This is a genomic window from Natrinema gari JCM 14663 (genome assembly GCF_000337175.1).
Lineage (GTDB): Archaea > Halobacteriota > Halobacteria > Halobacteriales > Natrialbaceae > Natrinema > Natrinema gari.
Genome location: NZ_AOIJ01000087.1, coordinates 1 through 104,615 on the forward strand (window position 1 = coordinate 1; position 104,615 = coordinate 104,615).

Sequence of the window (104,615 nt, forward strand, 5' to 3'; positions counted from 1 at the left end):
AGAGATGTGTATAAGAGACAGGGCTCGAACAACGGGAACGAACGCTCAACCGGTACGAGCGACTCGTCGAGACGGCCGGTGACGGAATGTACGTGCTCGACGACGCGGGCCACCTCATGACCGTCAACGACGCGCTCGTCGAGATGACCGGCTTCAGTCGTGAGGGGCTGCTCGGCGAACACGTCTCGATTCTGTTCGCTCCCGAGGATGTCGAGGCCGGCAAGACGATCATCCGTTCGCTCCTCGCAAACGGCGAGAACACCGACACGCTCGAGTTGAGCGTGGAGACGAAAACCGGCGCAACGATCCCCTGTGAGGCCCAGATTGCCGTGCTGGTTCCCGACGGAGAGTTCCGCGGCTCGGTCGGCGTGCTTCGCGATGTCACCGAGCGGAAACGGCAGGAACGGAAGCTCCGCGAACGCAACGAGCGACTCGATGCCTTTGCACGGATCGTCAGCCACGACCTCCGGAACCCGCTCGGCGTCGCGCAGGGCTATCTGGACCTGTTCGAGGAGACCGGCGACTCCAGATACGCCGCGAAGACTCGCAACGGACTCGACCGGATGGAGTCGATCATCGATGACGTCCTGGCCATCGCCCGCGAAGGGGAGTGGGCCGCCGACACCGAACCCGTCGACCTCGAGTCGGTCGCTCGCGAGGCGTGGGCTCACGTCTCGACCGCGGAGGCGACGCTGGCGGTCACGGAGACGGTGACGCTTTCGGCCGACCGGTCGCGACTCCTGCGACTCCTCGAGAATTGTTTCCGGAACAGTATCGAACACGGCGGGACGACCGAAACCGTTCGCATCGGTCCCCTCGGGACCGACGGGCGGCCGGCCGCGACGCGCGGATTCTTTATCGAGGACGACGGCGAGGGGCTGCCCGCGAAACTCCGGGACGAACTCTTCGATCCGTCGGCGTCCACGTCGACGGAAGGGTTAGGAATCGGCCTCTGGATCGTCAGAGAAGTCGCTACCGGGCACGGATGGGCAGTCGCCGCGACGGAGAGCGAGAGCGGAGGGGCACGGTTCGAGTTCGAACTCGACGCTCAGTTCCCGGACTGAAGGTCCTGAAACGCGCCGACGAAGTCGTCGTGGGTGGTCATATCCGAGACGGTCTCGTCGACGCGCTGCTCGAGCGCTTCGACCTGGTCACAGAGCTCTTGATACTCCGTGTTGTCCGCGAGTTCGCGGTCGGCTTTCTCGGACTCCAGTAACGCCTTCTTCGAGACGAGGGCGTAGTACTCCTGAATATCGGCTTCGTAGTCCGATCGATCGGCGACGTCCGCGACCATCTCGACGAGTTCGTCCTTCGAGACCGGTTTGACGAGGTAATCGTCGAAACCCATCTCGATGATATCGAAGTCGGGGTCGACCGCCGTCACCATGACGACCCGTGAATCGTATCCCTGCCCGCGGATTCGCTCGAGGACTTCGTCACCGGAGAGCCCCGGCATCCGCCGGTCTAGCAGGACGACCTCGACGGAATCGCCCATCTTCTCGAGTGCCTCCTCGCCGTCGTATGCCGTCTCGATGGCCCACTCGCCCTGCAGCCACGCGGCAAACAGGTCCGCAAGTCGGGCTTCGTCGTCGACGACGAGCACCTCGGGCCCGTCATTCATGGGGTTGCCCCTCCGTTCTCTGCATCGATTACAGCCACGCGTCACCAATGGTTCCTCTGGGTGATAAATCTCGCGACCACCTCTCGGCCATGTTTAACAAATTATACATATACGCAACACGGAGTCGATATCGTTCGGCGAGCGGTATCGCGTTCACTGCGACGGCAGACATCTCGTCGGAGCGGCGGCCGGTTGCCGACAGCCGACGGGACCACCAACGCGATGACCGCGGTCGTAACGGCCTGGACCGACACCGCCGTTCAATCGCGATCAGTCGGCGTCGCTTATTTGCCTTCGAACTCCGGCTCCTCGTCCCCCATGAAGGCCGTAATCCCCTCCATCAGGTCGTCGGTTGCCATCAGGTGCCCGAAGGCGGACGCCTCGTACTCGAGGCCGGCCTCCGTGTCGTCGCGGCCGGCGAGCATCGCGCGCTTGGCGAACCGCTGGGCGATCGGCGGGCCGCCGGCGAGTTCGGTCGCCAACTCGAGCGCGCGGTCCTCGAGTTCGTCGTTGCCAACGCGTTCGTTGACGAAGCCGTAGTCGGCCATCGTTTCGGCGTCGTAGCGCTCCGCGGTGAGGATGATCTCCTTGGCTCGCCCCTCGCCGACGATGTGCGTGAGCCGCTGGGTGCCGCCCCAGCCGGGAATGAGCCCGAGATCGAGTTCGGGCTGGCCGAACTCGGACCGGTCACTCGCCACGCGCAGGTCGGCACACGTTGCGAGTTCCATCCCGCCGCCGAGGCAGAAGCCGTCGATGCCGGCGACGACGGGCATGTCACAGGCCTCGAGTTCGCCGAACGTCGACTGCCCCAGCCGCGAGAGTTCCTGTCCCTCGAGCGGATCGGCACCGTCGCCGGCCATGCTCTGGACATCCGCTCCCGCGGAAAAGGCTTTCTCGCCCTCGCCGGTGACGAGGAGCGCTCGAACGTCGTCGTCGGCCTCGAGGTGCTCGATCGCCGTCGACAGCTCCTCGAGGAGGTCGTCGCTGATGGTGTTCATTCGGTGGGGTCGATCGAGGACGACGTGGCCGACCATGTCACCGGGGTACTCGACGCGGATCGTCTCGAAGTCCATCGCGTCCGCGTCCGCCTCGTCCTCGTAGAACCCGCCCGCCTCGGCCCGTTTTGCGAGGTACGCCGCGGGCGCGTACCGCTCGTGGCCGGTCTCCTCGTAGGCCTCGGTGAGCGTTTCGTGGAGCGCCTCGAGGCCGTAGTCGTCGACCATTTTGACGGGCCCGTCGGGGAAGCCCGCCCCGAGCTTGACGGCCTCGTCGATCGACTCCGGCGGGGCGACATCGCCGCCGATCAGCTTCGCGGCCTCGTTCGCCATCGTCGCGAGGAGTCGCTCCGTGACGAAGTCGGACTGTTGGTCGGTCGGGATATCGACGCCGTCGCCGTCCTCGTAATCGTAGAAGCCCTTGCCCGTCTTCTTACCGAACTCCTCGTTTTCGACCTTCTCCGCGAGCAGTGGGGCCGGCTCGTAGGCCTCGCCCAGCACCTCGTTCATGTACTCGAGGACGTGATAGCTGACGTCGTTGCCGACCTGATCGCCGAGTTCGAAGCTCCCCATCGGCAGGCCCATGTCGTACTTCGTCGTCGAGTCGACCTCGGCGATGGTCGCCTCGTCCTCGCTGACGAGCCACGCAGCCTCGTTCATCAGGGGTACGAGAATGCGGTTGACGATGAACCCGGGCGAGTCCTTGTGGACCCGCACCGGCGTCTTGCCGAGGTCCTCGGCGAGGGCCGCCGTCAGATCGAGCGTTTCTGCGGCGCTCTCGGCACCCGAAATCACTTCCACGAGCGGCATCCGGACCGGCGGATTGAAGAAGTGCATCCCGCAGAACTGCTCGGGACGGTCGGTAAATTCCGCGAGATCGGTGATCGAGAGGCTCGAGGTGTTCGTCGCGAAGACCGCGTGCTCCGGCGCGACCTCCTCGAGTTCGGTGTATACGTCCCGTTTGATCTCCATCTGCTCGGGGACCGCTTCGATGACGAAATCGGTGTCGGCGACGGCCTCCTCCATGTCGACCAGCGGCGTCACCCGCTCTTTGGCGGCGTCGGCCTCCTCGTCGGTGAGCTGGTCGTTCTCGGCGAGTTTGTTCAGCGACCACTCGATCTGCTCGTAGCCGTTCTGAACGAACTCGTCTTTGATATCCCGCATGTTTACGTCGTACCCCGCCATCGCGGCGACCTCGGCGATACCGTGACCCATGTTGCCCGCACCCAGAACTGTGATGGTGTTGATGTCGTCGATGTCCATGGTCAGAAATCCTATTCGAACCCGTTTCAACGTTTCCCTCTCACAGAGTAGAAACGATAATTCTGTTTACTACCGGTTACAAAGCTCTTTATCGTTCGCTTCGTAACGATTGTCCATGGAATTCGGACTCAGTGAAGAACAGGAACAGATCCGCGACGAGGTCCGCCGGTTCGCCGAAAACGAGATCGTTCCGAACGCCGAGGAGTACGACACCGAAGAGAAGTTCCCCCACGAGATCGTCGACAAGGCCGCCGAGATGGGACTGGTCGGCTCATCGATCCCGATCGAGTACGGCGGTGCCGGCTACTCCACCCTCGAGTCGGCTATCATCGCCGAGGAACTGTTCTCTCACGACCCCGGGATCGCGCTCTCGATCATGGCCTGTTCGTTCGGGACCGAGGCCATCCGCGAGTTCGGCACCGAAGACCAGAAAGAGCGATTCCTCGAGCCGGTCGCGACGGGCGAGAAGATCTCCGGCGCTGCGATCTCGGAGCCCGATACCGGTTCGGACGTCTCGTCGGTCTCGACCCGCGCCGAGAAGGACGGCGACGAGTGGGTGATCAACGGCAATAAGATGTGGATCACCAACGGCACCGTCGGCGACTTCTTCGTCGTCTTCTGTAAGACCGACCCCGATGCGGACGGCCGCTACGACGGCTTCAGCCAGATCATCGTCGAGTCCGACCGCGACGGCGTCAGTTCGGACAAGATCACGGGGAAACTCGGCATCCGCGCCTCCGACACCGCCGAACTCATCTTCGACAACGTCCGCGTGCCCGAAGAGAACCTCGTCGGCGACCGGGACGCCGCGTTCCTCCAGCAGATGCATTTCTTCGACGCCACCCGAACCGGCGTCGCCGCACAGGGCCTCGGGATCGCCAAGGGGGCCCTCGAGGCGGCCCTCGACTACGCCGAGGACCGCGAGCAGTTCGGGCAGTCCATCTCCGAGTTCCAGGCCATCCAGCACAAGCTCTCGGAGATGGCCACCGAGACGGAGGCCGCGCGGAACCTGACCTACAAGGCTGCCTGGAACGTCGACCAGGGCAACGACATCACCAAGCTGGCATCGATGGCCAAGGAGTACGCCTCGCGGGTCGCCGTCGAGGTGTCCAACGAGGCTGTCCAGATCCACGGCGGCTCCGGCTACGTCAACGACTTCCCCGTCGAGCGCTTCTACCGCGACTCGAAAATCACCCAGATCTACGAGGGCACCACCGAGATTCAGAAGAACGTCATCGCGCGGGAACTCCTCAACGACTAACGAAATTTCACCCTGCTGGTCTATCGCGATTGCGGGATCGCAACCGCGATGTCCCTCGGTAAAATCCGATTAAAAAGCCGCTCGCTCGGCCGTCGGCCTCGAGGCACCGACGACGGACGCGGGCGGGAACCCCTTTATCGCGTCGCCCCCTTTCCGTTGGCATGCGAGAGTTGGTCTTCGCCCTCGAGTACGAACCCGGCTGTAACAGGGTGGCGGACGCGCTCGCCGACCACCCCGACGCCAGAATCCGGTCGCTATCGCTGCACGCCACCGACGAGCGCCTCTGGCGAGTCGACCACGTGACCGGCGCGTCGGCGGCCCTCGTGGACATCGAGGAGGCCTTCCGCAACAGCGATTACTACGCGGACTGCCTCGCAACCGAGGACTGCGGCGCGACCCAGACCACGCAGGTCCTCGACCGCACCGACGACACGCTCGTCCTCTACTCCGACTGGGAGCGCACCCCGACCTGTGCGTCCGTTCCGCACATCGCACGCGACCACCTCGGCGACGGCGTCCTCTTCGAGACACGCCACGAGGGCCGACACTACACGTGGCGGATCGTCCACTCCGGCGAAGGCGACGCGGCGGGGTTCTTCGACGCCCTCGAGGCGGCGATCGGCGACAGCGCCCGGATGGAGATGCTCCGAACGGCCGACGCCGCCGCGTCGCCGGACGAACCGAACGATGGGGCAACCGGCCTCGCTCCCGAACAGGAGGCCGCGCTTCGGGCTGCAGTCGAACACGGGTACTACGAGTCGCCTCGAGAAGTCACCGTCGGCGACCTCGCTGACCACCTCGACGTGCCCCGGTCGACGCTCACCTACCGACTCCGCCGGGCGGAGGAACGGTTGGCCAAAGGGTACGTCGCGGACGACGGATTTGCCGACGGGGCGACGACACCGCTGTAGGGGTCCGCAGTGTCTTGGAATATTCCAACCAAGGCTTATCGAACTGACGCCCTTACCTCGACGTAATGAGTGATAAACCGGACGCGACGAAGAGACCGGACGGCGGCGGCGGCCACCGACGGGAGCTGACTGTCCGGCTCGCCGTCCCCGAGATGGACTGTCCGTCCTGTGCGGGGAAGGTTGACAAGAGCCTCGGGCGCGTCGACGGAGTCGTCGACGCCGACCTCAATCCAACCACCGGGACGGCCACGGTCACGTACAACCCCGATCGAACCGCCGAGGCCGACGTGGTCGACGCGATCGAGGGTGCCGGCTACGAGGTCACCGGGGGAACGGACGGCGGTGACGGAACGACCGAGTCGGCGTCGAGCACCGGCGGCGTCGACGTCGCGCCGCCCTCGGAAGTCTGGACGAGTCCGCGCGCGAAGAAGACGTGGCTCGGCGCGGTCTTCGTCGCCCTCGGACTGAGCTTCGAGTTCGTCCTGACAGGCGAGAACGTCGCGGTGGCGAGCGTTCTCGAGTCCCCGCTTCACGTTGCGGATCTACTCTTTCTCGGGGCGGTCGCCGTCAGCGGCGTTCCCGTCGTTCGGAGCGGCTACTACTCCGCGACGAACCGAAGCCTCGACATCGACCTCCTGATGGGAACGGCGATCATCGCCGCGACCGGCATCGGCTACTTCGTCGAGGCCGCAACGCTGGCCGTCCTCTTCAGCGTCGCCGAACTGCTCGAGGACTACGCGATGGACCGGGCGCGGGACTCCCTGCGCGAATTGATGGAGCTCTCGCCGGACGAGGCCACGGTCGTCCGCGACGGCGAGGAGGTGACCGTCGATGCGGACGACGTGGCGGTCGGTGAGACCGTCGTCGTCCGGCCCGGCGACAAGATCCCGCTCGACGGCACGGTCCGCGAGGGCGGGAGCGCGGTCGACGAGTCGCCGATCACCGGCGAGAGCGTCCCCGTGGACAAGGCCGAGGGCGACGAGGTGTACGCCGGTTCAATCAGCGCGGACGGCTATCTCGAGGTCGAGGTCACCTCGACGGCGGGCGACTCGACGCTCTCACGGATCATCGAGATGGTCCAGGGCGCACAGGCGAAGCAGACCGAGACCGAGCAGTTCGTCGACCGGTTCGCGGGCTACTACACGCCCGTCGTGGTCGTGCTGGCGATCCTGACCGCCGCCGTGCCGCCGCTTCTCATCGGCGACACCATCACCGCGGGTGTCGCCGGCTACGAGCTCGCGTTCGCGGGCGACTGGGGAACGTGGTTCGTTCGCGGGCTCACGTTGCTGGTGATCGCCTGTCCCTGTGCGTTCGTCATCTCGACGCCCGTGTCGGTGGTCTCGGGAGTCACGAGCGCCGCGAAGAACGGCGTCCTGATCAAAGGCGGCAACTACCTCGAGGCGATGGGCGAGGTCGATGTCGTCGCCGTCGACAAGACCGGGACGCTCACGAAAGGCGAATTGGCTGTCACCGACGTCGTTCCGGTCGGCGATACCGACGAGGCGACGCTGCTGCGCCACGCAGCCGGGCTGGAGCGACGCAGCGAGCACCCCATCGCCGACGCGATCATCGCCCGCGCCGACGCGGCGGGCGTCAGCGATCTCCCCGAGCCGACGGGATTCGAGAGTCTGACCGGCAGGGGCATCCGCGGGGAGATCGACGTCTCCGGCGAAGCCGGAGGGTCGTCGGACGCATCCGACGGTCGCGAGACCTACTACGCGGGCAAACCCGCGCTGTTCGAAGCGCTCGGCTTCGATCTCTCGCGGGCTCGCGGGGCCGCCGACGACTCGTCGGACCCGCGGACTGACGGTGGCGTCGCTCCCGAGGGTGCGGTCGAGGCCGGCGCGGCGACGTTCGACGAGGGGACCCTCGCCGCGCTCGAGCGGGAGGGCAAGACGGTCGTCCTCGTCGGGACGGAGACGGAGCTGCTGGGCGCGATCGCGATCGCTGACGAGGTCCGACCCACCTCACGATGGGCGGTCGAGCGACTTCACGACCTCGGCGTCGAGCGCGTCGTGATGCTGACCGGGGACAACGAGGGGACGGCGCGGGCGATCGCCGAACAGGTCGGCGTCGACGAGTACCGCGCCGAACTCCTCCCGGACGAGAAGGTCGCGGCCGTCGAGGAACTCCAGGCAGCGTCCGGCGAGGTGGCGATGGTCGGCGACGGCATCAACGACGCACCCGCGCTCGCGACCGCCGAGGTCGGCATCGCGATGGGCGCGGCCGGCACCGACACCGCCCTCGAGACGGCGGACATCGCGCTGATGGGTGACGATATCGGGAAGCTACCGTATCTGTACGAACTGTCTCACACGGCCAACGGCGTCATCCGGCAGAACGTCTGGGCGAGTCTGGCCGTGAAGGCCCTGCTCGCCGTCGGCGTGCCGCTGGGACTGGTGAGCGTCGCGCTGGCTGTCGTGGTCGGCGACATGGGGATGAGCCTCGGCGTCACCGGCAACGCGATGCGCCTCGCAAGCGTCGCCCCCGATCAGCCCGCGGACGCCACGAAGGACGCTCGGTAACGCCGCAGCGTCCGTCCGGACCGGAGTGAGCGGCGGCGGGACCTCGAGACGCCCGGCGACACGACTGCCGTAGCTCGCGTCTCCGTGGACTGGTGAGCCGATCGGGCGCGTCGAGTGCCGCTGCCGATTCGTCGCACTCGAGAGACCGGTACGCGAGTCGGTTTTATCCGGGGCTTTTGCTGCAGACCGGAACCCGAATATCGGCCCGTGATACAGTGAGACGTGTGTTCTGCATCGTTCGGGACGTGGCCTAAATCCGGCCGGCGGTTACAACGACTCGATGACAAACGCACCATCGAACGGTGACGACACGACGGGCGACGAGCGCCGAACGACGGCCCACGGGCCGTCGACTGCAGGTATCGAGAACCGCATCGAGACCGAGGGCGATCCCGGGTCCGGCCCCGACCTCGAGTACGAGGTCGTGACGACACCGGTACTCGTCGTCGGGGCCGGAGCGGCGGGTGCCCGCGTCGCGATCGAACTCGCCGAGTCGGGGATCGACCCGCTCGTGATCGGCAAACGCGATTACGGCGACGCACACACGACGTGGGCGGCCGGCGGCATCAACGCCGCGCTGGGCTCGCTCGATCCCGAGGACGACTGGACGATCCACGCGGCGGACACGTTCACCGAAGGCCATCACCTGAACGACCCCGACGCGGTCGAGTTGACGACCCGAGAGATGCCCGACCGCATCCGCGAACTCGAGGCGTGGGGGATGCCGTTCGACCGGACCGAGGACGGCGACGTCAACCAGCGGTACTTCGGCGCGCAGTCCTACCGACGGACCTGCTTCGTCGGCGACCGGACCGGCGAGGCTATGCTCGAGACGCTCATCGACCGCGCGCAGGCCCTCGACGTATCCTACCGCGAGAACGTGATGATCACGCGCTTGCTCTCGGACGGGGAGCGCGTCGACGGTGCCGTCGGCTTCGATATGGAGACCGGCGAGGGACTGCTCTTCCGAACGAATCACGTCGTCCTCGCGGCGGGTGGGTTCTCGGCGCTCTATCACCGCCACTCCTCGCGGGACGACGAGAACAACGGCGACGGGCAGGCGCTGGCGCTCGAGGCGGGGGCGCGGCTGGTCGACCTCGAGTTCGTCCAGTTCCACCCGACCGGGATGGTCGGCGACCGCTACGGCGCGGAGTGGGACGGCCGGCTGGTCACGGAGGCGGTCCGCGGCGAGGGCGGACGACTGTACAACGCGGAGGGCGAGCGGTTCATGGAGCGCTACTCGCCAGATCAGATGGAACTCGACGCCCGCGATGTCGTCGCACGCGCCATCGCACAGGAAGTCCGCGAGGGACGTGGTACCGAGGACGGCGGCGTCTCCCTCGATATCTCCCACCGGGACGCCGCGTACATCCGCGAGCGGCTGCCGTCGATGGTCGAGCGCTTCGAGTCGCTTGGCGTCGACATCACCGCGGAACCGATGACGGTCGCCCCGACGGCCCACTACACGATGGGCGGCGTCGACATCGACTTCCGGACCGGTGAAACCGGCGTCGAAGGGCTCTACGCCGTCGGCGAGACGGTCGCGGGCGTCCACGGCGCGAACCGCCTCGGCGGCAACTCGCTGGCCGAAACCGTCGCGATCGGGGCACTCGTCGGCGACCACGTCGCGAGCGCGATCACCGACGGCGACGCCGATCCAACCGTGACCGACGGCCAGCGAGCGCTCGCCGAACGTGAATTCGGCGCGCTCGAAGCGCTCGCCGATTCGGACGGGAGCGTCGCGCCGACGGCCCTCCTTGCGGAACTCGGCGACCTGCTGTGGGACCACGCCGGCATCCTCCGCGACGAGGCAGGGCTCCGCGACGGACTCGCGACGCTCGAGGACCTGCGGACGCGAACGGCCGACCTCCGCGTCGACGGCGACCGCACCTCGAAGGCCTTCGAGTACGCCGTCGACCTCTCGGCGAGTCTCACCGTCGCCGAAGCGATGCTCCGGGCGGCGCTCGAGCGATCCGAATCTCGCGGCGCACATTATCGGACGGACGCCCCCGAGACGGACGCCGACTGGCGGGTCAACCTCGTCATCGCCGCCGGCACGGACGCCCTCTCGATCAGTCGACGCGGCGTCGGCGAGCCCAGTCCGGCCGTCCGCGAGGCGCTCGCGCAGGGGGACGCACTCGACTATCATCACCTCGAGTGAGGGCCTCGAGAGAGCCACCGAGACGCCTATTGGGCTCCGGTCCTCTACGCCCGTATCGACCTACGCATGAACGACGAGGCACACGCCGTCCTCCGGGAGGACCCCGTGATGGCCGGGCTGCTCGACCGACACGACCCCTACGTCGAACCGGACTGGACCGAGTACGAACGACTCTGTATCTCGATCATCAACCAGCAGCTCTCGACCGCGAGCGCCGCGGCCGTCCGAGAGCGGGTCTTCGAGGTTCTGGAGGGGGCGGTGACGCCGGAATCGGTGCTGGCCGCCGACGAGGCGGCGCTTCGCGACGCCGGCCTCTCCCGGCGCAAGGTCGAGTACATGCGAAACGCCGCCCGCGCCTTCCAAGAGAACGATTACAGCCAGGCTGGCCTCGCCTCCCGTTCCAACGCGGAGGTCGTCGACCTGCTGACCGAGATCAAGGGGATCGGCACGTGGACCGCGCGGATGTACCTCCTGTTCGTCCTCGAGCGACCCGACGTGCTTCCCCTCGGCGATCTCGCGGTTCGGCGCGGGATTGAGGCGTTGTACGCCGACGGCGACGAGTTGACCCGGGCGGAGATGCGCGAGATCGCCGAGCCGTGGCGACCGTATCGGAGCGCCGCGACGCGGTACATCTGGGCCGAATACGAGTCCGATTGAAGCGGGCGGGAACGCGCCTCGGTCACTGCGCGAGATACAGCCCGACCCTCGCGAGCGGTAAGCACGTGCTACGCGCGAGTCGAGTGATGGAACAGTTACCGGCGGAGACGGCAATAGCGCATTACGACCCGGCTCGTGCCGGCCGCCAGAGGGGGGTCGAGAAACGAGACACTGACGCGACGGGACGGCCCTGGTGACTCAAGTGCAGGTTGGTCACATGGCCTAGCGAGATGGCAGACGATACACCCCCGTCCGAGACACCGACGCAGCGGCGACTGACGACCGATCCCGAGCGCATCAGGAAGTGGGCCGAGGCTCGCGACGCCGTCCCGGTCAGGATTCGGGACAGCGAAGGGCACGGCTACTCCTTCGCTCGCCGCGACGAGCTGGGCGAGCGCCACGAGGAGGTCACCTGGGACGAGTTCACGGAGCGGTTCGAAGACGACGACCTCGTATTCGTCTACCACGAGGCGGAGCCGACCGGGGAGGAGATGGGCTTCTTCGAAATCGTCGAGCGCGATCGGGCGTTCGAACGCGCCGACCTCGGCCGGGACGAACTCGAGGATTCGCTGCGACGCGGCGAGACGGTGACGGCGGAGATCGTCGAGACGCAGGTCGTCGAGACCGAGGTCGTCGAGCGGGACACGATCGAGAGCGAGGTGATCGATACGGAGCTGGTCGAACGCGAGGTCGTCGACTCCGAACGGCTGTCCCGCGATATCGTCGACACCGAGTTCGTCGGCGACGACACGATCGAGGTGGTCGTCGACGAGACGCGCCTCGACACGATCGAGGAGATCGAACGCTACATCGTCGAGAGCCGCGTCGTCGATATCGATATCGAACAGGATCAGGAGATGGAACGCGACGTCGTCGAAACGGACATCGAACTCGAGAGCGTCCAGCGGTCGATCCTCGAGAGCGACGTCCTCCGGTCGAGCGTGACAGCCGACGACGTCCTCGAGCGGGAGGTCATCCAGAGCCAGCGGACGGAGGGCGACACCGTCCGAAGCGAACTCATCGAGCGGCGGACCGTCGAGGAGGAACTCGACGAGCGGCGGCGGCTGAGCTACGTGTTCGAGGAGTTGGAACTGCTCGAGGCCGAGATCGTCGGCAGCGAGGTGATCGACGGGGAGATTATCGATATCGAGGAGTACGACAGGATGGAGACCGGCGAGATGGAAGCCGGAGCCGTGGGCGACGAGTCGACGGCGAGTCTCGAGTCCGAGACCGGCGTGGGGTCGACGAAGGAACCGGCGGACGCGTCGCCGATCGAACTGTCACACCACGATCAGGGGAAAGACGTCGTCGACGAGTCGGGCCAGCAGATCGGCATGGTCGCCGAGGTCGAGGGCCAGACCGCGTACATCGATCCGGAGCCCGGACTGACGGATCGGCTCAAAGCACGTCTGGATTGGGGCGGCCACGGCGACGAGGACTATCCGGTCGACTCCGCACAGATACTGGAGATCACGGACGACGAAGTCGTCATCCAGAGCGAGTAAGGCGAGACGCCGGTCGAGCCCCTCGACCGGCCGAGACGTCGTCCCAGCGAAAGCGGTCGCAGCAGGCCGTCGAGCGATCGTGTCGCGTCGACTCGATTACCCGAGGTCGAAGCGGTCGTTGGTCATCACTTTGTGCCACGCGTCCACGAAGTCCTGGACGAATTTCTCCTCCTCGCTCGCGTAGACATCCGCGATGGTACGGAGTCGGGAGTTCGAACCGAAGATGAGGTCGGCACGGGTGCCCGTCCACTCGACCTCGCCCGTTTCACGGTCGCGCAACTCGTAGATGTCCTCGGACTCCGACGCCTGCTCCCACTCGTAGCCCATGTCGAGCAGGGTCACGAAGAAGTCATTGGTCAGCGTCTCCGGCTCGTCCGTGAAGACGCCGTGATCGGAGGCCTGATAGGTCGCGTTCAGTACGCGCATGCCGCCGACCAGCACCGTCATTTCCGCGGGCGTCAGGTCCAGCAGGTCGGCGTGGTCGACCAGCAGGTCCTCGGCCGGCTGGTCGGACTCGCCGCCGAAGTAGTTACGGAAGCCGTCGATGTCCCGTTTGAGCGCCTCGAACGACTCCTCGTCGGTCTGTTCCTGCGAGGCGTCCGTCCGTCCGGGTTCGAACGGAACCGTCACGTCGTAGCCGGCGTCCGCCGCAGCCTGTTCGACGGCCGCGTTGCCGCCCAGCACGATGAGATCGGCCATCGAGACCCGGACGTCGTCGGATCGCGATCCGTTGAACTCCTCCTGGATCGCTTCGTAGGTCGCCAACACCGTCTCCAGTTGTTCCGGCTCGTTGACTTCCCAGCTCCGCTGTGGCTCGAGGCGGATGCGAGCGCCGTTCGCACCGCCGCGCTTGTCGCTGTCGCGGTAGGTCGACGCCGACGCCCAGGCGGTCTTGACCAACTGGGAGACGGACAGGTCCGAGTCGAGGATCTCCGCCTTGAGGTCGGCGGCTTCCTCGTCCCCGATCAGTTCGTAGTCGGCATCGGGGACGGGATCTTGCCAGACGAACGTCTCTTCGGGCACGTCCGGGCCGAGGAATCGCTCCGGCGGTCCCATGTCGCGGTGGATCAGCTTGTACCACGCCCGCGCGAAGGCGTCGAGGAACTCCGGCGGATTGTCGCGGAAGTTTTCGATGATTTCCCGGAACTCCGGATCGCGCTTGAGGGCGACGTCCGTCGTCATCATCATTGGGGCGTGCTTTTCCGACGGGTCGTGGGCGTCCGGTACGGTGTCTTTCGCCTCCTCGTCTTTCGGTTCCCACTGCTTTGCGCCGACGGGGCTCTCGGTCAGCTCCCACTCGTAGTCGAGCAGGTTGTCGAGGTAGGAGGTGTCCCACATCGTCGGCCAGGCGTTCCACGCACCCTCGATGCCGCTGGTGGTCGTTTCGGACCCCGTACCGGAGTCGGGCCAGCCGAGCCCCTGCTCCTCGAGCGGGGCTGCCTCGGGTGCGGGACCCATGTCGTCGTTGGCGGCACCGTGGGCCTTGCCGAACGTGTGTCCGCCCGCGATCAGCGCGGCCGTCTCCTCGTCGTCCATCGCCATGCGGCCGAACGCCTGGCGGATCCGCGTCGCCGACTCGAGGGGCTCGGGATTGCCGTTCGGTCCCTCGGGGTCCACGTAGATGAGCCCCATCACGGTGGCGGCGAGTGGCTCATCGAGTTCGTCGTCCTCGTCGAAGCGCTGGTCCTGCGGGGCTTCCCACTCGCTCTCGGGCCCCCAGTAGACGGCCTCGTCGGGCTCGAACTCGTCCTCGCGTCCGCCGGCCCAGCCGAGGGTCTCCATGCCCATCGACTCGAGGGCGGTGTTCCCGGCGAGGACGATCAGGTCGCCCCACGAGAGCTTGCGGCCGTACTTCTGCTTGATCGGCTCGAGTAGGCGTCGTGCCTTGTCGAGGTTCCCGTTGTCGGGCCAGCTATTGAGCGGCGCGAAACGCTGGGTCCCGCCGGAGGCACCGCCGCGGCCGTCGGTGGTGCGGTACGTGCCGGCGCTGTGCCAGGCCATCCGGATGAACAGCGGGCCGTAGTGGCCGTAGTCGGCGGGCCACCAGTCCTGGGATGTCGTCATCAGATCCTTGAGGTCCGCCTTCACCTCCTCGAGGTCGAGTTGCTGGAACTCCTCGGCGTAGTCGAAATCCTCGTCGTACGGACTGACATCGCTCGCGTTCTGATCGAGAACGTCCAGGTTCAGCCGATTCGGCCACCACTCGTGGTTTCGCTTCCGCCTATTGTCACTCATAGATAGTTCGTACAGGTAGGAAAACGGATTGAGTAATAATATATGTACCGATCACAACTTCAACTTCAGGTTTCGGACACTATATTTTTGATAGCGGAAAGGGAACTGGCGTGTCGCGAGAGGGACGGCGACGGCAGGGGGTCGATAGCACGTGAGAGCGAACAGCTGCGAACGCGAGCGATATGCTCCGATCAGTACAGCCGCCTCGGTCGAGGCGGTTCTCGGCCCCAGGCCGGGACGTACCGGTCGGTGGCGTCCCGAGACGTCGAGGGACAGACCGTAACAGCCGATTACGTGCCGGTGTTTCGGCCCGTCAAATCGACGATCAGGTAGTCGTCGATGTCGTTCATACGGCTGGCCGGGACGACGAGTTTGCCGTCGTCGTTCGTGTCGAACCCGCGAACGTCGTCGGTCGCCGGTGTAACGAGCAGCCGTTGCAGTTCGCCGGTTTCGACGTTCATCGTGATGTTGTGAACCGTCCCGATTTTCGTCCCGTCGGAGCCCATCACCGGCGTATCGGAGAGCGTGGAAGCAAGGACCGTTGTCATGCGAGTCGCCATTCACAGAACAGATCAATAAAATAACCGGAAGTGGCGGCGCTGGACGACGGCTCGCGGGGAGCCAGTCCGTCCCCGCGGCTCCCTGGCGGCTTACTCTTCTTCCTCTTCCGGCGTCTCGGGGGCGTCGCTATCGATCCGACGGCTGACATCGACCTGATAGTTCTCGAGGATGTCACGACCGAGCAAGACGGGGTAATCCATGTGGCTGCGGTCCTCGACGCTGGCCGTGACGGTGTGTTGGTTGCCGCCGACGCCGACGACGACGTCGACGACGGGTCGGCTCTTGGACTGTTTGCTGCTGCCGGAGCGAATCCGGGTGATGGACTTGATCGGCCCGGCACCGATGTCGGCGGCGAGGCTGGTATCGATGCTCGTCCGCGTCGCGCCCGTGTCGGACTTCGCAAGCACCGACTTCGACCCGCTCGTTCCGGAGAGCACGACCTCTTCGGTATACCCGATGACGGCGGGTTCCGTATTCTGGGTCACCGATTCCGGAGGCTGGGCGGTCGGTCGTGAATCGTCGAGGACGTTCGCGATGTCGCGCACGCGGTCGTCGTCTACTTCCCCGCCGGCGCGTTCGATCGCCAGCTTTGCGATGTAGGGTGCCGGGCTCACCTGCGTCGCCTCGTACAGCCCTTTGAACCCCGCAGTCGGGTTGACCTCGAGGACGAACCATCCCTCGTCGCCCTCGACGAGGTCGACGCCGGCGTAGTCGAGGTCGACGACGGCCGCCGCTCGCTTGGCCATCTCGCTTGCTTCCGCGGGGAGGTCCTCGGTCGCGTCCTCGACGGAGCCGCCGAGAGCGACGTTGGTTCGCCAATCGTTGTCCGGCGCGTAGCGGTACATCGCGGCGACGATCTCGCCGCCAACGACGTAGACCCGCAGGTCGCGGTGGCGAACGTCCTCCTGATCGACGAGTTCCTGCAGGAAGGCATAGCGGTTGCCGACCTTCGCGTTGACCGGATCGTCGGGCCCCACCTTCCAGGTCCCGCCGCCGTGAGTGCCGATCGCCGTCTTGTACACCGCTTCCTCGCCGTATCGTTCGCGCGCGGCGTTGAGGTTCTCGCCGCTGAGCGCGAGGGTCACGTCCGGCGTTCGAACGTCGTTCGATGCCAGCGCGGTCGCCGTCGAGAGCTTGTGCATCGCCGTCATCACCGCGCTCGGTTCGTTGAGCGTCGGCACCAACTGCGAGAAGGCGTTGACCAGCCCGAGTTCCTCGGCGGGCTGTTCGGTGTTCGACAGCAGCATTCGGTTTGCGATCACGTCGACTTCGGGCTCGAGGAGCGGACTCCCGTCCGCGACGCTGATCGACGTGTTTTCGTTCCGGAGCCACTCGCTGTCGTGCCCGAGTTCCTCGACGGCGTTGAGAATCGCCTTCGTTTCCTTGCTCGTATGCAGACTCAGTACCCCGACGGTCACGGGATCGGCAACAGCCATACGAACTAGACGCCGACTCCTCGGATAAGTATTGGCAGTTCGGTCAGTTTCGGTTGCGTAACTGATAGGCCGACGGCTGGACCGCTCAGCCGATGACGGACCGCACCTGCCCCGGATCGACGAGTCCGCTCAGTACCGCCAGCGCACCCCACGTGATCGCGCCCACGGCGATCGCGCCGCCCAGCATGAGCAGACTCGAGACCAGCGGCGTCACGAGCAACACCGTGACCGCCATCACGCCCGTAATCGCACAGATCAGCGCCGTCGTCCGGGCGATCCGAACCACGTTCAGGCCGAGTTCGGTGTGGACGATATAGAGGTTCACCGCGACGTACACCGAATGCGTCGCGACCGTCGCGATCGCAGCGCCGACGACGCCGATCGTCGGAATCAGCAGGACGTTCAGCCCGAGGTTGGCCAGCGCCGTCCCGCCCTTCGCGACGGCGCGGGCTCGAGCGCGTCCGAGGTAATCGAGGCTGTCGCTGGTCAAGTTCGTGATCGCCTGGAGGACGACGAAGCCGGCGAGGACCTGCAACACGGGGACGGCCCCGGCGTAGTCCGCCCCGATGACCAGCGTCAGGAACGGCTCCGCGACGATCGCGAGGCCGACCGCCGCCGGAACATAGAGCGCTAGGACGTTGGTCAGCGCCGTCTGATAGATCCGTCTGGCCTTCTCGAGGTCGCCAGTCGCTTTCTGTTCGCCGAAGTTCGGCGAAATGGTAAATCCGAGCGACTCCGCGGGCGCGAGCACGAAGTCGGTAATCTGCTTTGCGAGGGTGTAGAAGGCGACCGCGGCGGGATTGAGGAATACCCCAACCAACACGATGTCGATCTGCTTGTCGATGACGTTCGCGCTTCGCGTCGCCGTCAGCGGAATGCTGTACTCGAGCAGCCGACGCGAGAGTCCGTCTTCGTACTCCGCGGCGGTCTCGTATCGCCTGTAGAACCCGTAATAGAGGATTCCCATGCCGACGGCGGCGGCGATCGCGTAGCCGACGATATAGCCGAAAAACGCGCCGAGGGCACCGAGACCCGCCAGGACGAAGGCGACGGCAAAGAGGAGCCGACCGGCCCCGCTGATCGCCTGGACGATCGCGCTGTAGCCGAGGTGGTTGAACCCCTGGAACGCCACCTGTGCGAAGGTGCTGCCGGAGAAGACGACCAGATAGAGGACACCCGCGGCGAGAAACGGGGCCGCGGCGGGATCACCGAGCACGGCCGCGAGCTGCTCGTGAAAGAGCAACAGGGTGTAGCCGACGACCGTCAACAGGACGATCTTGGCCGTGATCACCGATCGGAGGAGATGTGGAACCTGCCCCGGATCGGATTCCCGGTACTCCGAGATATACCGTGCGACGGACCTACTGAGCCCGAGATCCGCGAACAACTGGACGATAGCCAGGATACCGATCGCCCAGTACAGCGCACCGTACCCGTCCGGATCGAGCAAGTACCGCGCCAGCACGAACATTAACAGCGCGCTCGAGAGCATGTAGATGGCGCGCGCAACGAGCGTTGCTTTGAAACCGTGGATGATGTGGTCTTCCCTGTTCATGGTAGACGCGGACGGTACGACACTCGTGACTGACCGACATCGAGAGCGACCAACGTGGGCGGAACCTCGCGGCAGCGGTCAATTGTAATGGGGAGACAACAGCCCGAAAGCGGCCACAACAGACTCGGCGGCGGAGTGCCGGAGTTCGTTCCAGGACGGAACTCCGTCGACGCCGATGGTCCGACTGCATCCGGAGATGGACGCCCTGTAATGCCACTCAACTGGCCGAAACACGTCCGTACAGGTAACTGAGACAATGACTCCGCCGTAGCGGACAGAGACGCGGGTTGAAGGGAACGGCGAGGAGAGTGAGGTCGCGATCGCGTCCGTGTCCCGTCCGTGACGGACGACGGGAACGCTGACCTACAGGTACGAGGCGTCCCACCGCGTCGCTTTCCGCCGATTGCCACACTCGTTGCACTCGATCCGTCCCATCGCGTCCATCGCGTTGTCGATCGAATCACAGTTCCCGCAGAACCACGCGTACAGTTCGTGTCGGTCCGGGCTCTCGTAGGCCGCGTAAAACGGGGCGCGCGTCCCGCGGGTAGCCTCGCCGTAGCTCACGTAGAGCGTCCGGCCGTCGACCGTGACTTCGTCGATCGCACCCCACTCGCCGTCGTCCTCGAGATCGGACTCGATGTACACGTTTTCGGTGAACGTTTCGTCGCCGATCTCGACCTCGCGCTGGCCGGCCTGTTCGAAGCCGTGGCTCCGGTAGAACTCGTTGCCGCCCTCGTTGTCCTCGAGGACGAAACAGCGAATCTGATCCGCGCCCGTCTCGAGGAGTGCCTCGCGAGTGCGGACGAGCAGTCGCACGCCCGTAGCGTCGCCGCGGTGGTCGGGATGGATGTGCAACCAGAGGAGACGTCCCGTCTTCGACTGCTGGCCGACCAGTTCGCTCTGGGAGAACCCGACGACGTCGCCGTCGCGTTCGACGACCAGGAACAGCGAGCGGTCGTCTGCGAGTTCACCGGGAAACGAGTCGCCGTACCATTGCTCGATCGCGTCGTCGATGGTTGCTTCCTCGAGGAAGGCCGTGTACGTGGAACTGAGCGAATCACGGGCGATCGAGCGAATCGCATCGGCGTCCGAACGGGTCGCTTCACGGATATCCATGCGTGTCCATATCACACCGAGATACAAAACGTATGCCCACGGCCGCAAATTTTGATCGCCGGTGTTCGGGAGAACGCCGCGCTTCCCGCGAAAAGTCCCACCGACGACTCGAGGGAGAGCCGGACGCTCATCGGCGACGGTGAAGGGAGAAGATTCACGGTGGTGCCCCCGGAGAACGTCATATGAGCGACGACGCGGCGACCGAACCGCCCGACGGGGCAGCGGACTCCGAACCGATGGCCGAAGCGTTTACCTACAACGGCGGCCGGGTCGACCCCGGCGAGTCGGCGAACATCCGCTACGGCATCAGCGAAACGTATCTCGGGGACCCGGTTAGGATTCCAGTCACGGTCATCAACGGCGAGCATCCGGGTCCGACGGTCTTTCTCTCCGCGGCGGCACACGGTGACGAACTCAACGGGATCGAAGTCGTCCGTGAGGTGGCCCACGACTGGGACCACTCCGTACTCCACGGGACGTTAGTCTGTCTCCCGGTAATGAACGTGCCGGGCTTTCTCGCACAGGAGCGGTATCTGCCGATCTACGACCGCGATCTGAACCGGTCGTTTCCCGGTCGGGAGGGGTCGACCAGCGCCAGACGAATGGCCCACCGGATCTACACGAACTTCATCGAACCCTGTGACCTCGGGATCGACTTCCACACGTCGACGCGCGGCCGAACGAACATGCTCCACGTCCGCGCGAACATGGAGCAGTCGGGCGTCGACAGGCTCGCGAAGGCGTTCAGTTCCAACGTCATCATCGCGGGCGAAGGGCCGTCCGGGACGCTCCGCCGAGAGGCGACCGAAGACGGCATCCCGACGATCACCGTCGAAATGGGCGAGGCCCACCGGTTTCAGCGCCGCTTGATCGACCGCGCGCTCACCGGCGTCGCGAGCGTCCTTGCCGAATTCGGACTCCACCGCGAATCGTCGGTCCACTGGCCCGGCTGGCGGACCGTCATCGACGACGACAACGAGAAAACCTGGCTCCGCGCGGACGCCGGCGGCATCGTCGACATGAAACGCGGCCGCGGCGAGCTCGTCGAGGCTGGCGAAGCGATCTGTACTATCACCAACCCGTTCAAGGAAGAGGAAGACATCGTCACCGTCGAGGCACCGTTTACCGGCCTCATCGTCGGCGTCCTCGAGAACCCCGTCGTCTATCCGGGGAATCCCCTCTGTCACCTCGTCGGGCTCTCGCCGGACACGCTCACCGCCCTCGAGCGCGAGCGGACAACGGAGAGTTCGCGATCCGAACTCCGGCGGAACGACTGACGATCCCCGGCGGTGGATCGGGCGGTAACTGCCGCCCGAACGGATTCGGGACCCCGCCACGACGGAGGTCTCGATTCGTCTCCAGTGGACCGGCCCGAGGCTGCGAACGGAGCGATAAAAGTAACTTCTATACCCCCACGGTCAAAGGGTCCACATGAGCGCATGAGTCAGTCTTACAATCGCGGTCTCGTCGAGGACTTCGGTCGCTGGAAGGAGTTCTCGGCCGGCATGTGGGCGTGGATCTTCCACAAGTTCACCGGGTGGGTGTTAATCGGCTACTTGTTCACCCACATCGCCGTGCTGAGCACTTCTATCGATGGCGCACAGGGCAAAACGACGATGGTCGGCGGCGAGGAACTCAACGTGTACACTGCGACGCTGCAGGGACTCGAGGGGCTGTTCCTCATCCGACTGCTCGAGGTCGGCCTGCTCGCGGTCGCCGTTTTCCACATCCTGAACGGCCTGCGCCTGCTGATGGTCGATCTCGGCGTCGGGCTCGAGGCCCAGGACAAGAGTTTCTACGCCTCGCTGATCCTGACGGGCGCGATCACCGTCGCGAGCGTCCCGACCTTCCTGACGGGGGTGACCATCTAATGGCGGAACGATACTCCTCGTTTACCCCCGGCGGCACCGGCTGGTTCCTCCAGCGGATCACGGCGGCGTTTCTCGTCGTCGTTCTTGCCTTCCATTTCTTCCTCCTGCACTTCGTCAACCACGCGTACGAGGTAACCTTCATGGGGACCCAGACCCGAATGCAGAACGTCGGATACTTCCTGACGATGGTCCTGTTCCTGATCACCGCCGCGTTCCACGGCGTCAACGGCGTCTACAACGCCCTCGTCAATCAGGGACTCGAGGGGGGACGGAAGAAGGCCGTGCTGGCAGTACTGACCCTCGCCAGCGTCGCACTCGTCGCACAGGGTATCTACGTCGCGCTCGCGATGCGAGGAATGATCTAATATGAGTACACAACAAGCCGAACCCGAAAGCCAGGAGGCACCGGACGACCCGGCGATGAACGGGGCAGAGTCGCCGGCGGCCGACGAACAGACCGGCGGCGGTATGGTCGACGACCACGCCGAAAAACGAGCGGAACTCGAGGGGGAGACGGTCCACATCAAGGTGTTCCGGTATGATCCCGAGGTCGAAGGCAAGCAGGAACCCCGCTTCGACGACTTCCACGTCCCCTTTGAGAAGGGGATGACCGTTCTCGACGCGGTCATGTACGCCCGCGACGAGTACGATTCGTCGCTTACCTTCCGACACTCCTGTCGGCAGGCCGTCTGTGGCTCCGACGCCTTCTTCGTCAACGGCAAGCAGCGACTCGGGTGTAAGACCCAGATCTCCGACCTGGAGCAGCCGGTTCGCATCGAGCCGCTACCCCACCAGGAGGTCGTCAAGGACCTGGTCGTCGACATGGATCACTTCTACGACCAGATGCACACCGTCGAGCCGTACTTCCAGGACGAGGACACGCCCGCGACCGAGGACCTCGAGGAGCAGCGCCAGACCCCCGAGAACCGCGAGAAGATCAAGATGTCCTCGCGGTGTATCTGGTGTGGCGCGTGTATGTCTAGTTGTAACATCGCGGCCGGCGACAACGAGTATCTGGGCCCTGCGGCGATCAACAAGGCCTACAAGTTCGCGATGGACGACCGCGAGGACGAGCAGATCAAGGAGCATCGACTCCGCATTCTCGAGCAGGAACACGGCGTCTGGCGGTGTCAGACGCAGTTCTCCTGTACCGAGGTGTGTCCGAAGGACATTCCGCTCACCGAGCACATTCAGGAGCTCAAGCGGGAAGCAGTCAAGAAGAACCTGAAATTCTGGTAATCATGTACGAACACGACGTTATCGTGGTCGGCGCCGGCGGCGCCGGCCTCCGGGCCGCGATCGCAGCGCACGAAGCAGGAGCGGACGTGGCGATGGTCTCGAAGCTCCATCCCGTCCGCAGCCACACCGGCGCGGCGGAGGGTGGCATCAACGCCGCCCTCCAGGAGGGGGACGACTGGGAACTCCACGCCTACGACACGATGAAGGGGTCGGACTACCTCGGCGACGCGCCGGCGGTCGAGACCCTCGCCAAGAACTCCCCCAAGGAGACGATCAACCTGGAGCACTGGGGCATGCCGTTCTCCCGCGAGGAAGACGGTACCGTCTCCCAGCGACCGTTCGGCGGGCTCTCCTATCCCCGGACCACGTACGCCGGAGCCGAGACGGGGCATCATCTGCTCCATACGATGTACGAGCAGGTCGTCAAACGGGGCATCCAGGTCTACGACGAGTGGTACGTGATGAACCTCGCGACGACCGACGAGGCCGACCCCAACGACCGCGAGTGCCACGGCGTCGTCGCCTACGACGTTCAGTCCGGCAACATCGAGGGCTTCAAAGCGAACCAGGGCGTCGTCCTTGCGACCGGCGGCCCCGGCCAGGCCTTCGATCACACCACCAACGCCGTCTCCTGTACGGGCGACGGACACGCGATGGCCTATCGCGCCGGCGCACCGCTCGAGGACATGGAGTTCATTCAGTTCCACCCCACGTCGCTGCCGTCGACGGGCGTCCTCATCAGTGAGGGTGTCCGCGGCGAGGGCGGTATCCTCTACAACAGCGAGGGCGAGCGGTTCATGTTCGAACACGGCTACGCGAACAACTCCGGCGAACTCGCGAGCCGCGACGTCGTCGCCCGCGCCGAACTCACCGAAGTCGGCGAGGGCCGCGGCGTCGAAGACGAGTACGTCCATCTGGACATGCGCCACCTCGGCGAGGAACGCATCATGGACCGCCTCGAGAACATCCTCCACCTCGCGGAGGACTTCGAGGGCGTCGACGGGCTCGTCGAGCCCATGCCGGTCAAGCCCGGCCAGCACTACGCGATGGGCGGCATCGAGGTCGACGAGAACGGCCAGACCTGCGTCAACGGCCTCTACGCGGCCGGCGAGTGTGCCTGCGTCTCCGTCCACGGCGGCAACCGGCTCGGCGGGAACGCCCTGCCGGAGCTGATCGTCTTCGGCAAGCGCGCCGGTCGCCACGCCGCCGGCGAGGATCTGGGCGACCCCGAGATCCGGACCGGCTACGGCGACGACGTCGAGGACGAGACCGAGACCGACCTGCCCGTCACACCGGGCGACGCGGGAGTCGATACGTCCGGCGGGGTCGCCGCGGATGGCGGCGTCACGGCCGATGCCGAAGGGGTCCTCGAGCGTACCGTCGAGACCGCTCGCCAGCGCGTCGACCGCCTCATGGACAAGGAAGACGGCGTCCAGCACGCCGAAATCCGCGCGAAGCTCCAGAAGGCGATGACCGACTACGTCAACGTCTTCCGGACCGAGGAGGGCGTCAAGAAGGCGCTGCGGCTCATCCGCGAGTGCCGCCAGGAGTATCAGGACGTCTACGTCGACGACCCGTCGCGGACGTTCAACACTGACCTCCAGCAGACCATCGAGACGCGCAACCTGATCGACGTCGCCGAAACGATCGCGCTCGGCGCGCTCGTCCGCGACGAGTTCCGCGGCGCACACTGGCGCAAGGAACACCAAGAGCGCAAGGACGAGGAATGGCTCAAACACACGCTCATCTCGTGGGACGACGGCGAGCCCTCGATCTTCTACCGACCGGTCATTCTCGAGGGCGAGAACAAGACCTACGAGCCGAAAGAGCGCAGCTACTGACGCCGCAGGCCGGCCGTTCGGCCGGTTCCGCCCTGCTACACCAGCAAAGCTAAACGTCACGCCACGCTATCGTGGCCCGAGATGTTATTGTCGGGAACGGTCGTTGCTGACGCCGAAACCGTGATTCACGACGGTGCCGTCGTCGTCGAAGACGACCTGATCGTCGCCGTCGGAGACCGGTCGACGTGTCTCGAAGAGTACCCCGATCACGACCGTGACTCGTACGACGTGCTCGCACCGGGCACCGTCGGCGCACACGTCCACTCCGTCCAGAGCCTCGGGCGCGGCATCGCTGACGACACCGAGTTGCTCGAGTGGCTTTACGACTACGTACTGCCGATGGAGGCGTCGCTGTCACCGGCTGCGATGCGAACTGCCGCCGAACTCGGCTACCTCGAGATGATCAAGAGCGGGACCACGACCTGTATCGATCATCTCTCCGTCGATCACGCAGCACAGGCGTTCGAGGCGGCTCAGGAACTCGGCATTCGCGGCCGCCTCGGAAAGGTCATGATGGACAAGGAAGCGCCGCCGGGGCTGCTCGAGGACACCGACGAGGCGCTCGCGGAGAGCGAGCGGCTCATTCGCCGGTACCACGGCCTCGATGACGGCCGCATCCGGTACGCCGTGACGCCGCGGTTCGCCGTGAGTTGCACCGAGGCCTGTCTGCGCGGGGCTCGGCACCTCGCCGACGACTACGACGACGTGATGATCCACACGCACGCGAGCGAGAACCGTGGGGAAATCGAGACCGTCGAGGACGAAACCGGCCGCCGGAACATTCAGTGGCTCGACGAGGTCGGGTTGACCGGCGAGGACGTCGTGCTCGCACACTGTGTCTGGACCGACGAGTCCGAACGCGAACTGCTCGCGGACACCGGAACGAACGTTACCTATTGTCCCTCTTCGAATATGAAACTCGCCAGTGGCGTCGCACCGGTACTCGACTATCTAGATCGGGGGATCAACGTCGCGCTGGGCAACGACGGGCCGCCGTGTAACAACACGCTCGATCCGTTCACGGAGATGCGACAGGCGAGCCTCCTCCAGAAGGTCGATCGACTCGAGCCCCAAGCGCTGCCGGCGCGAACAGTGTTCGAGATGGCGACGATCAACGGCGCACGGGCAGCGGGATTCGACCGCGTCGGGAAACTGCGCGAGGGCTGGAGCGCCGACATCATCGGCCTCGAGACGGCGGTCACCCGTGCGACGCCGATACACGACGTCCTCTCACATCTGACGTTTGCCGCACACGGCGACGACGTACAGTTCACGATGGTCGACGGAACCGCGTTGATGCGCGATGGCGAGGTATTCGTCGCGGACGCCGCGGCAATCAGATCACGAGCCCGCGAATTCGCTGCCGAACTGGATGCCACCTGCTGACGAGACCCGATTCGACGATCGACGTGTGGTGACGGATAGTTCTCGTCGCCGGTGCGCACGCCGGTCGCCGCCCGTCCGATTTCGGCTCCCGGATCGATACCGACGATCCTCAAACCCCCGATAGCGCCGACAATACCGGAATTCGACTGTTGGAGAGGGTGGAACGACGACGCTGGTTGTTCCGATCAGTTCTCGAGTGGCACCCAGTTGGTGCAGGCCTCCCACGCGGCGCAGCCCCTGTCGTCGCGGTCCACTCGAGTCGCGTTTCCGCCGGACGGAACCGGTGTCGGGCACCCGATTTCGACAGATGACGATGCACAATTTTAATATCGTCGAACCATCGAACCAGTAATATGACTCAGAGCGGAAAGTCACGATCGACGGTATCGATTCCCGACGACATCGAGTCCGCACAGGCGAAACTCGTCTACCTCTACGTCTCCGTGTGGCCGACTGCGACGCCAGGGGATATCTGTACGGCGCTCGCACTCAACAAGGGAACCGTCCTCTCGATCGCCGGAACGCTTCGGGATCGCGGCTACCTCGAGCGGCGGGACGGCGGGTACGAACTCGCCTGAGGGTGCATCCGGGTCGTCGTCCGCCGAGGGATGTCCCACTGCGTACCTGCGTTCCAGCGTCCTGACGGCGGGCAAAGGCGAGGGCACCTAGAGTTCGATTCGCTCGACTAACTGCTCGCGGTTTTCGTTCGTGTTGAGCGCGACGATCCGAATCTGGTCTTCGAGTCCGGAGTCCTTGAGTTTGGCCTTGAGCAGGTTGTCGACCTGGTAGACGCCCGCGGCGTTGGTCATCTCGATCTCGACCATGACAGGGGTGGTGCTGCCCCCCTGGAGCGAGACGCGACTGATGGCCTGGCTCGAGAGGGTGTTGATCCCCCGGCCACCGGACTCGTAGGGGATTCGGGAGCGGCCCCGTTCCATGTCGAGCGCGTCGGCGACGCGGATAACGCCGGCTTCAGTCGTCAAGGGCGTCTCGGCGGTGTGATGACAGAGGATCGCATGGAGGGTCTCGCCTTTCATCCGGACGGTGTCAGCGGCGTCGTAGAACTCGGGGAGTATCCGCTCGAGAATGTCCGCCGCCAGCGGAATCGAGTAGTAGGCGTGGCTGTCGCGGTGGACGACGTGGCCGACGTCGTGGAGTGTCGCCGCGAGCGCGATGATGACCGATTCGTCCGCCTCGTCGAGCCCCTGCTGGCGTGCCCCGTTGAAGTCGACATCACCGGCCTTGAGGAGGTCGTACAGACACAGCGCACGGTTGCGAACGATCTCGATGTGTTTCGTTCCGTGATCGTTGTACCGCATCCGGTCGACCGCGTTGACGTTCTGTGCCTCGAGATAGGCCGTGATCTCCGCGTCGTCTTCGATGTACTCGAGGACGGCGTTTAGTTTCTCGTCGGGGAAGTTGTGGTCGTCGTCGGGAACGTAGACGCGGCTGGAGTCCTCGTCGGCGGCAGAATCGCTCATACCGGAACCGTGGGTTGCGGACTAAAAAAGCCCTGCGACGGTCGTCTCGGCGGTTTCGAGGCGAGTTAGGAGAGGTCCTCGACTGCGGCCTCGACCTCGTCGTAGTCGGGTTCGACGCCGGGATCGTCGCTGACCCAGGAATAGGCGACATCGCCGTCGCCGTCGATGACGAACACCGAACGCTTGGCGACGCCGTGGACGCCCAGGTCGGTGAAGTCCATCGAGAGCCCGTAGTCGTCGACGATGTCCTTGTTGTAGTCGCTGATGAGGCCGAACTCGAGGTCGTTCTGTTCGCGGAACTCGTTTAGCGTAAACGGCGAGTCGCGGCTGACCCCGTAGACGGCGGCGTCGAGGTCGTTGAACGCGGCGAGTCGGTCCTGGAACGTACACATTTCGGTCGTACAGACACCGGTAAAGGCGCCGGGGAAGAACGCGAGGACGACCGGTGCCTCGTCCGCGAGGCGCTCGGACAGCGTAAACTCCTCGATGTCGCCGTTTGCGAGCGGTGCGGTGAAGTCTGGTGCGGCATCTCCGGTTGCTACCATCGTCTCGGTATTGCGTGTAACGCCGAAAGACAGTTTCGTTATTGGAAGCGACGGAGCCGAACGCGCATCGGTGATGGCTCCCTCGAGACGGCCGTCGGCGACGACCGCGCGGGCGCGAGATACGCCAGTCGGCGGGGTAAAATCAGGGGTTGCCGCCGGATAGCAAACAGTTCGCCGTCCATCTTGACGAATTTCCTCCGCAAACGGACTGTCGCGGCCGCTTGCTTACCTTAGTGGTCCAAAAAGGTTATAATTGCCAGCGGATAAGCCACGTATAGAGATGGTAGCCGAAACCGCACCGCTGTTCATCCCCGGCGGAATGGGGCCTCCCGAGCTCGCGATCATTCTCATCATCGCGATTTTGCTCTTCGGGGCCAACAAGATCCCAAAACTGGCACGCTCGACCGGCGAGGCCATGGGTGAGTTCCAGAAGGGGCGCGAGAAAGTCGAATCGGAACTCGAGGAAATGCGCGACGGAAGCGGCAACGTCAGCGAGAGTAACCGCGAGAACGACGAGGAGTTCGTCGACACGGAACCCGTCACCACCGAAGAGGAGACGAGCACCGAGACCGGAACCGAAACCGGAACTGAAACGGAAACCAACTAAGTTCTTTTTGCGGCGGGGCGTGTGGCCTAGCGGACAGGGCAGGAGGTTCCTAACCTTCTGATCGTGGGTTCGAATCCCGCCACGCCCGTTCTGCGAGGAGCGGACGCGACGAGCGAACGGGTCCGAAGTTCGAACCCTGCAAGTCGCAGCGCCAAGCGAAGCGAGGCGACCGTCTTGCTCCAGTTCGAATCCCGCCACGCCCGTTCTGGTTCGAACGAACGTGAGGAGCGAGCGGGCCCGGAGCTCGAATGAGAGAACGGCGAGCGACGCGAGGCGTTCGCGTGGTTCGAATCCCGCCACGCCCGTGCAACGAGCCACGCCAACCGTCAACGTCCGCGAGGTGAGCCCCGTTCGGGACCGGCCGTCCGTCGTAACTCCACGGCTGTTTCGGGAACCGGTGAGGCGGACCCAGACCGGAACGATTCGGACCGTGACCGACATCGCTGCCCCGAGCCGATCGTGCCACTCGAGAGTAATCGGCAAGCGACGAAAAGCGGCGCAGCGAACGGCCCGTCAGTGGTCCGCGCTTCGTTCCCGGTTCGGATCGCCAAAGCGGGTCAGCGGCTCGAGTTCCTCCTCGGGGACGTCCTCGAAGGCGGCGCGGGCGATGACGCGGCGGTGGACCTCGTCGGCACCGTCGACGATGCGGAACTGGCGGACGGATTCGTAGAAGTCCGACAGGGGGAGGTCCTTCCCGATGCCGTTAGCACCGCAACACTGTATCGCGAGGTCGATGGCGTCCTGGGTGATGTTGGCGGTGAAGACCTTACACATCGAGACGGGGACGCGCGCCTCGTCGCCGGCGGCGATCCGGTCGGCGGCGTCGCGGATGCCGGTTCGGGCCATGTGGAGTTGCGTCTCGGCGTCGGCGATCCGGTGGCGTAGCGACTGCTTGTCCGACAGCGTCGAGTCGAAGCCGCGTCGGTCGCTGATGTAGGCCTTCGCGATGTCCAGCGACCGTTGGGCCATTCCGGAGTAGCGCATACAGTGGGTGAGCCGGGCGGGGCCGAGCCGTTCCTGTGCGTGGGTGAAGCCATCGTTCAGTTCGCCCAGCAGGTGTTCCTCGGGAACGCGGACGTTCTTATAGCGGATCTCGGCGTGGGACACGCCGAGATTACCACCGCCCATGTGTGGGATGTCGCGGATGACTTCGACGCCGTCGGCGTCGGCGGGCACGAGAAAGAGCGAACAGGCCTCGTAGGGGTGGGCCTCGGGATCGGTTCGGGCGAGGACGATCAGGACATCGGCCTCGACGCCCTGTGTCGTCCACCACTTGTGGCCGTCAATGACCCATTCATCGCCATCTTTCTCGGCGGTCGTCCGGATCATTTTCGGGTCCGAGCCCGCGCCCTGCATCGGCTCGGTCATCGAGAAGCCGGACTTGATCTCACCGGCAACCAGCGGCTCGAGATAGGTCTCTTTCTGCAACTCGTCACCCGCTAACTCGAGCAGGTGCATGTTCCCCTCGTCGGGGGCGTCGACGCGCATGGCGACCTGTCCGAGGAGACTGCGGCCGGCTTCCTCGAACGCGGGGAGCGAATCGCGGAAGCTCAATCCCATGCCCCCGTACTCGTCCGGGATCTGTGGGGCGTAGACGCCGTATTCGCGGGCCGCCTCGCGAAGGTCCGTGATGGTCCCGCTCGAGACGGCCATCCCCCCGGCTCGCTCGCGCTCGATCGGCAGGACGACCTCTTCCATCAAGTCGGCGGCACGGTCGGCGACCTCGCGGGCCTGGTCACTGTCATTGTAGCGCATAGTGGGGCTACTCCCGAGCGACGGCTAAGCGTTCGGAGAACGCCCATGCAGTCGCAACTATCCCCGTAATTTTTGATGGTGAACAAACACGACCGAACCTGATCGGTGCAGGACGGCGTCTCGATCGGTGGAGAGCGGAGGGTCAATAGCGGTCGGAATTGGACCTATCGTGCCGTCCATCCTCCGTCGGCCGCGAGGACGGAGCCGGTCACGTAGCTCGCGGCGTCGCTCGCGAGGAAAACGACGGGGCCGGCGATCTCCTCGGGGTCGGCGAACCGCTCGAGCGGGGTCCGGTCGATGATGGACCGACACAGCCGCTCGTCGTCCTCGAGGTCCGCGGTGAGTGCCGTCGAGACGTAGCCCGGCGCGACGGCGTTGACTCTGACCGCAGGTGCCCAGTCCAGCGACATGCTCTTCGTGAGGCCGACGAGTCCGTGCTTCGAGGCGACGTAGGGGTGTTGCCGCGGCAGGCCAACCAACCCGCCCACGCTCGCGACGTTGATGACCGACCCGCCGTCGCTCTCGAGGAGGTGGTCGGCGGCAGCGTGGGTGACTTCGTACGCGCCGTTTAAATTGACGTCGAGCACCTGGTCGAGACTTTCGGTTTCGACCGTCTCCGGTCGGCCGAGCGCGTCGTCAGGGTTGAAACCAGCGTTGTTGACGACGATATCGATGCCGCCGAACTCGTCGGTGGCGCTGTCGATGACGTCACTGACCGCGTCGCCGTCGGTCACGTCCGCGGGGACGGCGATCGCATCACCGCCGTCGTCTTCGATATCGGCGGCGACGGATTCGATTTCGGCCCTCGAGCGGGCGCTCGGAACGACTGCAGCCCCCGCGTTTGCCAGTTCCATCGCGATCGCGCGACCGATCCCGCGACCCCCGCCCGTTACCACTGCGACCCGCCCGTCGAGATCGAAGAGTTCACTCATCGCTCCCCCGTTTCGTCGGTACGGATGTCAAGCTTTGCGCGCACTTCTCCTGCAATTTCGTGTCAACTTTAAATTAATAACTCCCTTACGGGTAGACAAATCGATCGAAAACGAGCGGGCGCTGAGTTATCAGAAATGGTAATCGGCGGATGAATTTTTTGAGGGGTGAACGTCAGGGTGGATGCAATGGCTATTGACGAGGCCGACCAATCGGATGCTGGGGACTTTTCTGAGGGGGAGGCATCCGACCCTGCGTCGGAAGGCGAGCGGTCTCACGAAGCTGACCTGACGTCGAATTCGGCGGTCAGAGTTGGTACGTACACCTGGGAAGAGTTCATGAACGAGTACGGGTACGGCGACGAAGTGGCCGACCTGTACCCCGACGACGGGACCGAGACGGACCAGCTCGGACTCGATACTGGCGACGATGTCGGCTCGAGCCCGAGCGGGGACGACTGGGACCGAGTGACGTTCGATCCGGAATCGTACCTCGGGTATCATCCCGACGACCTCGAAGAGCAGGTCCTGCCGACCGCCGGCGACAGCGCTGCCACGCTCCGGTCGATCGTCGACGAGTACCTCGATCCGGAGACGACGCCGGTCGTCAAGGACATCTGGACCTGGGAACACTACAAGCGGGAGTACGGTCACGACGACGCATCGCCGCTGGACAAATCCGACGCGCTCGGCTTCGATCCCGAGACGTTAGAGGGGCGTCTCGCTGCCGCTAACGACGTTTCCCTGGAACTCGACGACGTCGTGGAAGAACGCACCGTCAACGTTCAGGAAGACCTCGACGAGGACGAGTTCTTCTCGACGGCTGGGGGGAACACGACCGTTTCCAACCGCTACGATCTCGAGAAGGCGGTCCCCTTCGAAAAGAAGTCCCACTTCCGGGAGGTCGAGCGCTACTGGGTGAACAAGCCCTACGCCTACGTCGTCATCTTCCACTCGGAGAAGGAAAACGAGAAGAAGTACTACATGATCGAGCCCTACCAGAACGAGATCGAGGCGGAACTCAAGGAGTTCCTCTCTGGGAAGCTCAGGAAGGCGATCAAGTACTCCGAGGACGGCATCAAGGAGAAGGCGACGGAGGGCGGTCGCCGAACGGTAATCGAAGACGAAACCAGACGGTTGCTGAAACGGTACGACCTCTTCGAAGCGACGTCCGGCAGCACGTCGGAAGGCGTCGTCGAGACGATTCGGGGCCTGCTCGACGATGACGAAGCGACCGTAGTCGAGGCCGAGGACACCGGGCCGAGCCAACTCGGCGGGATCGAGGCCCGACCCGAACCGGCCATCCTCGCGGACGATCCGGACACGCTGAGCGAGTATCAGGTCGAAAAGCTCCTGTACCTGCTGACGCGGGACTTCATCGGCTACGAGCGCATCGACGGGATCAAACACGACATCAACGTCGAAGACATCTCCGTCGACGGTTACAACTCGCCGGTCTTCGTCTATCACTCCGAGTACGAACAGATCATCTCGAACATCTACCACGGCGAGGACGAACTGGACGACTTCGTCGTCAAACTCGCCCAGCGGTCGGGCAAAGGGATCAGCAAACGGCTCCCGCAGGTCGACGCGACGTTGCCCGACGGCTCGCGTGCCCAGCTCACCCTCGGTAAAGAGGTCTCCGATCACGGGACTAACTACACCATCCGTCAGTTCAAGGACGTCCCGTTCACCCCGATCGACCTCATCAACTGGAACACGTTCTCGCTCGACGAGATGGCGTTCCTCTGGCTCGCCATCGAGAACCACAAGAGCCTGATCTTCGCTGGCGGTACCGCATCCGGGAAGACGACATCACTGAACGCCGTCTCGCTGTTTATCCCCTCGAGCGCGAAGATCGTCTCCATCGAGGACACCCGCGAGGTCGAACTGCCACAGCGAAACTGGATCGCCAGCGTCACCCGTCCCTCGTTCTCCGACGACGAACAGGGTGACGTCGACGAGTTCGACCTGCTCGAGGCCGCACTGCGCCAGCGCCCCGACTACATCGTGATGGGTGAGATCCGTGGTGAGGAGGGGCGAACGCTCTTCCAGGTCATGTCGACGGGTCACACCACGTACACGACCTTCCACGCCGACTCCGTCGACGAGGTGCTCAAGCGGTTCACGACGGACCCGATCAACGTCTCGAAGACGATGTTCACCGCGCTGGACCTGGTGTCGATCCAGACCCAGACCCGCGTCCAGGGGCGGAAGGTCCGCCGGAACAAGTCCCTGACCGAGATCAACCACTACGAGGCCGAACACGACGAGATCAACGTTCAGGACGTTTACCAGTGGCAGGCCGAGACCGACGAGTTCCTCAAAATGGGGGACTCGAACACCTTAGAGACGATTCAGTTCGACCGCGGGTGGAGTCGGGAGAAACTCGAGGACGAACTGTTCAAGCGGGAGGTCATCCTCGCGTACCTCATCAAAAACGGACTGAACACGTACGCGCAAGTCGCCGCGACCGTACAGGCGTTTATCAACGATCCGGAAACGATCCTCACACTCATCGCGAACGGCCAACTCGAGGACAGTCTCGAGGACCTCCGGGAGATGGAGAGCGTCCTGATCGACGTCGATCCGGAGAAAGAGGAACTCGTTCCGCGACCCGACGCGACCAGCGAGACGTACAACCTTTCGACGGACATCTTGGAACGGGCCGAGGAGTCGCTGTTCGAGGAGTTCCGCGGTGAAGTTCCCAGCGGGCTCGCGAGTTCGCTCGGGGATGTCGAAGCCGAGAGCACGATCGAGGTCGACCGCGCCGACAGCGACGAGTTCGAGTTCGGCGGCGAGATCGACGAGACAGTCGACGAGGACGAGTGGGAACTCGGCGACAGTTCGACCGCGTTCGCCATCGACGGCGACGACGGCGTCGGTGACGAGCCGGCGTGGCTGAGCGACGAGGCCGGGGCCGGCGTCGCTGCCGACGCCGATGCCGAAACGGCACTGGGGGAAGCCGACGAAAGCGCATCTGCCGGTGAACCGCCCGCAGCAAGTAGTACACCGGCGGAGACGACGGCCCAAGCCTCCTCGTCGAACGCGGCGGACGAGGCACCCGGCTCGAGCGACGGGACGGGATCGGCGGCGAGTGACTCGACGGTACTGCCGTCCGACGATGCCGATGACAGCGATCTGGGTGGCCTGTTCGACGATATGGGAGAGACGATCGACGGACTCGACGATTCGCAATCGGGACAGACGGCTGGCGGCCCCGAATCGACGGCGAGCGATCCCACGGAGGCCGCAGGCATCGATTCGATGTTCCCGGACGGCGATCTCGATTCCATCTTCGATCCCGACTCCGAGGACCGCACGTCGACAGCTGCTTCCGGAGATCAATCCGAAGCCGAGACGGATACGGCCTCGGATGACGACCCGGAGCCACCCACGATCGACCTCGGAACCGGGTCGACCGACTCGGATGCGGCGAGTTCCGATTCGCCTGCGGCGGATACGGCCTCGGATAACGAGCCGGAACCACCGACGATCGATCTCGGTACTGAGGCGACGGATTCGGAGACGGCGGGTTCCGACACGCCTGCGGCGGATCCGGCCGCTGACGACGAGCCGGAACCACCGACGATCGCCCTCGATGACGGGGCGACGGATTCGGATGGCACTGAATCGAATTCGCCTGCGGCGGATGCAACGGAGCCGGATGGTTCACCTGCCGGTCGTCGGGACGACGGAACCGGCGATACGGACACAGGAAGCGACGCCCAGTCGGCGACATCCGAAGCCGAGAGCACTGACCCACCGACGATCGATATCGACGACGGAGGGGGCGACCCGTCGGCCGAGGACGCCGCCGATGACGAGCCGGTCGCCGGACGCGAACCGACGGCAGGCGAGCCGAAACCGGACTCGGGCGACGAAGCCGGCGATGATTCGATATTCGACGACGATTCGGAGTCGGTCTTCACCGACGATGAGACCGAGACGGTCGACGATGACGGGTCACTGTTCGACGCCGACGGAAGCGACGACGAGTCGATTTTCAAAGGCGACGATGACGGGGACGCGGCGGACGGAAACGACGGCATCTTCGACGCCGACGGAAGCGACGAGGAGACCGACTCATGAGCCTCCAAACGAAGGACAGCGGCGGGTCGGGCATGTCGGGAAGCTCCGACGTACTCGGTGATCGGTTCTACCCGCTCTACGATCGGCTGTTCGGGGACGACAGCGAGTTCGTCGCCGACGTCGAGACGAAACTCGCGCAGGCCCGAATGACGGATACGGTTGAGCTCTACCTCTCGCGAGCGCTCGGGATCGGATTCATCAGCGGTCTCACCCTCTGGCTGATCGGGTTGATGCTCGGCTACGGCATCTTCGCCATCGGGCTCCTCTCGAACGAGACGCTCATTGGCATTCCGGTCGGTAACGGGCTCCTCCTCGAGATCATCGAGATGCTTCGCGTGCCGGCCGTCATCTTCTTTACCGGGCTGATACTCGGCACGATCGGCTTCGGGATCGGCTTCGGCTCGATGGTCGCGATCCCCTACTCGCGTGCGTCCTCACGCAAGCGCGAGATCAACATGCTCCTGACCGACTCGGTTTCGTTTATGTATGCCCTGTCGGTCGGTGGGCTGAACCAACTCGAGATCATCGAGGCGATGGCCCAAGCCGACGACACCTACGGCGAGGTCGCAAAGGAGTTCCAGAGCATCGTCAAAGAGACCGAATACTTCGACATCGACTACCGAACGGCCATCCGGAAACAGGCACTGGAGACACCGAGTGACGATCTCGCGCAGTTCCTGACCGACATGCTCTCGATCGTCAACAGCGGCGGTGACATGCAGAGCTTCCTCGAGGACAAGAAAGAAAAGCACATGCGCACCGCAAAGCAGGAACAGGAACTCACCCTCGAGACGCTCGAGTTGTTCGGGGAGATGTACATGACGCTGTCGCTGTTTCCGCTGCTCCTGATCATCATCATGGTCATCATGCAGATGATTCCGGGCGCGGGCGTCTCGAATCAGATGCTCTACATGACCGTGTACGGTTTGATTCCGATGATCGGCGTCGCCTTCATCGTTCTCGTTTCGACGGTCAAACACGACGAGCCCGGCGACGGCTTCCTCACGATGGAGAACACGGACCAACGGACCGAAACCGGCCAGGACGACGGACTGTTGGGCCTCGGACTCGTCGAACAGTTCACCGGCGATCACAGCGTTTTCGATCGAATCAAGAACCGCGAGGGAACCTACGAGACGATAGAGGTCCTGCGGAAACCACATCACTTCTTCAGAGACAATCCGCTGATCACCCTTGCGTTGACCGTCCCGATGGCACTCGTCGTCGTCGTGACGGCCGTGGTAAACGGAGCGACACCGATGTCGTGGGAGGAACTCCTCGAGAAACCGATCTGGGGGACGGTCATCTACCTCTACATCCCGCTGTACATCATCGCCCTGCCGCTGGCGATTTTCCGCGAGTGGAACTTCCGCCACCGGACCGCCGTCGTCAACAAACTCTCCGAGGACCTCCGGAAACTCTCGAGTTCGAACGATACCGGGCTCACGCTGCTCGAGTCGTTCAAGGCCGTCTCCGACACGACGAGTGGCAAGTTGGCCCGCGAGTTCGAGATCGTTCACACGAAGGTCAACTACGGGACGAGCATGAAGGAAGCGCTCATCGAGTTCAACAACAAGTACCACATTCCGCGTCTCGCCCGAACGATGCGCCTGATCACCGAAGCGCAGGAGGCGTCAAACGAGATTTCGGACGTTCTCCGTACAGCCGCAACGGCAAGCGAAAATCACGACGATATCCAGCGCGAACGCAAATCCCGGACCCGGATGCAGATCGTGATCATCATCATGACGTTTATGACGGTGCTCGCGGTGATCGCCATTCTCAAGACCCAGTTCATCGACACGATGGCGGGTCTCGAAAGCAGCGGTGGTGGCAGTAGCGGAGCCCCCGGCGGTGCCGGCGGTGCAATGCAGGGTGCGAACCTCAGCGAGAACATCAACGTCGACATGCTGTCGGTGTTGTTCTTCCACGCAGTGACCCTGCAGGCAATCATCTCCGGATTTATCTGTGGCTATATGCGGGATGCCAGTATCTTGAGCGGACTGAAATACGCGGTCGGACTGTCCGCGATCGCACTCATCGGCTGGACATTGGTGGCCTGATATGAGCGAACAACGTCCATGTGAACGAACACGGGACCGACAACGACGACCCCGTACGATCTCGATCTCCCTCGCGGATCGGGGCCAGACCACGCAGGATTTCGCCGTCGGGATCGGCGTGTTCCTGCTTGCGATCGCCTTCGTCTTCTCGTTTCTCCCGTCGCTTATCACCCCGTACGAGTCGTCGAACGGTGCGAAGACGGCACAGGCAGACCGGATCGCGGACCGGATCGTCGACGATCTCGGAACGGGATCGGGTAACGAGATCGACTTTACGGAGTATGCCGGAGAGGAGAATCTGACCCAGCAGCTCGGACTCCGTGCGAGCAACGATCAGGATCACGTTTACGACAGTCTGAACGTCACGTTACAATATGTGAACAATAGCACGACGCTCAAACACCCCGAGACAACCGCTGGGGAACCGTATAGCAACCAGTCGGCAGCCAGTTCGGCACGGATCGTAACGCTCGAGGGCGACGTCGACGAGTGTGATCCCGCCTGTCGACTCGTCGTGAGGGTCTGGTGATAGCATGGCCGGCCCCGATATTCCATCCGGCGGCGATCGCGGACAAGCCTACACGCTCGAGGGGTTCATCGGCGCGATGGTCGTGCTGATGGCGACCCTGTTCGCACTGCAGTCGGTCGTGATCATGCCGTCGACCGGCGGCATCGACCGCGCCGACCAGGCACAGAGACAACAGGAAGCACTGGACGCACTGGTCGTCGCGGCAGAAGACGGAAACCTCTCGGAGACGATCCGTCGCTGGGACGGTGAGGGAGGATTCGAAGGTGCCGACGGACAGTTGGCACAGAGCGGGGACTACCGACGGTACCATCCCGATACCTTCGCCAACAAATCGACGCTCGGGAGCATATTGGACGATCGATTCAACGAGCGTGGCGGTGGATACAACGTCGAAATCCATCCGAAAGGGAGCGAGAACAAAACGCTGGTCTACCAGTCCGGGCCCCCGCCGTCGAGCATCACGGCCAGTTATACCGTAACGCTGTACGACGATCAGTACGTGACTCCGGACCGGGACCGAACGCTGAGCGATCTCAACGAGAGCGAGTCGGCGATCTCGGAGTTGGACAACAGACCGGATAACCCGGTCTACAACGTCGTCGAAGTCCGGGTGGTCGCATGGTAACCGTCTCCGACCGACATCGCGATCGCGGGCAGTTGCTCCTCGTCGGCGCGATTACCCTCGCGTTCATCATTCTGGGAGCCGTCGTCGTCTACAACGGTGTGCTCGCCACCGAAACCGTCTCCTCCGGCCCGACCGGACGGACCGGCCCCGATGCCAAAGTGACGAACGAGGAACTCGAGAACGGACTCAGGGGTGTCGCCCATCGAGGGAACATTCGTTGGGGCAGTGACTATGATGATACTCTCGAGAGGGTCATTACTACGGAGTACGCGGAGTCGTATCTGAACACGACGGCGAGTAGCCGCCCGACAGCCACGCGGATCGAGTCTGTCGATGTCGTCATGGTGGCAAAGGTTGCAACGAACTCCATCGAAAGCAGATCTATCGACTTGATGAACAACGAGTCCGCGACCAACACGACGCGACGCGTCGGTCACTTCGCCCTCGAGTTCGATCCGGACAAGAGTGAGGGTGACATAACTGTCCGGTCCGTTAACAGCAACGGCAACCTGAATGAGGTTACGATCGAAGAGACCGGCAGTGGCTATATGATGCAATCCGGGAAGTGTTACAAAAATAAACCCATGCCACAACCCTCTCGGATAGACTTCGTTCGCGGAACGATCAGGGGACAGGAGTGCGGACTCGAATTGATCGACCCGGACGAGTCATACGACGAAGTCGAACTGTCCCTGGGAGATGAAGATGGAGCCAACGGCTCGTACGAACTCGTCGTCAAAGGAGACCAGGAAATAGACGGGAACGGGATCGATACTATTGACGGCGCGTGGGACATCGCGGCGGACGTCACGTATACCTCGACCGAGGTTTCGTACACGCGGTTACAGCGAATTCCTCTCTACGGTGAAGGGAGTCAAAATCCCTTCGGGCGAGTTCCGGACGGGTTCTGTGATAATCTCAATCTTACTGGCGGTTCGACGACAATTGATGATGGTAAGATAACTGAGTGTGATATCAAAAAGGCCGATGGAAGCGGCTTTACCGTCGATATTGCTGATGAAAGTATTCTCGTTGGGGAAGTGAAAATCGATGGAGATCTAGATATAACCGATGAAAGCGCACTCTATGGTCGTGTAACTCAGGCACAAAATATCGATATTGACGAGGGACAACTCATCGGAGATATCAACAATACAGAAGAGCTAACTATGGACAATGGTGCGAAAATAAGTGGAGATATATCTACTGATAAGAGTATTTCTATGGGAACAAACAGTGTCGTTCGCGGAGACATATACGCGAAAGATGATGTATATATTGATGGTGGCAGCGTCGTCTACGGTGACGTGACTGCTGACGGAACTGTCACTGTCAGCGATGGAACCGTCCACGGAGAGATCAACGATTGAGCATCAGAAACACCAATCACATGAAACGACCACTTGAAATAACCTGTCCATATGTTCGAGACACTATAGTCGAATCCGAACTGATCCATCCCTCTGAAAAGAACCCGATCGAAGTCACACATCAAATTACATCAGGATATAATCAATTCGAGTGTATCACTCTCCGCCGATCGGAGGTGTCGGTCGATGCGTGACCGGTTCCATCAGGCCGATCGCGGCGTTTCGATCACGGTCACGCACGCGCTGACCATCGCTATCACGACGGTACTCATCACGATGCTCCTGATGGCCGGCGGCACGCTCCTCGAGAACCAAAAGGAAACCAGCGCGCGGCTGTCACTCGAGACGGTCGGCGAGCGCCTGAGCGACGAACTGTCGAACGTCGACCGGGCGGCGATCGGGACGAACGACACGGTGACCGCCACTGCCGATCATCCGCGAACAGTTGCAGGCTCGTCGTACACGGTCGAATTGCTCCCCGCGAGCGAGTGTGGGGACGGACGGTTTCTCGACGGGTCGACCGAGTGTCTGAAGTTGACGGCGACAGACGCCGACACCGTCGTCTACGTTCCGGTCAAGATCGACGCGGAAATCGACGACGACTCGAAGACAGTGGCAGGCGGCACGATCGAAATCCGCCATCGCTCGGATACTGGCGATCCGACTACCAGTGAGATATCGATCCACGGAGGGACACGATGAGACGCAACCGAATCGGCGAGACGAGCGCTGGACATCCTGGCCCCGATCGTGCAGTCTCCGATGTCCTCGCGTTCGCCCTCGTATTCGCGATCATCATCGGCTCCGTCATGTTGCTGTCGATGACCGGCTTCCAAGCGATGACCGATTACAGCGACGGCGAGCAGCTACGGAACTCCGAACGAGCGATGGAAGCGCTCACGGAGAACTTCAACGACGTGCTGCGATACGACGGGATCGACAAGCGACGCGGCGAATTATCCCTTCGAGAAGGGACGTTCTCGAGCGACTCCGACGGGACAGAACTCGACATCAGTGTTGGTACCGATTCCGCCGATGCCAGTCCCGTGACGCTCGGCGAGTTCGCGTATACGACCGGGTCCGATAGGATCGTGTACGAGGGTGGCGGCGTCGTTCGGTCCGCCGAAAACGGCGGTAGCGTCGTTCTCAAGCGGCCACAGCTGGCGTGTGACGAGGGGAACGAATCGGTTCTTATTACGCTTCCCTCGGTCCAGGCCAACAACGGGTCGATACAGAGTAGCGGCACGCTCGAGGTCACGATGAACGAAACGGACCGCAAGACACAGATCGAAAGCGGTGTCGATGAAGTAACGGTAACGGCGGATACGGACTACGACACCGCCTGGAACGCGACGTTCGAACGGTCCGGCTGGGAACGCGATACAGCCAGTCCGACCCCCAAAGCGACCTGTGGTGAAAGCACGGGCAGTGACCTCCGCGTCGTCATAACGGTCGTCGACGCCAACGTCAAGTACTGACCTCGCCGTTATTTCTCCGAGATGTCGTCGGCGCTCTCGTCGCCACTGACCGTCACTACACACCCGACCCGGACGGCTGGCCGATCGGTGTCGGAATCGTTTCAGGCGGTCCGATCGTCCCAGTCCCCCGTGAGCATCGCCCGCAATCCCGCTCGAGCGGCGAGCGCCTCGACGCGTGCGGCGCGTTCGTCCGGCTCACCCCCGGTCGCGAGATAGAGACCGTTCGAGAGCTGTGTCGGGGCGGTCATCGGCGAGCCGTCGGCGTGAATGGGAGCGGCGTTCAGAACCGTGCCGTCGGCGTCGTCGGGGCTCCACGGGACGTCGATACCGGAGAGGCCGCGCTCGAACAGGTACTCGGCGGCCTCCACGAGTGCTCCCTCCGCCGTCGAGTGGCCGATCGCGCCGATCGAACCGCGATCGTTGAAGAATCGGACGACGTATTCGCCGCCGTCGGTACCGGTGTCGCCGGCAGCGGTCGAGCCGTCCGATCCGCCGTTGGAAGTCGACTTCGACCGGTCGTCCGATTCGGTCTCCACTGCGTCGTTCACACCGGTTTCGCGGGCAGTGTCGGCGTTCGAGCCCGTAGTGCTCCCGCGTTCGGTTCGAGTCGCGTCCGTTCCCGGGTCGGTGGCGTCGCTGCCAGAGTCGGCGGTCGATCCGGATCGAGAGTCGGCTCCGCAGGTGTCCTTCGTCTCCTCGTCTCCAGCAACCGCCGATTCGCTGAATCGAATCGAGACGTCGGTCCGGGTCTCTCTCGATCCTGTCCTGTCGTCGGCGAACGCGACGACGAGCTGGTCGAGGAATCGGTCGACCGCGGCATCGAATTCGTCGGCGTAGGCATCGCCCTGCACGGCGGCCGTCGTCAGTTGCTCGACGATCGAGTCGACGACACGGGGCCGCTCGAGTGCGAGTCGCCGGGCGACGTGGTTCCGCGAGTGGTGCGTGAGTCTGCGAGCGAGGGCTGCCCTCGAGTAGTCATCCACTGTCGACTCCGCGTCGGCGAGTTCGGAGAGAGTAAGAGCATGGTACTCGATATCAGACGCGCCCGCAAGCAGGAGGTACTCGCGGCCGTTCGTATAAATCGCGCGGTCAATACCCGTCCAGCTCATCGCCCCCCGCAGCGCGGTGGCACGTGACTCCTCGAGGGACGTATCGTAGGCCTCGACGGCAACGAGCAGCGCGGGCACCGAATCGACCATCGGCACGTATTCGACTCGCGTCCCGTCGACAGTCCGGTCGGTCACACACGAGTCGCCACGACAGTCCCAGCCAAGGGCCTCGAGGAAAGGCTCGACGAGCCACGTGCGGGTTTCACCGCGAGATGCCGGCGGAGAAGAGTCGATCAGCGCCGCAGTGCGGACGACGAACGGTCGAAGGTCGAGCGAAGGCATTCGTCGGGAGTATTCGGCGAACCGTCATGTAACGAGTGGTTGTTCTCCGACCTGTGAACCACAGCACGGGTTCTCGCAGGTAGCCCGACATCGCCAATGCGTTCCACGTCCCGTCTCCGCTACGACGTGGAGTTCGAGTTCGGACGGCGGTCGGCCGCCCCGCCGCCCGTGCCGCGTCCTTCCCGCTGGTAGATTCGCAGGCGAGCCTCGCGGACGGCGAACGCCGACTGGAGCGATGGCGGGATCGTCTCGGCCTTGCCGATGACGAGGTAGCCGTCCGTTCGAAGTGACCGGGCGATCGTTTCGAGCATCGGTCGCTTGTACGCGTTGTCGATGTATATGAAGAGATTCCGGCACGTGACGAGATCGAACCCCGACTTCGGGTCGTCGTTGATCAAGTCGTGGCGCTGAAAGCGAACGTTTCGCTTGATCTCGTCACTGATACGGTAGGTCCGACCGTCGACATCGACGTACCGCCGGTAGTCGTCGAGAAAGGAGAGTTGCTCGTCGAAATCAACCGTCCGTGATTCCTCGTAGACGCCGTTCCGAGCCGTTTCGAGCGCCGGTGTACTGATGTCGGTCCCGAGAACGTAGACGCTGGACTCGTCGATCTTGGGATCGTCACGCGCGAGCATCGCAAGCGAGTACGGTTCTCGGCCGTCGGCACACGCGGCACTCCAGACTCGGACGGTCGTCTCTTTCGCGGACAGCTTCCGGAGGACGGTCCGAATCCCCGACCAGACATCCGGATTCCGAAAAAAGCCGGTGACGTTGATACTCATCGCCTCGAGCAACGCCTCCTGTTCGTCGGCATCGGCTCGCAGGTGCTCGAAGTACTCCTGATACGTCTCGTTTCTGGTCCGTCGCATCCGCGAGGAGATACGCCGGTCGAGGTAGCTGTCGTTGTAGTGACTGGTCGCGAACGACAGCTCGTCTTCGACGAACGCGAGGAGATCGGCGAACACCTCGTCGTCACGGTCACCGTCGTCGGGGTCTGTGCCGGCGTCGCCAGCGCCGTCACCGATCACAGCTCCGTCACTCCGTTATCGCCGTCGGACGTTTTCACCACGAGCGTGCCCGTTCCGGGCGTGAATTCGACGGTTCGACCGTATTCGCCGCCGACGTCTTCCGCCTCGAGCGGGACGCCGAGTTTCTCGAGTTCCGTCTTCGCGGCGGCGATGTTTCGCTGTCCGACGCCGTCGCCGAAACTCTCGAATTCGAACATGTCGCTGCCGCCGGCGATTTTCGCTTCGACGGCGGTGTAGTTTGCACCTTGCTCGACCATGCGCCGGAGGAGCGCACGGATCGCCGTATCGGCGTACTTGCCGGGTTTGCGGTCGCTGTTGTCCGCAGTGTCGCCGTCGGGCAACATGACGTGTGCCAAGCCGCCGATATTGGTGTTCGGATCGTACAAGGCGATGGCCAGACATGACCCGAGGCCGTAGGACTTGAGCGTGTCGTCGCCGTCGCTGACGACGAGTTCGGAGATGCCGACCTGGACCGGCGTCGGTGCGCCTGGTTCGGTGCCGTATGTTTTCATGTGTTATCGACTTCCTGGAACTCCGCCGTCGTCGGCGTCTCCTCGATCCGATCGACGTCTAAATTGTTCAGCGCCCGCTCGAGATCGGACTCGTCGGGGATGGCGTACACTTCACAGTCGAACTCCCGACCGTCGGCCATGACGACCGTGTCGAAGACGAACGCGAAGTCCTGATTCTCGCCGAGTTGAATGATGACCGGATCGACGGCCGCGGCACCGATGTCGTGGATGAACTCCGGCGTGGAGTGGTCGATCGTCGTATCCAAGACGTTCGCCCACCCGTCGAGGAACCCGCTTGCCATGATGTTCCCGAGTTCCTTGATCGCGCTGGTGCCCATCTCGCCGAACCCGTCCTCATCGACCTCCATGGGAACCATCGCGTCGACGATCTCGTGGGCCGACTCCTCGTCGAACAGGAAGAGGAGATAGCCGCTTGGCATGCCGTCGAATTCGAAGGCGACCCCGACGAGCTTCTCGTTTGCCACCTGCTCGGGGATCGCCTCGAGCGAGACGAAGTTCAGCCGGCGGATGTCGACGCTGGTATCGATACCGGTCAGCGTGGTCGCCGTCTTGGCGACCTCCTCGGCACCGCGTTCGGCCATCCGATCGAAGCCGTCGAGCTTGTCGTACTCGATGCCCTCGCTGGTGCGCAGTTGCTCTAGGAGCTTCGACATCGACTCGCGTTTCGGGAAGAGGTAGTGACTGAAGCCGACCTCGGTCCCGACGGTCTCGATCTGGCTCTGGAAGAGCAAGGCGAGGTCGTCGTCGGCCGGTGCCTCGTCGATGTCGCCGAAGAAGGGCTCGGCGGTCTGTCCCTCGACGAACTCCGGTGTCGAGACATCGATGACAGTCTCCAAGACGTCGGCCCAGCCGTCGATGAAGCCGCTGTTCATGATGTGACCGACTTCGGTGGCCGCGCTCTCGGTCATCTCGTCGAAGCCGTCGAGCTCGTCGACATTGGCGTCGACATCCGCGTCGGGACCGGCTTCCGCGAGCAGGGTTTCGACGATTCGGAGCGCGTTCTCGCGCTCGAAGACGACGACCGAGTAGCCCTCGATCCCGCCGGTCAGCTTGACGCGGACGCCGACCTTCTCCGTCGCGTCCTCGAAGTCGCGCCGGATCTCCTGGCCGCGCATGAAGTTGAGCTTCGTTACGCCGACTTTTGTCTCGACGCCCAGCATATGGGTGAGTCGGCCCGCCGCCAGTCCAGCCCCCTCTCGAGCCATCCGGTAGAACGTACCGAGTGCGTTGACGTCGAGTTTCATGCGGATTGGACTTCGATGCCGTTGACCATTTCCACGAACTCTCCCAAGTCGGGGAAGGCGTAGATCTCGGCTTCGATCTGGTAACTGGGAACCGACAGATCGGAGTCGAAGAACAGTGCCAGATCGTCGCCTCCGAGACTGGCCGTCCGGGTGACGATGTCACCCGTCTGTGCGTAGACGAGCTGTGGCGCGGCGATATCGATCGCACGGCCGAGCACGTCCGCCCAGCCGTCGATGAAGCCACTTGCCATCATGTTGCCCATCTCTTCGACGGCACTGCGGGCCATTTTCCCGGAGACATCGCCCATGTCGTCGACGACGTCGCGAAGCATGATCGCCGTGATCTTCTTCGCGCTCGCCTCGGGAAAGAGGATGAGGATGTGCCCGTGTGGGGGGTCGAGCAGCCGGACGCGGACGCCGACTCGTTTCCCGGCATCGAGCTGTGACTCGATGTCGTCGACGTCGATGAAGTTGGTCTTGGTCACCTCCATCTGGGCGTCCTCGCCGGTCAGTTTGCTCATGTTGTCGGCAACGCCGTTCGTCCCGACTTTCGCCATCTCGTTTATGAAGCTCAGCTTTCGTATATCAACCATCATCGTCATGAATTCCTCCGTAGGTGTGGGTGTTCGCGTTCGTTCATAGTGTCGTCACGTCTAGGATGTTGACTACTTCCCCTCTCCCCCGCACCGTTGCACCGCTGAGCCCCGGAATGCCACTCATAACGCCTTCGTAGGGCTTGACGACGACCTCCTGTTGGCCCTGTACGTGATCGCAGTGCAGCGCCACCTCGCGGACCTCGTCGCGAATGCGGACGACCATCCCGTCGCCGTTCGCACCGGGAGCCGGCGTCTCGAGGACATCGGCCAGTTCGATGACGGGAGACTCGCTGTCGTCGCCGTGGAGCGTGGGTTCGCCGGCGGCCGTTTCGATCGCGGTCGCGGACTCGATGTCCTGTACGGCCTTCGTCGGGATCCCGAACTCCTCGCCACCGCTCTCGATGAACAGGATTTCGTCGATCGCAACCGTCACCGGAAGCGTCATGGTGACGGTTGTCCCCTCTCCCTCGTCGCTGTCGATCGAGACCGTTCCGTCCAGGTCTTCGATCGTCCGTTTGACGACGTCCATACCGACACCACGGCCGCTGACGTCAGTCACCTCGTCGGCCGTCGAAAGCCCGGGATGGAAGATGAGATCGTACGTCTCCCCGTCGGAGAGGGCGGCGGCCTCGTCCGCGTCGAGAACCCCCGCGTTGACGGCTTCATCACGGAGCCGATCCGGATCGAGTCCGCTCCCGTCGTCCGCGACCGTGATCGTCACACGGTCGCTCGAGCGATCGGCGTGGACCTCGACGGTCCCTTCGCGTGGTTTGCCGATCTCCTCGCGCCGCTCCGGTGCTTCGATCCCGTGGTCGACGGCGTTGCGAACCAGGTGGATCAGCGGATCGCCGATCCGATCGAGGATACTCCGATCCAGTTCGACGGTTTCGCCGCTCATCTCGAAGGCGACCTGCTTGCCCTGTTCGCGGGCGATATCGCGAACGACCCGCGGCAGACGACTCGTCACCGTCTGGAGCGGCACCAGTCGGATATCCATCACCGTCTCCTGCAGATCGCCCGTCAGATCCGACAGCGCGTCGAGTTCCTTGTCGAGAGCCGTGCCGTCGTCGTCCGCATCGGCCGCGTGGCGGAGGCGGACGCGACTGGTCACCAGTCCCTCCACGAGCGTGAGCAGGGAGTCGACTTGTTCGATGTCGACGCGAACCGACTGGATCTCGTCGTCCTCGTCGGCGGCGTCCGAACGATCGCTCGTCTCCGGCAACGAGATGTCCGGAATCTCCATCTCGGGTTCGTCGATGGTCCGGACGACATCGCCGGAATCGTCGGTCTCGGACCCGCTCCCGTCGTCGCCGAACGATGCGGCGGTCGACAGGCTCGAGTCCGAATCGGTCTCGACATCCGACGCGGGTTCTTCGAAGTCGGTGTCGAACTCGGTGGCTCCGGGGAACGCCTCGTCGTCGGACTGGCCCTCGAATTGCTCGTCGAACCCGCTGTCGAAGCCGTCGTCAGACTCCGACTCGGAGTCGGTCACATCGGCCGAGAAGTCCGCGAACGAGTCATCGACATCGGCCGCGAAGCTGTCACCGAAGGGGTCCGACTCGTCGTCGGCCGTCTCGAACTCGTCGTCAACGGCCGGCGTCGGCTCGACATCGTCATCGGCCCCGCCGAACGAATCGGCCGTCGCCGCGTCGTCGGTCCCGGACGCCGTGCCGTCGTCGGGTCCGTCGGTGACAGCCCCGTCTCCCGTGTCGGCCATCGCGTCGTCGGGCTCGAGATCGGTCTGCGGGGACGAGTCGTCGGCCGCTGTGGGTTCATCGGCTGCAGGGGCAGTTGCGTCTTCGGCCGACCCGTCGTCGCCCGAATCGGGACGCTCGTCGACGGCGACCGACTCGTCCGAACCGGCCGCAGCGGTGGCCGTCTCGCCGGTGGCGTCATCGTCGGACTCGGTCGCAGCGACATCGTCGGCAGCGCCACTCGCTACAGCACCGTCGTCGGTGACCGGCTCGTCGGGACCCGTTTCCTGGGGTTCCGTCTCACCGCGCTCCGCTTCGGCCACCGCCGAATCGTCGACACCGTCTTCCGCGACCGTCTCCGCATCCGACTCGGGCGCGGCGGTCGCTTCATCGCTCGATCCCGCATCGTCGGCCATCGACGCCGCGGTCTCGTCGGCATCGAACGTCACCTCGTCGACGGCATCGTCGAGCGCGTCGTCGGCTCCGATCTCGTCGTCCGCCTCGTCCGTGTCCGGCTCACCGTCCGGCTCCGAGCCGACCAGGATATCGTCGACCGCGTCCGCCGACGGCTCCTCGTCGTCGAGGAACGAGTCGTCGTCGGCATCCTCGCCGAGGAGTTCGTCCATATCGACCTCCTCTTCTTCGTCGAACTCGTCGAACTCGAGTTCCTCGAGTTCGTCCTGGAGTTCGTCGAATCCGACCATCTCGACCTCGTCTTTGAGTTCATCGAAGACCGCGCCGGCGTCGTCGACTTCGTCGTCGGCGTCGGCTGGAGACGACGCGTCGCCTCCGGCCGCGTCGTCGGCCGTCGACGCCACGGTCCCGTCGCTCGAGCCGGCATCCTCGCGGGCCCCACTCGGCGGCTCGCCCGGATCGGCGTCGAGTTCCTCGATGTCTTCTTCGTCCAGCAGATCGTCGAACGACCCGGCTTCACCCATGTCCTCGAACGCGTCGAGGTCCTCGTCCTCGACGTCGTCGACCATCTCGTCTAAGTTATCGAACTCGTTGAACTCGTCGAGGAGGTCGTCGACTTCGAGGTCCTGGGCCTCGTCGGGCGTGATGCCGTCACCCGGTCCGGAAGCGGCCGCCGACTCCGCCTCGGGCGCGCCTGCGACCGCGTTTTCACCCTCGAACCGATCGGAGACGTCGACGATTTCGAACTCGTCGACCTCCTCGACCGGGTCGAGTCCCGAGGCGATCGCAGCCTCGCCGACCGCGGTCCCGAAGACCGCATCGAAACTCCCGCCGTAGTCCCCGGTCTCGATCGTTTCGCGGGGCGGCTCGGTTCCGATCAGATCGAAGGCGTCGATCAGCGCATCGACGACCAGTTCCCCGTTGTTGATGCCCGCTTCCTGTGCGATCGCGAGGCGGGCGAGATAAACGTCGTGACCGTCGTCGGCCGGCGGCTCGAACCCGGAACAGACGTCATCGATTTCATCTGCCGTCGGCGTTTTGAATCCTGCGGTCGTCCCATCACCATCGGGGAGGTGTTCACGAAGCGCGTCGATCGTCGCCGACGGATCGGTCCGGATCTCGCCGGTCTCGGCGACCTCTCCGACCATCGTCTCGAGTTCGTCGACGGCGTCGAAGACGACGTCCATCAACGACGCAGTCACATCGAGTTCGTCGCGGCGGACGGCATCGAGCAGATCCTCGATCGCGTGGGCGAGGTCGCTGGCCGACTCCAGTCCCATCGCCCCGCAGTTCCCCTTGAGGGTGTGTGCGATCCGGAAGATGTTCTCCATCGCCTCCTCGTTGTCGGGCTCGCGCTCGAGGGTGAGCAAGGCGTTGTTCAGTTCCGTAATTCGTTCTTCGCTCTCCTGAACGAAGTCTGTCAGATAATCACTCATCGTTCTCACCGTCCGTCGTGAACGCGTCGACGATCGCCTCGGCGATGCCGTTTGCGGGCGCGATCGTATCGACACAGCCCGTTTCGATTGCCTGACAGGGGATGCCAAAGACCGGACTCGTCGCCTCGTCCTGTGCGATGGTCCGACCGCCGGCGGCCTTGATCGCCTCGATCCCGGCCGCCCCGTCACGGCCCATTCCGGTCAGGACGATGCCACAGAGCGCATCGGAGACCCGGTCGGCGGCGCTCTTCATCGTCACGTCGATCGACGGTCGCACGCCGTGGACGCGCGTGCCGTCGTCGAGTCGCAGGCGAAGGGCACCGTTGACGTTGCGTGCTACCTCGAGATGGTGGTTGCCCGGCGCAACCGCAACCTCGCCGGCGCGGACCCAGTCTCGATCCGCCGCCTCGCTGACATCGTACGCGCTGTTCGCGTCGAGTCGGTCGGCGAACCGCTCGGTGAATCCGGGTGGCATGTGCTGGACGACCAGCACTTTCGCCTCGAGATCGGCCGGGAGTCGTTCGAACAGCCGTTCGACGATCTTCGGCCCGCCGGTCGACGCGCCGAGGACGATCGTCGGTGCATCGGCGCGGTCGCCGTCGACGGCGACCGGAGCCGCGTCCTCGTCCGGATCGATAGGTGCGCCGATCTCCGGTCCCGCCTCGGGATCGATCGTCCCGGAGTCGGGGTTCGGTCGAGTCTCCGCCCCGCCGCCGGCGACCGCGTTGCCGGTCGTCGTTCCCCGCCCTGCACTGTCGGCGCGTTCCGAGCGAGTCGCGTAGGCTGCCGCCGAGGCTCGCGCGAGTGCTACCGACGAGACGTCGGCCTCGGCGAGTTCGCCGACCGCGTCGACGACATCGTCGCTGAGGTGGGCGATGTTCCGCGAGTCGGAGCCGTCGGGCTTGTGAAGGAAGTCCACGGCACCCCGCTCCAAGGCATCGAGCGTCGCCTCAGCGCCGCGTTCGGTGTGCACGCTGAGCATGAGGATCGGGGTCGGGTTCGTCGCCATGATTCGCTCGACGGCGTCGATACCGCCCATCTCGGGCATCTCGACGTCCATCGTCACGACGTCCGGCTCGAACGTGGCGACGGTCTCGACGGCCTCGGAGCCGTTCGACGCCGTTTCGATATCGTAACCGGCCGCCTCGAGCGCGTTGCCGATGACTGTCCGCATAAACCTCGAGTCGTCGACAACGAGTACTCTCGTCATGCAGCGACGACGTCTGAAAGGGCCTTTCTGACGCTGGGTTCCTCGAACGGTTTCGTGACGTAGCCGTCCGCGCCAGCTTTCACGGCGAGTTTCATTTTCTCACGCTGTCCGACGCTCGTACACATGATGACGCGGGCGTCCGGGTCGATCTTCTTGATCGCCGCGGTCGCCTTGATGCCGTTGCATTTGGGCATCACGATGTCCATCATGACGATGTCGGGGTCGTGTTCTTTGTACAGTTTGACGGCCTCAGCGCCGTTGGACGCCTCTCCGAGAATGCGGTAATCTTGTTCCAAGATCTGGCGCAATAGATTCCGCATAAAATGAGAGTCGTCCACGATGAGCACCCCTGTCGACATTCAGTAGTACACCAAACTCCCGTAGAGATACAACTACCATAAATGCTGTCTCTCGATTATCAGACGTGATAAGCGTTGAATACGCCCCGGAGAGGACAGTCACCGTGGGGGATCCCGAGCCGTGTGTTGTGGCAATTATTCCGACTGCCCGGACGCCAACAACAGTTTATTGACATCGATCAATGCAGTCGCCTCGAGGACGACTTCCCGTGTCGAATCGTCATCCTCCGCTTCGGCCGGTTCGGCGGCCGCCTCGTCGGTCGGTTCGACCTCGAAGGCCTCCCCCATCGATTCCTCGATTCCACCGCTCGTCCCGCGTGTCGACGACAGCGCCATCGATCCGCCCGTCCCCGCAGGGCCGCCGAGGTCGGGTCCGGCCGTCGCGTCGGCAGCGTCGTCCGTCACGACACCGTCGGCGTCGTCGTGTAGCTCCCGTTCCTGTGTGACGAGCGCGGCGATCAGGGGATGCTCGAGGACATCGCCGGAGAGGTCACTGTTCTCGACGGTGTCCTCGTCGAAGATGTTGCTTTCGGGGACCGACTCGACGCCCATGACCTCGTCGACCCGGATGGCAACCGATTGCTGGTCGCTCGCCCGGTCGAGCACGAGGAGTCGCTCACGCCCCGATCGGGATTCGGTGACGGGAAAGTGAACGCAGGGGTCGATAACTGCGGTGATCTCCCCACGGAGGTCCATCAGTCCCTCGATAGCCGGGGGCGACCGCGGAACTCGAGTGAGTTCCGTCGGCGGTTCGGTAATGGTCCTGACCGCGCCGACCGGCAGCGCGAGTCGGTGTTCGCCGAGGCCGACGAAGAGAAACTGGAGATGGAGTTCCTCCTCGCCGTCGCCGGTGGCTGCATCGCCGTTCCGATCGGCGTCGTCGATATCGAGTCCGAGAAGTTTTTCCGAGAGGTCCGGGGCCATGGTCCTGTTCGTGTATCAGGGTCCACCAATAAAACGTTGACTCCACCGTGATTGTGCCAGTCACTGACAGCTCCGATCGCGAAACGAACTCGATCGCATGGATTCGTCGTCTGACCGGGATCGCCCTCGTCGGGTGGTGGGATCGTTCACCCGGGGCACCCGAGTGCGGTCCAGCGCTAACAGAGCGCCTATCAGAAGGCTTATTTTCCGGCCATCCATCCGTTAGACGAAATGGAATCGGTTTCGACCGAGCGGACCGAACGCGACGAGCGTGTCACAGTCCTCACGTTCACCCTCGAGGAGAAACGATACTGCGTCGCGGCTGCATCGATCACTTCCGTGCTCGGCGTCACGGACGACGACCCGCTCGTCGACGCCGACGATCCGTGGCACGCGGGGACGATCCACGTCGCCGGCGAACGGATCAGAGTCGTCGACCTGCCGCGGGTGTTCGGGTCGTCGTTCGAGACGGTGGCTCGCGTCGACCATCCGAAACTGCTCGTCTTTTCCGCCACCGACGGCAACGACCACAATTACGGCTGGCTCATCGACGGCGTCGGCGTGACCAGAGACGTTCCAACCGCCTCACTCGAGCCGCCACGGATACAGACGCGCCACGTCAAGGGACAGCTCGAGATCGACGAACGCGACGTCATCTGGCTCGACGAACAGGCAATTCACGGATAGCGTCCGGGCTCCGAGGTCGAGGCTCGGAACCGACGAGCGATCGCCCGAATTCGCCGGGCAGAACAAGCGGGGGACAGCGGGATCGGGCGGCAATCGACGCGTTCCGTAGGCTCCCGCAGCGTCTCGAACCGCTCGTCCCAGAGGCTTCACAGGAGTCCGGGCGGGCCGCCGTCCGAATCGTCGTCGGTGTCGATATCCAGGCCGAACTCCTCGCGCTCCCTTTCGAGTTGCTTGACCTGCCAGTAGTAGTAGCCGATGCCGACACCGCCGAGCAGGACGACGACGCCGATGAGGCCGAGGAACAGCGGCACGTCCCGCGCGAGGTAGTACCGGAGCGAAATCGTGCTGTCGAGATCATCCCAGGAGAGGCGCTCCCGGCCGTCGACGATCTCTCGTTCGTAGCCGTTCGGCGCGACATCGCCGAACAGGAAGTTCGACGTTCGATGCCCCTCCGGAACCGTCACTTCGTACGACCCCTCGACGTAGGCCGGCAACCGGAACGTCTTCCGGCCGGCGTCGCCGGCGAACGCCAGCGTCCCGTTCTCGTCAGGCACCTGTACGGTCGTCTCCGATCGACCCTGTTCGACCTCGAGTTCCGAGCCCGTGAGCTCGGTCCCGTTGGGATACCAGTAGCGGACGCTGTTGATCTCTAAGGGTTCCTCGCGGAAGAGCGTCGACCGGTACAGCGACAGTTCTTCGGACCCGTTGAGATCGTAGACCGCCTGGAATTCGCCGTCGCTGATCAGATTGCCGTCCTCAAGTTCGATGGCGACGTCCGCGTCGCTGTCACGCAGCTCGCTGTAGTTCCCGTCTTGATCGAGCTGTTCGTCCGAAATGCCGCCGGAAAACGCCGAACAGCCGGCCAGCGTCGCGAGCAGTGCGACCGCAAGCGCCGCGAGAGCGAGCCGTCGATTCATACTAGGGAACGACACAGCGGAGTTCGGCCGGGAGATACTCGCCCACGCTCGCGAGTAGGCCCGGCGGATCGGTGTTTTCGGTACAGATGACGCTTTGCTCGAGCAGTCCGAGTCGCTCGACGGTGACGTAGTCCTGTGCGTGGCCCGCACGGTTGAGTGTGGCGCGGACTTCCGCTCGGGTCGCGCTGTTGACGTTGAGTCGCCCGTCGCCGCGGGTCCACTCGTAGAGGCGGTCCTGTTCGGCCTCGGCGAGACGGGACGGGTCGTCCGCGCCGCCGTAGACGAACTGCAGGGGCAGATGCTGGACCAGTCCGTACCGGTCGCGGATCTGGGTCGCCGACCCCGGGCCGAGTCCGAGTTCGTCGACCGGGATCCGGACGCCGTCACCCTGTCCGGCGTCGAGGACGAACCCGTCTTCGTCCCAGGACTCGAGGGTGCCGACATAGGTGTCGCCGGCCTGGAGATCGGGGACGATTTCGCCGAACTCCTCGCGGAGGACGTTCCGCGCGACCGTGGCGTCGTCGCCGTCGATCGTTACCGACGGGAAGTCGTCGTGCCGAATCCCGATCTCGAACTCCGCGTCGAGTTCGCCGATCTCGTTGGTCACCAGCGAGCGCAGCGAATCCAGCGACCGCTCGCGGGCTTCGCCGTCGACGTAGAGTTTCGTTGCAAGTACGACCATTAGGCGTCCGCGTCGATGTTGAGTTCGTCCTCGAGGGCGTCGAGGCGGTCGTCCATCGCGTCGACCAGTCGGTTGTTATCCATCGATTCCAGCGGCGAACCACACTCGGGACACTCGAAGTTGAAGTCCATCGCCTCGCCGAATTCGAACCGAATAGAGCAGATCTCACAGAGGTAGAACTCGTGGTTGCGCTCGTACTCCCGGCGCTCGTCGAGGGCCTCGTGGAGCCGATACATCTCCTCTTCCAAGTTCTCCGGGATGTTGTCGTACTCGAAGGTCCAGAGATACGTCAGCCACCCCGAGTCCTCGTCGCGCAGTCGCCGATACGTGGCGAGATCGTTCTCGTAGAGAATGAACAGCGCGCGCCGCACGTCGTTCAACTCGAGGTCGAGTTCCTCCGCGAGCTCCTCGTCGGTCACCTCGCCGTCAGGGGGGGCCGCCGCGACGGGCATCCCCTTCGGACCGACCAGCTCGTGCAAATATTTCTGGATCACCGGGTCCTCGAGCAGGTCCTCAAAAGCCATTACCCGCATGTAACGGCATGGAGCCATTAAAGCTTGTCAAGTGGACCCGCCCCGGTGGCGCAGTACGCTATCGGCCGCCTGCGCGAGAAGCGACAGCGGCCACCGATGCCGAACGCCACACCCGTCGGTAGAAGGCGGCAAACGCAGTACAGAAGCCCCCATCGCTCGTCGGGAACGCGCTGACCGACACGACCGCCGGCGGGGTCGAGCGCGATGCTTATGATGCTGGCTCAGCGTTTTCGAGACAATGACGCCCGATGCCTCCTGCGGTGGCGCTCGGTCGGAGACCGCCTGCTCGCGGATCCATCGCCTCGAGTTCGACGTTCCCTGGCCGCCCAAACACGTCGCCGCCTACCTGCTCGAGGGGCCCGAGCCGATCCTGATCGACGCGGGCGCACCCGACGAGACCGGCAGCTCGGACCGCGTCGGTGAGACGGAACTGCGCGAGGGGCTCGCCGAGGTCGACGCCGTCCCGGCCGACATCGACCACGTGCTCGTGACCCACATCCACAGCGACCACATCGGCCAACTCCCCACGCTCCGGGCGGCTGGCGCGACGGTTCACGCACCGAAGGCAGGGCTCGCCCGACTCGAGGCCGAGCTGGACACCGTCCGGGCCGGCCTCCGGGAGACGGCGCGGTCGGCGGGCTACGACGACGACCTCGAGACGGTACTCGAGGAGGAACTCGACTCGCGTCGTCGGGACCGCCGATTGGTCGACGCCGAGAGCGCCCGGCCGATCGATCCGACCGAACCGTTCGTCGTCGGTGGTCGCGAGTTCCGGGTCTTCGAAACGCCGGGCCACGAAGTCGATCACCTGTGTTTCGAGACGACCGTCGCGGGGACTGACGTGCTGTTCGCCGGCGACGCGCTGATCGAGCCGTTTCGCGCGGGGGCCTTCCACGTCGGCTTCGACCGCGGTGCCTACGAGGCCGTCGACGCCTACTACGAGGCCATGGACCGACTCCAGGGAACGGCTGCGACGCACGTCTTTCCCGGCCACGGCCCTGTCTTCGAGGACCCCCAGCGAGTCGTCGAGACCACGCGAGAACGGTTGGATACGTTACTCGCGGAGACGCGGGCGGCGCTCGAGGCGATCGAGCCGGCGACACCCCGTGCGATCGCCGAGGAACGCGTCGGGACCGTCCGCTATCACGCGCCGGTACTCGACACGCTCGGGGCGGTCGGCACGCTCGAACGGCGTGGAGCTGTCACGTTCGAGACGACGGACAGCGTCCGGTACTACCGGATGGCGTAGGACCGCGCGACAACCGGCGACCTACTCCTCACGCTCCTCGAGTTTGTACTTCTGAATCTTGCCGCTCGTCGTCCGGGGCAGGTCCGTGACGAACTCGACCTCGCGGGGATGTTTGTAGCTGGCCACCGCTGCCAGACAGAACTCCGTGATCTCCTCGGCGGTGACGTCGCTGCCGGGAGCAACGCCCTCGGACGGGATCACGAACGCCTTCGGCACCTCGTTGCGCCGCTCGTCCGGAACCCCGACGACGGCGACGTCCGCGACGGCCTCGTGTTCCAGGATGAGGTCCTCGAGTTCGCTGGGATAGACGTTGTACCCACCGGAGACAATGACGTGTTTCTTCCGGTCGACGATCTCGTAGTAGTTGTCCCGATCGCGGCGGGCGACGTCGCCGGTCCGAAAGTAGCCGTTCTCGGTGAAGGCAGCCGCGGTCGCCTCCGGCATGTCGTGATAACCCGCCATGACCTGCGGGCCGCGGACGAGGAGTTCACCCTCCTCGCCGGGGCCGACTTCCACACCCGAGTCGTCGACGATCTTGCAGTCAGTCATCCGGAGCGGTTGGCCGATCGTCCCGTGTTGCAGCCCGAAGGTCGACCCCGACTGCGTGTGGGTCGCGCCATGGGTCTCGGTGAGACCGTATCCCTCGGCGATATCGACGCCCGCGGTCTCCTCGAACCGCTCCTGGACTGCCGTCGAAAGCTTCGCACCGCCCTCGGAGGCCGACTCGAGGCTGCTGAGATCGTACTCGCCGAAGTCGTCGAGCGCAACCATATCCGCGTACATCGTCGTGACGCCGACGAAGTGCGTGATCCCCTCGTCCTCGATGAGTTGCAGACACTCCCGGGCGTCCCACTCGAGTGCGCTCCGGAAGTAGAGTCGGCCGCCGCCGACCAGCGGCTGGAGGGCGGTGTGGGTGAAGCCGGTGATGTGGTAGAGAGGCAGCCAGGTCAGGCTGCGGACGGCCGCCGGCTCGACATCGACGTTCGAGGCGGTCAGCGGCCACAGCAGCTGTGCACGGGTGTTTTCGTGGGTGAGCTCGACCCCCTTCGGATCGCCGGTCGTCCCCGAGGTATAGGGCAACAGCGCCACGTCGTCGTCGGCCCGCTCGACCAGCGTCGGCTCGCCACGCAGGTCCTCGAAGGCGTGATCGTCCGGGTCCCGCTCCCAGTCCTCGCTCCGGATGGTGATCACCGCGGGCTCCATGTCGGCGTCCGCGGTCGCCTGGGCCACGACATCCCGGAGCGCGGGGTGGGTGATGACGGCGCTCGCGTCCGTGTCCGCCAGCTGGTAGGCCACTTCGCGGCGCTTGTACTGGGGATTGACCGGCGAGATCTCGACGCCGGCCTTGAACGCGCCGATCGAGGCGATCAGGTACTGCGGACAGTTCGGCAAGAACAGCAGGGCTCGATCGCCGGGCTCGAGGCCAATCCCGTGGAAGCCGCCGGCGAGTTCGGCGGTCCAGTCGCGGACGTCCGCGTGGGTCCAGCGCCGGCCGTGATGTTCCATCGCCTGTGCGTCCCCGTGGTGAGCTGCCGTCCGATCGAACAGGGTCGCGACGTTGCCCGCTCGCGCAGCGTCGTCGATCGCCGTCAGGTCCATGCATTGTGGTACCCCCGACCACATTTAAAACCTTATCTATCCAACACACGCGGACCGGAAGCAAGCTGGCGAGCCCGGCCGAGCCGTGACGAGCGATACATTTAGGAGCGTGAGTGTAGTATTGCCGACAGATGGTTCTCGAGTCGGTATCTCAGCTGCGTGATCGCATCGACCGCGTCGATGCCGCCGTCGCCGCCGTCGGCATCGGTGCGGCCGTCGGTCTCGACGTGGCACCGAGCGTGATCGGGTCGCTCCTCGGGATCGCGATCGGGAGCGTGTTTTTCGAGGTCGCGCTCGAGGAGTTCGACGTCGATCCGGCGCTTTGCTGGCTCGCCTTCGGGGTAGTCGCCGTGGCGGCAGGTCTCGTCCAGCTACGGGAGGGGAGCCGCTGGTTCGGTCCTGCGCTACTGGCGGCTGGCTGCTGGATCTGTCTCGATGCCCTGTCCGCGCGGCGGCCCGACGACGGCACAGCGGAGACCGACGCGCCCGACATGACGGACGACGAGTACTACCTCGTCGCACTGCACAGCCGCTGGCTGCTTGTGGCACTGCGCGAGGCCGACCGGCCGCTCACGAAGGCGGAACTCTGTGATCGGACCGGACTCATGGAGGCGGACATCGATCGGCTGCTCGCGGTCCACGGTGGCTCGAGCCCGATCGAACGGGTGGGAAACGGCTACGTACTCGACGAGGACGAAACCGGGGTCCTCGCGGCTGTCCGGACGGCCGTCGGGATGATCTGGGGCCGACTCGTCCGGCCGGTTCGACTGCTCGCCTCGCGCGGGTGACACCCGCTCGTTACTCCGCGTCGGACGCGGACTCGTCCTCCGTCGCTTCGACGCGCTTGCCCGTCTCCATCGGAATCACGTGCCGGTCGGCGTCGACCCATTCCCGCTCGAGTTCCCGCCCCTCGAACAGGCGGTCGAGGAAGACCGCCAGTCCGGCTACTTCGGAGTGGGGCTGGTTCGTGACGCCGACGTTCCAGTCGGCTTCCTCGTAGACGTCGAACGGGACTTTCTCGGAGCCGACCACGAGCAAGAGCGACTCGCCCGCGTCGGCGTGAGCCGCCCGGATGTCGTCCGCGACGTCTTGGACGCGCTCGCCGTACATCGTCAGGTGGACGACTTTTCCCTCCCAGTTGCGGATGATCCCCTGTGGCCCCTCGATGAGTTCGGCCTCGAAGGGACCGCCGAAGCGGTCGGTAATATCTGCGACAGTCTCGAGCGACTGGCCGGCGTTGTCGGGAAAGAGCACGCGGTCGGCCCCCAGCGCCCGCGCGGTCAGTCCGACGTGGGTCGTCATCCGATCGTCCCGGCCGGGCCGGTGGCCGAGTCGAAGGACGGCGACCTCGGTGTCGTCGTGCATGCCCGTAGTCACTCTCGGGCGAGGTTAGGAGGTTTCGTTTTCCATTCAGGTCGCACCGAGTTCGGTCCGCCACGCTGGCACGCGGACCGATGCGCGTGGCACCCAATAGTAAGTGCTCGACGCGAGTGGGACCGAGTATGGAGAAGACGAACGAATCGACCCTCGCGTGGCAGGAGTACGACCACGGTGAAACCGCGTTCCGCCGGAAAGAACTCGCGAACGCCGTCGACGCGTCCGACCTCGGCTGCAGCCTCTACGAACTGCCTGCGGGAATGCGGTCGTGGCCCTACCACTACCACACGGCCAACGAAGAGGCGATTTACGTTCTGGCGGGCGAGGGACGGCTCAAAACGCCGGACGGGCTCGAGCCGCTGACGGCCGGCGATTACGCGACGTTCCCGGCCGACGAGTCGGGCGGCCATCGGGTCGTCAACGACGGCGACGACCCACTGCGATATTTGGCGATATCGACGATGAACGAGCCCGACATCACCGTCTATCCCGAAACGGGGAAATTCGGCGTCTTCGTCGGCTCGCCGCCGGGCGGCCGCGACGAGCGGTCGCTCGAGGGGTACTATCGCATCGATGACCGGACGGAGTACTGGGAGGAGTGACGGAACGCGACTCGACGACAGCGCCGTCCCGAACGCTGGCATCTGGCGGCTGCACGCTCGAGATAGCCGCTCCGACGGCTGCTGTCGGCGAATTTGGACGAACACTCGCCCGCGAACGTCGCCGATACGCTTTTTCGGGTGCGTGCGAAACACCCGCATAATGATGGGGTTCCGGAGGCGGGTGAGCGGCCGATGACGAGGGTTCGCGAGTGGATCACGACTGCCCGTGAAGAACGGTGGGGAATGCTGACTGATCTCGCGTTCGCAGTCGTCTGGGTAACGGTCGTCGAACTCGTCACCTACCTGCTCTCGCCCCCGACCTGGGTGTATTACACGCTCATGCTCGCCGGGATCGTCGCGTATTTCGGCTTCGTCTGGAACTTCGAACTCGCGATCAGCCAGCAGCACCGATAAGTTCGACTGCGGACTCCTCGAGCGACCACGCCGACGGGAGACCGAGTGGTCTCCGATCCGCCGTACCGATGGCGCTCCCGTCGGCCGGAGAACACGTTACAAAAAACGAGCCGCAGTCAGCGATCCGCTACTCGGTCTCTTGGCCTTCGATATCGACGACGAGGACCGGCACGTGCGTCGACCGGAGCGTCCGTTCGGTGACGCTGCCGAGTAGCGCTCGTCGGATACCCGACCGTCCGTGCGACCCCATCACGACGAGGTCGATGTCGTTGTCGTCGATGTAGTCCGAAATGAGCGAGTGGGGTTTGCCCGCCGAGACGTTCTCGACGGACTCGAGGCCGCGTTCCCGGGCGCGGTCGGCGACGTAACCGGTGGCGCGATCGGCGCGTTCTCGGACTTCGCCCATCTCGCTGAACTGGCCCTGTTCGATGCGATCGACCTGTTCGGCACCCAGACTCAGGCTCATCGAGTCGGTATCGACCACGTACAGGGCGTGGACGTCGGCCCCGTACTGGTCGGCGAGGTCGAGCGCGTGCGCAACCGCAGCCTTGGACGTTTCGCTGCCGTCAGTCGGAACGAGTATTCGGTCGTACATTGGGTTAGTCATCCGCAGGTGGTTCGCCGCCATCAGTGCTCACGGCGTCCTGTGCGGTCTGTTGCTGCCCCATGGGTTCGGGACTATGACACTGCCGGACCAGTCGTTTGGTCTCCATCGATGGTTCGTCGGTCACCATCGAAACGGCGATGGTGATGATGAACACTGCCGGTGTCCCGACGAGCGCCGCCCCGATAGGCGGCACGTACTGGGCATAGATGGGGACGATCGCTGCCCCTTCACCGCCGGCGAGCTCGGCGAGGAAGCCGACGTAGCTCGGGAGCACGCTGTTGATGATCGACGTGATCCAGATGAACAGACCGGCGGACATCCCGGCCAGCGCGCCCGGCTTGTTGGTGTTCTCCCACCACAGACCGAGGAAGAACATCGGGAACAGCACGATCCCGGCCAGCGAGAACGCGTATGCGACCAGTTCGCCGATGAGTGCCGGCGGGTTGAACGCAGTGACGGTCACCAGCGCGCCGATGACGACGATGGTGACGCGGCCGATGAGGATCTGCTGGCGCTGGGTCGCGTCAGGGTTTATCAGTTCGGTGTAGATATCGTGTGCGACTGCCGAGGAGGCGGTGATGAACAGCCCGGCGGTCGTGGCAATGGCCGCGGCCATCGCCCCTGCGGCCACGAGTCCGACGAACCACGTCGGGAGAGTGGCGAACTGCGCGGCCAGCACGACGATGACGTCACCCTCCGCGCCCGTCATGCCGCCCGTGCCCGCGTAGGCACTGGCTCCTTGGGTGACCTCGAAGAGATTGACGCCGAAGGCCGCCATCGCGGGTGCAGACCAGTACAGCAGGCAGATGAAGAACAGTCCCCAGACCGTCGACCAGCGGGCGGTCCGCTCGTTCTGGACCGTATAGAACCGCACTAACACGTGTGGGAGGCCGCACGTACCGACGATGAGCGAGAACGCGGTGGCCACCCAGAGGTAGAACGTGTTGTCGCCGAGGAACGGTTCCGAGAACTGGCGGCTCAGTTCGCTGAAGAGCGCCCCGTACTGGATCTGGGGGAGCACCGTGGAGTATCCCTGCGTCCAACCGACGACGTACACGCCCGCGAGGAACGCGACGATGAGGATGACGTACTGGACAGCCATGTTCTTCGTCGCCCCCAGCATCCCGGAGAGTGCCAAGTAGCCGACGGTAATCGTCATCATCACGATGATCATCGGGATGATGTCGAGTCCGAAGACGTACTGGCCCACCAGCCCCATGCCGCGGGCCTGTCCGACCGAATAGACGTACGCGATCAACAGCGTCGTGAAAGCCGCCAGCGCTCGTGCGACCGGCGAGTTGAAGCGATCACCGACGAAGTCAGGTGCGGTGTACTTGCCGAACCGACGCATCTGTGCGGCCAGGAAGATGAGCAACACGAAGTAGCCCGTCGTCCAGCCGACGATAAACGCCAGTCCGTAGAAACCGGCGAGGGCGACGAGTCCCGCGAGCCCGAGATACGAGGCGGCGGACATCCAGTTGGCACCGATCGCCATCCCGTTCTCGATGTTCCCGATACCCCGACCGGCAACCCACATGCCCTCGGTATCGGCGACCTTGAACACGTATCCAATGACGAGGAACGAGGCCATCATCAGGAAGATCATGATGGCCGGGAGCAGCTTGAACGAGATGTCAAGCGCTTCGGCCTGGAGCGGGACCATCATTGGTCACGACCTCCGTCGGTCGCCGCCACGTCCGTCGTTCCACTGTCGCTATCGACTGTGGCAGGCTCGATTCCGTATTTTTGGTCCAGTCGGTCTCGAGAGCGGGCGTAGACCGCCGACAGTATCAATGCCCCGGTCGGGGCACCGATAGCAATGAGGAAGTAGTGAAGCGGGAAGCCGAGCCCTGGAACGCTTCTCGTCATGAGGTCCGGTGCCAACCACGTCAGCGTCACCGGCCCCCAAACGATGAGCACCCATGCGATGAACGTTCCCCAGACGAGTTTCAGGTGATCGCGCATGAACGGCGTGCTCGGCTTCAGGAGGTTGACCTCCGAACTGAGATAGTCGGTGTTTCGGTGTGCTTGACCGGGCTGTCCGGCCACGCCACCGTCCGTTGCGGCTCGTTCATCGGTTGAATCATGGCTGTTATTATCTGGCATATGTGTGTCTGTGTTCGAGTCGTGTATCAGTCGTTTGTTCGTTCGAAAGAATCGATGTTAGCGAGTCAGTCGGTCGACACCTGTTCCGCGATGTCGTCGACGACGTCCGGGTTCCGGAGCGTCGAGGTGTTGCCCAACTCGTTCCCGCTTGCGATGTCCTCTAACAGCCGGCGCATGATCTTGCCCGACCGCGTCTTGGGCAGTTCGTGCGTGAAAACTATCTCTTCGGGCTTGGCGATCGGCCCGATGGAGTCGAGGACGGCCGCCATGGCCTCCTCCTCGAGGTCGGCTTCACGGTCCTCGTAGCCGTCCTCGGGGATAGCGTAGACATAGACCGCCTCGCCTTTGACCTCGTGGTCGCCGCCGACGACGGCGGCTTCGGCGATCCCCTCGACGCCGACGACGGCCGACTCGATCTCCATCGTGCCCAGTCGGTGGCCGGAGACGTTGATCACGTCGTCGACCCGCCCGAGGATGGTGATGTAGCCGTCGTCGTCGATCTTCGCGCCGTCCTCGGGGAAGTAGACCCACTCGTCGGTCGCCTCGTCCGAGTACTCGTCCCAGTACTCCTGAACGAACCGCTCGTCGTTGTCGTACAGCGTGCGGAGCATGCCGGGCCACGGGTTGTTGACCGTGACGTAGCCGGCCTGCCCGGCGTCGACTTCCGCACCCTGTGCGTCGACGACGCGGGCGTCGATCCCCGGAAGGGGTGGCCCCGCTGAACCGGGTTTCATCGTGTTGATCCCCGGCAACGTCGTGATCATCATACCTCCGGTCTCGGTCTGCCACCAGGTGTCGACGATCGGGCACTCCTCGTTGCCGATGTGTTTGTAGTACCACTTCCACGCCCGCGGGTTGATCGGCTCGCCGACGGTCCCCAGCAGCCGCAGCGAGGACAGGTCGTGGTCCTCCGTGTACTCCGAGCCCCACTTCATGAACGCCCGGATCGCCGTGGGGGCGGTGTAGAAGATGTCGACGCCGTTCTGCTCGACGATCTCCCAGAGCCGGTCCTTGTCGGGGTAGTCGGGCGTCCCCTCGTACATCACCGTCGTCGTGCCCAGCGCGAGCGGGCCGTAGACGATGTAGGAGTGTCCCGTGATCCAGCCGATGTCAGCTGAGCACCAGTAGGTGTCGTCAGCCTCGATGTCGAGGACGGCATGGCTCGTCCAGGCGCTGTAGGCGAGATAGCCGCCGGTGGTGTGTTTGACCCCCTTTGGCTTGCCGGTCGTGCCCGACGTGTACATCAGGAACAGCATGTCCTCGGCGTCCCGGGAGACCGGCTCGACCGTCGCCCCCTCGTGGTCGGCCACGAGTTCGTCGTAGTCGTGCTGGTTGTCCGCGAGGTCGTGCTCGAGGTCGTCGCCCAGTCGGTCGACGACGACGACATCGGAGACTGCGTGGTCGACCCCCGCGAGCCCCTCGTTGGCCTTCGAGATGTGATCGAGGGCATCGCCGCGGCGGTAGTAGCCGTCGCAAGTGACCAGATACTCGCTGTCGGCCGAGTTCATCCGGGTCGCCAGCGCGTCGGCTGAGAAGCCGGCGAAGACGACGCTGTGGGGCGCGCCGATCCGGGCGCAGGCGAGCATCGCGATCGGCAACTCCGGAATCATCGGCAGGTACAGCGTGACGATATCGTCCTCCTCGACGCCGAGTCCCCGCAGCGTCGCCGCGACGTCCTCGACCTCGTCTAGGAGTTCGTCGTAGGTGTACGTCCGCTCTTCTCCGAGTTCGCCTTCCCACTCGATCGCCACACTGTCGCCGCGGCCATCTTCGACGTGTCGGTCGAGGCAGTTTGCGGCGGCGTTGAGCTTACCGCCGGTGAACCACTCGTAGAACGGCGCGTTCCCGTCCTCGAGGACGGTGTCGTACGCCTCGTCCCACGAGAGGAGGTCGGCCGCCCGCTCCCAACACTCCGGCCAGTTCTCCTCGAACTCCTCGTAGATCCCTTGTTCAGTGACGTTTGCCTGCTCGACGAACGACTCGGGCGGCTCGAAGGCCTCCTGCTCCGCGAGTCGTGCCTCGAGGTTGGCATCCTCCTGTGACATGGTACACCCACTCAATCGGGTACCCACATAGTAAAGCCGGCCTCTAGATGTGCAAAACCGACCCGGTCCTCCCCGGCGGTCCCTCGCATTTATTGACTCTCGGCGGCCGTGACAGGGTGGGTCGTCGGGCGGTTGGTCCCACCGTTATCGGGATGTGACGCGTCGTGGAACGACGGGTCGTGACACGTACTAGACCAGTCTGTGAGCGAGACGTCCGGATCGGACGGCCCGTCTAGAGACTTAGTACCGATCTCGCGTGGTCGGCCGCCTACTCCTCGGGATCGTCGAGGAACGTACGGAGCAGTTCGTGTTGGCCCTTCCGCAAGTGATTGTGCAGCGTCGGGGAAGAAACGCCCATGGCGTCGGCGACTTCCTCAGCCGTGCTCTCCCGTGGCCAGTCGTAGTAGCCGCCGAAGTAGGCCGCGCGAAGGGCCGCCTCCTGGCGGTCGGTTAACCGATCCTCGAGCCCTTCGCGGAACTCGCGGGCGGTCTGGACGGTCCGCTCGGTCTCGCGTTTCCCGACCAGTTCGGAGTCGGGGAACGCCGATCGGAGGCCGTCGAGGATCGTCCGAAGGTCAGCGTCGGCCGCGCAGTCGCCGGTGATCGCCGCCGACCCGCCCTCGAAGACCGCCTCGTGGACGGTCACGCCGTACTCCGTCAGCGTGACGATCGGGCAGGAGCCCTCGACGACGAACTCGACGCGCCAGCCGTCCTCGTCGGTCTCGATTAGCCGGCAGTCCTCGATCCCGGCGGCGGTGTCGGCGAGCTCGAAGACAGCGGCCGGCGACGCCCCCTCAAGTCGAACGTAGTAGAGGTGGGTCGATTCGTCGATCGGAACCAGCGAGTCGAGTTCGAAGCGGCAGTCGAGTCGACGTGAGGTATCGACGAAAAAGGAGCGCTCGTCCCGACAGGCGACCTCGAGTTCGAGCACGCGGTCGGACAGCAGCAGGTTCCGGCGGCGGATGGCACCGATCGCGTAGCCGACTTGCCGGCCGATCGTCGCCAGCCACGTGCGTTCGTCGTCCACGAACGCATCCGCGCGCTCGGTCGCGACCGACAGCGTTCCGTAGATCGTATCACCGTACGCGAGCGCGACCCTCGCGACGGCCCCCTCGAACTGGCCGTCGGCCTCGAGCGTCGCCGTGACATCGTCCGCGACCAACACCGTCCCCTCCTCCGGAACGGCCTCGGCCACCGACGCCGAGCGCTCGAGTGGCGCGGCCGGATCGTCTACTCGCCAGTCGTCGGGGACGACGCGCTCGATCGCACCGGGATCGATCCCGCTGGACGCGAGTCGTCCTCGTCGGTCCGAGATCGTCGCCCGGTCGATCCAGGCGAACTCGTAGGCCCGACCGTCGGCGAGCGCGTCACACGTCCGCGTCTCCACCCCCTCGTGATCAGTCGATTCGAGCAACGCCGCAGTCAGGTCCCGATGTCGCCGGGCGACGGCGTACAGCCGGTCGAGTTCGGCACGGCGCTGGCGGGCGGCCTCGAGTGCCTCGTGTGCAGCCGTCCCGTCGCGGACGAAGACTGCGAAGCCGCGGTGGCGGCCCTGATCGTCCCGGAGCGGCGAGACGACTTCGGTCGCGCGAAACCGCGAGCCGTCCTCGTGGACGCGCCACCCCTCGGTTTCGCAGCCGGACTCGTCGAGCGCCGTCGAGAGAGTTCGTTCGGGAGCGCCCGACTCGACGGCGTCGTCGGTGTAGAACGCGGAGACGTGGGTGCCGACGATCTCGCCGGCCCGGTAGCCAAACAGCGCGGCCGCGCTGCGGTTCCAGCGCTCGACGTAGCCGTCCGCGTCGAGACGAACGAGCGCGTACCGATCGCTGGCGGCCAACAGGAGCCGAACGACGCTGTCGTCGCTCACCGCGGGACCCGACTGGGGATCGCCGGACTGCGGGCCGGACGGTCCCTCGACAGCGTCGAACGCATCGACGATCTCGGCGTCGGTGGGCTCGGGGAGGTAGGACTCGAGGGCCTCGAAACTGCGCCAGCCGCCCGCGGTTTTGACAACGCGAGGATTGACATCGTGGTCGACCAGTGCGGTGTGGGCGAAGTACTGGCGGAGATCGCTCGTCGAAACGTCGCCGAGCGCGGGTTCAGTGAACAGATCGCTCGCCCGATCGGCGACCTCCGAGACCAGCATCTGGAGCCGACGGGCCGTGACGGTGAAAACCCGGTCGTCGCTCGAGAGATCGTTGCTCCGGGCGTAGCGGCGGAGTTCCCGTTCGACGCGAGTCGGCAGGTACGCGGTTCGGGTTCCCCGATCGTCGGCGATCGGCACGCGGATCAGGTATCGCGGCGGGTCGATCCGTACCTGCTCGATATCGTCGATCGAGAGCTGGGTCAGTTCGGTCGGTCGAAGCCCGACGTCACCGCAGAGTCGGATCACCAGCGCTTCACGGTAGGTCTCGGCCGCATCGAGCAGCGACTCGTACTCCCGCGGGGCGAGTACCGTCCCCGCAGTCCCCTCGAAGCCCATCGAATCTGGTTCGCCAATTCTGGGGACGCGAACATAATTGTATCGTCTATTGCGGGCAGTCGTGGAGAAATCGAGTATTGGGCCGATAGCCGGTGTCAGATTGTTTCGCGTCCGTGATATCCGCGAAACGCTACCGGTCCGCGTCCTCGCGATCGCCCGCGTCGCCGATCTCGGCCTGGATCTCGCCGACGATCTCGGGATTGCGAAGCGCCGAGGTGTCGCCCAGTTCCTCGCCGTTGGCGACGTCCTCGAGCAGGCGGCGCATGATCTTGCCCGATCGCGTCTTGGGGAGTTCCGGGGTGAAGATCACCGCTTCGGGCCGGGCGAGCGGTCCGATCGCGGACTCGACGTTGTCGCGGATCGCCCGTCGGATCTCCCGGCCGGAGTCGTGCCCGCGCTCCGTGCTGACGTAGGCGTAGATGTCGGTCTCGCCGGTCTCGCTCGAGCGGCCGACGACGGCGGCCTCGGCGACGCCGTCGGCATCGGCGATCGCGCTCTCGATCTCCACGGTTCCCAGCCGGTGGCCCGAGACGGAGATCACGTCGTCGACCCGCCCGAGAACGGTGATATAGCCGTCCTCGTCGACGCGGGCCGTGTCGCCGCTGAAGTAGCGCCAGTCGTCGGACGCGGGGTCGGAAAACCGCCGCCAGTACTCCGCGACGAAGCGCTCGTCGTTGTCGTACAGCGTCCGGGCCATTCCGGGCCAGGGCCGGCCGATCGTGAGGTAGCCGGTCTCGCCCGGCGCGACATCGTCACCGGCTTCATCGACGACCCGGGCGTCGATCCCCGGCAGCGGCGGGCCGGCGGACCCGGGCTTCATTTCGTCGATGCCGGGGAGCGTGGAGATCGTCACCGCGCCGGTTTCGGTCTGCCACCAGGTGTCGACGACCGGGCAGTCCCCGCCGCCGATGTGTTCGCGATACCAGTTCCACGGACGCGGGCTGATCGGTTCGCCGACGGTCCCGAGCAGCCGCAGCGAGGACAGGTCGTGGTCTCCGGGGTAGTCCGATCCCCACTTCATGAACGCGCGGATCGCCGTCGGCGCGGTGTAGAAGACGTCGACGGCGTTGCGGTCGACGATCTCCCAGAGCCGATCCCGGTCGGGATAATCCGGCGTTCCCTCGTACATCACCGTCGTCGTCCCGAGCGCGAGGGGGCCGTAGACGATGTAGGAGTGCCCCGTGATCCACCCGATGTCGGCGGCACACCAGTAGGTATCGTCGGGTTTGACATCGAGGACGGCGTGGCTCGTCCACGCGACGTGGGCGAGATAGCCGCCGGTCGAGTGGACGACGCCTTTCGGCTCACCAGTCGTTCCAGACGTGTACATCAGGAACAGCATGTCCTCGGCGTCACGGGAAACCGGTGCGACGGTCTCGCCCGCGAACTCATCGCGGAGGTCGTGGTAGTCCCACTCGTCGTCGCCGAGGACGTGGGGCAAGTCGTCGCCGAGCCGATCGACGACGACGGTTCGTACGTCCTGCTCGAGGGCGATACGGGCGTTGTCAGCCTTGCTCTTCTGGTTGAACGCATCGCCCCGTCGGTAGTAGCCGTCGCAAGTGACCAGATACTCGCTGTCGGCGGCGTCCATCCGCGTCGCCAGCGCATCTGCGGAGAGTCCGGCGAAGACGACACTGTGGGGTGCGCCGATCCGGGCGCAGGCGAGCATCGCGATCGGCAACTCCGGGATCATCGGCAGGTAGATCGTCACGACGTCGTCCTCCTCGACGCCGCGATCCCGCAAGGCCGCCGCGAACTCGTTGACTTCGACGTAAAGGTCCCGATAGGTGTAGGTTCGGCGCTCGCCCTGTTTGCCCTCCCAGCGGATCGCGGCGTGGTTCTTCCGCCCCGACTCGAGGTGTCGGTCCAGGCAGTTGTATGAGGCGTTGAGGCGTCCGTCGGCGAACCAGCGATAGAAGGGGGCGTCCCCGTCCGCGAGGACCGTCTCGTAGGGCTCGTCCCACGAGAGGAGGGCGGCCGCACGCTCCCAACACTCCGGCCAGTTCGCCGCGAACTCGTCGTGGACCCCCGGGTCCGAGACGTTCGCCTGCTCGACGAACGACTCGGGTGGGGCGTGGGTGGTGCCGATGGACGTGGACGCGTCTCGACCCCACCCGTTCCGATCGACCATGTCTCGTCCGAACCGTGGATGGTCAGGGGAATAAACGTTCCTCCGAATCGCCGTGCAGTGGACGTGTCACACCCGGCCGCCTCGGGGCGGTCCTCGTGTCGATCAGAGGCCGTCCTGCGTCGAATCGATGTCGGCGATCTCCTCGGGATCGACCTCGTGTCCGGGTGCGCGAACGACGTAGACATCATAGCGGTGATCGCTCGCGACCGGCCCGCCGACGCTCGACTGCGGCGCGATGACCGAGCCCGCGTTCTCCGACCCGATGAACACGACCGACGCCTCGATGTCGGCGGCGACGCGTCGTATCTCGCGGACGACGTTCATCGTCGACGTCGCGGTCGGTTCGTCCGAACTGACCCGCTCGGTCCGAACCGTCGCCCCCGGCGCGACCTCGGCGGCACGGCGCTGCATCCCCGCGGCAATTGCCTCCGTATCGAACGGCTCGCCCTGTGTGATCCAGCCTCGGTCCCGCGCGTAGTCAGCGTCGTCCGGAATCACCGTCAGAACGACGACTTCCTCGTCAAGCAGGTCGCCGAACGTCGACGCCCGCTCGAGCGCTTTCGTCGCCAGCTCCGACCCGTCGAAGGGAACGAGCAGTGACATACGACTACGTCACACGACAGGCGAGGTAAACGTTCGGTCCGTGACAGGGGCTAGCCGACGACCAGTACCGGCCGATCCGCGGTCCGGACGACCCTGTCAACGGTACTGCCGAGCAACGCCCCCTTGAACGACGACCGGCCGCGGGACCCGAGTACGATCGCGCTCGCGTCCCGTTCGGCCGCGTACTCGAGGATTTCCTCGTGGGGGACGCCCGATCGAACCGCCGTCTCGACGGCCACGTCGGCCGCTGTCGCCGTCGACTCGAGGGTCGCGAGCCAGGCCGCCGCGCGCTCTTCGAGGTGCCGTTGTGCCTCGTCGGGATCGACGATGCCGGTATCGTACGCGGTCCGCTCGTCAACGACGGCGATACCGTACAACGGCGCGTCGAACCGGTCCGCGAGCGCGATCGCGTGCTCGACCGCAGTCGCCGCGGCCTCGCTCCCGTCGGTCGCGACCAGAATGGAGTCGTACATGCGCATCGATACGAGCCCCCTCGAGAAAGGGTTGGGGATCGGAACGGTGACGGACCCACTGCGGTTGCGTGTGCTGTCTCGAGGTTCACGGGTTGCCGTGGTTCGGTACTGCGTGAGGGCCGCGACGCCCGTGACGTCGGTCGGTGACGGAAGCCGCGGGTCCCGTGTGGCCACCGAACGCGGCGTCGCCCCCTTGCCGTCCGTCGTTCACTCTCCGCCCCGGTCGTCCCGCGCGACGCCCCGCGCCGCCGTCGCCTTCACCGAAGCGACGATCGACCGCCCGGGCTCGAGTTCCAACGTCGCGACGCTGCGCCGCGTGACCAGCGCCACGAGGTCGCTCCCCTCGTTGGCGTCCTCGTGGTCCCCGTTCCCGACGCCATCTCGATCCCCGCCGTCCTGACCATCGACGTCGTCCCCAGCGTCTCCGGCCGCGAGGTCGACGCCCACTCTCGCGACCGCGTCGCCGGCCTCGAGCCACGAGACGGTCCCCGGAAACCGGTTCCGGACGCTCGTCCCCTCGGCTCGAGGGACGGCCGTCGGCGCGTGCAAACTGACCGCGTCGGAGCGGATCGTCACGGACGCGGTGACGGCATCGGTCGGGACGACAGCCAGAACATCGCCGGCACCGGTTTCGACGGTCGCGAGTTCCCCGTCGCGGTCGACGACCGGCCCCGTGAGCACCGTCTCGTCGACGCGGGCGACGCCCTCGTAGACCGCGACCAGCCGATCGAACCGCGCCAGTAGATCCCTGGCGGACTCGGTCAGGGAACTCCCGCCGCCGTCGGCCCCGCCCCGGGTCCGCTCGACTAACGGGCCGGCCGCCGCCTCGAGTTCGACCACGCGCTGCTGGAGGCGCGGGTACGACCGTTCGAGGGCCGCCGCCGCGCCCGATAGCGAGCCACAGTCGTCGATCGCGCGTAACATCGCGATGTCGTTGCGGTCGACGCTGACGTCGTCGATCCGCAGGTAGGGGTCGAACTCCTTTTCCATGGGTATCGGTCACCGGTGGGAGCCCCGACGAGGCCCCCCGGGGTTCTCGAGTCTCCCTTCGAGATCAGGCGAGAAGTTCGTTGTCATCGTACAGCAGATCGCCGCGGACGAACCGCGCGGTCCGCTCGTCCCGCGGGTCCTCGAACACCCGCTCGGGCGGACCGATCTCGATCAGTTCGCCGTCGAGCAGGACAGCGACCCGATCCGAGATCCGCTCGGCCTGGTGCATGTCGTGGGTCGCGAGCAACACGCCGTGATCGCGGTCGCGCGCCCGCCCGATCGCCCGCTCGAGGATGGCCGTGTTCCGCGGGTCGAGATCGGACGTCGGCTCGTCGAGGACGAGTAGTTCCGGGCGAGGCGCGAGCGCGCGGGCGAACGACACCCGCTGGGCCTCGCCGCCCGACAGCGACGCCGCGTCGCGGTCCCACTCGTCCTCGAGACCGACGAGTGCGAGGGCCTCGAGCGTCCGATCGTCGACCGTCGGCGACCCGTGAATCCAGCGGGCCGCGAGCCGCTCGACGAAGCCCCGGAGCCGGCTGGACCACGGCCGGCGAATCCGCCGGCCGGCGTCGACGTTGCGCGCGACCGAGGTCTCGAACAGGCTCGCCTGCTGGAAGACGACCCCGATTCGCCGCCGGAGCGCGAGACGATCGTCTCGCGGGAGCGACCACGGCTCCGTCCCGTCACAGCGGACCGCACCGTCGGTCGGTCGCTCGAACAGAGCGGCCAGCCGCAGGAGCGTCGACTTGCCGGCCCCCGACGGGCCGATCACCGTCACGACCTCGCCGGCACCGACGGCCAGCGAGATGGCGGTCAGAATGGGCGTCCCGTCGACGCCGTAAGACGCACGCTCGAGTTCGAAGTTCATGGTTGTCTCACCGCGATCGTGTTCGGGCCGACGGGGTGCGCTCGCACGGTCATCGCCCCCCGAGCCGCAGGACGATCCCGTTGACGAGCAACACGAGGACGAGCAACACGGCACCGAGGACCAGCGCCGTCTCGAACTCGCCTTTCCGAACCTCGAACTGGATCGCGGTCGTCAGGGTCCGGGTTTTCGAGGTCCCGTCGGCGTAGGCGATGTTGCCACCCACGATGAGGACGGAGCCGACCTCGCTGATCGCGCGGCCGAAGCCCGCGAGAATCCCGGTGATGACGCCGTACCGAGCCTCTTTGAGCGTGATGAGCGCGACATCCGCTCGAGTCGCGCCGATCCCGTAGGCTGCGTCTCGAACGGCGTCGTCGACGCTCTCGACCGCCGAGAGGGCGACGCCGGTGATCACCGGTGTGGCGAGCACGAGTTGCGAGATGACCATGGCTTCCGGCGTATAGATGAGGTTCAGCGTTCCCAGCGGGCCTCGATTCGAAAGGACGTACCAGACGAGGAGCCCGACGACGACGCTCGGAAACCCCATACCGGTGTTGATGACGGCGGTGACGAACCGCTTGCCCTGGAAGTCCGCGAACCCGACCGCGAAGGCGACCGGGAGGCTCACGGCGGTGCTCAGCAGAATTGCGAACAGACTGACCGTCAGCGATAGCCGGATAATGCTTCGGAGATAGGTCGGATCGGAGAGGGCATCGAGTGGCATTGGTAAGTCCCCGGAGCCGGTCGGGTGGTGGCTGCGTCACTCGTCCGCGGAATCCGGCTGCCATCCCTCCGGCACGTACTGCTGGAAGTTCGGTTCCGCGGACAGCGCCTCGGGGTAGAACAACTGTTCCCCGTTCGCCGTGTACTCCGCGATGATCTCCTGTCCCCTGGGGCTCGTCACGAAACCGATGTAGGTCATCGCGAGCTGGTAGTTGACGTTCGAGTGGATCTCGGGATTGACCGCCATGATCCCGTACGGGTTCGCGAGCAACTCCGGGCCGCCCTCGATCGGGCCTTGAACCAGAATCTCGAGGTCGATGTCGTCCCGCGAGAGGTACGTCCCCCGATCCGAGAGCGTGTAGGCCCCGGCCTCGTTGGCGTGGGTCAGCGTCTCGCCCATTCCCTGTCCGAGACTCCGATACCACTCGCCTCCGGGTTCGGTGTCCGCGTTCTCCCAAATGACGAGTTCTTTCGTGTGCGTCCCGGACTCGTCTCCGCGGGAGACGAACGGCGCTTGTGCACTCGCGATGGCGTCGAAGGCGGCCGCCGCCCCCTCGGCATCGCTTACGCCCGCCGGATCGTCGCTCGGGCCGACGATCACGAAATCGTTGAACATCAGGTCCCGCCGGTTGACGCCATAGCCTTCCTGCATGAACTCGTCCTCGCGCGATCGAGCGTGGACCAGAATGACATCGGCGTTCCCGTCTCGAGCCGAGCGGATCGCGGCACCCGTCCCTTCCGCGTTGGCCGCGACGCGCGTCCCGAAGCGCTCCTCGAACGCCGCGTTGATCTCGTCGAGCAGTCCCGTCGCTTCCGTGCTGGTCGTCGTCGCGAGCGCGAGTTCCTCCCCGGCGATCGACCCCTCGCTCCCGGTGTCCGGGCCGAGACAGCCCCCGACGGCCGCGGCGATCCCCGCAGCACTCGCTCCGAGTATCGCCCTCCGTCGATATTCCATCTATGGAACAACGATGAGACACAGTGGCATAAACGTACCGCCAAAGGAACTCGTCGGGGGCTACGAACCCCTCTCGAGGACCCACTGCGGGCGAACATGTAATTCCGACTCGTCTTCCGCAGGTTCGTCGCGTCCGTCGCCGCCGATGCTATCGAGAAGCCCCTCGGCGCTGCTGCCGTCGGTCACACTTCTGGCGACCGACTCGATCGAATCGCGACCCGTGATCCCCGAGACCGACCCGAGAGCGTTCCGAATCGCCGCCGATACGTCGGTTCTGATCTCGCCGAGTTCTTTCCCCTCCTCGATGCCGTCCTCGATGGACCCCGTTGCCGAGCATATCGGCGGCGTCAAGCAGATTGCTCACCTCGTTGGCCACCATCCCCTGCAGTCCGGGACTGTCACTCACGGCGACTACCTTGAGCCGGGTCATCGAGCGGGAGCGTGTGCTGTGTCACAATGTTACTCCTCGGCCTCGGCCGCCTGTTCCGAGTCTTCGTCCCCCAATGTGTCGCCTTCCTCGCCCGATTCGGAGTCGTCTTCGCTTGCGACTGCCCCTTCGGATTCGTCTTCCCCACCCCGGGGCTCCGCGCTTTCGGCAGGGTCCGTCTCCCTTTCCTCGGCATCGGTATCCGCTTCGGCGAGGCCCGCGTCGGCGTCGCTCGCGTCCTCGGACCGGCCGTCGCGCTCTTCCATCTCCGCCTGTCTGCCGTCTGTCATCACCCGGCGTGGCGGTCCCGTCGCCCGCTCAGTTTCGTCGAGACGGCTCGAGGAGCGTTCGCCCCACCCGGGATCCGAACGCTCCTCGCGGCCGTCGCATGCAGAACTCTCGGTCATTATACGGGAACAGGAACGCTCGTGAGCGTTGTGGGGGGTGGTCTTGCGTATGTAACTAGCACACTAGCGCCGGAAAACCGGTCCGAAACCGACCGATCGACGGCGCTACTCGAGCGAGCCGACCTGAAGCGCGTACTCACCGCGCGTCTCTCCGTCGTCGTGATACGCGACGGGTTCCTCGATGGCTGCGACCGTTCCGTCCTCGACAGCGGCCGCCGTCGCGATTCCCGCGAGACGCTCGCACCCGCCCGCGCCGGATTCGCGGTCGAACCAGCGGACGGCGTGGGTGTCCGGATCGCGTACCCGGAAGTTCTGCGCACAGGGAGCGACCAGCCGGTCGCCGGAGGCGACGAGGCCGTGGACGAAGCCCCGAACTTCGTCGTCCCACAGGAGGTCGCCGTCGGTGTCGAACGCAGCGACCCGGTGTTCGTTCGGATGACGATGCTCCGTCTCGCGGCTCTCGACTGTGTAGGTGTTGCCGGTCACGAACGCTACGCGACCACCGTTCGCGGAGACGTGGTTCGGATACGCGTACAGCCGCTCGCCGTCGATCTCGGTTTCGACCGCGAGGTCAACCCGCCAGCGCTCGGCACCGCCGGGCCCCAACAGATAGCCACGTTTGTCGCCGTGGCTCGAGACGGCGATCGAGTCCCCGTCGAACGAGACGTCGCCGACGCGGCGGTCGCCTTCGGTACCGGGGTCCCAAGTCCACTCGAGGTCGCCCGACTCGGGGTCGAGGACGACGAGCCCGGTGTCGTGGTCGCCCAGACAGCGGTTGTAGCCGACCGCGAGGCGCTCGCCATCGGCGTCGAGATCGAGCGCGATTGGCGAGGCGTCGGTCTCGTAGGTCCAGCAGACAGCGCCGTCGGCGTCGAACGCGTAGACCGTGCTGTGCCACCGTCGGATCTCGCCGTCGCGCTCGTAGCGCCGCGCGGCGGCGTAGAGTCGCTCGTCGCCGTCGCCGTCGGTTCCCGTCTCGCAGGCGACGACGTAGGGTAGGTAGAAGACGGTGTCTTTGACCGCCTCGCCGACATCGTCGGCGGTGTCGTAGCGCCACTGTCGGTCGCCGGTCTCGGTGTCGTAGGCCGCGATCGTCCCCGTCCGGCCGCGGCCCGCGACGACGATCGTGTCACTCTCCGGGAGCGACGCGATCCCGACCGCGTGATCCGGATGGGCGGCCGACCAACGGGTCTCGAGCGAGTCGACATCGCGGGCGGTGACGGTGCCGTCCCACTCGCCGGTGACGACGTAGTCGGCGGCGGCGAAGCCGACCGCGGACCGGGTCCACATGTGGCGGCTCCGGGCGGCATCGATCTCGCCGAGCGGCACCGACCGGAACTCGAGGGCGTCCTCGCGTTCGGTATCGGCAGTTTCGGCCATCGTTACTCCTCGACCGGGAACGTCTCGTGGAGGGTGTCGTGAGCGTCGCCGAGTCCATCGACGATGCTCTCGCCTTGCGCGTGCAGTCGCTGGATCGCCCGCTCGGCGTCACGGACCGCGAGCAGCCGCCCCCGCGTGTAGTCGTACTCGGGATCGTCGTTGTCCATCGCTGCGACCTCTTCCTCCAGATCGACCAACGCCGCGTCCAGATGGCGTTCGACCTCGGCGAGGCTGTCGGCCTCCGCGAGGCCCTTGATCGGCCCCTCCAGGTGGCCCTCGAGTTCTTTCTCCGCGTGATCGCGGGTGCTGTCGTCCCCGACGCCGAGGACGTTCATCAGTCCGAGTCGTAGCGCTTCGATTTCGTGGCAGCTCATGGGTTGATGTATGATGTGTCGAATTCGTGTGTTTCGATCGCGTTACAGCGTCTGATCGACGAGGTCGCTCACGATGCGGTCCCGGTCGAGGTGATCGCCGACGATCCGTTCGGCGTCGTCGGCCTCGACGTCGCCGTACCAGATCCCGTCCGGGTAGACCGCGACCATCGGGCCGTCGCCACAGCGACCCAGACAGGACGACCGCGTGATGCGGGCGTCACAGTGCTCCGAGTCCCGCACTTCCTGGCGCAGGCGCTCGAGGACCGCCGGCGACCCCATTTTGGCACAGGTCTGGTTGGTACAGACCGTGACGTGCTTTTCCGGCGCGTCGTGGCTGTCGGGTTCCTCGTCGATGTCGTCGCGGTCGGCGTGGGCCTCCTGATGGGCCAGCGCACGGAGCATGGCCCGCGCCCCGCCGACGTCTTCCTCGTAGCCCTCGAGATCGACTTTGTACTTGCACGTGTCACAGGACATCTTCACGCTCTCCGTGCGGGCCTCCTGCCAGCGGTCGGCGAAGACGTCCAGCAGCCGCGAGTCCGTGCCGAGCGGATCGCCGGCCAGCGCGTCGACGTAGGGATAGTCCGCGTCGAACTCCGCCGTCCAGTCGCGGACCCGCTGGGTGAGGACGCCGTCGCCGAGCATGTACGGCAACACGACGACCGCGTCGGGCCGGTGTTTCGAGAGCCCGTGGAGCGACTCCTCGAGCGTTGGTTCGGTGACGCCGATAAAGGACGCCTCCACGCGGTCGAATTCGCGACCCTCGTAGAGCAGCCGCGCGAGTTTGTGCACGTCGCCGTTTGCGTCCGGATCGCTCGAGCCGCGCCCGCAGACGACGATGGCCACGTCGTCATTCGCCCGGTCGACGCCGAGGTCGGTCTCGACCGCGGCGGCGCGGTCGTCAAGCAGGTCCAGAATCGCGGGATGGACACCCAGATGCGCGCCGTTGTTGATCTCCAACTCGTGTTCGGCGCGGGCCTGCTCGATCGCCAGCGGGACGTCGTTTTTGACGTGGCTCGCAGCGAACAGCGAGCAGTGGACGACCGTCACCTGCGACGTGACGGCCGCGAGTTGGGCGAACGCCTCATCGATCGCCGGCTCCGCGAGTTCCAGGAACGCGGCGTCGACCGGAATCCCGAGTCGGGACTCGAGAGCGGCGGCTAGCTCGCGGACCTGTTCGTTGGACTTCTCACGTCGGGAGCCGTGGCCGATCAGGAGAACGGCCTCGTCGTCGAATCCGGCTGTCGGTGCGGGCGCGGTCTGGTCGGGTGTACTCATCGGTATCGTGGGTCTCGATCTGTCGGGTGGTTACTCGTCGTACGCCTCGGCCTGCTCGAGGCTCCGCTCTAACTTGCGGCGGCGGCTCGGCGCGAACAGCCCCGTTTCGTCGCAGTTCTCGTAGAGCCACGCGCCGAAGTCGGGCGCGGCGGCGTCGTCGACGCCGAACCAGTAGCCCCCGGCGGACGTCTCCGATAGCTCCCCCATCGGGGCGTCGACCGGGCACTCGGCGATCAGGTCCCGGACGAGTTCGAGCAGGTCCGCGTCGTCGTGGACGAACGAGATGCCCACCGTGCCGCTCGAGGATTTGAAGCAGACGGTGCCACAGCCCTCGAGCAGTCCGCGGAGCAGTTCCCGGTCGTAGTTCGAGAACGCGCCGAAGCGGTAGTTCCCGCGGCCGTCGACGGGGAACCCGAGGGTACCGCTACGGCCGAGCAGGCCGGACTCGTCGTCACCGTCGATCGAGAGCGTGTACTCGTCTTCCGTCCGCGTAATCGACGTGTCGTGGGCGTACTCGCGACTGGTCGTGTCGTGCTCGAGGTCGCCGCCGGCGACGGCGGCCAACACCTGTGCGGACGCCTCGTCGTTGGCGACGACCTCGATGCCGTCATCCGAGACGTCGCCGCTGCCGGCGACGTGGCCCCAGAAGTACGCGGTCGCGGCGTGGCCGGCCAGCGGATCCGACGGAACCTCGATCTCGGTTGCGGATTCCGCGTCGCTCATTCGCCCACCTCCTCGACGACGATCGCGTCAGTCGGACAGGCCGCGGCGGCCTGCCGGGCTTCGTCGATGCGGTCGTCGTCGAACGTCGCGACGACGCGCTCGGCGTTGTCGGTGACCTCGCCCTCGCAGTCGTAGACCGGGTCCGCGCCGGGATCGATCGTCGCGAGGCCGTCCCCACCCTCGACGAAGCGCGGGTCGCGGGTCAAACAGGCGAAGATGCCGTCGCAGGCGTCTTTCTCGATCGTAACTTCGTATCGTGACATTGGTGAATTGCGGCTGGTCGGCGGTCGGTCGAACTGTTCAGTAGTCGTACTTCGTCTCGTAGCCACGCGGCGTGACCATCCGGTCGTCCCAGACGTAGGTGTCCTCGTTGCCGACGACGATCGTCGTCGTCATGTCGATGATCTCGTCCTCGCCTAACTCCTCGAGTTCGCCGAGTTCGGTGATCAGCACCTGCTCGTCCTCGCGGCCGGCACCGTGAACGATGCCGACGGGCGTGTCCTCGTCGCGGTGTGCGAGGAGGATCTCGCAGGCCTTCTCGAAGTTCTCCCGGCGCTTGCGGCTCCAGGGGTTGTAGATCGTGATCGTAAAGGACTCCTTGGCCGCGGCGTGGAGCCGCGACTCGATTTCGGGCATCGGGACGAGGTGGTCCGACAGCGAGATCGAGACGGTGTCGTTGACCAGCGGTGCGCCCAGCCGGGCCGCACAGGACTGGGCCGCCGGGACGCCCGGCACGGCCTCGAAGTCGACCATCGACGCCGTCGCACCCTTGGACTCGAGGATCTCGAGTGCCAGCCCGCCTAGCGCGTACACGTTGGGGTCGCCGCTGCCGACGATGGCGACATCGTTGCCCGCGAGCGCTCGGTCGATGGCTTCCTCGGTGCGGGAGACTTCGCCGCACATCGGCGTGTCGTACAGTTCGTCGGCTTCCGCGGTGATCTCGTCGGGAATGAGGTCGATGTAGGTCGTGTAGCCGACGATGTGCTCGGCCTCGAGCAGCGCCGACTTCGCGCGGTCGGTCATCCCTTCCGGATGGCCGGGACCGAGGCCGACGGCGCTCAGTTTGCCGGGCTCGGCGTCGAAGTCGTCGACCGTCGCACCGACCTCCTTTTCGTTCGAGCTCTCGTCGTCCGAACTCGAGGTCCCGCAGCTACTCGAGGACGACGCGGAACTTGAGGAGGCACCACACTTCGAGCTACTCGAGTCATCGCTGCTGCTCGATGCGCCACAGCTACTCGAGCGATCGGTACTCGCCTCGCTGGTGTCGCTCGAGGCACCGCAGTTGGAAGTCGATTCGGCGTCAGCGTCGGCGTCCGCGTTCGTATCCGTACTCATGGTTGATGATGCTGATTTCAGAAATCGTCGACGTCACGCCCGCCGCGCGGGGTGACGAGGTACGTTCGGTCGTCGTTGCGCCAGGTTTCGGTCTCGTGGTTGCCGATAATCAGCGAGGTGCCCATCCCCGACACCTTGTCGTCGTGGTCGGCGGCCTCACCGAGGGTAGTAACGAACTGGCTCTCACCGTTTCGGCCGGCATCCGCGCGGCCCGCGTCGTTGACGATGGCTACGTAAGCGTCGTCGGTCCGTTCCTCGCGGACGATCTCGACGGCTTTCTCGTAGTTGCGCCAGCAGTTGTAGAGGACGATCACGAAGTCCGAAATCGCCGCTGCCCGCAACTTCTCCTCGATCTCGTCCCAGCCGCGCCACTTGTCCGACAGCGAAACCATACAGAAGTCGTTACACAGCGGCGCACCGACGTTGGCCGCTCCGGCGAGTGCCGCGGTGATGCCGGGGACGATCTCGATCGGAATATCCGTCGCGTCGTCCTCCTCGGCCATTTTGAATATCAGGTCGGACTTGCCGTAGACCGACGGATCGCCACCCGAGACGTGGGCCACGTCCTTCCCCTCGCGGACGTGGTCGAACGCCGCGCGGGCGAGTTCGATCTGGCGACCCATCGTCGAGCGGACGATCTCCTGCTCGAAGCCGTCGTCGCGGATCGCGATGCCGTCCTCGTCGGTTTCCGCCTCCGGCAGCAGGGTGCCGTCGTCGCGCAGGAACTCCTGGTAGAGGCTCGAGGCGATGACGACCTCCGAGGACTCGATGACCTCCTTGGCTCGCTTGGTCATGTGGTCCGGCAGGCCGGGACCGATGCCGACGACGTAGAGCGTGCCATGGTCGTCGGGGGTGCCGTCGGCCGTCGCGTCCGTCGTCGTCTCCGCCTCGGTGGATTCGGTGTCCGAACTCATCGACCGATCGCCACCGTGACCTCGTTTTCGTAGCTGATCTTCTCGAGGACGAGCTCCTGTTCGGCACCGCCCGCGATCGCGGAGGCTTCGGAGACGCCGGGCCAGCCGATCAACTCCTTCGACTTCGAGGGCGTCGGCCCCTCGTGGGCGAGCAGGGTCTCCTTGTCGAAGGCAACCACGCCGAGGTCGAGTTCCTGGGCGGCCTCGAGCAGTCCCTCCTCGTCTTCTTTCCGGGTCGCGGTACCGACGAACTCCACGTCGTCGACATCGTACTCCGTCTGCTCGAGGGCCTCCTCCCAGGCTGCGAGGAAGGCCGCTTTGCTCGCACCGGAGACGCTGCCGGTGCCGAGGACGACGCCGTCGTCTTTGTTCCGTTTGAGCACCGTCACGTCGTCGCCGACGAGGACGGCTTTCGGCCCGTCGAGTCTGGCAACGGGGCCGAGGTTCTCGTCGAGGACGGCGAGGTTGGTCTTGACCGTCGAGTCGCCGTTGACGACGTGGGTGTCCATCGCCTTCGCGCGGGACTCAACGCCTTGCTTGCCGGCCGCCTCCGAGGCGGTGGTCATCGCCGGGATGGCCCCCATCGTCGCCAGGTCCTGTGCGACCTGATTCGCGCCGTGGTGACCGCCCGTGATCGGGATGGCCCACGTCAGTTCCTCGTCGACGACGCAGATCGCCGGGTCCTCCCACTTGTCGTCGAGCAGGTGGGCCGTCTTCCGCATCGCGATGCCCGACGCCATCAACCCGATGAAACAGTCGTACTCGCCCCAGTGCTCCTCGAAGACGTCGCCGTGGTATTCGATGATGTCGATCGCCTCGTAGCGATCGCCGAGCTCGGCTTTGATCTCCTCGGCGGTGTCCATCTTCCGTCCGAAGGAGATGATCGCGATCTCCTCGGCGACCTCGCCGTCCGAATCCGCCGTCGAACAATGGCCGCCGTCGGACCCCGACTCGTCGTTCGCGTTGTCAGCGTTGTCCGTACTCATGGGTCAGTCGTCTTCCGCTTGCGTTTCGTTGGTCTGTGCGTCCGATTCGTCCGCGTCGCTCGAGTCGGGGCCGCGGTCGGCCCAGTCGCCGTAGAGGAACGAGCGCTCGTAGCCCGCGCCGGTCACGGCGTCGCCGATGACGACCAGCGCCGAGGCGCGGTAGCCCGCCTCCTCGACTTTGTCCGCGATGTCGCCGATCGAGCTGACGATGACGTCCTCGTCCGGCCACGAGGCGTGGTAGATCACCGCGACCGGCGTCTCGGGGTCGTGATCGTCCTCGAGCAACCGATCCATCGTGTCCCGGACCGCGTGGGTCCCCAGATAGATGCAGGTCGTCACATCGCCCATCTCGACGAACTCGGAGATGTGGTCTTCCGCCGGCGTCAGGGTCTTGCCCTGCGGCCGGGTGAAGGCGACGTGGTTCGAGACCTCGTTGAGCGTTAACTGCGTCCGCAACGTCGCGCTGGCCGCGAATGCCGACGTGACACCCGGGACGAAATGAGTCGGCACGCCTTCGTGTTCCAGCGCGTCCATCTGCTCGAGGGCGGCCCCGTAGATGGCGGGATCGCCGCTGTGGAGTCGGACGACGTTGTCGCCGTCCTCGTAGGCGTCCCGCATCAGCGGAATCAGCTCCTCTAAGTCCTTGCCCACCGAATTCACGAGTTCGGCGTGGGCACAGTACTCGTCTAACAGTTCGCTGTTGACCAGCGAGCCCGCGTGAACGACGAGGTCGGCGTCCTCGAGCAGTTCCTTCCCGGCGACGGTCAGCAGCCGCGGGTTTCCCGGGCCGGCACCGACGAAGGGAATCCCGGCCTGTTCGTCGCCGGCGCTGTACTCAAAGACCCGGTCATCAAGTTCCTCGCGGCGGCGTGCGCCCTGCGAATCGATCGCGTCCTGTGGGTCGTTCCCCGCCGTGTCGGTCATCGGTGGCCTCCACGGTCGCCGCCGGCACGGCCCTCGGCGCGCTCGCTGGCTCGTCGTTCGCCACCGTCAGTCACCGGCTCCCCGTCCGCGGTCGTCTCGTCCGTCCCAGTCTCGTCGTCGGTCTCGAACGCCGCCGTCGCCTGCTCGACCTCGAGACCCTCCTTCTCGGCGTAGGCAAGCGTGTAATAATCGCGCTCGTCGATCTCGTCGGGGTCGTCAGTGATGATCGTGTCGCCCTGTTCCATGAACAGCCGGCGGCCGTAGGTCACGTCGTAGCCGGCCTCGACGAGGCCCTCGTGGGTGGCCGGCGCGTCGGTGACCTTGAACAGGATCATCCGGTCCGGGCCGGTCGGGCTGTGGCCGGCGGCGGCCTCTCGCAAGGAGAGCCCCGCCCCGGCCTCGATTTCGACTCCCATCGCGGTCGCGAACGCCGTGACGGCGCTCACGCCGGGGACGATCTCCAACTCGACGGCCGGGTGAAAGGCGTCGATGGTCCGGCGCAGGTGACCGAACGTCGAGTAGACGTTCGGATCGCCCAGCGTGACGAAGGCAACGTCGTCGTCCCGTGCGTTCGGGGCGATCTCCGCGGCGGCTTCCTTCCACGCCGTTCGCAGCTTCTCCTCGTCTTTCGTCATCGGGAAGTCAAGCTCCCCGATCTTCGACTCGTCGACGTGGTTCAGCGCGACCGTCCGCGACAGGCGGCCCGGGGAGTAGACCACGGCCGCGTTCTCGAGGACCTCCTTCCCGCGAACCGTGACGAGATCGGCTTCACCGGGGCCGAGTCCGACGCCGTACAGCGTCATCGGGCAGTGCTCCCTCCGTCGGCGGCGATCGTCTTCCCGTCGTCTTCGTCGGGCGTCGCACTCCCGACCAGCATGTAGACCGGATTGTCGGAGTTGAAACTCGTCGCACCGGCGAGTTCGTAGCCGTGGCTCACCTGGAACTGGACGACCTCCTCGAGCAGATCCCGCTCGCGGAAGGCCTCCGTGGCGTTGCCCGCGACCTCGAGCCGCGAGACGTTCATGACGACGCGGTCGATTTCGGTGTCGACGGCGTGGTCGAGGACTGCTTCGAAATTCCGACTGCCGCCCAGAAAGAGCGCGTCGGCGTCGTCGGGCAGTCCCTCGGGCGCTTCCGCGTTGCGCAGGTCGACGTCGGCGCGTACCGACGCCTCGTTCGCGGCGAGGTTCCGCTCCGTCGTCTCGAGCCGCTCGGGTTTCCGCTCGACGGCGGTCACCTGCCCGGCTCGCTGTGCGGCTTCGATGGTGACGGCCCCTGTACAGGAGCCGACCTCCGCGAAGTGGTCGTCCGGCTCGAGCGCGAGCTTCGAGCGGACGACGGCCCGGACCTCGGACTTCGTCGGTCCGGCCTTCGCGTCGTGTGGAAGCGCGATGGGTGGCATCATCCGTTGGAACAGAGCCCGTCCCTAAAACAATTTTGTTTGGGGTAGAACAACTGCGATTGCGCAGGTATGGTTTCGATAGGACAAGCGACCTTGTTCGGTTCCGGCTGAACGTGTTCGAACGCGAGGAGTGGCGAACAGCGGCGAGAAACGGCCGAACCGCTACACTGTGGTCACCGCTTACTGAGTCAGTAGGCGAACAGCCGCCAGAGTAACTCCTCGGGCCGTGGTGTGCCGAACTCGCTTGGTCGGTCCGCCTCGATATCGACGTCGTATTGGTAGGTCGTGTGTACATCGTAGACCGTCGCCTCACCGTCTTCGTATTTGGTCGCGTTGAGTCGAACCTCGCCCTCGGAGAGCGTGTTTCGTTCGGTATCGATCGTCATCCGGGCCCACGATTCTCGGATATCGACTTCCTCGGATTCGATCCAGTCATTGGAGCTAGACAACACGGCGGAAACCGCCTTGGGATCGGTCATCTCGAGCGTGACCGTTTCGGCGCTTTCGTTGACGATCGTCCAGCCCGTTGCGTCGCCCGACGGTTCGTTGAGTCGGAAATCGCCCTCTTCCCAGTCGAAATAGCTGGGAAAGTGCCCGACTCGTCTGACCTGACCCTCATCGATGCTCCGGGTCCCGAATATTGCTTCTTTCAGATAGACTGACTGGGGACTGGAAGTCAATCCGGTCGAAACGTACCATGTGGACTCATCGCCGGTTAGTTCGCCTTTCGGGTTCGTTCTCGATACGAACTGCCGATCGTCCCTGTCGATCCGCATCATTGTAGCGTACGTGACTTCGTTGTCGCCGTTCAGAGAGGCGATTTGATACTCGTGACTCGCCCGGTCGGTGTTCTCCCAGGCCGTCGCGTACAGCGCGTCCGGATCGTCCGGTAACGGCTCGGGAGACGTATCCATCGGTCGTACCTCACCCATCCGAACGGCACCGGCTGCTCCGACAAGCGCGGTCCCAAGGAGTATCGCGAGCGCAAGTCGCGCGACCGACGTCTTCGTCGGTATCAGTGCTCCGGAGAACGACTCCTCGGAGACAGGGACGGACCGGACTGTCAACGCGAGCGAGAGCGCCAGCCACAGCGCGCCCCCGAAGACGACGACCAACCCGCCAAGCACGATTGAGTAGATACTGATGAGACCCTCGAACACCAGCGCGAGCGGGAAATACATGTATTCGATGAACTCGAACTGTGGTAGATAGTGGATCGGGCCCGACTGTGGGCCTGAGCCGAGTTCGCTTCCGATCCGAGCCCCGACGCCGACCGCCACGTTGAACACCGCGACGAAGACGAGTTGGCGGCAGATGGCCCCACCGATCGCTCGAGGCCGGGTCACCGTCGTCACGAGCGCTGTTCGAAGTCCCTGAACCCAACTGTCACCGTCGGCGACCCGAACGACCGCAATGGCTGGAATCGCCCACATGACGAGCATCCCGACTGTGACGCCGATCAACGGCGTGATCACGATGACGGTTGTGGTGAGCAGGTCACCCCGGCCGGCCCAGTAGAGTCCGTATCGAATCGGCGTGTCGACGAGCAAAAAGAGGGCTGCTCCCCCTGCAAGTGCAAGTGCGTGGCCACCGACAGCGACGCCGACGAGGGACGGAAGCCGGCGTCGAACCGCTACGTTCTGTGCGGGCGTTTCGTCACTGCCGTCCATCGCGTTCCGTACTACCGGAACGACCGATGCGAGACCCACGACCGCGATGAGCGGCGGCAAGAGGAGGCTGGCAACGGGGGAAATCGCGACCGCGAGGCCGACACGCACCAGCGTCTCGAGCACCGCGACGATGACGACGGCCGTACCGAGTCGCTCCGAACGAACCGTGACGCGGAGGGCATCCAGAAGCGCAGACATTGGCTATCTCTTCCGGTAATATATTATAATTGATTCGATCTCTTGGTAGAACTATCGGTACACCCGCGGCGTTGGTTACACGCCAGTGTAGCGACCGATCCGGCTCGTTCAGCGACTCGTTACCACTCCATCCCGCCGTTAATCCCCAGTACCTGTCCGGTCATGTATTCCGCCTGATCGCCGGCGAGAAAGCGGACCATGCCGACGATGTCCGCGGGGTCGGCGAACCGGCTCAGTGGGATCTCCTCTCGGATCTTGTCCTGTACTCGGTCGGGAACCTTCTCGAGCATCTCCGTCTCGGTGAACCCCGGTGCGACGCAGTTGGCCGTGGAGCCGTGGTCGGCGAGTTCCAGCGCCAGCGTCCGCGTAAAGGCAAACAGTCCGCCCTTCGAGGTGGCGTAATTCGCCTGGCCGTAGTTGCCCTGCTGGCCGACGACGCTCGAGATATTGATGAGTCGGCCGTGGTCGGACGTCTTGATGTCCTCGTAGAACGCGTTCGTACAGTTGAACGTCCCGTTCAGGTTAATGTCGATGACCGTCTGCCAGTCCTCGTAGGTCATCTCCTCGAACGTGCGGTCGATGGTGATCCCCGCGTTGTTGACGAGCACGTCGATTTCGCCGAGTTCCTCGCGGACTTTCGCTGCCATCCGCTCAACCGCCGCCGGATCCGAGACATCCGCCTGTACAGGGATGGCCGTTTCGCCGTTCTCCGCGATCGTCTCGGTGACCTCGCACGCCGATTCGTCCGACGAGCGGTAGTTGACGGCTACGTCGGCCCCACAGCGGGCGAGTTCGAACGCGATTTCGCGACCGATGCCCCGGGAAGAGCCCGTTACGAGACAGGTACGATCGGTCAGTGGACGACGCGACAACGGTTCGAGACGGTGAACTGTTTCCGACATGCGAGGGCTGCTACCACGAACATCGTGCTAAATACTTGTCTAGTCTGCATCGAGATCAACACCGCTCGAGGAGCGCGAGCGGCGCGACGACTCCGCAGAATCGGTCACCCGTTCGCGTTTCACCACGGTCGTCCCGGCCGCGATATCGCCGAGTCGCTGGCCGTAGTCGGTCGTGGCGGCGATGATGGCACCGAGGAGATATCCGCCCGGAAGGAAATCGAGTGGGAGCAGGACCGTCCGAACGATCGCGTCGCCAAGCGTACACGGCGAGCCGTCGATTCGAACGACAGCGAGATCAAGGAGCGACTTGCCGACGGTCCGCCCGTACGTCGCCTCCCCGACGACGAAGTACGTTGGCGGCAACAGAAGCCACCAGAGCAGGATGAAGCCGCCGATAACCGCATCGCCGCCGCCCGAAGCGTCCGCATCGAGCCCGGCCAGGAGCGCCGAAGCGAAGAGCGCAAGTAGCGCGATCACGAGCCAGTCGATTCCGGTCGCCACGGCTCGACGGCGGAGCACCGTTCCGGCAGTTTCCATGTTCGGCCGAGCGTCGGAATCGTTGCGGTCGAGGACCGCTTTCGGCTCGAGTACCGCTCCCGACGCGCGCCATTGTGGTTCGAAGACGGCCGCCGTCAATAACCCGTGTCCGGACGCGCGCTCAACCAGTCCTGGCAGGTGTTTGTACCCGGTCGCGAGACAGACCCGTTCGTAGTCGTTGGTCGTTGCCAGCGCGGCGACCGCTGCGAGCATCGCCTCGTTGCGTGCCTCGAGCGTGCTTCTGATGAGGAGGTACCCCGCCCCCAGAAAGAGCAGGACGACGCTTCCAGCGGTATCGGACGGGACAATGCCGACGATCACCGAGCCGTAGGCAACTGCGGACAGCGACAGCGCCGCGACGAGCATCGGGATTCGGAACCCACAGCGGGATCGAACCACCGTCACCGATAGCAGACCGACGGCGAGCCCTCCCGCGACGAGCGTCTCGATCGGGAACGCGGCCGCGACCGCGAGGAACGTGAGCCAGTTGCCGACGATCCAGCCGGGAGTGCGATCGGTCAGGACATCGAGGGGATGACGGTCGACCTCGTGTACCGGCCGCTTCCCTGCCACCGTTCGAGCCACGAGCGACTCGGCGGACCGTAGATCACGGTTGCACAGCACGTACAGCGGTATCTGGAGCACAAAAAGCAACTGGAGGCCGATGAAAAAGAACGGGTACCGGCAGACGAGTCCGATCGCCGAACGAGCGGTCGCACCGAGTCGCGGCTGCTCGACCGCGATCGCGTCCGCTCCACTCGCGAATTCCCGGAGGTCGTCTTCGACGATGCTCCGCGTATTCGCATGGATCGTCCCGAAAATCCTGAGTGTTGTCACTAGCAGGCATTTTTCTGGCAGCTCCGGCATAAATTCATTCTTTCGCGTTAGAACCGACTGGCCAGCGCTGAAAAGGCGAGACGGCACAGTACCGGACGAAACGCGCTCGAGCGGATCGTAAACCGTCGCTGCCACCGAGCGCTTCGAGTCGTCACCGGCCGCAACGCTCGAGGAACCGATCGAACGCCCCGCTTTCCGCGTGAACGTGGACGTACGTACCGAGCGACTCGTACTCGGTCAGGCCGTCGTGCTCCCCGTCGATGCCGTCGCCACGAACCGTCTCGAAGGCGAAGCGAGCGTCGCCGTCGACATCGGCGCTCGAGTAGTGGAACTCGTGACCGCGAATCGTCGCCCCGGCAGCCGCGGTCAGCGTTCCCTCGGTGGCTGCGAGTTCGACGTGATCGAGCGCCTGATAGCGGTCGTGCATGGTCACGTCCGCGGGGAGAATGCCAGCCATCTCGCTGCGGTCGCCCGCGGCGGTCGTCAGCGACTGACTCATCGCCATCAGGCCCCCGCACTCTCCCAGGACGGGCAGTCCGTCGCTGGCCCGGTCGCCGAGTTCGTCCAGTGTGCCGGCCGACTCGAGTGCGTCGGCGTGGAGTTCCGGATAGCCGCCGGGCAGATAGACCCCGTCGCAGTCGGGGACGGAATCGCCAGCGACCGGCGAGAACGTGACCAGTTCGGCCCGGTCGCGGATGCGCTCGATCGTCGCCGGATACCGGAAACAGAAGGCGGCGTCGCTGGCGACGGCGATCGTGGCGTCGACCGACTCGGCGGCCTCAATCGGCGTTTCAGGAGCGGGCGGTTCACTGGCGACTGCAGCCAGCCGATCGGCCGCGAGCGACTCGGCGGCCTCCCGCAGTGCCGCCGTCGGCAGCGCCGCCTCCGCGCCCATCTCGAGTCCGAGGTGTCGATCGGGAATCTCGAGGTCGTCGTTCGGGGGAATCCGACCGAAGAACTCCATGTCGTCAGGCAGGGCGTCGCGAATCCCTTGCTCGTGGCGGCCGCCGTGGGCTCGCTGGGCGACGACGCCGGCCACATCGATCTCGCGGCCGATCGTGTCGGCGTACTCGCGGAAGCCGAGCGCGGTCGCCGCGACGCTTTCCATCCCCGCGTTCGCGTCGACCACGAGGACGACCGGTAGATCGAGCGCTTCGGCGACCATGGCGGTGCTCGAGCCGTCGCCGTCGTAGAGGCCCATCACGCCCTCGACGACGCAGATGTCGCCCTCGCCGCGGCGGTAGTTCCGCCGGAGACCGTCCGCGCCGCAGAGCCACAGATCCAGCGTTCTGGAGGGGCGGCCCGCGATCGCCTCGTGGTGGCTCGGATCGATGAAGTCCGGCCCTGCCTTGGCGGGCTGGACCTCGTGGCCGGCGTCCGCGAGTGCCTGCACGATCGACAGCGTCGCGACGGTCTTCCCGACGCCGGAGCTGACGCCACCGAGGACGAACCCCTTCATGGTCCGTGTCCTCGGATCCGATCCGCCGCTCCGGCGAGCCGTTCGTATTGGGTCGTCGTCTCGCGGTCGGTCATCACTACGATTGAATTAGAACAACTGGACTTGAACCCATCGGTGGAATCGACCGGTCAGCACACCATTCGTGGCAGCGACGATCACCCTGTTCGGATGCCAACCCAGGACGGATGGCCGGCAGCACCCGCTCCAATCGACGAATGGTCAGAACAAATACAAAAGGATGGTTTTGGAAATCGGGTTACAAAACGTCGTTTTGGCGACTGTTTTAGCGTCCCGGTGTCGTATTCGGCGGTGATGACACGGAAATCTACGCCCCACGTCGTCGCACTCTGTGGCAGTTTGCGCGACGAGAGCAGAACGAACGTCGCCCTCGAATCGCTGCTCGCAACCGCACGGGAGACCGGAGCGACGACGGAACTCGTCGACCTCCGCTCGTACGAGTTGCCGAGCCTGCACGCCGTCGAGTCGGAGCCGCCGGACGCCGACCGCCTCCGCGCGACGATCGCCGACGCGGACAGCGTCGCACTCGGGACGCCCAACTATCACGGATCGTACGCCGGCTCGCTGAAGAACGCCCTCGACTACTGTCGTCGCGAGGAGTTCGCCGGAACGACCGTCGGCTTGCTCGAGGTAGCCGGCGGCGAGTTTCCGGGATCGGCGATCGACCATCTCCGGACCGTCAGCCGGACGCTACACGCGTGGCCGCTGCCGACCGATGTTGCCGTCCCGAACGCCCACACGACGATTACCGACGAGGGAATCGCCGACGAAGCGGTCGCTGAACGGGTTCGCCAGCTCGGCCGCGACCTCGTCGCGTACGCCGGCGTGGCGACCGATTCCGAGACGATCGCTCGAGGCCGATGACTGAACACAACACAGCGACGACCGACCGGTCGGCCGCGGGAACGATGCGAGCGATTCGGATCCACGAACACGGCGGGTCGGACATGCTGACCGCGGAGACGGTTCCCCGGCCCGAGCCCGGCGACGACGAACTGCTCGTTCGCGTCCGTGCCGCCGGCGTCAACCCCATCGACTGGATGGTTCGCGAGGGCTACACCGACGAGGCGCTCTCACCGTCGCTGCCGACGATCCTCGGCTGGGATCTGTCGGGCATCGTCGAGATGGTCGGGGCGGCCGTCTCCGAGTTCGAGCCCGGCGACGAGGTTTTCGGTCTCGTGGGGCTGCCCGATCCGGGCGGCGCCTATGCCGAATACGCGGCCGTCCCGGCGGACGAGGTCGTCACGAAGCCGACACCGCTCAGCCACGCGGACGCCGCCGGACTGCCGATGGTCGGACTCACTGCGTGGCGTGCCCTCTTCGACGCGGGAGCGCTCCGCGACGGCCAGCGCGTGCTCGTCCACGCCGCTGCCGGCGGCGTCGGTCATGTAGCCGTCCAGCTCGCAGCCCACGCCGGGGCACACGTCGTCGGCACTGCGTCCGGCGAGAACGAGGCGTACCTCCGGGAGCTCGGTGTCGACGAGTTCGTGAACTATCGGGCGGAGCGGTTCGAGCGTGTCGTGGACTCCGTCGATCTCGTACTCGACGCAGTCGGCGGCGACACGCTCGAGCGATCCATAGCCGTGCTGGCCGACGGTGGCCGCATCGTGACGCTTCCGGAACCGCCGTCCGAGGCGGTGTGCGAGACGGTCCGGCAGGAGCGCAACGCGACCGTCGACTGGTTCAGCATTGAGCCCGACGCGACGACACTTGCGGAGCTCCGTGCGCTCATCGAAGACGGCCATCTCCGGCCGACGGTGAGCGGAAGCTACCCGCTTTCCGATGTCGCCACTGCCCACCAGGAGAGCGAAGACGGACACGTCCGCGGGAAACTCGTTCTCGAGGTCGGCGGCGATCGATCGCCGTGAGCCCACTTCCGGGCCGCACTGCACGGCGGCCGAAAGTGGATGGAAAGCAACACTTTAGCGGCTTCCCGCACTCGGTCCGATCATGAATCGAATGGAGGCGGTGAGACGCGCTCAGGAGTCGGACCACTGTCTCCGGCCTGCCAAGGCGTTCTCCCTCGTCGGCGACGAAACGAGGGTCGAGATTCTCGAGGCCCTCTGGAACACCGACGACACGCCAGTCCCGTTCTCGCGGCTCTACGAAACCGTCGGGACCGACACGAGCCCGCAGTTCAACTATCACCTGAAGCAGCTCACCGGACAGTTCGTCCGGAAGACCGACGCCGGCTACGAACTCCGAACGGCCGGCAAGCACGTCGTCCACGCGATCGTCGCCGGGTCGTTCAACGCTCATCCTCACCTCGAGCCGTTCGAGACCGGCGACGACTGCACCCAGTGTGGGTCGCCGCTCCGAGCGAGCTACGACGACGAACGGCTCGCCATCGACTGCCCCGCTTGCGGACGGACACACGGGGAGTACTCGTTTCCGCCCGGCGGTCTCCTCGACCGGAACCACGACGAAATCCTCACCGCGTTCGATCGTCGCGTCCGTCGTCTGCACGGCCTCGCCAAGGACGGCGTCTGCCCGGCGTGTAGCGGCCGAATTCGGACCGAAATCGCTCGTGAGGACGACTGCTGTCTCGACGTCGACTTACAGGCGACGTACAGCTGTGAACAGTGCCACCACAGCCGTTGCTCGACAGTCGGGCTCGCACTACTCGATCAGCCCGCCGTCGTCGCGTTCTATCGCGATCACGGTATCGACCTCGAGTCCGCGCGATACTGGCAGTTCGACTGGTGTATCAGCGACGAGTACACGACCGTCCGATCGACGACCCCCTGGCGAATCGCCGTGTCGATTCCGCTCGCGGACGACCGGCTCGAGAGTACGCTCGACGGCGAGCTATCGGTCATCGAGACGCAGCGATGCTGAGTCGTCGGCCGTCCGGGATCCTCTCGAGTGAGGGGTCAGACCACCGACGAACTTAACCGCTCGAGTCGGTTACGATTCGGCGCTCGACCCATGACCGACGAACCAGGACCCGATACTGAACGGCACCTCCGCGAGGCGCTTCGCCACCTCGGCGCGGCACAGGACGACGACGACCTCCGGAAGACCCACGCCGTCGCGCTCGAGGAAGTGTCGAACACCGTGTCGTCCGTCCTGCGCGAGTACGAAGGCGACGAATAACGGCCGTTCCGATCCGTTTTTCGACGAACACAGCCCCGTCTCGAGGCCCCGATCTCGAGTACTGCTTGCCCTACCATGGTATATTTTAACACACCACTAGGCGTAGTGATAACCGTGATGAAGCCCGAAACCGACCAGCCGTCGATCGCGGACGAACTGCGGAACAAAAACGAGACCGAACTCCCGATCGGCGAAGTTCAGGAGCCCGAGAGCCGCGGATACACCATGTGGCGCTGCGGGTCCTGCGGCGAGATGGGACGGTTCGAGGACGAGTTGCCGGACGCGTGTCCCGACTGCCTGGCACCGCGGGAGGAACTGTTCTACTTGGAGGAGGACTGAAATCGCGGTGGCATCCGTCTTGGACCTGCTCGCTTCGGCCCGGTTCGCGGCGAGAACACGACGGGGCCGGACCGTTAAACCGGCTGCCGCACTGCAAGCACGACCAGATCGGAGAACGGCGTGTCCTCCGCCCCGTCCCCGCCGGCGTGGTCTGCCAGTTCGGCCAGCGTGAACCGGTGGATCGCTTCCGCGTCGTGGGTCAACTTTTCGCAGACCAGCGCCTCGAGATCGGGATCGGCCCCTTCTTCGAGCAGGAAGGCGGCGAGATCGCCGGGCATCCGGTCGTACGGTCGGGGGAGGACGAGTAGATGTCGCTCGTCGGTCGTCGCCGCGGCCGCGAGGCGGTCCATATCCGACTCGAGATCGCCGCTCTTGTGCAGCGTGACGAACTCGGTGTCCTCCATCGGCGTCCGGGCGCGGCTGGCGGCCAGCTGGATCGAGGAGATGCCCGGGACGATGCGAACGGGGCTGTCGGAATCGTGCTGTTGGACCGTATCCTGTACCTTCCCGACGAACTGGTAGCCCGAGTGGTTGGGGTCGCCCATCGCGACGGCGGTCCCCGACTCGCCGGCCGCGACGCGCTCGCCGAATTCCTCGAGCGCCGCGGCCTCGTCCTTGTAGCCGCAGGTCAGCAAGTCGGCGTCCGTCTTGTCCTCGATGAACTCCACGACGGTCGTGAAGCCGACGACGACATCGGCCTCGCGGATCGCCCGTTCGCCCCGGGGCGTGAGATACTCGGGGTTGCCGGGGCCGACGCCGACGGCGTAGACTGGGTCGTCTGCTCCGGCGGTTTCACCGCCTCCGTCTCGCTGCCCCTCCGGCGTAGCGCCCTCCTCATCGATGTCGGACTCCGCCGCTGCCGCCGCGAACGTCGCCGGATCCGGTCCCGCATCGAGGTCGTACTCGTCGCTCATCGGTTCCGGCCGTCCGTGGCCCGCGTCTCGGCGTCGAGCTCGAGGTCGATCTCGTCGGTCCGGACATCCTTCGCGACGTGGATCAGTTCGTTCGTCAGGGCGGCGGCGAGGCCGCTGCCACCCCGGCGGCCGACGTGCGTAATCGCGGGGACGCCGTACGCCTCGCTGACCTCGCGAATGCGTCCGCGGCTCTCCTCGGCCTTGACGAAGCCGACCGGGTTCGCGACGACGACCGCTGGCCGGGTCCCTTGCTCGATGCAGTCCGCCAGCGCCAGCGCCGCCGTCGGCGCGTTCCCGATCGTGACGATCGCGTCCTCGAAGGCGTCCTCTTTATCGAGTTCGAGCATCGCCGCGGCAGTCCGGGTCATCCCGGTCTCGGCGGCGAGTTCCTTGCCGTGACCGATGGCTTTCGAGACCTCGCAGTCGTGGCCCCGACCCGTGACGCCGGCTTTCACCATCGTGATGTCGGTGAAGATGTCGGCCTCGTCGAGCACGGCCCGCGCACCGGCACGAACCGGCGCGTCCTCGTCGTCGCCGAGGTCGTCCGTGCCTGTAAATCGAATCAGGTGCTGGAACTCGATGTCGCCCATCGAGTGGACCGACTTCTGACGCACGCGGTCGGCCAGCGTCTCGTCGGGCGTGAACTGCCTGACGATGTCCATACTCGTCTCCGCGATGTCCATCGCGTTCTGCGTCGTTGCTCCCAGATCGGCGTACTCCTCCTCGAAGTCCTGTTCAGTCATCGGGTATCACTCGCTCGGTGGCGGCTATCGGCTGTCGGCCGAATCGGTTCGGTCGCCGGTTCGAGTCCGTCAATCATCGGTCGCTGCCCCCACGGTCTCGTTTGTCGTCCGCGCTTCGAGGTCGCCCTCGACCTCGAGATTGAGATCTCGCAGCCGGTCGACCGTCTCGTCGTCGGCGTCCCACAGGTCGCGCTCGATGGCCTCGAGCAGCGTCTCCGTGATCGACTCGAGGGCCCACGGGTTCACGTCTCGCATCCAGTCCTGGCGGTCCTCGTCGAAGGCGAACTTCTCGGCGACCTCCTCCCAGAGGGTGTCGCTCACGACGCCGGTGGTCGCGTCCCAGCCCAGCGTCACGTCGACGGTCGTCGAGAGATCGCCCGCGCCCTTGTAGCCGTGGTCCTCCATGGACTCGAGCCAGTCGGGGTTGAGCACGCGCGAGCGCATCGCCTTGCGGACCTTCTCCTCGTTCGTGTAGACATCGACGTTGTCCGGATCGGAAGAGTCGCCGACGTAGGAGGCGGGCTCCGTGCCCGAAATCTCGCTCACGGCGGAGATGAAGCCGCCGTGGAAGGCGTACCAGTCCGAGGAGTCGAACTCGTCTTGCTCCATTGTGTCCTCGAGTTTGACCGTCGCGTCGACGGACGAGAGGCGGCGCTCGAAGGCGTCATGGGCGTCGGACACCCGACCGCGAGAGCCCATCGCGTAGCCGCCCCACTGGACGTAGACATCGGCGAGATCCGAGCGGTCGTCCCAGTTGCCCTCGTCGACGGCCTTGTTCGTCCCGGCACCGTAGCCGCCGGGCCGGGTCGTGAAGACGCGGTGTTTCGCGGCCGTTCGAGCGTCCGATTCGTCGAGGCCGTCTTCTTCCTCGAGTGCCGCCTGCTCTTCCTCGACGTGTTTCTTCACGTAGTTCATCTCGTGGGGCTCGTCGAGGTCAACGACCGCATCGACGGCGTCGTGGATGACCCCCGCTGCGGCCGGGAAGGCGTCCCGGAACAGCCCGGAGACGCGGGTCGTCACGTCGACGCGGGGTCGGTCCAACTCGTCGAGTGGGATCGGCTCGACATCGTCGATGCGGCCGGCGTCGGTCCACTGCGGTTCGACGCCCATCATAGCCAGCACCTGCGCGATGGTCTCGCCGCGGGTGCGGACGGTGGGCGTCCCCCAGGCGACGACGCCGATCTCCTCGGGGTACTCGCCGTGCTCGTCGTGGTGGCGCTCGAGGACGCCCTCGGCGACCTCGCTGCCGACCTGCCAGGCGGCCTTCGCCGGCACCTTGCGTGGGTCGAGCGTGTAGAAGTTCCGCGCGGTCGGCAGCAGGTCGACGCCGCCGCGGGTCGGCGCACCGGAGCCGCCCGGCGGGACGTACTCGCCCGAGAGGGCATCCGCAGTGCGGGGAATCTCGTCTTCGGCTCCCTGCACGCGGGGCTGGGCCTCCTCGCAGATGTACGCGAGTGCCTCCCGAAGGTCGTTGTGCGCGCCGGATTTCGCGCGCCCGTCGCCGATGGTCTCGAGGTCGACCACCAGCAGGTTCATGTTCATCTCGTCGTCCGGCCCCGCTTCGCGCTCCGAAACCGGAATGTCGAAGTCGTGTTCGGCGAGCGTCTCGATCAGGTCGACGCTCGTCTCGTAGACCTCGTCGGCGGCCTCGGCGTAGGTCATCCCGAGGGCGTCGTCGTACTCACCGGGCGCGTTCAGCATCTTCTCATAGTCGACACCGAGCGCGCCGGCCACGCTCTCGCGCAGGCTCGGCGCGCCGGGGTTCTCGAGGCGGGTGAGCGCGACGAGATACTCCACGAGGCGCTCGCCGGCCGGCGGTTCGGACATCGTGTGCAGTCCCAGCCGGATCTGGGTCGTCTTGACGTCCGTGAGGTACTCGTGGACGCGTTCGACGAGGTCGTCGATGTCGACCTCGTCTCCCGTCACCTCGCCCTCGGCGAGGCTCGAGCCGGCCTCGTCGGGCCCGCGAACGTCGGCTTTCTCGTCGATGGTCCCCTCGATCCCCAACTCGACGGCGAGATCGAGTTCGTCGACCGTTTCGCGGATGAGGTCCGCGAGGTGCTGGCCGTCGTCGGCGCGGGCGTCTTCCATCCCGGCCTCGCGGTACTGGTTTGCCAACTCCTCGAGTTCCGACAACTCGTCGTAGGTGCCCGCCGACCGCATCACGGGCGTCAGATAGTCGACGATCGCGGCGTAGGAGCGGCGCTTGGCCTGGGTTCCCTCGCCGGGGTTGTTGACGATGTACGGGTAGACGTTCGGGATGTCGTCGATCAACTGGTCGGGCGCGCTTTCGCCGTTCAGGCCGACGGTCTTGCCGGGGAGCCACTCGAGGCTGCCGTGGGTTCCCAGATGGACTACAGCGTCGCTCTCGAACGTATTGCGCAGCCAGCCGTAGAACGCATAGTAGTCGTGTGGCGGCTGCAGGTTCGAGTCGTGGTAGACCTTCGAGGGGTCCATGCCGAAGCCGCGTGGCGGCTGGACGGTGACGAGGACGTTACCGAACTCGACGCCCGGAATCGCGAACGGGCGGTCGGGGACCTCACCCCACTCCTCGATGATATTCTCCTGAAAGCGCTCGTCGGCCTCCGAGAACCACTCCTCGTAGGTATCCGGCGAGACCACGTCAACGGAGAGGTCACGGACGTCCTCCGGAGCGACCCACCGGTCCTCGAGCGTGAGCTGTGCGGTCAGGTTCTCTACGAGGGACTGCCCGCTGTCCGGCATGTCGTCGCCGAGATCGTAGCCGCGAGCGTCGAGTTCCTCGAGCAGGTTGACCGTCGACTCCGGCGAGTCGAGACCGAACGCGGTCCCGATCCCGTCGTCGCTCGGCGGATAGTTGTGGAGGACGACGGCGACCTGCTTGTCCTCGTTGGGCGTGTGGCGCAGCTCGGCCCAGTTGACCGCCAGCCGAGTCGCGTGGTCGATGCGGTCTTCGATCGGGAAGTGGTGTTTCGGCGCGGAGCCGATGCCGGCCTCGTCATCGGTGCGTTCCTTGCCCGAGATCGGATGGGTGATGACGTTCCCGTCGAACTCCGGCAGCGCGACCGAGAGCGCGAGTTCGAAGCCCATCACGCCTGTATCGCTGGATTCGTATCGCGAGCGCGAGCGCATCGTGGTGACCGTCTGGAGGACGGGCACGCCGAGCCGATCAAGGAAGACGTCCTCCGCGGAACTACCTTCGTCGTCGGCGCTGCGGCCGCGCTCGTCCATCGAGAGGGAGAACATAAAGGACGACAACACGGCATCGACGATCGGCTCGCCCGCGTCGTTGAGGAGCCAGTTATCGGTGACCCACTCGGCGTCTTCCTGTTCGTCCGTGTCCGTCGCGGGATTACAGAAGATCGGCAGGACATTCGCGCCCTGCTCTTCGAGCGCCCGGACCTGCGCGTCGACGTACCGAGTGTTCTCGTGGGTCCAATGGGACTCGTAGAACCAGACCGCGACCGTCGGCTTGTCGGGGTCGTGGGTCTCGAGCAGGGCCTCGTACTCGATCCCCGGGTGATCTGGATGGTAGACCCCCTCCGTGGGGAGGGCCGTCGGTTCGTCGTATTCGATCTCGCGGCCCTCGTACTCGACCGCGAGGAACCGACACAGGTTCGCGACGTTGATCGTCCCGCCCTTCTCGAGGTCTGTCTCTTATACACANGTTGCCTTGACGATCAGCGGGACGCCCGCCTCGGCGAGCGCACCCGTCGCGTAGTCGTAGCCCGGCATGCTGTCTTCGGCCCCGTGCAGCCAGAAGATCGCCGCCGCGGCGTCGTCCAGTTCCTCGACGAACTCCTCGACGTCGGCCTCCTCGTCGAGGTCGCTTTCCGAGCGCACCACGAGGTCGATCCCCTCGAGGCGCTCGGCGGCCCGCCCGATCGAGCCGAGTTCGTTCTCCGTCGCAGTATAGATCCCGATCCGTGTCATCGTACTTTTAAACCTCTGTTGTATTAGCTCAAGCATGGTTGTAAACGCCGGGGGCAAAAAGCTGTCGTCACTCCCGTTTCCGGCGATCGTCGGACAGAACGAGCTAAAGCGCGTGTTGCTCGCCGTCGCGGCCAACGACGGTCTCGACGGGGCCTTGATCGTCGGCGAGAAAGGGACCGCGAAGTCGACGGCAGTTCGGGCGCTCGTCGATCTCCTGCCCGACCAGCGGGCCGTGGCGGACTGCCCGTACGGCTGTTCACCCGACGACCCCGACCTGCAATGCGAGGACTGCCGTGAACGCGATCCAGCGGACCTGCCGGTCGAAACGCGACCCGTTCCGCTCGTGACCCTTCCGCTGGGCGCGACGCGGGACCGCGTCGTCGGGACCCTCTCGGTCGAGGACGCGCTGGCCGGCGAAGCCGACTTCGATCCAGGACTGTTGGCCCGTGCCCACCGGGGCATCCTCTACGTCGACGAGGTCAACCTGCTCGACGATCACCTCGTGGACGTCATCTTAGACGCCGCCGCAAGCGGCGTCAACACGGTCGAGCGCGACGGGATCAGCGTCTCCCACCCCGCCGAGTTCACTCTGATCGGCACGATGAATCCGGAAGAGGGCGACCTGCGTCCCCAACTGCGGGACCGCTTTGCCCTCCAGGCCAGCGTCGAGGGCTGCCGGGAGATCGACGATCGGGTCGAGATCATCGATCGCGCGCTCGAGGCCGACGGCGGCGCGTCCGATCCGCGACCCGACTACGCCGACGCGGTCGATGCCCTGCGCGAGGACCTCACCGCGGCCCGGGATCGCCTCTCGAGCGTCGACCTCCCCCCAGACTTCAAGGCCGAGATCGCCGAACTCTGTCTCGAGGCCGGCGTCGACGGTCACCGCGGCGACGTGGCGACGGCCCGCACTGCGATGACGCTGGCCGCGCTCGAGGGCCGTGAGACGGTCATCAAGCCCGACATCCACGAGGCCGCGACCTACGCCCTCCCCCACCGCCTCCGGAGCACCCCATTCGAGGACGAACCCGACCTCGACGACCTGCTCGAGGATCGGTTCGACGAGGAGCCGCCGGACGAGACCGAGGGGGAAGAGGGGGGTGACGCGGACGACGGTGACAGCGCGGAGGAAACGGACGGCGACGCCGACTCCGAATCGGGCGACGGTGACGACCGCGGTGATCGCGACGAGGGAAACGGGAACGACGGGGACGACGGTGCTGACGGTGAAGATTCGAGCGACGGAGCGGGGTCCGGCGGCGACGAGGACAGCACCGACACTGACGATGGTCCCGAGCGCCGCCCCGACGGCGACCGACCCGAGTCAGCGGCCCAGTCGTCCGCCGAAGCCGGCGACGGCGGGTCGGACGACGGCTCGAGCGACGGGGAGTCGGATTCGGAGACGTCGCCCGACGACGAGGACGAGGAAACCGCCCAGCCGCTCGTGCCCGGCCAGCAGCGGGCTGGGGTCGGCAAAGCGCGGGCTCCCGACCTCGAGTCGCCGACCGTCGACAGCGAGACGCCGAGCGCGACCGGCACCCGTGCGAGTACGTCGCCGAGTACGGCCAACCGGGGCGCTCGCGTGCGCACCGAACCCGCCTCGGGCGAGGGCTCGATCGACGCCGCGGCGTCGGTCCGGTCGGCCGCCGCCCGCGGGGCGTCCCGCGTCGGCGAGGACGATCTCCGGCAGTCGGTCCGGACCGGCGACACCTCGGTGACGATCGTCTTCGCCGTCGACGCCAGCGCCTCGATGCGGCCAGCGATGCGCACCGCGAAAGGTGTCGTGCTCGAACTCCTGCGGGACAGCTACGAACACCGCGATCAAGTCTCGTTCGTCGCGTTCGCCGGCGAGGACGCCGACATCTTGCTCCCGCCGACCGACAGCGTCTCGCTGGCCGCCCGCCATCTCAAGGACCTCCCCTCCGGCGACCGAACGCCGCTGCCGGCCGGCCTCGAGACCTCGCGCCGAGTGCTCGAGCGCGCCGAGACCGACGCCTCGGTCGTCGTCCTCGTCACCGACGGCCGGGCGAACGTCGCCGACGGGAGTCCGACGGCGGCGACGCGAACGGCTGCTCGAGCGCTCGCGACCAGCGACGCCCGCGTGATCGTGGTCGACGCAGGTGAGGACTCCCGGGCCGGCCTCTCGGAACTAGTTGCGACCGAAACCGACGGCGAACTGGTCGACCTCGCTTCGCTGTCGGTCGAGACCGTTCGCGCCGCCGCCGAGACCGCTGCGGACGAGACCCGAGGGTAGGCGGGACCGCCAGGGACGGACCAACACCCCTTTGAACACCCTCCGTCGTTATCCGACGAGAATCGATGACGGGGGACGAGCCAGCCGCCGACGGGGCCGTCGGCGACGATATCGAGTATGGAATCGACGAGCAGCCACCGCTCGGCGAATCGATCGTGCTGGGCATCCAGCACTATCTGACGATGGTGGGTGCGAACATCGCGGTGCCGTTGATCCTGGCGAGTGCCATGGGAATGACGGACTATCCCGGCGTGACCGCGCGGTTCATCGGGACGTTCTTCGTCGTCTCCGGGATCGCGACGCTGGCGCAAACGACGTTCGGAAACCGGTATCCGATCGTGCAAGGGGCACCGTTCTCGATGCTCGCACCCGCGCTTGCGATCGTCGGCGTCGTCACCGCCGGCGGCGTCTCCGGGGGCTCGGGCTGGGAGGCCGCGTTACTGCAGTTACAAGGGGCGATCATCGTCGCTGCGGTCGTCGAGGTCGCGATGGGATACTTCGGACTGGTCGGGAAACTCCGTCGGTTCCTCTCGCCGGTCGTCATCGCCCCGACGATTGCACTGATCGGGCTGTCGCTGTTCAGCGCACCGCAGATCACGACGCCCGACCAGAGCTGGTGGCTGCTCGGGCTCACGCTCGGCCTCATCCTGCTGTTCTCGCAGTACCTCGACGTCAAACACAGGGCGTTCCGTCTGTATCCGGTCATTCTGGCGCTGGTCATCGCCTGGGTCGTCGCGGCGGCGCTCTCGGTCGCCGGCGTCATCGGGGGGAGCCATCCCGGCTTCGTCGACCTCGAGCAGGTCGCGGACACTCGACTGCTGTTGCCGATCTACCCCTTCCAGTGGGGCGTGCCGCAGGTGACGACCGCCTTCGTCGTCGGGATGTTCGCCGGCGTGTTGGCCTCGATCGTCGAGAGCATCGGCGATTACTACGCGGTGGCGAACATCACCGGCTCGGGCGCGCCGAGCGGGAAACGGATCAACCACGGCATCGGCATGGAGGGGCTGATGAACGTTTTCGCCGGCGTGATGGGGACCGGCGGTTCGACCTCCTACTCCGAGAACATCGGCGCGATCGGCCTGACCGGCGTCGCCTCGCGGTACGTCGTCCAGATCGGGGCCGTCGTCATGCTGTTCGTCGGCTTTATCGGCTACTTCGGCCAACTGATCGCGACGATCCCGGACCCGATCGTCGGCGGCCTCTTCATCGCCATGTTCGGCCAGATCGTCGCCGTCGGGGTCTCGAACCTGCGCCACGTCGATCTGGACTCCTCGCGCAACACCTTCGTCATCGGCTTTGCCCTCTTCGTCGGGCTGGCGATTCCGGCGTACATGGGTAACTTCGAGAGCACGCTCGCGTTCCGCGAGGCCGTCGGGCTCGAGGCCACGGTCGACTCGCTGGTCGGCACAAGCGGATCGAGTGCGATCTGGATCGAAGCCGCCGCACAGGCCGTCGTCGATACCGTCTTCATCATCGGCTCGACCGGCATGGCCGTCGGCGGCCTCGCCGCGCTCGTCCTCGACAACACGATCCCCGGCTCTCGAGAGGAACGCGGGCTCGCGGAGTGGGACCGGATCGCCGAGGACGAGACCGATTTCGACTCGTTTTGGGACCGCTGGGTGCGGACCGAGACGAGCACCGAGGACTGACCGCGTCGCCGCTCGCGCGACCCCGATATCGTTTTGGCAGCCTCACAACACGTCGAACGCAACCCGATAGTGTAAGAGCGCGCGCGTTCCAGAGGGCGTATGGCGGAACTCGAACTCGCGGACGGGACGATCTGGTACGAGACGAGCGGCGACGGCCCGCCGCTGGTGTTCGTCCACGGTGGCTGGCTGAACGGCCGGACCTGGAATAGCCAGATCGAACGCTTCGCCGACGACTATCGCGTCGTCACGCTCGACGTTCGGGGCCACGGCGAGACCGGCAGCACCGCCCCGGACGAGTATTCGATCGGCCTCTTCACCGACGATCTCGAGGCCCTGCTGTCGGCGCTCGACCTCGAGCAGCCGACCCTCTGTGGCCTCTCGCTGGGCTCGATGATCGTCCAAGAGTATCTGGACCGCCATCCGGACGATGCGGCGGGCGCGATCCTCGGCGGCGCAGTGCGGTCGATGCCGCCGATCGAGTTCCCGACGGGACTGAAGTCGGTCTGGTCGCCGCTGCCGGCGCTCTCCATGTCGCTGTCGATCGCGGGCTCGAAAGGGACGTTCCGGTCGATGCTGTCCTCGATTCAGGCGACGACCGGCCAGCGGTGGCTGTCGGTCGACCCCGCGGTCAGAGCCGAGGCGATCCAGACGGTCGGCGACATCCCGTCGACCGAATTTCGGAAGATCTTCGACGCGCTCTATCGGTACGACCCGCCGGCGCTGACCGGTGTCGAAACGCCAACGCTCGTGGTCCACGGCAAGCAGGAAGCGCCGCTGGTCAAGCGACAGGGCCGACAGATCGCCATGGCGGTCGCCGACGGCACCCAGCGAGAACTCGCCGGCTCCGGCCATCTCGTCAATCAGGACCGGCCGCTGGCGTTCAACGCGATCACGGCCGACTTTCTCGACCGGCTTCCCGCGGCCTAGCTCCGGTCGCGAGCCGTCGCGAGGGAACGCCGTCGGGCGTCGCAGAACGGCTCGGATCGGACCGTTCGGGTGTCCGACGCCGAGTCAGTCTCCACTCGGGACCGTTCCCGTCGGCCACCCAACACGCTTTGGCGACACCCGGAAGACGGGGACCGTACTAGCTCTATGCGGAATCGACCCCCGTCGATCGGGATGGTCCCAGATTCATACTCATGAGCAGCCACTGTTCGGACACCGACAGCGCCACAACCACGCCGGCGGCCGAGCAGTGGACCAGCATCTCGAAACACGTCGTCAATAGCTATCTCGAGGCGAACAACGCGCCCTCGCCGCGATAGGGCTCAGTTCCGCGGCGACGGACGCGTCAGCGGCAGCCGAGACGACAACGCCGTCGCCGAGGTCGTGTTTAGTTTGTAGCATTGTGCCAGACAGCGAAGGCTTGAAGCCAGGATTCTGCTGTTGACGGTTGTACGTGACTAAAGCAGTTTGAGAATGAAGAGGTTCGACGTTTTATCTCTCTAAAGACACGTT

At 65.2% G+C, this 104,615-nt stretch carries 91 protein-coding genes, 1 tRNA gene and 3 pseudogenes; 37 read left to right on the forward strand and 58 right to left on the reverse strand.

Annotated features, from left to right (window positions below):
- Window positions 1-23: 23 nt before the first annotated feature.
- Window positions 24-1,064: pseudogene (locus C486_RS19235) on the forward strand (two-component system sensor histidine kinase NtrB); the annotation flags it as partial.
- Here C486_RS19235 and C486_RS19240 read toward each other — a convergent pair.
- Together C486_RS19240 and C486_RS19245 are read right to left on the reverse strand one after the other, a co-directional pair.
- A complete protein-coding gene (locus tag C486_RS19240) occupies window positions 1,049-1,621 on the reverse strand; it encodes a HalX domain-containing protein (RefSeq protein ID WP_008459238.1) in 573 nt (190 codons plus the stop codon). The pseudogene C486_RS19235 and the gene C486_RS19240 overlap by 16 nt on opposite strands.
- Window positions 1,622-1,905: 284 nt before the next feature.
- Window positions 1,906-3,879: a 3-hydroxyacyl-CoA dehydrogenase/enoyl-CoA hydratase family protein gene (locus C486_RS19245; RefSeq protein WP_008459240.1), complete on the reverse strand. Its 1,974-nt coding sequence runs from the start codon at window positions 3,877-3,879 to the stop codon at window positions 1,906-1,908.
- A 115-nt stretch (window positions 3,880-3,994) separates the two neighbouring features.
- Between C486_RS19245 and C486_RS19250 the strand changes: the two genes are divergently transcribed.
- The 6 genes from C486_RS19250 to C486_RS19275 all read left to right on the forward strand — a co-directional run bounded on the left by C486_RS19250 (window position 3,995) and on the right by C486_RS19275 (window position 12,899).
- A complete protein-coding gene (locus tag C486_RS19250) occupies window positions 3,995-5,140 on the forward strand; it encodes an acyl-CoA dehydrogenase family protein (protein ID WP_008459242.1) in 1,146 nt (381 codons plus the stop codon).
- Window positions 5,141-5,301: 161 nt separating this feature from the next.
- Entirely contained in the window at window positions 5,302-6,051 is a 750-nt protein-coding gene (locus C486_RS19255; protein ID WP_008459244.1) for a helix-turn-helix domain-containing protein, read from the forward strand.
- 65 nt (window positions 6,052-6,116) lie between these two features.
- Entirely contained in the window at window positions 6,117-8,576 is a 2,460-nt protein-coding gene (locus C486_RS19260) for a heavy metal translocating P-type ATPase (RefSeq protein ID WP_008459246.1), read from the forward strand.
- A gap of 280 nt (window positions 8,577-8,856) precedes the next feature.
- Window positions 8,857-10,737, forward strand: coding sequence for an L-aspartate oxidase (locus C486_RS19265; RefSeq protein ID WP_008459247.1), 1,881 nt, complete (start codon window positions 8,857-8,859; stop codon window positions 10,735-10,737).
- A 66-nt stretch (window positions 10,738-10,803) separates the two neighbouring features.
- On the forward strand, window positions 10,804-11,394 hold the full coding sequence (locus C486_RS19270) for a DNA-3-methyladenine glycosylase family protein (RefSeq protein WP_008459249.1): 591 nt from the start codon (window positions 10,804-10,806) through the stop codon (window positions 11,392-11,394).
- A 230-nt stretch (window positions 11,395-11,624) separates the two neighbouring features.
- Window positions 11,625-12,899 carry a hypothetical protein gene (locus tag C486_RS19275; RefSeq protein WP_008459251.1) on the forward strand — a complete coding sequence of 425 codons (1,275 nt, stop codon included), beginning with the start codon at window positions 11,625-11,627 and terminating at the stop codon, window positions 12,897-12,899.
- 96 nt (window positions 12,900-12,995) lie between these two features.
- Here C486_RS19275 and katG read toward each other — a convergent pair whose 3' ends face one another.
- The 5 genes from katG to C486_RS19300 form a co-directional block, all read right to left on the reverse strand.
- Complete coding sequence (gene katG / locus C486_RS19280) at window positions 12,996-15,134, reverse strand: catalase/peroxidase HPI (protein WP_008459252.1); 2,139 nt, start codon at window positions 15,132-15,134, stop codon at window positions 12,996-12,998.
- Window positions 15,135-15,424: 290 nt separating this feature from the next.
- The gene (locus tag C486_RS19285) at window positions 15,425-15,682 is read right to left on the reverse strand and encodes a PRC-barrel domain-containing protein (protein ID WP_049910724.1); all 258 of its coding nucleotides are present in this window, start codon (window positions 15,680-15,682) and stop codon (window positions 15,425-15,427) included.
- A 102-nt stretch (window positions 15,683-15,784) separates the two neighbouring features.
- The gene (locus C486_RS19290) at window positions 15,785-17,131 is read right to left on the reverse strand and encodes a RimK family alpha-L-glutamate ligase (RefSeq protein WP_008459257.1); all 1,347 of its coding nucleotides are present in this window, start codon (window positions 17,129-17,131) and stop codon (window positions 15,785-15,787) included.
- 85 nt (window positions 17,132-17,216) lie between these two features.
- On the reverse strand, window positions 17,217-18,686 hold the full coding sequence (locus C486_RS19295; protein WP_008459259.1) for a flippase: 1,470 nt from the start codon (window positions 18,684-18,686) through the stop codon (window positions 17,217-17,219).
- Window positions 18,687-19,049: 363 nt separating this feature from the next.
- On the reverse strand, window positions 19,050-19,802 hold the full coding sequence (locus tag C486_RS19300; RefSeq protein WP_008459261.1) for a GNAT family N-acetyltransferase: 753 nt from the start codon (window positions 19,800-19,802) through the stop codon (window positions 19,050-19,052).
- A 182-nt stretch (window positions 19,803-19,984) separates the two neighbouring features.
- Between C486_RS19300 and C486_RS19305 the strand changes: the two genes are divergently transcribed.
- The 7 genes from C486_RS19305 (at window position 19,985) to C486_RS19335 (ending at window position 26,717) form a co-directional block, all read left to right on the forward strand.
- Window positions 19,985-21,079, forward strand: a complete 1,095-nt coding sequence (locus C486_RS19305; RefSeq protein WP_008459263.1) for a succinylglutamate desuccinylase/aspartoacylase family protein — start codon at window positions 19,985-19,987, stop codon at window positions 21,077-21,079.
- 162 nt (window positions 21,080-21,241) lie between these two features.
- Window positions 21,242-21,673, forward strand: coding sequence for a succinate dehydrogenase, cytochrome b556 subunit (gene sdhC / locus C486_RS19310; RefSeq protein ID WP_008459266.1), 432 nt, complete (start codon window positions 21,242-21,244; stop codon window positions 21,671-21,673).
- Window positions 21,673-22,038 carry a succinate dehydrogenase hydrophobic membrane anchor subunit gene (locus tag C486_RS19315; protein WP_008459268.1) on the forward strand — a complete coding sequence of 122 codons (366 nt, stop codon included), beginning with the start codon at window positions 21,673-21,675 and terminating at the stop codon, window positions 22,036-22,038. The genes sdhC and C486_RS19315 overlap by 1 nt, the downstream gene beginning before the upstream one ends.
- A gap of 1 nt (window position 22,039) precedes the next feature.
- The gene (locus C486_RS19320) at window positions 22,040-22,912 is read left to right on the forward strand and encodes a succinate dehydrogenase/fumarate reductase iron-sulfur subunit (protein WP_008459270.1); all 873 of its coding nucleotides are present in this window, start codon (window positions 22,040-22,042) and stop codon (window positions 22,910-22,912) included.
- Between the two features lie 2 nt (window positions 22,913-22,914).
- Window positions 22,915-24,753: an FAD-binding protein gene (locus C486_RS19325; protein ID WP_008459272.1), complete on the forward strand. Its 1,839-nt coding sequence runs from the start codon at window positions 22,915-22,917 to the stop codon at window positions 24,751-24,753.
- 81 nt (window positions 24,754-24,834) lie between these two features.
- Window positions 24,835-26,139, forward strand: coding sequence for a 5'-deoxyadenosine deaminase (locus C486_RS19330; protein ID WP_008459274.1), 1,305 nt, complete (start codon window positions 24,835-24,837; stop codon window positions 26,137-26,139).
- 353 nt (window positions 26,140-26,492) lie between these two features.
- A complete protein-coding gene (locus C486_RS19335; RefSeq protein ID WP_008459276.1) occupies window positions 26,493-26,717 on the forward strand; it encodes a helix-turn-helix domain-containing protein in 225 nt (74 codons plus the stop codon).
- Window positions 26,718-26,804: 87 nt separating this feature from the next.
- On the opposite strand, the gene C486_RS19340 is transcribed toward C486_RS19335, so the two are convergent.
- Together C486_RS19340 and C486_RS19345 are read right to left on the reverse strand one after the other, a co-directional pair.
- Window positions 26,805-27,620 (reverse strand): HD domain-containing protein, encoded by an 816-nt coding sequence (locus C486_RS19340; protein ID WP_008459278.1) that lies wholly within the window; start codon window positions 27,618-27,620, stop codon window positions 26,805-26,807.
- 65 nt (window positions 27,621-27,685) lie between these two features.
- Window positions 27,686-28,165 (reverse strand): redoxin domain-containing protein, encoded by a 480-nt coding sequence (locus C486_RS19345; protein WP_008459280.1) that lies wholly within the window; start codon window positions 28,163-28,165, stop codon window positions 27,686-27,688.
- A 280-nt stretch (window positions 28,166-28,445) separates the two neighbouring features.
- Between C486_RS19345 and tatA the strand changes: the two genes are divergently transcribed.
- The gene (gene tatA / locus C486_RS19350; protein WP_008459281.1) at window positions 28,446-28,772 is read left to right on the forward strand and encodes a twin-arginine translocase TatA/TatE family subunit; all 327 of its coding nucleotides are present in this window, start codon (window positions 28,446-28,448) and stop codon (window positions 28,770-28,772) included.
- A 15-nt stretch (window positions 28,773-28,787) separates the two neighbouring features.
- Window positions 28,788-28,860, forward strand: a tRNA-Arg gene (locus C486_RS19355).
- 425 nt (window positions 28,861-29,285) lie between these two features.
- Here the strand turns inward: C486_RS19355 and C486_RS19360 are convergent.
- Both C486_RS19360 and C486_RS19365 read right to left on the reverse strand, forming a co-directional pair.
- On the reverse strand, window positions 29,286-30,527 hold the full coding sequence (locus C486_RS19360; RefSeq protein ID WP_008459284.1) for an acyl-CoA dehydrogenase family protein: 1,242 nt from the start codon (window positions 30,525-30,527) through the stop codon (window positions 29,286-29,288).
- Window positions 30,528-30,691: 164 nt separating this feature from the next.
- A complete protein-coding gene (locus C486_RS19365; RefSeq protein WP_008459286.1) occupies window positions 30,692-31,459 on the reverse strand; it encodes an SDR family NAD(P)-dependent oxidoreductase in 768 nt (255 codons plus the stop codon).
- A gap of 186 nt (window positions 31,460-31,645) precedes the next feature.
- Between C486_RS19365 and C486_RS19370 the strand changes: the two genes are divergently transcribed.
- The 7 genes from C486_RS19370 (at window position 31,646) to C486_RS19400 (ending at window position 41,613) form a co-directional block, all read left to right on the forward strand.
- The gene (locus tag C486_RS19370; RefSeq protein ID WP_008459288.1) at window positions 31,646-35,548 is read left to right on the forward strand and encodes an ATPase, T2SS/T4P/T4SS family; all 3,903 of its coding nucleotides are present in this window, start codon (window positions 31,646-31,648) and stop codon (window positions 35,546-35,548) included.
- Entirely contained in the window at window positions 35,545-37,611 is a 2,067-nt protein-coding gene (locus C486_RS19375) for a type II secretion system F family protein (RefSeq protein WP_008459290.1), read from the forward strand. Before C486_RS19370 ends, C486_RS19375 begins: the two co-directional genes overlap by 4 nt.
- Before the next feature lies 1 nt (window position 37,612).
- On the forward strand, window positions 37,613-38,140 hold the full coding sequence (locus tag C486_RS19380) for a DUF7287 family protein (protein ID WP_008459292.1): 528 nt from the start codon (window positions 37,613-37,615) through the stop codon (window positions 38,138-38,140).
- Between the two features lie 4 nt (window positions 38,141-38,144).
- Window positions 38,145-38,765: a DUF7288 family protein gene (locus C486_RS19385; protein ID WP_008459293.1), complete on the forward strand. Its 621-nt coding sequence runs from the start codon at window positions 38,145-38,147 to the stop codon at window positions 38,763-38,765.
- Entirely contained in the window at window positions 38,759-40,135 is a 1,377-nt protein-coding gene (locus tag C486_RS19390; protein ID WP_008459296.1) for a bactofilin family protein, read from the forward strand. The genes C486_RS19385 and C486_RS19390 overlap by 7 nt, the downstream gene beginning before the upstream one ends.
- Window positions 40,136-40,321: 186 nt before the next feature.
- Complete coding sequence (locus tag C486_RS19395; protein WP_008459298.1) at window positions 40,322-40,837, forward strand: DUF7266 family protein; 516 nt, start codon at window positions 40,322-40,324, stop codon at window positions 40,835-40,837.
- Window positions 40,834-41,613, forward strand: a complete 780-nt coding sequence (locus C486_RS19400; RefSeq protein WP_008459299.1) for a DUF7289 family protein — start codon at window positions 40,834-40,836, stop codon at window positions 41,611-41,613. The genes C486_RS19395 and C486_RS19400 overlap by 4 nt, the downstream gene beginning before the upstream one ends.
- A gap of 101 nt (window positions 41,614-41,714) precedes the next feature.
- Here C486_RS19400 and C486_RS19405 read toward each other — a convergent pair whose 3' ends face one another.
- The 9 genes from C486_RS19405 to C486_RS19445 form a co-directional block, all read right to left on the reverse strand.
- Window positions 41,715-43,004, reverse strand: coding sequence for a hypothetical protein (locus tag C486_RS19405; RefSeq protein ID WP_008459301.1), 1,290 nt, complete (start codon window positions 43,002-43,004; stop codon window positions 41,715-41,717).
- Between the two features lie 119 nt (window positions 43,005-43,123).
- Window positions 43,124-44,032 (reverse strand): CheR family methyltransferase, encoded by a 909-nt coding sequence (locus C486_RS19410; RefSeq protein ID WP_008459303.1) that lies wholly within the window; start codon window positions 44,030-44,032, stop codon window positions 43,124-43,126.
- The gene (locus C486_RS19415; RefSeq protein WP_008459305.1) at window positions 44,029-44,544 is read right to left on the reverse strand and encodes a chemotaxis protein CheD; all 516 of its coding nucleotides are present in this window, start codon (window positions 44,542-44,544) and stop codon (window positions 44,029-44,031) included. The genes C486_RS19410 and C486_RS19415 overlap by 4 nt, the downstream gene beginning before the upstream one ends.
- Window positions 44,541-45,809, reverse strand: coding sequence for a chemotaxis protein CheC (locus C486_RS19420; protein WP_008459306.1), 1,269 nt, complete (start codon window positions 45,807-45,809; stop codon window positions 44,541-44,543). Before C486_RS19420 ends, C486_RS19415 begins: the two co-directional genes overlap by 4 nt.
- Window positions 45,806-46,411 carry a chemotaxis protein CheC gene (locus tag C486_RS19425; protein WP_006186561.1) on the reverse strand — a complete coding sequence of 202 codons (606 nt, stop codon included), beginning with the start codon at window positions 46,409-46,411 and terminating at the stop codon, window positions 45,806-45,808. The genes C486_RS19420 and C486_RS19425 overlap by 4 nt, the downstream gene beginning before the upstream one ends.
- A 34-nt stretch (window positions 46,412-46,445) precedes the next feature.
- Window positions 46,446-49,949: an Hpt domain-containing protein gene (locus C486_RS19430; RefSeq protein WP_008459308.1), complete on the reverse strand. Its 3,504-nt coding sequence runs from the start codon at window positions 49,947-49,949 to the stop codon at window positions 46,446-46,448.
- Window positions 49,942-51,159 carry a chemotaxis-specific protein-glutamate methyltransferase CheB gene (gene cheB / locus C486_RS19435; RefSeq protein ID WP_014865270.1) on the reverse strand — a complete coding sequence of 406 codons (1,218 nt, stop codon included), beginning with the start codon at window positions 51,157-51,159 and terminating at the stop codon, window positions 49,942-49,944. Before cheB ends, C486_RS19430 begins: the two co-directional genes overlap by 8 nt.
- Window positions 51,156-51,518: a chemotaxis protein CheY gene (gene cheY / locus C486_RS19440; protein ID WP_006181855.1), complete on the reverse strand. Its 363-nt coding sequence runs from the start codon at window positions 51,516-51,518 to the stop codon at window positions 51,156-51,158. The genes cheB and cheY overlap by 4 nt, the downstream gene beginning before the upstream one ends.
- 135 nt (window positions 51,519-51,653) lie before the next feature.
- Window positions 51,654-52,442 carry a chemotaxis protein CheW gene (locus C486_RS19445; RefSeq protein ID WP_008459316.1) on the reverse strand — a complete coding sequence of 263 codons (789 nt, stop codon included), beginning with the start codon at window positions 52,440-52,442 and terminating at the stop codon, window positions 51,654-51,656.
- Between the two features lie 231 nt (window positions 52,443-52,673).
- Here C486_RS19445 and C486_RS19450 point away from each other — a divergent pair, with 231 nt between their 5' ends.
- Entirely contained in the window at window positions 52,674-53,129 is a 456-nt protein-coding gene (locus C486_RS19450; RefSeq protein ID WP_008459317.1) for a chemotaxis protein CheW, read from the forward strand.
- 146 nt (window positions 53,130-53,275) lie between these two features.
- Here the strand turns inward: C486_RS19450 and C486_RS19455 are convergent, their stop codons facing one another.
- Genes C486_RS19455 through tfe form a run of 3 tightly spaced genes read right to left on the reverse strand, consistent with a single transcriptional unit; the run spans window position 53,276 to window position 55,252 of the window.
- On the reverse strand, window positions 53,276-54,046 hold the full coding sequence (locus C486_RS19455) for a DUF5803 family protein (protein WP_008459319.1): 771 nt from the start codon (window positions 54,044-54,046) through the stop codon (window positions 53,276-53,278).
- Between the two features lies 1 nt (window position 54,047).
- Window positions 54,048-54,728, reverse strand: a complete 681-nt coding sequence (locus C486_RS19460) for a DUF2110 family protein (protein WP_008459321.1) — start codon at window positions 54,726-54,728, stop codon at window positions 54,048-54,050.
- Window positions 54,728-55,252 carry a transcription factor E gene (gene tfe, locus C486_RS19465; protein WP_006186554.1) on the reverse strand — a complete coding sequence of 175 codons (525 nt, stop codon included), beginning with the start codon at window positions 55,250-55,252 and terminating at the stop codon, window positions 54,728-54,730. The genes C486_RS19460 and tfe overlap by 1 nt, the downstream gene beginning before the upstream one ends.
- A gap of 247 nt (window positions 55,253-55,499) precedes the next feature.
- Here tfe and C486_RS19470 point away from each other — a divergent pair, with 247 nt between their 5' ends.
- Window positions 55,500-56,510 carry an MBL fold metallo-hydrolase gene (locus C486_RS19470; protein ID WP_008459323.1) on the forward strand — a complete coding sequence of 337 codons (1,011 nt, stop codon included), beginning with the start codon at window positions 55,500-55,502 and terminating at the stop codon, window positions 56,508-56,510.
- A gap of 21 nt (window positions 56,511-56,531) precedes the next feature.
- Here the strand turns inward: C486_RS19470 and C486_RS19475 are convergent, their stop codons facing one another.
- Entirely contained in the window at window positions 56,532-58,109 is a 1,578-nt protein-coding gene (locus C486_RS19475; RefSeq protein WP_008459325.1) for a class I adenylate-forming enzyme family protein, read from the reverse strand.
- Between the two features lie 131 nt (window positions 58,110-58,240).
- On the opposite strand from C486_RS19475, the gene C486_RS19480 reads away from it, so the two are divergent.
- Window positions 58,241-58,897 (forward strand): hypothetical protein, encoded by a 657-nt coding sequence (locus C486_RS19480; RefSeq protein WP_008459327.1) that lies wholly within the window; start codon window positions 58,241-58,243, stop codon window positions 58,895-58,897.
- Between the two features lie 10 nt (window positions 58,898-58,907).
- On the opposite strand, the gene C486_RS19485 is transcribed toward C486_RS19480, so the two are convergent.
- Window positions 58,908-59,474 (reverse strand): tRNA (cytidine(56)-2'-O)-methyltransferase, encoded by a 567-nt coding sequence (locus C486_RS19485; protein ID WP_008459329.1) that lies wholly within the window; start codon window positions 59,472-59,474, stop codon window positions 58,908-58,910.
- 137 nt (window positions 59,475-59,611) lie between these two features.
- Here C486_RS19485 and C486_RS19490 point away from each other — a divergent pair, with 137 nt between their 5' ends.
- Together C486_RS19490 and C486_RS19495 are read left to right on the forward strand one after the other, a co-directional pair.
- Entirely contained in the window at window positions 59,612-60,088 is a 477-nt protein-coding gene (locus tag C486_RS19490) for a cupin domain-containing protein (RefSeq protein ID WP_008459331.1), read from the forward strand.
- A 192-nt stretch (window positions 60,089-60,280) separates the two neighbouring features.
- Window positions 60,281-60,502 carry a hypothetical protein gene (locus C486_RS19495; protein WP_049910725.1) on the forward strand — a complete coding sequence of 74 codons (222 nt, stop codon included), beginning with the start codon at window positions 60,281-60,283 and terminating at the stop codon, window positions 60,500-60,502.
- 127 nt (window positions 60,503-60,629) lie between these two features.
- On the opposite strand, the gene C486_RS19500 is transcribed toward C486_RS19495, so the two are convergent.
- The 29 genes from C486_RS19500 to C486_RS19640 form a co-directional block, all read right to left on the reverse strand.
- Window positions 60,630-61,097 (reverse strand): universal stress protein, encoded by a 468-nt coding sequence (locus C486_RS19500; RefSeq protein WP_008459334.1) that lies wholly within the window; start codon window positions 61,095-61,097, stop codon window positions 60,630-60,632.
- Window positions 61,098-61,101: 4 nt separating this feature from the next.
- The gene (locus C486_RS19505) at window positions 61,102-62,775 is read right to left on the reverse strand and encodes a sodium:solute symporter family transporter (RefSeq protein ID WP_049910722.1); all 1,674 of its coding nucleotides are present in this window, start codon (window positions 62,773-62,775) and stop codon (window positions 61,102-61,104) included.
- On the reverse strand, window positions 62,772-63,215 hold the full coding sequence (locus C486_RS19510; protein ID WP_187290129.1) for a DUF4212 domain-containing protein: 444 nt from the start codon (window positions 63,213-63,215) through the stop codon (window positions 62,772-62,774). The genes C486_RS19505 and C486_RS19510 overlap by 4 nt, the downstream gene beginning before the upstream one ends.
- Before the next feature lie 65 nt (window positions 63,216-63,280).
- Window positions 63,281-65,260 carry an acetate--CoA ligase gene (gene acs, locus C486_RS19515; protein WP_008459337.1) on the reverse strand — a complete coding sequence of 660 codons (1,980 nt, stop codon included), beginning with the start codon at window positions 65,258-65,260 and terminating at the stop codon, window positions 63,281-63,283.
- A gap of 268 nt (window positions 65,261-65,528) precedes the next feature.
- Complete coding sequence (locus C486_RS19520; RefSeq protein WP_008459338.1) at window positions 65,529-67,742, reverse strand: bacterio-opsin activator domain-containing protein; 2,214 nt, start codon at window positions 67,740-67,742, stop codon at window positions 65,529-65,531.
- 130 nt (window positions 67,743-67,872) lie between these two features.
- Complete coding sequence (gene acs / locus C486_RS19525; RefSeq protein ID WP_008459339.1) at window positions 67,873-69,873, reverse strand: acetate--CoA ligase; 2,001 nt, start codon at window positions 69,871-69,873, stop codon at window positions 67,873-67,875.
- A gap of 102 nt (window positions 69,874-69,975) precedes the next feature.
- Window positions 69,976-70,476, reverse strand: coding sequence for a universal stress protein (locus tag C486_RS19530; protein ID WP_008459340.1), 501 nt, complete (start codon window positions 70,474-70,476; stop codon window positions 69,976-69,978).
- Between the two features lie 50 nt (window positions 70,477-70,526).
- On the reverse strand, window positions 70,527-70,949 hold the full coding sequence (locus tag C486_RS19535) for a universal stress protein (RefSeq protein ID WP_008459341.1): 423 nt from the start codon (window positions 70,947-70,949) through the stop codon (window positions 70,527-70,529).
- A 207-nt stretch (window positions 70,950-71,156) separates the two neighbouring features.
- Window positions 71,157-71,939 carry a TOBE domain-containing protein gene (locus tag C486_RS19540; protein WP_008459342.1) on the reverse strand — a complete coding sequence of 261 codons (783 nt, stop codon included), beginning with the start codon at window positions 71,937-71,939 and terminating at the stop codon, window positions 71,157-71,159.
- A gap of 64 nt (window positions 71,940-72,003) precedes the next feature.
- Window positions 72,004-72,807, reverse strand: coding sequence for an ATP-binding cassette domain-containing protein (locus C486_RS19545; protein ID WP_008459343.1), 804 nt, complete (start codon window positions 72,805-72,807; stop codon window positions 72,004-72,006).
- 49 nt (window positions 72,808-72,856) lie between these two features.
- Window positions 72,857-73,528: an ABC transporter permease gene (locus C486_RS19550; RefSeq protein WP_008459344.1), complete on the reverse strand. Its 672-nt coding sequence runs from the start codon at window positions 73,526-73,528 to the stop codon at window positions 72,857-72,859.
- A 36-nt stretch (window positions 73,529-73,564) separates the two neighbouring features.
- Entirely contained in the window at window positions 73,565-74,482 is a 918-nt protein-coding gene (locus tag C486_RS19555) for a substrate-binding domain-containing protein (protein ID WP_008459345.1), read from the reverse strand.
- Between the two features lie 60 nt (window positions 74,483-74,542).
- Window positions 74,543-74,833 carry a hypothetical protein gene (locus tag C486_RS19560; protein ID WP_008459346.1) on the reverse strand — a complete coding sequence of 97 codons (291 nt, stop codon included), beginning with the start codon at window positions 74,831-74,833 and terminating at the stop codon, window positions 74,543-74,545.
- Window positions 74,834-74,941: 108 nt separating this feature from the next.
- Window positions 74,942-75,199, reverse strand: a complete 258-nt coding sequence (locus C486_RS19565) for a hypothetical protein (protein ID WP_228370998.1) — start codon at window positions 75,197-75,199, stop codon at window positions 74,942-74,944.
- A gap of 222 nt (window positions 75,200-75,421) precedes the next feature.
- The gene (locus C486_RS19570) at window positions 75,422-76,696 is read right to left on the reverse strand and encodes an outer membrane protein assembly factor BamB family protein (protein ID WP_008459348.1); all 1,275 of its coding nucleotides are present in this window, start codon (window positions 76,694-76,696) and stop codon (window positions 75,422-75,424) included.
- A gap of 2 nt (window positions 76,697-76,698) precedes the next feature.
- Window positions 76,699-77,070 carry a DUF3209 family protein gene (locus C486_RS19575; protein ID WP_008459349.1) on the reverse strand — a complete coding sequence of 124 codons (372 nt, stop codon included), beginning with the start codon at window positions 77,068-77,070 and terminating at the stop codon, window positions 76,699-76,701.
- Window positions 77,071-77,112: 42 nt separating this feature from the next.
- The gene (locus C486_RS19580; RefSeq protein ID WP_008459350.1) at window positions 77,113-78,345 is read right to left on the reverse strand and encodes a CbiX/SirB N-terminal domain-containing protein; all 1,233 of its coding nucleotides are present in this window, start codon (window positions 78,343-78,345) and stop codon (window positions 77,113-77,115) included.
- Window positions 78,346-78,375: 30 nt separating this feature from the next.
- On the reverse strand, window positions 78,376-79,068 hold the full coding sequence (locus tag C486_RS19585; RefSeq protein WP_008459351.1) for a hypothetical protein: 693 nt from the start codon (window positions 79,066-79,068) through the stop codon (window positions 78,376-78,378).
- The gene (locus tag C486_RS19590; RefSeq protein ID WP_006186526.1) at window positions 79,065-79,331 is read right to left on the reverse strand and encodes a ferredoxin; all 267 of its coding nucleotides are present in this window, start codon (window positions 79,329-79,331) and stop codon (window positions 79,065-79,067) included. Before C486_RS19590 ends, C486_RS19585 begins: the two co-directional genes overlap by 4 nt.
- A 37-nt stretch (window positions 79,332-79,368) precedes the next feature.
- Window positions 79,369-80,403 (reverse strand): precorrin-3B C(17)-methyltransferase, encoded by a 1,035-nt coding sequence (cobJ, locus tag C486_RS19595; protein ID WP_008459352.1) that lies wholly within the window; start codon window positions 80,401-80,403, stop codon window positions 79,369-79,371.
- 17 nt (window positions 80,404-80,420) lie between these two features.
- Entirely contained in the window at window positions 80,421-81,317 is an 897-nt protein-coding gene (locus tag C486_RS19600) for a precorrin-3B C(17)-methyltransferase (RefSeq protein WP_008459353.1), read from the reverse strand.
- Window positions 81,314-82,303, reverse strand: a complete 990-nt coding sequence (gene cbiG / locus C486_RS19605) for a cobalt-precorrin 5A hydrolase (protein WP_008459355.1) — start codon at window positions 82,301-82,303, stop codon at window positions 81,314-81,316. Before cbiG ends, C486_RS19600 begins: the two co-directional genes overlap by 4 nt.
- A gap of 3 nt (window positions 82,304-82,306) precedes the next feature.
- Window positions 82,307-83,227, reverse strand: a complete 921-nt coding sequence (locus C486_RS19610) for a cobalt-precorrin-4/precorrin-4 C(11)-methyltransferase (protein ID WP_008459358.1) — start codon at window positions 83,225-83,227, stop codon at window positions 82,307-82,309.
- Window positions 83,224-84,030 carry a cobalt-factor II C(20)-methyltransferase gene (locus C486_RS19615; RefSeq protein WP_008459361.1) on the reverse strand — a complete coding sequence of 269 codons (807 nt, stop codon included), beginning with the start codon at window positions 84,028-84,030 and terminating at the stop codon, window positions 83,224-83,226. Before C486_RS19615 ends, C486_RS19610 begins: the two co-directional genes overlap by 4 nt.
- Window positions 84,027-84,629: a precorrin-6Y C5,15-methyltransferase (decarboxylating) subunit CbiT gene (cbiT, locus tag C486_RS19620; RefSeq protein WP_008459363.1), complete on the reverse strand. Its 603-nt coding sequence runs from the start codon at window positions 84,627-84,629 to the stop codon at window positions 84,027-84,029. Before cbiT ends, C486_RS19615 begins: the two co-directional genes overlap by 4 nt.
- Window positions 84,630-84,817: 188 nt before the next feature.
- Window positions 84,818-86,497: a hypothetical protein gene (locus tag C486_RS19625; RefSeq protein ID WP_008459364.1), complete on the reverse strand. Its 1,680-nt coding sequence runs from the start codon at window positions 86,495-86,497 to the stop codon at window positions 84,818-84,820.
- A 119-nt stretch (window positions 86,498-86,616) separates the two neighbouring features.
- Complete coding sequence (locus tag C486_RS19630; RefSeq protein ID WP_008459366.1) at window positions 86,617-87,399, reverse strand: 3-oxoacyl-ACP reductase family protein; 783 nt, start codon at window positions 87,397-87,399, stop codon at window positions 86,617-86,619.
- 39 nt (window positions 87,400-87,438) lie between these two features.
- Window positions 87,439-88,773, reverse strand: a complete 1,335-nt coding sequence (locus C486_RS19635) for an RDD family protein (protein ID WP_008459369.1) — start codon at window positions 88,771-88,773, stop codon at window positions 87,439-87,441.
- A 151-nt stretch (window positions 88,774-88,924) separates the two neighbouring features.
- Window positions 88,925-90,232 (reverse strand): cobyrinic acid a,c-diamide synthase, encoded by a 1,308-nt coding sequence (locus C486_RS19640; RefSeq protein WP_008459371.1) that lies wholly within the window; start codon window positions 90,230-90,232, stop codon window positions 88,925-88,927.
- Between the two features lie 312 nt (window positions 90,233-90,544).
- Between C486_RS19640 and C486_RS19645 the strand changes: the two genes are divergently transcribed.
- From C486_RS19645 to C486_RS19660, 5 genes are all read left to right on the forward strand, one after another.
- Window positions 90,545-91,114 (forward strand): NADPH-dependent FMN reductase, encoded by a 570-nt coding sequence (locus tag C486_RS19645; RefSeq protein ID WP_008459373.1) that lies wholly within the window; start codon window positions 90,545-90,547, stop codon window positions 91,112-91,114.
- Window positions 91,111-92,118: an NADP-dependent oxidoreductase gene (locus C486_RS19650; protein ID WP_008459378.1), complete on the forward strand. Its 1,008-nt coding sequence runs from the start codon at window positions 91,111-91,113 to the stop codon at window positions 92,116-92,118. The genes C486_RS19645 and C486_RS19650 overlap by 4 nt, the downstream gene beginning before the upstream one ends.
- A gap of 91 nt (window positions 92,119-92,209) precedes the next feature.
- Window positions 92,210-93,088: a DUF7351 domain-containing protein gene (locus C486_RS19655; RefSeq protein ID WP_008459380.1), complete on the forward strand. Its 879-nt coding sequence runs from the start codon at window positions 92,210-92,212 to the stop codon at window positions 93,086-93,088.
- Between the two features lie 90 nt (window positions 93,089-93,178).
- A complete protein-coding gene (locus C486_RS21855) occupies window positions 93,179-93,346 on the forward strand; it encodes a hypothetical protein (protein WP_008459383.1) in 168 nt (55 codons plus the stop codon).
- Window positions 93,347-93,463: 117 nt separating this feature from the next.
- Window positions 93,464-93,685, forward strand: coding sequence for a DUF7130 family rubredoxin-like protein (locus tag C486_RS19660; RefSeq protein ID WP_008459385.1), 222 nt, complete (start codon window positions 93,464-93,466; stop codon window positions 93,683-93,685).
- A 74-nt stretch (window positions 93,686-93,759) separates the two neighbouring features.
- On the opposite strand, the gene C486_RS19665 is transcribed toward C486_RS19660, so the two are convergent.
- The 3 genes and pseudogenes from C486_RS19665 to cobN all read right to left on the reverse strand — a co-directional run bounded on the left by C486_RS19665 (window position 93,760) and on the right by cobN (window position 99,254).
- Window positions 93,760-94,599: a cobalt-precorrin-7 (C(5))-methyltransferase gene (locus C486_RS19665; protein ID WP_008459386.1), complete on the reverse strand. Its 840-nt coding sequence runs from the start codon at window positions 94,597-94,599 to the stop codon at window positions 93,760-93,762.
- On the reverse strand, window positions 94,596-95,342 hold the full coding sequence (locus C486_RS19670) for a precorrin-8X methylmutase (protein WP_008459388.1): 747 nt from the start codon (window positions 95,340-95,342) through the stop codon (window positions 94,596-94,598). Before C486_RS19670 ends, C486_RS19665 begins: the two co-directional genes overlap by 4 nt.
- A 69-nt stretch (window positions 95,343-95,411) precedes the next feature.
- A pseudogene (gene cobN, locus C486_RS19675) lies at window positions 95,412-99,254 on the reverse strand (cobaltochelatase subunit CobN).
- Between the two features lie 34 nt (window positions 99,255-99,288).
- On the opposite strand from cobN, the gene C486_RS19680 reads away from it, so the two are divergent.
- The 4 genes from C486_RS19680 to C486_RS21970 all read left to right on the forward strand — a co-directional run bounded on the left by C486_RS19680 (window position 99,289) and on the right by C486_RS21970 (window position 104,422).
- The gene (locus C486_RS19680; protein ID WP_008459390.1) at window positions 99,289-101,508 is read left to right on the forward strand and encodes a VWA domain-containing protein; all 2,220 of its coding nucleotides are present in this window, start codon (window positions 99,289-99,291) and stop codon (window positions 101,506-101,508) included.
- 65 nt (window positions 101,509-101,573) lie between these two features.
- The gene (locus C486_RS19685; RefSeq protein ID WP_008459391.1) at window positions 101,574-103,157 is read left to right on the forward strand and encodes a uracil-xanthine permease family protein; all 1,584 of its coding nucleotides are present in this window, start codon (window positions 101,574-101,576) and stop codon (window positions 103,155-103,157) included.
- Window positions 103,158-103,256: 99 nt separating this feature from the next.
- Complete coding sequence (locus C486_RS19690) at window positions 103,257-104,084, forward strand: alpha/beta fold hydrolase (RefSeq protein WP_008459392.1); 828 nt, start codon at window positions 103,257-103,259, stop codon at window positions 104,082-104,084.
- Window positions 104,085-104,296: 212 nt separating this feature from the next.
- Window positions 104,297-104,422 carry a hypothetical protein gene (locus C486_RS21970; RefSeq protein WP_008459395.1) on the forward strand — a complete coding sequence of 42 codons (126 nt, stop codon included), beginning with the start codon at window positions 104,297-104,299 and terminating at the stop codon, window positions 104,420-104,422.
- Window positions 104,423-104,490: 68 nt separating this feature from the next.
- Here the strand turns inward: C486_RS21970 and C486_RS20680 are convergent.
- A pseudogene (locus C486_RS20680) lies at window positions 104,491-104,615 on the reverse strand (IS6 family transposase); the annotation flags it as partial.

Coding starts and splice junctions, on each gene's coding strand:
- C486_RS19505 (WP_049910722.1), bottom strand. CDS start 62,775: ATGATGGTCCCGCTCCAGGCCGAAGCGCTTGACATCTCGTTCAAGCTG.
- C486_RS19360 (WP_008459284.1), bottom strand. CDS start 30,527: ATGCGCTACAATGACAGTGACCAGGCCCGCGAGGTCGCCGACCGTGCC.
- C486_RS19575 (WP_008459349.1), bottom strand. CDS start 77,070: ATGAGCTGCCACGAAATCGAAGCGCTACGACTCGGACTGATGAACGTC.
- C486_RS19395 (WP_008459298.1), top strand. CDS start 40,322: ATGCGTGACCGGTTCCATCAGGCCGATCGCGGCGTTTCGATCACGGTC.
- tfe (WP_006186554.1), bottom strand. CDS start 55,252: ATGGCTTTTGAGGACCTGCTCGAGGACCCGGTGATCCAGAAATATTTG.
- C486_RS19650 (WP_008459378.1), top strand. CDS start 91,111: ATGACTGAACACAACACAGCGACGACCGACCGGTCGGCCGCGGGAACG.
- C486_RS19645 (WP_008459373.1), top strand. CDS start 90,545: ATGACACGGAAATCTACGCCCCACGTCGTCGCACTCTGTGGCAGTTTG.
- C486_RS19585 (WP_008459351.1), bottom strand. CDS start 79,068: ATGAGCGACGCGGAATCCGCAACCGAGATCGAGGTTCCGTCGGATCCG.
- C486_RS19450 (WP_008459317.1), top strand. CDS start 52,674: ATGGAATCGGTTTCGACCGAGCGGACCGAACGCGACGAGCGTGTCACA.
- C486_RS19690 (WP_008459392.1), top strand. CDS start 103,257: ATGGCGGAACTCGAACTCGCGGACGGGACGATCTGGTACGAGACGAGC.
- tatA (WP_008459281.1), top strand. CDS start 28,446: ATGGTAGCCGAAACCGCACCGCTGTTCATCCCCGGCGGAATGGGGCCT.
- C486_RS19455 (WP_008459319.1), bottom strand. CDS start 54,046: ATGAATCGACGGCTCGCTCTCGCGGCGCTTGCGGTCGCACTGCTCGCG.
- C486_RS19345 (WP_008459280.1), bottom strand. CDS start 28,165: ATGGTAGCAACCGGAGATGCCGCACCAGACTTCACCGCACCGCTCGCA.
- C486_RS19470 (WP_008459323.1), top strand. CDS start 55,500: ATGACGCCCGATGCCTCCTGCGGTGGCGCTCGGTCGGAGACCGCCTGC.
- acs (WP_008459339.1), bottom strand. CDS start 69,873: ATGGTCGATCGGAACGGGTGGGGTCGAGACGCGTCCACGTCCATCGGC.
- C486_RS19260 (WP_008459246.1), top strand. CDS start 6,117: ATGAGTGATAAACCGGACGCGACGAAGAGACCGGACGGCGGCGGCGGC.
- acs (WP_008459337.1), bottom strand. CDS start 65,260: ATGTCACAGGAGGATGCCAACCTCGAGGCACGACTCGCGGAGCAGGAG.
- C486_RS19680 (WP_008459390.1), top strand. CDS start 99,289: ATGGTTGTAAACGCCGGGGGCAAAAAGCTGTCGTCACTCCCGTTTCCG.
- cbiT (WP_008459363.1), bottom strand. CDS start 84,629: ATGCCACCCATCGCGCTTCCACACGACGCGAAGGCCGGACCGACGAAG.
- C486_RS19530 (WP_008459340.1), bottom strand. CDS start 70,476: ATGTCACTGCTCGTTCCCTTCGACGGGTCGGAGCTGGCGACGAAAGCG.
- C486_RS19610 (WP_008459358.1), bottom strand. CDS start 83,227: ATGACCGACACGGCGGGGAACGACCCACAGGACGCGATCGATTCGCAG.
- C486_RS19285 (WP_049910724.1), bottom strand. CDS start 15,682: ATGACAACGGTCCTTGCTTCCACGCTCTCCGATACGCCGGTGATGGGC.
- cobJ (WP_008459352.1), bottom strand. CDS start 80,403: ATGAGTACGGATACGAACGCGGACGCCGACGCTGACGCCGAATCGACT.
- C486_RS19510 (WP_187290129.1), bottom strand. CDS start 63,215: ATGCCAGATAATAACAGCCATGATTCAACCGATGAACGAGCCGCAACG.
- C486_RS19270 (WP_008459249.1), top strand. CDS start 10,804: ATGAACGACGAGGCACACGCCGTCCTCCGGGAGGACCCCGTGATGGCC.
- C486_RS19500 (WP_008459334.1), bottom strand. CDS start 61,097: ATGTACGACCGAATACTCGTTCCGACTGACGGCAGCGAAACGTCCAAG.
- cheY (WP_006181855.1), bottom strand. CDS start 51,518: ATGTCGACAGGGGTGCTCATCGTGGACGACTCTCATTTTATGCGGAAT.
- C486_RS19615 (WP_008459361.1), bottom strand. CDS start 84,030: ATGACGCTGTACGGCGTCGGACTCGGCCCCGGTGAAGCCGATCTCGTC.
- katG (WP_008459252.1), bottom strand. CDS start 15,134: ATGAGTGACAATAGGCGGAAGCGAAACCACGAGTGGTGGCCGAATCGG.
- C486_RS19580 (WP_008459350.1), bottom strand. CDS start 78,345: ATGAGTACACCCGACCAGACCGCGCCCGCACCGACAGCCGGATTCGAC.
- C486_RS19685 (WP_008459391.1), top strand. CDS start 101,574: ATGACGGGGGACGAGCCAGCCGCCGACGGGGCCGTCGGCGACGATATC.
- C486_RS19390 (WP_008459296.1), top strand. CDS start 38,759: ATGGTAACCGTCTCCGACCGACATCGCGATCGCGGGCAGTTGCTCCTC.
- C486_RS19300 (WP_008459261.1), bottom strand. CDS start 19,802: ATGGATATCCGTGAAGCGACCCGTTCGGACGCCGATGCGATTCGCTCG.
- C486_RS19365 (WP_008459286.1), bottom strand. CDS start 31,459: ATGAGTGAACTCTTCGATCTCGACGGGCGGGTCGCAGTGGTAACGGGC.
- C486_RS19565 (WP_228370998.1), bottom strand. CDS start 75,199: ATGACAGACGGCAGACAGGCGGAGATGGAAGAGCGCGACGGCCGGTCC.
- C486_RS21970 (WP_008459395.1), top strand. CDS start 104,297: ATGAGCAGCCACTGTTCGGACACCGACAGCGCCACAACCACGCCGGCG.
- C486_RS19315 (WP_008459268.1), top strand. CDS start 21,673: ATGGCGGAACGATACTCCTCGTTTACCCCCGGCGGCACCGGCTGGTTC.
- C486_RS19420 (WP_008459306.1), bottom strand. CDS start 45,809: ATGAAACTCGACGTCAACGCACTCGGTACGTTCTACCGGATGGCTCGA.
- C486_RS19275 (WP_008459251.1), top strand. CDS start 11,625: ATGGCAGACGATACACCCCCGTCCGAGACACCGACGCAGCGGCGACTG.
- C486_RS19255 (WP_008459244.1), top strand. CDS start 5,302: ATGCGAGAGTTGGTCTTCGCCCTCGAGTACGAACCCGGCTGTAACAGG.
- C486_RS19570 (WP_008459348.1), bottom strand. CDS start 76,696: ATGGCCGAAACTGCCGATACCGAACGCGAGGACGCCCTCGAGTTCCGG.
- C486_RS19640 (WP_008459371.1), bottom strand. CDS start 90,232: ATGAAGGGGTTCGTCCTCGGTGGCGTCAGCTCCGGCGTCGGGAAGACC.
- C486_RS19475 (WP_008459325.1), bottom strand. CDS start 58,109: ATGGACCTGACGGCGATCGACGACGCTGCGCGAGCGGGCAACGTCGCG.
- C486_RS19380 (WP_008459292.1), top strand. CDS start 37,613: ATGAGCGAACAACGTCCATGTGAACGAACACGGGACCGACAACGACGA.
- C486_RS19415 (WP_008459305.1), bottom strand. CDS start 44,544: ATGAAAACATACGGCACCGAACCAGGCGCACCGACGCCGGTCCAGGTC.
- C486_RS19400 (WP_008459299.1), top strand. CDS start 40,834: ATGAGACGCAACCGAATCGGCGAGACGAGCGCTGGACATCCTGGCCCC.
- C486_RS19430 (WP_008459308.1), bottom strand. CDS start 49,949: ATGAGTGATTATCTGACAGACTTCGTTCAGGAGAGCGAAGAACGAATT.
- C486_RS19445 (WP_008459316.1), bottom strand. CDS start 52,442: ATGGCCCCGGACCTCTCGGAAAAACTTCTCGGACTCGATATCGACGAC.
- C486_RS19240 (WP_008459238.1), bottom strand. CDS start 1,621: ATGAATGACGGGCCCGAGGTGCTCGTCGTCGACGACGAAGCCCGACTT.
- C486_RS19625 (WP_008459364.1), bottom strand. CDS start 86,497: ATGTCTGCGCTTCTGGATGCCCTCCGCGTCACGGTTCGTTCGGAGCGA.
- C486_RS19670 (WP_008459388.1), bottom strand. CDS start 95,342: ATGACTGAACAGGACTTCGAGGAGGAGTACGCCGATCTGGGAGCAACG.
- C486_RS19550 (WP_008459344.1), bottom strand. CDS start 73,528: ATGCCACTCGATGCCCTCTCCGATCCGACCTATCTCCGAAGCATTATC.
- C486_RS19545 (WP_008459343.1), bottom strand. CDS start 72,807: ATGAACTTCGAACTCGAGCGTGCGTCTTACGGCGTCGACGGGACGCCC.
- C486_RS21855 (WP_008459383.1), top strand. CDS start 93,179: ATGACCGACGAACCAGGACCCGATACTGAACGGCACCTCCGCGAGGCG.
- cheB (WP_014865270.1), bottom strand. CDS start 51,159: ATGACGAGAGTACTCGTTGTCGACGACTCGAGGTTTATGCGGACAGTC.
- C486_RS19320 (WP_008459270.1), top strand. CDS start 22,040: ATGAGTACACAACAAGCCGAACCCGAAAGCCAGGAGGCACCGGACGAC.
- C486_RS19555 (WP_008459345.1), bottom strand. CDS start 74,482: ATGGAATATCGACGGAGGGCGATACTCGGAGCGAGTGCTGCGGGGATC.
- C486_RS19485 (WP_008459329.1), bottom strand. CDS start 59,474: ATGCACGACGACACCGAGGTCGCCGTCCTTCGACTCGGCCACCGGCCC.
- C486_RS19250 (WP_008459242.1), top strand. CDS start 3,995: ATGGAATTCGGACTCAGTGAAGAACAGGAACAGATCCGCGACGAGGTC.
- C486_RS19340 (WP_008459278.1), bottom strand. CDS start 27,620: ATGAGCGATTCTGCCGCCGACGAGGACTCCAGCCGCGTCTACGTTCCC.
- C486_RS19425 (WP_006186561.1), bottom strand. CDS start 46,411: ATGACGATGATGGTTGATATACGAAAGCTGAGCTTCATAAACGAGATG.
- C486_RS19590 (WP_006186526.1), bottom strand. CDS start 79,331: ATGTCACGATACGAAGTTACGATCGAGAAAGACGCCTGCGACGGCATC.
- C486_RS19305 (WP_008459263.1), top strand. CDS start 19,985: ATGAGCGACGACGCGGCGACCGAACCGCCCGACGGGGCAGCGGACTCC.
- C486_RS19405 (WP_008459301.1), bottom strand. CDS start 43,004: ATGCCTTCGCTCGACCTTCGACCGTTCGTCGTCCGCACTGCGGCGCTG.
- C486_RS19370 (WP_008459288.1), top strand. CDS start 31,646: ATGGCTATTGACGAGGCCGACCAATCGGATGCTGGGGACTTTTCTGAG.
- C486_RS19460 (WP_008459321.1), bottom strand. CDS start 54,728: ATGGTCGTACTTGCAACGAAACTCTACGTCGACGGCGAAGCCCGCGAG.
- C486_RS19520 (WP_008459338.1), bottom strand. CDS start 67,742: ATGGGCTTCGAGGGGACTGCGGGGACGGTACTCGCCCCGCGGGAGTAC.
- C486_RS19600 (WP_008459353.1), bottom strand. CDS start 81,317: ATGAGTTCGGACACCGAATCCACCGAGGCGGAGACGACGACGGACGCG.
- C486_RS19535 (WP_008459341.1), bottom strand. CDS start 70,949: ATGTACGACTCCATTCTGGTCGCGACCGACGGGAGCGAGGCCGCGGCG.
- C486_RS19335 (WP_008459276.1), top strand. CDS start 26,493: ATGACTCAGAGCGGAAAGTCACGATCGACGGTATCGATTCCCGACGAC.
- C486_RS19660 (WP_008459385.1), top strand. CDS start 93,464: ATGAAGCCCGAAACCGACCAGCCGTCGATCGCGGACGAACTGCGGAAC.
- C486_RS19665 (WP_008459386.1), bottom strand. CDS start 94,599: ATGAGCGACGAGTACGACCTCGATGCGGGACCGGATCCGGCGACGTTC.
- C486_RS19540 (WP_008459342.1), bottom strand. CDS start 71,939: ATGGAAAAGGAGTTCGACCCCTACCTGCGGATCGACGACGTCAGCGTC.
- C486_RS19385 (WP_008459293.1), top strand. CDS start 38,145: ATGGCCGGCCCCGATATTCCATCCGGCGGCGATCGCGGACAAGCCTAC.
- C486_RS19375 (WP_008459290.1), top strand. CDS start 35,545: ATGAGCCTCCAAACGAAGGACAGCGGCGGGTCGGGCATGTCGGGAAGC.
- C486_RS19655 (WP_008459380.1), top strand. CDS start 92,210: ATGGAGGCGGTGAGACGCGCTCAGGAGTCGGACCACTGTCTCCGGCCT.
- C486_RS19290 (WP_008459257.1), bottom strand. CDS start 17,131: ATGGCTGTTGCCGATCCCGTGACCGTCGGGGTACTGAGTCTGCATACG.
- C486_RS19630 (WP_008459366.1), bottom strand. CDS start 87,399: ATGTCGGAAACAGTTCACCGTCTCGAACCGTTGTCGCGTCGTCCACTG.
- C486_RS19265 (WP_008459247.1), top strand. CDS start 8,857: ATGACAAACGCACCATCGAACGGTGACGACACGACGGGCGACGAGCGC.
- C486_RS19495 (WP_049910725.1), top strand. CDS start 60,281: ATGACGAGGGTTCGCGAGTGGATCACGACTGCCCGTGAAGAACGGTGG.
- C486_RS19325 (WP_008459272.1), top strand. CDS start 22,915: ATGTACGAACACGACGTTATCGTGGTCGGCGCCGGCGGCGCCGGCCTC.
- C486_RS19490 (WP_008459331.1), top strand. CDS start 59,612: ATGGAGAAGACGAACGAATCGACCCTCGCGTGGCAGGAGTACGACCAC.
- C486_RS19480 (WP_008459327.1), top strand. CDS start 58,241: ATGGTTCTCGAGTCGGTATCTCAGCTGCGTGATCGCATCGACCGCGTC.
- C486_RS19245 (WP_008459240.1), bottom strand. CDS start 3,879: ATGGACATCGACGACATCAACACCATCACAGTTCTGGGTGCGGGCAAC.
- C486_RS19295 (WP_008459259.1), bottom strand. CDS start 18,686: ATGAACAGGGAAGACCACATCATCCACGGTTTCAAAGCAACGCTCGTT.
- cbiG (WP_008459355.1), bottom strand. CDS start 82,303: ATGAGTACGGACAACGCTGACAACGCGAACGACGAGTCGGGGTCCGAC.
- sdhC (WP_008459266.1), top strand. CDS start 21,242: ATGAGTCAGTCTTACAATCGCGGTCTCGTCGAGGACTTCGGTCGCTGG.
- C486_RS19330 (WP_008459274.1), top strand. CDS start 24,835: ATGTTATTGTCGGGAACGGTCGTTGCTGACGCCGAAACCGTGATTCAC.